The sequence below is a fragment of the Nocardiopsis nanhaiensis genome, from assembly GCF_054778635.1.
Genome location: NZ_BAAGZJ010000011.1, coordinates 1 through 115343 on the forward strand (window position 1 = coordinate 1; position 115343 = coordinate 115343).

Here is a 115343-nt window from a genome sequence, read left to right on the forward strand (position 1 = left end):
CAAAGCGGTCATATGCGCACCCGAATGGGAATGATCTTGCTCCTGTCGCCATTCTCGACGGCCGAGGGTGGAGACAGGAGCAAGATCATCGGGGTTTTCGCCGCGCACAGTGACCAGCCGCGACACCCGAAACCGGTCGACTCCGGCGCAGTGGACCACCCGGCCGCCAGGCCCCGCCGCCGGGGTACGCCGCCCACCATGACCAGCCGTGACACCCGACCCGCCAACGCTCCGGCGGAGTGGCAGGCATCGGCCGCCAGGCCGACAGAATCAGTTTTCGGGCGGAGCCCGAATTCGCCACAGGCCTCGACCACGCGTCCCCCTTTCCCGATAGCCGCCAACCCGCCGTCGTAGCGGAGCGGGTCAAGGTGGAGCGCCGTTGACGCGCGAAGCGCTCGATGGCGACGACCTTGACGCGCGCAGCGGAGACGGCCACAATCGGGCGGCGGGAAAGGAGGGAACCCTAGGCGACAAAGGACAGCCCAACCAAAAGGCCCAAAAACAGGACCACAGGAGCCAGAAAACAAAGAAAGGGGGCGGATCCCATATTGAGATCCGCCCCTTCTCACGCTTACAAGGGGCGCTCAACATACCCGCGGCAGGCGATAAACACCCCTAGCCGGGTTAGCCCTTGGCGAGGGTTCCCAGGTACAGCTCGATCACGTTCGGGTCATTCAACAGGTCCTGGCCCGAACCCGAGTAGGCGTTGCGGCCCTGATCCAGCACATAACCGCGGTCGCAGATCTGGAGGCAACGGCGCGCGTTCTGCTCCACCATCACCACGGAAACACCCGTTGCGTTGACTTCCTTCACGCGCTGGAAGACCTCCGCCTGGAACATCGGCGACAGGCCCGCGGTCGGCTCGTCCAGCAACAGCACCGACGGGTTCATCATGAGCGCACGGCCCATGGCCACCATCTGGCGTTCACCGCCGGACAGCGAACCGGCCTTCGCGCGGCGCCGCTTACCCAGCATGGGGAACAGGTCCGCGACCACCGAGAACTGCTCATGGAACGCCTTCGGCCGAAGGAACGCCCCCATCTGGAGGTTCTCCTCGATCGTCAACGACGGGAACACGTTACGCGTCTGCGGAACATAACCCACACCGCGCTCCACCAGCGTGTGCGCGGCCAACCCGGAAATACTCGAGCCCCGCAGCGTCAGAGCACCGTCACGCACCGGAATCAGCCCGAAGATCGCCTTGATCAGCGTCGACTTGCCGGCACCGTTCGGGCCGATGATCGCCACGACCTCACCCTCGGTGAGCGTCAGCGTGCACCCGTTCAGGATGTTCACGCCCGGCACATAACCCGCGACGATGTCCTTGGCCAACAGCAGATAGTCCTCCGGACCACCCACTTCCACGGCCTCGGCCCGAGCCTGCTCCAGGATCTCCTCGCGGTGCTCCTGGACGACAACGGCCTCTTCGGCCTCCTCCGGCAGAACCTCGGGCTCCGGGCGTACGTCCCCGTTCTCAGTCATCAGCACTCCCCTGGGCCTCGACCTCGTCCTCCTCGACACCCAGGTAGGCGTCGATCACCTGCTGGTTGGACCGGATGTCCGAAGGACTACCCTCCGCGATGACCTGCCCCTGCGCCAACACGACGATCCAGTCACTGATCCCCATGATCACGTCCATGTCGTGCTCGACGAACAGGACCGTCTTACCCTCATCACGCAACGACGTGATGTGGTGCAACAACGACTGCACCAACGCCGGGTTCACACCCGCCATCGGCTCGTCCAGCATGATCATGCTCGGATCGGTCATCAGCGCACGAGCCATCTCCAACAGCTTGCGCTGACCACCCGACAACGAACCCGCCATGTCCTGGCGCTTGTCGATCAGCCTGAACCGCTCAAGCAACTCCAGCGCCTTCGCGGTGTTCGCCTTCTCCTGACCACGCCACGCAGGCCGCAGGAACGCTCCGGCCATCCGCTCACCCAGCTGACCGGGAGCACCCAACAACATGTTGTCGAGCACCGTCATCCGCGTCAGCGCCTTGGTCAGCTGAAAGGTCCGCACCATCCCGGCCCGCGCCACCTGGTGGCCGCGGCGACCGTTGATCCGCCGGCCCTCGAACGACCAGTTGCCGCCGTCGACCCGGTCGAAACCGGTCAACAGGTTGAACAGCGTCGACTTACCGGCTCCGTTCGGACCGATCAGCGCCGTGATCGTCCCCCGCTGTACCTCCAGGTGCCCCACGTCCACGGCGGTCAGACCACCGAACGAACGCTTCACACCATCGGCCACCAGGATCGGATCCGACTTCACCGAACCCGGCTCCGGAACGGCACCCGCCATCCGGTCGACCTCGGCTGCCGCACCCGCGGAGGCGTTCACCTCGTCACTTGACATTGATCATCATCTCCTTGCGGTCACCGATGAGGCCCTGCGGCCGGAAGACGATCAACAGCACCAGCATCAGACCGACGAACGCCAACTGGATCGCACCGTAGTCGGGACCCGACAGGAACGGCAGGTAGCCCTCACGGCCCATACCCCGCAGCATCCCGTCCGTGAACTGCATCAGGAACCAGAACGCCATCGAACCCAGGATCGGACCGACCACACGACCAGCCCCGCCCAGCAGCAGGATCACCCACAGGAAGAACGTCACCTGTGGCTTGAACTGGTCCGGCTGGATCGCACCCTGGTGGAGCGCCAGCATGCAACCCGCCAGCGCACCGAACAGGCCACCCAGCACCAGCACCTGCATCTTGTAGGCGAACACGTTCTTACCGAGGCTGCGAACCGCCTCCTCGTCCTCACGGATGCCCTTGATGACGCGCCCCCACGGGCTGTGGATCAACGCCCAAGTCAGCAGCGCCGCCAGCGCCACCAGACCCCACGTCACCGTCATCAGCCACATGTGGTTGCCACTGAACGTGAACACACCGACGCCGTAGCGCTCACCCGGATCGAACAGCACGTTCCACGTGCGGAACTCCGCCGTCAGGTTCTGCAGCCCGTAGACACCCTGGGTCAGCGGCTCCGCGAACCCGGCCCGGTACACCAACCGCAGCACCTCGGCCGCGGCGATCGTCGTGATCGCCAGGTAGTCCGCACGCAACCTCAGCGTCGGAATACCCAACAGCAGCGCCAACACCACCGCCGAGGCCAGCCCCACCAGGAACCCGACCACCAGCGGCAGATCGAACACCGCGACGCTGATACCCACGCCGTAGGCGCCCACCAGCATGAAACCGACCTGACCGAAGTTCAGCAGGCCCGTGTAACCGAAATGCAGGTTCAGGCCGATGGCCGCCAACGCGTACACCGCGGCGACCGGCCCCACCGCGGATCTGGAGGCCTCGGCGAGGATCGTGAAAATATCCATCTTCTACCTCTCCTAGCCGACCCGCTCGCGCCGACCGAGCAGACCCTGGGGCCTGACCAGCAGCATGAGGATCATCAGGGCCAGAGCCCACGCTTCCATGAGCTGTGTGGGGAACCACAGGGTGGACAGCATCGCCACCAGGCCGACGGCGATACCGCCGACCATCGCTCCGTAGGCCGTACCCAGACCGCCGAGGATCACCGCGGCGAACATGAGCAGCAGCAGACGGAAGCCCATCTCGTAGTCCACGACCTGGTTCAGGCCGAAGAGCACACCACCCAGCGACGCGAGACCGCCGCCGAGGAACCACACGTACAGCGTTACCCGGTCCACGTCGATACCCGACGACTCCGCCAGGTCCCGGTTGTCCGAGACCGCGCGCATCGCCTTACCGATGCGGGTGAACTGCAGCAGGCACGCGACCAGCACCAGGACCGCCGTCGCCACCGCCATGATCACCAGGTCGCGCGGCGGCATCGACACCGGACCGATGTGCACCAGGTCCTGCACCTGGTAACCCGCGTACCGCGTCCGGTTCGCCCCGAAGAGCACCAGGAGCACGTGCCGCAGCACCAGCGCCAGACCGATCGAGACGATGAACATCTGGATCAGCGCGACGTTCCGCCTCCGCAGCGGACGCCACAGGTAGCGCTCCATCGTGCCGCCCAGGACCGCACCCATGACCACCGCGATACCGGCCGCCGCCCACAGCGGCACCCGCCAACCGATGTCGTCACCGAGCACGCCCATCAGCGTCGCCAAGGCGATACCGCCGAAGATCGACGACCACTGCAGGATGATCAGCGTCGTCCGGTTGAGCTTGCCCTCCAGGAAGGCACCCAACAGGACCGCGATCCCCAAACCGGCGAAGATCGCCAGCAGGGAGTTACCCATCCCCGCGGCGCCGGTACTGAACAGCAGCGCCATCATCGCGCCGAAGGTGACCATGTCACCGTGCGAGAAGTTGATGACCTGCGTAGTACCGAAGATCAGAGAGAGACCGATCGCGGAGATCGCGATGACCAGGCCGAACAGGAGACCCGCTGCGGTGAGCTGCACGAAGCGCTCACCGAAGCCGCCGGTGACACCCTCGACCTCGACCCCCTCGTCTGCGGGCGAGCCGTCGTCCTCGTCCTCCACGGCCTCGTCGTCCGGTGAGGCCTCGTCCTCAACGGCGTCGTCCGGCTCGGCCGGGTCCTCCAAAGCGATGATGAGGGGCCGCTGTTCGTCGGTGCCGACCTCGATCTCTGCCTCACCGTCGGCGAGGAGCTCCGTCTCACGTACGGCGAACTCGCTGGGGACGGACTCCTGGTCCACCACTACGCGGTAGTCACCCGGTCCGGGCAACTCCACTTCCCAATTTCCATCAGAGTCGGTTTCCACCGCATCGATCTCGTCATCACCCTCGAAGACCGTGATCTGGATGCCTTCGACACCCTGATCCCGGTCGTCCGGCTGACCGATCTGACCGTGCAGCGACTCACCGCCCTGTTCGTCTGCCGTCGCCACTGCCCCGGGGATCACCAGGAATGCGGTGATCAGGGCGAGCAACACGGTCACGAGGCGTGTGCGCACGCGCGCTCCTTGCGCATCTGAGGTTGGCGGGACCCGGATGACAGGCATTCGGGGCCCGCTGTCCATTAGCTGTTCGGTGCGGTGAGTTTAGCCCGATTTAGGCTGGTCATTCAGCACCACTTAAGCCACGTGATCCAACCGTCACCCCATTGTGCGCTAGCGAGATCAAACCGGTACATGATCCGTGTTGACCCTGAACGTTTGTCTAACAATCGGGCCCTAGGATCAGCCGATCTGTGCATCATCCTCACTGTTCGTGCGCGAATGACGACACCGCAAGAACCAGCAGGGGCCGCACCCGGTCGGGTGCGGCCCCTGCATCAGCACAACGGGGGTCGGCCGGTCAGGCCTGCTGTCCCCCCAACGTCTCGACGACCGTCTCGGCGACCTTGCGCATGGTCAGCCGACGGTCCATGGAGTTCTTCTGGATCCACCTGAACGCCTCGGGCTCACTCATCCCGTGGCGGCTCTGCAGCAGCCCTTTGGCCTGCTCCACGAGCTTGCGCGTCTCGAGACGGTCCTGGAGGCTGCTGACCTCCGCCTCCAGCGCCGCCAGTTCGGCGTAGCGGGAGGTAGCCATCTCGATCGCCGGAACCAGGTCCGACTTACTGAAGGGCTTGACCAGGTAGGCCATGGCCCCCGCTTCGCGCGCCCGCTCGACCAGCTCCCGCTGGGAGAAGGCAGTCAGGATCACCACCGGGGCGATGCGCTCCCCGGCGATGCGCTCAGCGGCGGAGAGTCCGTCGAGCACCGGCATCTTGATGTCGGTGATCACCAGGTCCGGCTTCAGCTCCTGGGCAAGCCGGATAGCGGCCTCCCCGTCGCCGGCCTCCCCGACGACGGTGTAACCGTCCTCCTCGAGCATCTCCTTGAGATCCAGGCGGATCAGGGCCTCGTCTTCCGCGATCACCACACGGCTCTGCGTCCTCGTCACGTACACGAGGTTACAGAGATCAGCTAGTATGCTGTGCGTCGGCCCCGGCAATGCAGGTCAATCGTGACTTCACTGTTGACTGAGTGTCGCCGGCCCGGCCAGGTTGGATGCCAGGCAAGATGTCCGACTTGAGCAAGAATGCCCCGATATTCCAACGGCAGAGAAGGCGCCCTCAAAAGGCGCACAGTGTGGGTTCGAATCCCACTCGGGGCACCGAAATCAGCCACTCGCCGAGAGCGGGTGGCTTTTTTGCTGTTCAGAGACCCTCTGCCCCGCAAATGTCGGATGCGTGAGCAAACATGCACTCCATGTACTCACCGCATGTCAGGCGCGAAGCTACCTCTCTGATCGACTCCGGGGTCTCCTACGCGGAAGTCAGCCGTCGGATGGGGATCAATCGGTCCACGCTCCGGAGCTGAGCCCTCGACCGTTCACTCGTTGACAAGTACGCGGGCACCGACCTGTGCCCTCGATGCGAACCCATACCCGGCATGCCCAAGCGGATGGATACCTACGGCTACCTGCTGGGCCTCTACCTCGGCGACGGATGCCGGGTGGTCGACCGCATCGAACGCACTCTCCCAGGCGGCGGCGAGCGGTACTGCGAGTACCCGCGGTACCACTTCACCAACGCCTCCAACGACATCATCGGCTTGTTCACCGACGCACTGGACCGGCTGGATAGCTCCTGGGCAGTCCACGTCAACAAGCGGCGGGCCCCGCCACCGGGATGCCCACATCGTGTCCATCTCCCGCAAGGACGCGGTCGCGAAGATGGAGCGCATCGTGGGCCCCAAGTACTGAGGGCTCAGTTGCCGTACTCGCCGGGCCCGTCGAGGCGGGAGAGATGGGTGAGGACGCACCGCCACCGTCCGTCCTCCCGAACGTAGGTGCAGGTCACGCGTTCGACGACGAGGAATCGGTGTCCGTGCATGACTCCGCCCGAGGTTCCGCGGGCGATGGTCGTCGCGGCCTCGCCGTGAAGGCGGATGTCCAGGTCCTCGGAGGTCATCACGTCGTGGGTGAGCACGCCGGTACGGATGAGGTCGAGGAACGTGTAGTGGTCGGAGACGCTGCCGTCGGGGCCGATGATGCGCCAGTCCTCCGACATGTGGCTGCCGATCCGGTCGGGGTCGTTGGCGACCATCGCCCGGTCCCATTCGGCGATGGCGACGCGCAGATCCTGTTCACCTGTCCGGTCCATGGCGTCGCGGGCGCGGAGGAGTCGCCGGTTCTGGTTCTCCCACTCGTCTGGCACCGGATCACGCCCTTCTGACGTGGTGCTGTGGCCTTGAGTGTACTGGGGGTCAGTTGGCGCGGAGGTGGTCGCGGAGGGTGCGGGCGGCTTTGCCGATGAGGGCTTCGGCGGCGGGTTGGTGCCTTGCGGGGACTGTGGACTCAGTGAGGGCGGCGATGGCGTAGGCCTCGCCGCTGTCGTGTTCGACGACGCCGAATTCGTGGCGGTGGTTGAGGACGGTGCCGGTCTTTGAGGACCAGGTACTGGCGTCGGTGCTGAATTCGGGGGCGAGGCGGTGGCGGATGAGGTTGTCGGCCATGAGGGTTCGCAGGCGGGCTGCGGTGTCGGGGTGGATCGTGGTGGGCCTCCAGATGGCTTGGAGGAGGTCGACGTGGGCTCGGGCGGATCCGGAGTTGGCGAGGGTGATGTCGAGTTGGGGGATGCGGTGTCCTCGTCCGGCGCTGGCGGCCTGGATGGCGAGGGTGTGGGCGAGGTGGGTTTCGTCGGGGGCGAGTCGTTCGGCGGGGGTTTCGTTGAGGTCGCGGAGGCGGTGTCGGACGGTGATGCCTTCGATGTGGTGTTCGCGGAGTATTTCGGTGACGCGGGCGGGCCGGGTGAGGTCGAAGAGGGTGTCGGCGGCGACGTTGTCGCTGATGCAGACGGCGAGGTAGAGGAGGTCGTCGAGGCTGACGGTGGCGGGGTGTTGGAACCGGCTAAGGCCGGTGGGGCCGATGGTGGGGCCTTCGGGCTTGATGGTGATGGGGGTGGCGCCGTCGAGTTCGCCTTGGTGGATGCGGTGGAGGGTGGCGAGGGCGAGGGGGATCTTGACGAGGGAGGCGGTGGCGTAGTCGGTGTCGGGGTGGATGCCGGTTTCGTGGCCGGTGTTGAGGTCGCGGACGAGGAGGGAGGTGTGGAGTCCGGCTTGGTGGAGTTCGGTGTGGAGTCGTTGGGTGATCACGGTGTGGTGGCTCCGAGGCAGTGGGCGATGTGGGTGTGGAGATGGGTGCGGAGGGTGTGGGCTTGTTCTCCTTGGGTGGTGTAGGTGCGGGTGGGTTGGGTTTCGCCGATGGGGCGCCAGTGGAGGTTGAGGTCGTCTGCTTGGCGAGGTGAGCAGAGGAGGAGGTCGTGGGTGGTGAGGACTTCGACGGTGGCGGTGGTGAGGGTGGTGGCGACGGTGATTTGGGTGGGTTGGAGGCCGATGGTGTCGCCGGTGTGGGTGAGGGGGTCGCGGATGTGGGGTGTGTCGTCTTCGGGTTGGATCCAGAGGCGCTGGGGCGGGGTGGTGTCGGTGCGGTGGGGGCGGAGGGTTTCGAGGTAGTGGGTGTTGGCGTGGGGCGGGTGGGTGGTGGCGAGTCCGAGTGGGACGGTCCAGTGGGCTTGGTCGGCGGGGACGGCGGTGATGGCGGTGCGGACGCGGTTGGTGTGGAGGAGTTCGGTGCGTTGGTGGGGTGGTGCGGGGTGGGGGTCGAGGTGGAGGTCGTGTTTGCGGGCGTGGGCGGTGAGGTGGGCAAGGTCGTGGGTGGTGCAGGTGGTGGGGACGGCGATGCGTAGGGGGGTGAGGCGCGCGGTGGCGGCGTCGTGTTCGAGGGTGTGGGCGAGGTCGATGAGGCGTCGGGCGGTGGGGAGGACGGTGTGGCCGAATTGGGTGAGGGTGGGGCGTCGGGCGGTGCGGTCGAAGAGGGGTGCGCCGAGGTGCTTTTCGAGGGCGGCGATGCGGCGGCTGGCGACGGGTTGGGGGATGCGTGCGGTGGCGGCGCCGTGGGTGAAGCTGCCGCGGTCGCTGACGTGGACGAAGGCGGTGCAGGCTCCGATGAGGTCCATGGCCTGATGTTATGTCGGATGTGCATGGTTGTGGCTGTTTGTGTCTTGGACAGCATGGGTGGTGGGTGGTGAGACTGCGTGGCGGGCCGGTTGTGGCCCGTCACCTTTTCGTTTTGGGGGTTGTTGTGCGCGGTTTCGTGTGGCGCGGGTTGGTGGCTTCGGTGGCGTTGGTTCCGCTGGTGGGGTGTGGGGCCTCTGAGGGCGCCGGTGGTGCGGGGGCTGGAGGGGTGTCGGAGTCTCCTGCGGCGTCCGTGGATTTGGCTGCGGAGTTCGGGGCTTTGGAGGAGGAGTTCGACGCCCGGTTGGGTGTCTATGCGGTGGACACCGGGTCTGGGGAGGAGGTGGCGTTCCGGGAGGGTGAGCGGTTCGCGTTCGCTTCGACGTTCAAGGCGTTGTTGGCGGGGGTGGTGTTGTCGGAGAACTCGTTGGAGGAGATGGAGCGTGTGGTGGTCTACGGAGAGGAGGACCTTGTGGACCACTCCCCCGTGACCGAGGAGAACGTGGGTTCGGGGATGTCGTTGTTGGAGTTGAGTGACGCGACGGTGCGGTACAGCGACAACGCGGCGGCGAACCTGTTGTTGGACGAGCTCGAGGGCCCGGAGGGTCTGGACGGTCCGGAGAGGTTCGGGGCGGCCCTGGTGGAGCTGGCCGGTGATGAGGTGACCCGGCCGGTGCGGTGGGAGACGGAGTTGAACGAGGCGGCCCCGGGAGATGAGCGGGATACGAGTACGCCGGAGGCGTTGGCTGGGAGTCTGGAGGCGTTCGTGTTGGGCGACGTGTTGCCGGAGGAGCGCCGTGAGGTGTTGGTGGATCTGTTGGAACGGAACACGACGGGGGACGACCTGATTCGGGCTGGTGTGCCTGAGGGTTGGGTCGTGGGTGACAAGACCGGTGGTGGCGGTTACGGGACTCGGAACGACATCGCGGTGGTGTGGCCGGAGGAGGGTGAGCCGGTCGTGTTGTCGGTGTTGTCGAGCCGTGGCTCGGAGGACGCGGAGTGGGATGACGCACTGGTCGCGGAGGCCACTGAGGTGGTGGTGGAGGCTCTGGGTTAGCCGCGCTGCCGCCGGGTGGTGCGGGGGTTCTGGACGGTGTGGGGCCTTCTGGCCAGAACCCCCTTAACTACCCGACCTTTTCGAACCCAAATGGGTCTTTTGTCACTTTATGTTGGTGAAAGCGGGCTGAACCGGTCACATCACGGCTACAACCTGAGTACAACCCGTGGGTATGGTCGCCCGGGAGGCCCCGCGTCCCTGATCCTGGAGGTCTGAAAGCCTTGGTTGGAAAGGCTTGTTGAGGAGAGGGGCAAGGGGTGCTGACCGCAGTGGCCGGGGTGATCGGCGCTCTGGTGATCGGGGCGTGGGTCGTGGTGGCCTGGGGGTCCCCTCGGCGGCTTCCTTGGCTGTGGACCCCTGTGGCCCTGATCGTGGTCCTCCTCGTGGCGTTTGACCTGCCCGGGTGGTCGTTCCTGCCCCTGGTGGTGTTGGCGGGGGGTTCTTTCGCGGAGTTGGTGGTGGGGTCGCGTGAGTCGCCCATGATCCGCACCAAGGACCCTGATGCGCCGTTGAGTACCGAACGGTGGGCCGCCGCGGTGGCGGCTCCGTTCCGGGTGGCGTTGGCCGAGCCCTGGGACGTGGTGGCGCGTCCGACACTGCGTCGGCGTTACCGGCGGATGTTGGAGCGCCAGTGGGACGTGGTGGACCGGGAGTCGCTGTTGGCGGCCGTGGACACCCTCTTGGAGGAGCTGCACCGGGGGCCGACGCTGGATCTGGCGGTGGATCTGCGGGCGGGAACGGCCCGGTCGCGGTTTCCGTTGGCCCAGGGCGGGAGTGACACCGGTGCGACGGTGACGCTTGGCCCTGATCAGGTGGCGCGGTTGCGCAGGGTGACGGGTGTGGCCGACGGCGATGAGACCGTGATCATCGGGGCATACCAGTGGTGGAAGTCGGTGCACGTGATCCGGTTGGCGTGCGGTGGCGCCACGCTGGACTGGTTGAGTCCGGTGGAGACGCAGACGCTGTTGCGGCGGGTGGCGTCGGATCTGCAGCGCCGCTATTCGTCGTGGGGCCAGTTGTCGACGGCTTTCCACGCCGGTTACCTGTTGTGGCCGACGAAGGGTGTGGAGGGCGACCACGGGGACGCCGACCGGGTGTGGGTGGCGTTGGGTCTGTTGGACGAGGATCCGAAGAGCCCGTGGAACCTGTTGCCGTGGGATATGCCGTTGGAACGGGTGCCGTTCGAGGGTGGCGGGGTCTCCTCCAACCACGAGTGAGCCCGTCAGCGACGGCGGCGCTCCCCTACTCCCCTACTACACGGATACGACCCGGTTCTTACCCCGGACCCCGAAACAGCCCCGGGAACGGCACTGGCCGCACCGGTCGGCCCGGAGAGGTCGGCGCGGCTCATACGCCGTCCTCCGGGCCGGACCTGATGCGGCCCGACGGTGGCGCCGTTCAGGGCGCCCGGTTGCGCGTCAGCTGTTGCCGAGGGCGACGGCGTCGCCGAGGCGGTGGACGCGCAGGGAGTTGGTGGAACCGGTGGTTCCGGGCGGGCTGCCGGCGACGATGACGACCTTGTCGCCCTTGTGGTAGTCGCCGATCTGGAGCAGCTCGCTTTCGACCTGGCGGACCATGTCGTCGGTGTTGTCGACCCAGGGGACCAGATTGCTTTCGGCTCCCCAGGTGAGGGAGAGCAGGCCGCGGGTGCTGGATTCGGTGGTGAACGCGATCAGCGGGATGGGTGACCGGTAGCGGGCGAGGCGCCGGGCGGTCTCGCCGGACATGGTGAAGGCGACGAGGGCCCTGGCGCCGACGGTGGCTCCGATTTCGGCGGCGGCGCGGGCGATGGCTCCGCCGGTGGTTTCGGGTACCCGGTTCAGGATGTGCGAGGCGCGCAGGGATTCCTGTTCGGCGGCACTGACGATGCGTGCCATGGTCTCGACGGTCTCGACCGGGTAGGAGCCGACGCTGGTCTCGCCGGAGAGCATGACGGCGTCGGCGCCGTCGAGGACGGCGTTGGCGACGTCGGATGCTTCGGCGCGGGTCGGTCGGGGTGCGCTGATCATGGATTCGAGCATCTGCGTGGCGACGATGACGGGCTTGGCCTTGTCGCGGCAGCGTTCGATGGCTCGTTTTTGCACCATGGGGACGTTTTCGAGGGGGAGTTCGACGCCGAGGTCGCCTCGGGCGACCATGACTCCGTCGAAGACCTCGATGATGTCGTGGAGGCGTTCCACGGCTTGTGGTTTTTCGATTTTGGCGATGAGGGGGACGGTGATGCCCTCTTCGTCCATGATGCGGTGGCACTCTTCGGCGTCCGCGGGGCTGCGGACGAAGGAGAGGGCGACCATGTCGGCGCGGTTTCGGAGTGCCCAGCGCAGGTCGTCCTCGTCCTTTTGGGTGAGGGCGGGGACGCTGACGGCGACTCCGGGGAGGTTGAGTCCCTTGTGGTTGGAGACGGGTCCGCCGAAGATGACGCGGGTGTGGATGTCGGTGCTGGTGGTTTTGGTGCATTCCAGCACGACGCGGCCGTCGTCGATGAGGACGCGGTCGCCGGGTCGAACGTCTCCGGGGAGTCCTTTGTAGGTGGTGGAGACCCGTGTGGTGTCTCCGGGGATGTCTTCGGTGGTGATGGTGAACTCGTCGCCGTCGGCGAGTTCGATGGGGCCGTCGGGGAAGGTGCCGAGGCGGATTTTGGGTCCTTGGAGGTCGGCGAGGACTCCGACGGCGCGGTTGGCGTCTTGTGCGGCCTGCCTGAGGTTGGCGAGGCTCGCGTGGTGGTCGTCGTGGGTTCCGTGGCTGAGGTTGAGTCGGGCGACGTCCAGGCCTGCGTCGACGAGGCGCCGGAGGGTGTCCGGGCTCGAGGTGGCGGGGCCTAGGGTCGCAACGATCTTTGCTCGACGTGTCACGTCTATCACTTTAGAGCGTCTGGGGGATGGAGTGGTCTAAACCAGGTTGCGAATGCACGTATGTGAGGTGGAGTCGGGGCGAACTCGGTGACCGCGGGTGACGGTTTTCGGGTGGTGTGGGGGGTGGGGCCGCGGGGCTGGGGTGGTGGTTGGCCGTTAGTGTGTGGGCGTTTCGCGGTCGTGTGGAGGGTGGTCGGGGTGTTCGGTCGGGGTGTGGTGGTGGGGGCGCTGTCGGATGAGGTGTCGGCTTTGGCGGGGGTGCTGCTGGGGTTGTCGGAGGAGGAGGCGGTGCTGCCGACGCGTTGTGTGCCGTGGGATGTGGCGTCTCTGGCGGTGCACACGGTGGGTGCGTTGCACCAGGTGGACGTGTCTCTGGATGGGGTGCTGCCGGAACCGGGGCGCTCCTTTGTGTCACCTGTGGGGTATTACACGCCGGATGTGCGGTTCTCGGCTGAGGTGAACGCGGAGTGGGTTGAGGGGGCGGTGGCCGCTGCGGGTCGCCGTGCGGACGCCGGTGAGCCGGGGCGGGTGCTGCGTGCGGCGTGGCGGGATTTGGAGCCGCGGGTGGCGCGGGAGCCGGTGGATCGTGCGCTGGTGACGCGGCACGGTGATCCGATGCTGTTGACGGATTTCTTGGTGACCCGGGTGGTGGAGCTGGTGCTGCACGGGGTGGATCTGGCGGACGCGCTGGGGCGGGAGCCGTGGACGTCCGGCCGGGGGCTGGCTCTGGTGGACGAGGTGCTGTTCGGGGCGGCCGACCGGGAAGCGCTGGCGCGGGTGCTGCCGGGGGCTGGTGGCTCGGGTGGTCTGGGGGCGGTGCGTGTGGTGACGGGTCGTGCGGCGGTGCGTGTGGAGCGCGGGGCGCTGGAGGGTGTGGGGGTGCGCGCGCTGGCCTTGGGTTGAGGCGTGCGGATCGGCTGGGGTCGGCCCTTCGGGCACTCGCGCGTCATTGCGCCCCGCATCGGGTGGCGGGGCGCTGCGACTCCCTGTCCGTTACGGGGAGCGGCGCGGGCGGGGCAGGTCGGGTTGGACGCGGCCGTAGGCGCGCAGGATACGCAGGCGTTGGATGGTGCGCATTCCCTCGCGTTCGAGGGTGGCGCCGGTGTCCCAGTGGTCCCAGGAGGCGTCCCAGCCGCCGTCGGGGCGTTGCTGTTGTTCGAACGCCTCGAGGTTGCGTTCGATCTCGTTGTCGGTGAAGAGGGGGCGGGCGATGTGGTCGGGGTGGTTGGCGAGGTCGAGTGGGGTGTGGACGTGGCCTCCGGTGCGCGGGTGCACGTCGATGACGGCGCGGATCATCGTGGAGAGGTGGGTCATGGCGGCCATGGCGCGGTGGCGGTCGGGTGCGTACTGCAGGAACGTGCAGATGCTGATGGCTTCGTGGGCGTCGGTCCAGCGGAGTGCGTCGATGCGTTTCCAGCAGTAGGCGGTGGCGGTGTCGCGCCAGGGGTGGGTGATGTTGTTCTTGTGGAGCAGGCCGGTGATCATCGCGGTGGTGTCGAGGCGGCTGCGGAAGTCGGTGGTGTGCTGGTACCAGGGTGCGGCTTCGGTGAAGCGGACGCTGGGGCGGACGGCGGGGAGTCCGCCGTCGTCGTTGCTGGTGCTGGCTAGGTACTGGCAGATTCCGTTGCCGAGGTTTTCGGGGATGGTGCCGAGTTCGTCGAGGTAGCGCAGGGCGAGTTCGGTGGCGACGGGTTGGCTTGCGTGTCCGCGCAGATCGGGGTCGAGCGCGTTGCCGTAGCCGCCGTCGAGGTTGCGGTAGGCGGCGAGTGTGGTGCGGATGGGGTCGGCTGGCCCTGCTTGGAAGAGGTAGGCGAAGCGGTGCCGGTCGATGAGCCGGGCACTGCGCAGGGTGAAGTGGTCGGCTGCACGGTAGGAGTCCCAGGTCACAACGGTCATATTTCGACGGTACGGGCGCTGCTGGCCTGCGTGAATAGCGCGGCCGTGATCCATTCGCGATATTTACGCGCGGGCCTGGGAGGTGCGGCGTTTTCGGTGGAAGTAGATCAGGCCTATCCAGGAGATGGCGACGCAGACGCCGACGAGGATGCGCATGGTGAGTTCGTGCTCGGCGGGGTAGATGACGTCGGCGAGGTAGTGCTCCATGAAGCCGGCGTCGGGGAGTCCGGACTGCCCTGCCATTTCCCTTCCCCAGTCCTCGACGTAGGTGAGGGGGCAGTGCCAGCCGATGACGGCGATGCCGAGGGCGTAGGCGGCACAGGGGAGGTGGGTCCAGAAGGTGCGGGGCCAGCGCCAGGCGATGAATCCGCCGATGACGACGTAGACGAGGAAGGCCATGTGCAGGACCATGGCCCCTTCACCGATCACCCGGTAGATCATACTTCGACTCTAGGGCGCCCGTCGGGCGCGGCATAGATCCCGCGCCCGACGGTGTTTGCTTGGGGTCTCCCCTAGACGAGGGGCCTCTCGGTGGGCGGGATGGCCACGGGCAGGGCGGTGTCGTCGGTGAGGTAGGCGTCGACGCCCGCGGCGGCGGAGCGGCCTTCGGCGATGGCCCAGACGATGAGCGACTGGCCGCGGCCCATGTCGCCGGCGCAGAAGACGCCGTCGACGGTGGTGCGGTAATCGCTGTCGCGGACGACGTTGCCGCGGCCGTCGAGTTCGACGCCGAGCTGGTCGAGGAGGCCTTCCTTCTCGGGGCCGACGAAGCCCATGGCGAGGGTGACGAGGTCGGCGGGGATCTCGCGTTCGGTGCCCTCGACCGGTTCGAAGCCGTTCGGGCCGCGCTTGACCTCGACGAGCTTGATGCCGCGGACGTTGCCGTGGCCGTCGCTGACGAATTCGACGGTGTTGACGGAGTAGATCCGCTTGCCGCCCTCTTCGTGTGCGCTGGTGACCTTGTAGAGCATGGGCATGGTCGGCCAGGGCTGGTTGTCGGGCCGGTTGGCCGGGGGCTTGGGCATGATCTCGAGCTGGGTGACCGAGGCGGCGCCCTGGCGGTGGGCGGTGCCGACGCAGTCGGCGCCGGTGTCGCCGCCGCCGATGACGACGACGTGCTTGCCTTCGGCGTGGATGGGCGCCCGGTCGAGGTCGCCTTCCTGGACCTTGTTGGCCAAGGGCAGGTACTCCATGGCTTGGTAGATGCCCTTGAGTTCGCGGCCCTTGGCGGGCAGGTCGCGCCAGGCGGTGGCTCCGCCGGTGAGGACGACGGCGTCGTGGTCGGCCTTGAGCTGGTCGACGGTGATGTCGACGCCGATGTTGACGCTGGTGCGGAAGGTGGTGCCTTCGGCGGTCATCTGGGCGAGACGGCGTTCGATGTGCCGCTTCTCCATCTTGAATTCGGGGATGCCGTAGCGGAGCAGGCCGCCGATGCGGTCGGCGCGCTCGTAGACGGTGACGTCGTGCCCGGCGCGTGTGAGCTGCTGTGCGGCGGCGAGTCCGGCGGGGCCGGAGCCGACGACGGCGACGGTCTTGCCGGTGCGGGTGGTGGGGGGCAGGGGCTTGACCCAGCCTTCCTCCCACGCGCGGTCGATGATGGAGACCTCGACGTTCTTGATGGTGACGGCGGGCTGGTTGATGCCGAGCACGCACGCCGATTCGCAGGGCGCGGGGCAGAGGCGTCCGGTGAACTCGGGGAAGTTGTTGGTGGCGTGGAGCCGTTCGATCGCCTCGGCCCAGTCGTGGTTGTGGACGAGGTTGTTCCACTCGGGGATGAGGTTGCCGAGGGGGCAGCCGTTGTGGCAGAAGGGGATGCCGCAGTCCATGCAGCGTGAGGCCTGCTTGGTGACGGTTCCTCGGTCGAAGTCCTCCTGGACCTCGCGCCAGTCCTGGATGCGTACGTCGACGGGGCGGTGCTTGGGGAGCTCGCGCTCGGTGATCTTCAGGAATCCCTTGGGGTCAGCCATGGTTCTTCCTCCTTTCGTGGACTGGCGTTCAGGACTGCGCGGAGGCCATGACGGCCTCGTTGACGTCGCGTCCTTCTCGTTCGGCCTCGGCTTGGGCGAGTAGGACCCGCTTGTAGTCGCGCGGCATGACCTTGGAGATGCGGTCGAGTCCCTTGTCGCCTTGGGCCAGGAGGCGTTCGGCGACCGTGGAGCCGGTGGCGGCCTGGTGGCGGGTGAGGACGTCGGTGAGGAACTCGCGGTCTTCGGTGGTGAGTTCCTCGATATTGACCATTTCGCCGTTGACGTGGTCGCCGTCGAGGTCGAGGACGTAGGCGATGCCGCCGGACATGCCGGCCGCGAAGTTGCGTCCGGTGCGGCCGAGGACGACGGCGCGGCCGCCGGTCATGTATTCGCAGCCGTGGTCGCCGACGCCTTCGGCGACGGCGGTGGCGCCGGAGTTGCGGACGCAGAAGCGTTCGCCGACGATGCCGCGGAGGAAGATCTCTCCGGAGGTGGCCCCGTAGCCGATGACGTTGCCGGCGATGATGTGGTCTTCGGCGGTCAGGGTGGAGCTGTCGGCGGGGCGGACGATGACGTGGCCGCCGGAGAGGCCCTTGCCGACGTAGTCGTTGGCGTCGCCGGACAGGCGCAGGGTGATGCCCTTGGGTACGAAGGCGCCGAAGGACTGGCCCGCGGATCCGGTGAAGGTCACGTCGATGGTGTTCTCGGGGAGGCCGTTGGCGCCGTAGCGCTTGGTGACCTCGTGGCCGAGCATGGTGCCGACGGTGCGGTTGACGTTGCGGACCGGGAGTTCGAGCTTGACGGGCTGGCCGAAGTCGAGTGCGCCCTCGCTGAGCTGGATGAGGGTGTTGTCCAAGGCCTTTTCGAGGCCGTGGTCCTGGCCGCGCCGGTGGGAGCGGTGGTCTCCGGTGATGGGTTCGACCTCGTGGAGGACGGGCGACAGGTCGAGGCCCTGTGCCTTCCAGTGGTCGACGGCTTCGGCGGTGTCGAGCAGGTCGACGGCGCCGATGGCTTCGTCGAGGCTGCGGAAGCCGAGCTGGGCGAGGTATTCGCGGACTTCTTCGGCGATGAACTCGAAGAAGTTGACGACGTGGTCGGCCTGGCCGGAGTAGCGCTCGCGCAGGGCGGGGTTCTGGGTGGCGACGCCGACGGGGCAGGTGTCGAGGTGGCAGACGCGCATCATGACGCAGCCGGACACGATGAGGGGCGCGGTGGCGAAGCCGTACTCCTCGGCGCCGAGCAGGGCGGCGATGACGACGTCGCGGCCGGTCTTCATCTGGCCGTCGGTCTGGACGACGATGCGGTCGCGCAGGCCGTTGAGCAGCAGGGTCTGCTGGGTTTCGGCGAGGCCGAGCTCCCAGGGTGTGCCTGCGTGTTTGAGGGAGGTGAGCGGCGAGGCGCCGGTGCCTCCGTCGTGGCCGGAGACGAGGACGACGTCGGCGTGGGCTTTGGAGACGCCCGCGGCGACGGTGCCGACGCCCGCTTCGGAGACCAGCTTGACGTGGACCCGCGCGGACGGGTTCGCGTTCTTGAGGTCGTGGATGAGCTGGGCGAGGTCCTCGATGGAGTAGATGTCGTGGTGGGGCGGCGGCGAGATGAGGCCGACGCCGGGGGTGGAGTGCCGGGTGTCGGCGACCCACGGGTAGACCTTGTGGCCGGGCAGCTGGCCGCCTTCGCCGGGCTTGGCGCCCTGGGCCATCTTGATCTGGATGTCGTCGGCGTTGCTGAGGTAGTGGGAGGTGACGCCGAAGCGGCCGGAGGCGACCTGCTTGATGGCGCTGCGGCGGAGGTCGCCGTTGGCGTCGCGGGTGAAGCGGTCCGGGTCCTCACCGCCCTCGCCGGTGTTGGATTTGCCGCCGAGGCGGTTCATCGCGATGGCGAGGGTTTCGTGTGCCTCGGCGGAGATGGAGCCGTAGGACATGGCGCCGGTGGAGAAGCGCTTGACGATCGCGGAGGTGGGCTCTACCTCGTCGACGGAGATGGGTTCGCGCACGCCCTCCTTGAGGCGGAAGAGTCCGCGGAGGGTCATGAGCTTCTCGGCCTGGTCGTCGACCTTGTTCGTGTACTCCTTGAAGATCTCGTAGCTGCGGCTCCGGGTGGAGTGCTGGAGCTTGAAGACCGTCTCGGGGTTGAACAGGTGGGGTTCGCCCTCGCGGCGCCACTGGTATTCGCCGCCGACCTCGAGCCGCCTGTGGGCGCTGGGGTTGGCGTTGTGGGCGCGGCGGTGGCGGATGGCGACCTCTTCGGCGAGGACGTCGAAGCCGACGCCACCGAGCCGGGAGGTGGTGCCGGTGAAGCAGCGGTCGATGACGTCCTGGCCGAGGCCGAGTGCTTCGAAGATCTGGGCGCCGGTGTAGGAGCTGACCGTGGACACGCCGATCTTCGACATGATCTTGAGGACGCCCTTGGCGTAGGCCTTGGCGGTGTTGCGGACGGCGGTGTCGGCGTCGATGCCGCCGAGGGTGCCGCGCTCGACCATGTCTCGGACAGTTTCCAAGGCCAGGTACGGGTTGACCGCGGAGGCGCCGTATCCGACGAGGAGGGCCACGTGGTGGCATTCGCGGACGTCGGCGGCCTCGATGAGGAGGCCGACCTCGGTGCGGGTCTTCTCGCGGACGAGGTGGTGGTGCACCGATCCGGTGAGGAGCAGTGACGGGATGGGCGCGCGGGTAGCGTCGGCGGCCCGGTCGCTGAGGACGAGGATGTGGGCGTTGTCGGCGATGGCCGCGGAGACCTCGGTGTTGATCTCGGCCAGGCGGGCGGAGAGCGCGTCGCCGCCGCCGTCGACGGGGTAGGTGCCGTCAACGGTGAAGGTCGCGAGTGCCGGGTTGGTCCTGCCGGCTGCGGTGATGGCGGCGAGTTGGGCCTGGTCGACGACCGGGGTGGGCAGGACGAGGCGCTGGTTGTCGCCCGGTGTGTCGGCCAGGATGTTGTGTTCTGCGCCGAGGAGGGTGGCGAGGCTGGTGACCATTTCCTCGCGGATGGCGTCGAGCGGCGGGTTGGTGACCTGCGCGAAGTTCTGCGAGAAGTAGTCGAAGAGCTGGCGCGAGCGGTCGGAGAGGGCCGCCACCGGGGTGTCGGTGCCCATGGAGCCGATGGGTTCGGCGCCGGTGCGGGCCATCGGGGTGAGGATGATGCGGAGTTCTTCCTCGGTGTAGCCGAAGACCTGTTGGGCGAGGTTGAGTTCGGTGACGGGCGCGGGGTCGGCCTCGGGGAGGTCGGCCAGGCGCAGGACGCCGTTGTCGATCCACTCCTGGTAGGGGTGTTCGTTGGCGAGTTCGGCCTTGAGTTCCTCGTCTTCGATGATCCGGCCTTGGGCGGTGTCGACGACGAAGATACGGCCGGGCTGGAGTCGGCCCTTGCGGATGACGGTGGCGGGGTCGATGTCGAGGACGCCTGCTTCGGAGGCGAGGACGACGAGTCCGTCGTCGGTGACCCAGTAGCGGCCGGGGCGCAGGCCGTTGCGGTCCAGGACGGAACCGACGAGGGTGCCGTCGGTGAAGGAGACGGAAGCGGGGCCGTCCCAGGGCTCCATGAGGGTGGAGTGGTACTCGTAGAAGGCCCGTACGGCCGGGTCCATCTCGGTGTGGTTCTCCCAGGGTTCCGGGATCATCATGAGGACGGCGTGCGGGAGTGAGCGGCCGCCGAGGTGCAGTAGTTCGAGGGCGTCGTCGAAGGACGCGGTGTCGGAGTCGTCGGGGTCGACGATCGGGAAGATGCGGTCGAGGTCGCCGGGGATGCGGTCGGTGGCGAGCTTGGCTTCGCGGGACCGCATCATGTTCCGGTTGCCCTTGACGGTGTTGATCTCGCCGTTGTGTGCCACGTAGCGGAACGGGTGGGCGAGGGGCCAGGACGGGAACGTGTTGGTGGAGAACCGGGAGTGGACCAGGGCGAGGCCGGAGCTGTAGCGGCGGTCGGACAGGTCCGGGAAGAACGGTTCGAGCTGCGGGGTGGTGAGCATGCCCTTGTAGGCGATGGTGCGCGGGGACAGGCTCGGGAAGTAGACGTCGGTCTCGTGTTCGGCGCGCTTGCGGACGCAGTAGGCGTGGCGCTCGAGGTCGATTCCGGTGAGGCCCTCGGCGGGGGTTCCCTGACGGCCGGTGATGAAGAGCTGCCCGAAGTAGGGCATGACGTCACGGGCGGCGGGGCCGCTGTACTGCGGTTCGAAGGGGACCTCGCGCCAGCCGAGGAGGGTGAGGCCTTCGTCGTCGACGATGGCGTTGATCTGCTCCACAGCGGCGGCGCGTTCGGCGGCGTCGGAGGGGAGGAAGCCGATGCCGGTGGCGTAGGCGCCGGCTTCGGGGAGCGGGAAGTCGCAGACTTCGGTGTAGAGCTCGTGGGGGACCTGGGTGAGGATGCCCGCGCCGTCGCCGTCGTCGGGGTCGGCTCCGGCGGCTCCGCGGTGGTCCAGGTTGCGCAGGACCGTGAGCGCCTTTTGCACGATGTCGTGGCTGCGACGTCCAGTGAGGTCGGCTACGAATCCGACACCGCAGGCGTCGTGCTCGAAGGTGGGGTCGTACAGGCCCTGGGAAGTGGACTTCGCGTTCGTTGGGACGGTCGAACGCCGCACCTGGGCAGCAGGCATGTACCCTCCTGTCGTCTTCTGTCGGCTTCGTGAAAAGCGCATTCGGGACGACGTTGGCCCTGCTGCGTGATGCTGTTGTGTCCGCCGTGGGGCGGGGGTCCCGGCTGTGCGGGTGGTCCGGTCCGTTCACCGTGTCGCGGTCACGTCGTCGTGTCGCCGGTGTGGTCGGGGCTCCCGCTGCGGGCAGGTTCTCTTATACACGCTGGTCCAGCCCGGATGCGAATCGAGGGTCTAGACCAGGTGGCGCTGCGGTGCGCCGTTTGGTTCCTGCGTGCCCGCCCCGCGGAAGGTGATACCTGTCCCACTCGGAGTCGCCTCCAATGCGGGCTGGCTTCGCTTGTTTTTCCACCAGGGAAACCGGCTAAACCTCCCAAACGGGATCAGAACTCGACCGGGGCCTGCTCTGTCACCGCGGGCACACGGGCACAGTGCGTTGTTAGGCCAGATTACCCCGGCGTCAACGGCCTACCCAAGCGGGCGGAAATGCACCGTTGCGTGATATCTCCCTCATCACGCATGAACCGCACTGTCCCGCGTCACCGTGGTCCCCTCGGTGACGTGGGAGGATCTCCGCATGGCAGGACACCCGAATTCCCCCGGCCAGGACCACTCCCGGTCCCACACCTCGGCCGAGTTCACCCGCGTGCCGGGCGTCCCGGTACTGGATACCCCGGCAGCAGCCCGCCCCGACGACCATCCTCCCCTGCCTGCGGCCGCGGAGGCCTTCCTCCGCGAGCACGGGGCGGACGCGCCGCGTCCCCGGCTGATCCTGTCGCTGCTCTCCGACGGCCGGTGGTGGAGCGCCAACGACCTGGTGCGTGCGGGCGGTGTCGCCCACGCCGTAGTGGCGTCCCTGCTGGAGGCCCTGGACGATTCCGGGGAGCTGGTGCGCGAGCCCGAACAGGACCGGTGCCGTCTGCTCCGTCCCGGCCGCTACACCGGAGCCACCGCACCGATGCTGGCCGACCCGGTGGCCCATCTGCTCTCCGGGCATCCCCGGGCCGCCGCGGAGCTGGTGCGCGCCGTCGCTGAGGGACCGGCTTCGGATCTGGATCTGGACCACGTGTCCGCGACCGCTGAGACCGCGCTCCGCCGGGCCCTGTTCCTGGCGACCCGGTTCGACCTGCGCCAGCGCGCGGTGCTCTGTGTGGGCGACCACGACCTGACGTCCCTGGCCCTCCCCCTGGTGCAGCCGGGTGTGCGGGTGGACGTGGTGGACCTGGACGAGCGGGTACTGGCCCACATCGACGCGGTGGCCGAGCGGTTGGGCCTGCCGGTGTACACGTACAGCGCGGACCTGCGGTTGGGCCTGACCGCGAACGTGCGTGAGCGCGCCGACGTGGTCTTCACCGACCCGCCCTACACCCCGGACGGGGTGGAGTTGTTCGTGCGCCGCGGGGTGGAGGGGCTGGCCGACCCGAGGCGGGGGCGGGTCCTGGTGGCCTACGGTGCGAGCGAGACCACGCCCAAGCTGGCCGCCGCGACCCAAGCGCGCCTGGTGCGGTCGGGGCTGCTCTTGGAGGCGGTGTGGCCGGACTTCAACCGGTACCTGGGTGCGGAGTCGATCGGTGCGGCCAGTGACTTGTACGTGCTGCGTCCGCTGTCGCGCACGCTCCCCTCGGCCAGTGGTGACGCCTCCCGGGTGTACAGCCAGGGGGTGAACGCCAAGGAGGCGCACGGCGGGTTGGATGTCGAGCGTGCCACCGCGGTGCTGGAGCGGGTCACCGAGGATCTGGGGCCGGAGTCGGGCGCGCCCGCGCTGGTGGGCGACTGGCCCAAGGAGGTCACCAAGGAGGTTCGGGTGCGCCTGTCCACGTGGATGGACTCCCCCACCGCTGTGGGCAAGTGCGCGATCGTCAACCTGACCGGCGGGTGGGACCGGTTGGCGGCTCGGGCGGCGCTGGCCGCCACCACCGACCACACCTACGTGCTGGTGCCCTCGAACTCCGTGTGGGTGCGCGACGAGGCGGGTCAGAAGGAGTTTCGCGCCATGGTCGAGCCCGGGACGCGGGTGCGGTTCCTGCGGGGTGCGGGCGCCCCGGACCTGACCGCGATCCGGCTGACCCGCAACCCTGAGCCGGGTGGCAGCACCGGTCGGCTCCTGGCCCACCTGCAAGGGCGGGCGCACGGGACGCTCACGGCGACGTTGCGGACGGGACTGATGGAGGTGGCGGCCTGGCGCGGGCGGTCGGTCAACAAGCGCACGGCGCGGCACGCGGTGGCTTCGGCGCCGGGCTGGCTGGCCGGGCACAGCCTGTTGGACCTGCCCGAGCACCGGTTCTCGGGGTTGCGGGTGCTGGCTTCGGAGCTGGTCGCCCGGTTGGAGGAGCTCCAGGTGCAGAACCAGGCCAAGGACCGAAGGAAGGACCGCGGTAGGGATCAGGACTTGGGTCAGGGGCAGAACTAGCCGCGTCAGCTGGTGGAGAACGGGACCGGGCCCGGCGGGACAGGTGTCCCGCCGGGCCCGGTCCCGTTCTCGGCCGGTGCGCTCGGCGTGCGGCCGCGGTGTGTCCGGGGTTCGGTCGAGGCGCTAGTCGGCGGGGACGACGGGCTCCTCGTCGGCCGGCGCTTCCTCCACCGGTTCCTCCTCGAGCGGCTCTTCCTCGACCGGTGGTTCGACCGTTTCCTCTTCGCCGCCGGTGTCCTCGACCGTGTCGGAGAGCTCCACCATGCGGCGGTAGAGGGGGTCTCGGAAGTTGGCCAGGGCGACCAAAGGGCTGGCCAGGCTGACGCGGTCCTCGACCGAGTCGGAGTCGGTGGCCTGGACCCAGACCACGACAAGGTAGTGGCCGCTGACGATCGCGTCGGCGGCGCTGTAGCCCGAGCCGAGGCGGTCGAGGGGATCCTCACCGGAGGGCGGCAGGACGAACCCGGGGTCGACCGGCTCCTCATCCTCCCCCTCGGGTTCGGGCAGGTCCATGGCGCTGGCCACGGCCCGGCTGTCCTCGACGTCGTCGAGGTTGAACACGGTGGCCGCACCGAAGTAGTTGTCGGCCACGTAGGTGGCACTGCCCGCTTGGGTGCAGTCCGCGGCGGCCAGGGCCTCCTCCACCTCATCGCCCCAGACCGCTTCGGCACAGTCCTCGACCAGTTCGGAGTCGCGCAAAGCGAAATCGATGCTCTGGCTGGAGATTTCGGCGGTGCTGCGCTCGAACAGCTCGCCGGCGTTCAGTTCGCGGCTGTCGACGTCCCGGGAGGCGAGCACCTCGTTCATGTTGCCGGTGTCGACCACGCGGTAGACCGCTGGCCGGGACTCCTGAGCGGCCTCGTCCCCCGCGCCGTCCCCGGCGAGCTGCACGTACAGGACCGCGCCCAGAGCGATGAGCGCCACGACGAGCGCGCCCACCAGGAGGGGCAGCATCCGGCCGAAGCGCTTGGGCTCCCTTTTGCGCCGGCCGCCGCCCTTGCGGCGTCCGCCCGCCCGGGTCGGGGTGGTCTCGGTCTGAGCCTCGTCGGGCTCGCTGGTTTTCCTCCGGCGGCCCGGCCTGCCAGGCGTCGAGGGTTCAGAAGGGGACACCCAATGGACCTTTCCGTGGATTCGGGCCGGCCACGCGACGTGGCCGGCCCGGCTGCGCTCGGGAACCGAGGGGGAGCTCTGCCTCCTCGTCACGGCCCTGGAGGACGGGCCGATCTGACCGAGATCATATCGGGGCGTCCGGCGGGGCCGGACAGTTCCGCTACTCCTCTTCCTCTTCCGGGTTGTGTGCGACGACCTCGTCGTAGACGAAGCTGAACGCGCTCATGGACGCCACGCTCAGGGTGGCCAGGTCCGAGTCGTCCCCGGGCTCGGAGCCGTCGGTGTCCGCGACCCAGAACACGGCGAGGTAGTGGCCCATGACCTGGGTGTTGGCCTGGCTGTACCCGTCCTCGAGACCCGGGATGTCCTCGCCGGTCTGGCTCAGCAGGAAGCCGGCGTCGGTGTCGCTGTTGGTCGGGTCCATGGCGGCGGCCACGTCGGTGGCGCCGTCGCTGTCGGACAGGTCGAACAGGCTCACCTGGGCGACGTGGTCCTCGTCGGCGTCGGTGTACACACCGGAGGCCGCGTTGAGGCAGTTGGCGTCCAGGAGGCTCTGCCCGAGCTCATCGCCCCACACCAGCGAGGTGCAGGCGTCGGTGACCTCGGCGCTGCGCAGTTCCAGCTGCATGTCGGCCAGTTCCATCTCCTCGACCGGGCCGAAGACCGACTCCTCGGTCATGGGTTCGGCCTCGGCGGGCCGCTCCTCGATGGAGCCGAACACCTCAGGCTGGTCCGGTTCGAACAGGTAGAGCTCCGGGGTGATGGTGCTGTGCCCGTCCGGTGGTGCGGAGATGGAGTCCTCACCCCCGGCGGTGCTGCCGCCGGTACCCGTGACCAGCTGGAAGGACAGCACACCCAGGAGGGCGACCAGCGCGATACTGAAGGCGCCCAGCAGAACGCCGAGCACGGCGGTTCCGCGCTTGCGCTTGCTCTGTTCGGCCAGGGTGTACACGATCTGGTTGGGCCGGTCACCCAGGACCGACACCTTCTTGATCGCCGACGCGGAGAAGGCGGAGACTCGGCCCGGACCGCGCTTGTCCTTGCCCTTGCGTCGACCCTGGCGGCCGGCGGCGCGACCGGCCTCGTGGGCCCGGTCCTCCGCGTCGTCGTAGTCCTCCTCGTATCCGCCGTCGGGGTCGTCGTCGTACTCGTCGTACTCCGTTGCCCCGGGGCGGGTGTGGGTGTGACCGTACTCGGCGGAGAAGTCCTCCTCCGGGTCGTACTCGTCCTCGTAGCCGTAGTCGTCGGCGTGGTCCTCGATGCGGGTGTTGTCAGCGCGGCGGGTACCACCACGCCGGCTTCTACCGGCTCTGCTCACGGTCTTTCTCAATCGTCAACCCGTGGTCTGCTCGACTGGTGCGGGATACGCCTTGCGGCGCCGTCGGCCACGGGCCGACACACCGGGGTTAGGCTCTTTCCCGCCATCTAATCGGGCTTCGACCCGGAGTCGTCCTCGGCGCCTTTCGCGCCGTCCTCCGTCGAGCCCTCGCTACTAGATCGCTCAGGCCTCGGGTGGTATTCCGTGCCGGCGCCTTCGGATGAGCCGCTGGCCTGGTCATACACCGAATCTTCCGTGTCCACGGCGCTGTAGACGGTGCCTTCGTCGGTTGTCTCACCGTCCTTTGTGTCGCCGAACACCTGGGTGCCCGCGTCGTGTCCGGTCGGGACGACGGCGGTGGAGAAGGAGTCGAGTCGGCGGCCGGCCCAGATGAAGTAGACGAGGGCAGCGGCGAAGACCGCGATGGAGGTCCAGTTGTTGAGGCGCAGGCCGAAGAAGTCGTTGGCCGGGTCCACGCGCAGGTACTCGATCCAGAACCGGCCCACGCAGTAGCCCATCAGGTAGAGGGCGAAGAGGCGCCCGCCCTGGAGGGAGTTCTCGTAGCGGCGTCCGAGGTAGGCGAGGAGGACGGCAAGGACGAGGCACCAGAGGGACTCGTAGAGGAAGGTGGGGTGGTAGGTGGTGACGCCCGGCTCCATGCCGGCGCGGAGGTAGCCCTCGGGGGTGAGGTTGATCTCCAGGGCCCAGGGCACGTCGGTGGGGCGGCCGAACAGTTCCTGGTTGAAGTAGTTGCCCCAGCGGCCGATGGCCTGGGCCAGGGGGATGGTGGGGGCGATGGCGAAGGCGAGCTTGGACATCGACAGGCCGCGCTTGCGGGCGACCAGCCACACGCCGACCGCTCCGAGGGGGATCGCGCCCCAGATTCCGAGGCCGCCCTCCCAGATGTAGAGGGCTCGGATGGGTTCCTTGCCCGGACCGAAGTACAGTTGGGCGTCGCTGATGACGTGGTAGAGGCGGCCACCGATCAGGCCGAGGATCACGGCCCAGACGGCCATGTCCATGATGGTGCCGGGCTCGCCTCCCATCGCCTTCCAGCGGCGCTCGCTCCAGAACACGGCGACGATGACGCCGGCGAGGATGCACAGGGCGTAGAAGTGGATCTCCAGCGGTCCGATGGGGATCGAGTTGATCTCAGGACTGGGGATGGCCGCGAGGGCGCGGCTGTGCTCGGCCGCGCCCTCGGAAGCTGTCGACGACAATGTCACTGCTCTGCTCTCGGATTCGCCCCGCGTGCGGGGGGTCTGTTCAGGGGTTCTACTCCGCGTCACCCCCGTCGTCCTCGCCCATCGGCTCGGTGTCGACTTCGCCGTCGCCCGCTGAGGCGATCGCCTCGGACAGACCCCTGGCGGTCATGGCGGTGTTGTTGTCCAGCAACTCGCCGTTGACGTAGACGGATGGTGTACCGCGGAACTCGTTGTCTCCGCTGTAGCGAGTGTAGGCCGTTCCTGTGGCGTCGATGATCTCGCCCGTGTATGTGCCGTCCAGGAAGGAGGAGTCGCGTCCCTGTTCCTCTCCCCAGGCGAGGAGGTCGCTCAAGACCATGGCTCCGAGGGATTCCTCGCCGATCTGTTCGGTGGCGTCGGCGACGAGCGCGGGCAGGTACTCCTCGGTGAATTCGGTGACCACGGCGGATTCGGCTTCGAGGCTCTCCTCGAAGTCGGTGGCCTGGTCCTCGTCGGCGTCGGTCTGGCGGAACCACGCGTTGAGGTCGGCGACGCTGTAGCCCTCTTCCTCGGCGTTGGGCTGGTTCTCGAAGAGGAGGTCGTTGTACTCGACGAAGACGCCGTGGTCGGCGGCGGCGCGGCCCGCGGCGCCGGCCCGTAGCGAGTTGCTGCTGGTGGGCGCGGGCTCTTCGGCGAAGATGCTGACGGTGCGGTAGTGGACGACGGCTTCGCCTTCGGCCGCCTTCTCCTTGAGGACGTCACCGTTGTGGAGTTCGAACTGGCGGCAGGCCGGGCACTGGTAGTCGGCGTAGACCTCGACGACGGGGGCGGCGACGTCCTCGTCCGCCATGACGACGCTGCCGTCGTCTTGGAGGGTCTGGGCGGCCAGTGGCCCTTCGTAACCCTCGCTCCGGTCGGAGCTGAGGACGGCGTAGCCGATACCGACGACGAGCAGGACGACGGCGATGGCGGCGCCTGCCACGATGAGGTTCTTCTTGCGTTTGGCGGCCCGCCTCTCTTGCGCGCGCTGTTCCCTGAGCTTCTCGCGGGCGCGCTGGCGCGCTTCACTCCCCATGGTTTTCCCCTGTTTCCGTACTTCGGTTGGTTCGGCCGCGACCTCGGAGGCGCCGGGGTTCCGAGGCGCCGTAGTCCCAGCGGCGCCGTGGTTTCACAAGCGCCTGGGTCACCGGAAGAGCCCGAGGGCGCGGTCGAGGGCGAAGGGTGAGCGGGGCCAGAGGGCGATGAACGCGCCCATGGCCCCGAAGGCGATGTCGCGGGCGATGGAGATCCCGTATGTGGTCTCGCCCGGTTCGACCTGGCCGCCGGCGCCGAAGCAGCCGCAGTCGATGTTCAGTCCGCGGGCCATCGCGGAGACGATCCCGGCGATGAAGACGATCATGAGGAGTGTGCTGGCGGCACCCACGTAGCGGCTGGCGAGTCCGATGATCAGGAGTAGGGCCAAGGCGAGCTCGAAGAGGGGCAGAGTATAGCCGATGAGCTGGGCAAACTCTGGCGAGAAGAGGTCGTAGGCCTCGACCGCCTGGACGGACAGGGCCGGCGGGAACTTGGTGACGGCTGCGGTGATGAGGACGGCGGCGAGACCGACTCTGCAGGCGAGGGTGAGCCAGGGTTGGACCTGCTCCCAGCGGGATCGCGGCGGGGCGGGGGCGTCATCGGTGGTGTCCGGCATGTCGGGCCTTCGGAGAGGGGTCGGTCATCCGCGAGCATGGCTTTGGGTAGGCAAGCCATTGCCCTGAGTGTCGACACTGAGCCTACTGTGTGTATCGTCCTCGTGACACGGAGCCGTGCGGTTCGGGACCCTCTGTGCGCCCGCACCTGCCCGGTCACAGAAAAACGGTGGGTCGCCCGTCGAGGGGCGACCCACCGCTGGCCTGGAGTCCGGCCGGTGGCCGTCCAACCGAAGATCGGCGCTACCGGGAGCGGACCCCGGCGGCCAGCTCCTGGGCAAAGGAGCGCACGGCCACGAGACCGGTCTCCAGGTCGGGTGCGTCCAAGACGCGCTGACAGAAGCCGGCGCCCACGATGACCCCGTCGGCGTACCCGGCGACCTCCGCGGCCTGCGCGGACGTGGAGATTCCCAGGCCCACGCAGATCGGCAGACGCGACTCACGGGTGACCTCGCGAGTGCGCCGTACCAGGGTCTCCGCGGTGTCGGCGACCTGGGCCCGGGTTCCGGTGACGCCCATGAGCGAAGCCGCGTACACGAACCCGCTGCTGGCGCCTGTGGTGAGCTCCAGCCGCCGGTCGGAGGAGGAGGGCGCCACGAGGAAGATCCGGTCCAGCCCGGCCCGGTCGGAGGCGGCGTACCACTCCTCGGCCTCTTCCGGGATGAGGTCGGGGGTGATGACCCCGGCCCCGCCCGCCTTGGCGAGCTCGGTGGCGAAGCGATCCACGCCGTAGCGCTCGATCGGGTTCCAGTAGGACATGACCAGGGCGGCGGCGCCGGTGGCGGCGGTGGCCTCCACGACCGTGAAGACGTCGTCGGTGGTGGTGCCCGAGGCCAGTGCCTGGTCGGCGGCGCGTTGGATGGTGGGACCGTCCATCATGGGGTCGGAGTAGGGCAGGCCGACCTCGATGACGTCGCACCCGCCCTCGACCATGGCCTGGACGACTCGGATCGAGGACTCCACGTCGGGGAACCCGGCGGGCAGGTAGCCGATGAGTGCGGCGCGGTCGGCCTCACGGGCCTGGGCCAGCTTGGTCTGCAGTGTGGTCGCGCCCATCACGCCTGTCCCTCCGAGTCGACGAGGCCGAAGTAGGTGGCCGCGGTGTTGACGTCCTTGTCACCGCGCCCGGAGAGGTTCACCAGGATCACGGATCCGGTACCCAGGCGCTGGCCGAGCTTGAGGGCTCCGGCCAGGGCGTGGGCGCTCTCGATGGCGGGGATGATGCCTTCGGTCCGGCACAGCAGGCGGAAGGCGTCCATGGCCTCGGTGTCCGTGACGGGCTCGTAGACGGCACGTCCGGTGTCGGCCAGGTGGGCGTGCTCGGGGCCCACCGCCGGGTAGTCGAGCCCCGCGGAGATCGAGTGGCTGGGCAGGGTCTGGCCGTAGTCGTCCTGGAGGACGAAGGTGCGGGCGCCGTGGAAGACGCCCTGGCTGCCCGCGGTGATGGAGGCGGCGGTCTGGTCGGTGTCGGACCCGTCTCCCCCGGCCTCGAAGCCGTAGAGGGCGACGCTCTCGTCGGGGATGAAGGCGGCGAAGATCGCGATGGCGTTGGAGCCGCCGCCGACGCAGGCGGCGACCGCGTCGGGAAGCCCGCCGGTGAGCTCGATGACCTGTTCGCGTGCCTCCGCGCCGACCGTGAAGTGGAGGTCGCGCACCAGCTTGGGGAAGGGGTGCGGGCCCGCGGCGGTGCCGAAGAGGTAGTGGGTGTGGTCGACGTTGGCGACCCAGTCCCGGAAGGTCTCGTTGATGGCGTCCTTGAGGGTGCGGCTACCGATGGTGACCGGGACGACCTCGGCACCGAGCATCCGCATGCGGGCGACGTTGAGCGCCTGGCGTTCGGTGTCCTCCTCCCCCATGTAGATGACGCAGTCCAGGCCCATGAGGGCGCAGGCGGTGGCGGTGGCCACGCCGTGCTGACCGGCGCCGGTCTCGGCGATCACGCGGGTCTTGCCCATGCGCTTGGTGAGCAGCGCCTGGCCCAGCACGTTGTTGATCTTGTGCGAGCCGGTGTGGTTGAGGTCCTCGCGTTTGAGGAGGATCCGTGCGCCGCCGGCGTGCTCGGAGAGGTTGTGGGCCTCGGTGACGAGGCTGGGACGACCCGCGTAGCCCTTGAGGAGGGCGTCGAACTCGCGCTGGAACTCGGGGTCGTTCTTGGCCTTGTCCCACTCGGCCTCGACCTCGTCGAGGGCGGCGATGAGGGCCTCGGGCGCGAACCGGCCGCCGAAGCGGCCGTAGTGCCCTCGGGCGTCGGGCACCGGTTGTTCGTGGCTCATGGGAAGTTCTCCTGGGATGCGGAGGCCGACCGCGGGTGCTCCCCCGGACCTCGATCCGCGGGAGGCCGCGCGCCGACCGGTGGTGCGCCGCCCGGCTCCGGCGGCGCGGTTGGTTCTGGGTTGAACGCGGCGGTGTGAACCCGCGGCTCGCGCCTACGGGCTCCGCCATCGCCATCGGCGCACATGGTTCTGAGTCGCCTTCGTCGATCCCATCGTGAATCCCTGTCGGTTCCGCGCCGTCAGTTCCGGTCGCGCAGCGCGGGGTGGGCTCCGGCGGTCACGAGGTCGGCGACGGCCTCGCGCGGGTTCCCGCCGCGGACGAGGCTCTCTCCCACCAGGACGGCACCGGCTCCGGCACCGGCGTAGGCCAGCAGATCGTGCGGGCCGCGTACCCCGGACTCGGCGATCCTGACGCGGTCCGCGGGGATGAGGGGCGCGAGCCGGGCGAAGGTGTCCCGGTCGACCTCGAGGGTTTTGAGGTTGCGCGCGTTGACGCCGATGACGGTGGCTCCGGCGTCCAGGGCCCGGGCGACCTCCTCCTCGTCGTGGACCTCGACCAGGGGGGTGAGGTCCAGCGAGCGGGCCCGCTCGACCAGGGACACCAGGGCCTCCTGGGGCAGAGCGGCGACGATGAGCAGGACCGCGGAGGCACCGAAGACGCGGGCCTCCCACAGCTGGTAGGAGCTGACGACGAAGTCCTTGCGCAGCAGGGGCGTCTCGACCGCGGTGTGCACCGCTTGGAGGTCTTCGAGGCTGCCGTTGAAGCGACGCTGCTCGGTGAGGACGCTGATCAGGGTGGCCCCGCCGGCCTCGTAGTCGCGGGCCAGTTCCGCGGGGTCGCTGATGCTGGCGAGTGGCCCCTTGGAGGGGCTGGCGCGCTTGACCTCGGCGATCACGTGGACGCCGGGGCGGCGCAGGGCGGCTTCGGCGTCCTTCGGAACGGGCACCGACTCGGCTTGGGCCTTGAGGCGGTCCAGGGGGAGGGCCTCTTGCCGCTGCGCCAGGTCAGCGCGTACTCCGTCGAGGATCTCGTCGAGCACGCTCACCAGTTCTAGCTCCCTCGTCCATGGTTTCGGTACGCGGTGGCCGGTCCGTGGTCGGACGCGGTCGGCGGAGCGGACTCGGGCGCTCGGCCGTTACACCGTGTGCTGGTCATCGTATCGACCCTTGGCGGGCCGGGGGTCGCGGCCCCCGTGTCAGCGCCCCGGTTGGCCGTAGGTGGCCGCCGGGGGCTGCTCCGGGTCACCACCCTGGCAGGAGCGGCGTACCCGGTGCGAGGAAGGAGAACCAGGGCAGGTTGCGGGCCACCCAGAAGAAGACGAAGGCCACCAGGATCGACCAGATCAGCCAGGTGGGGGTGAGGTTTCGCGGGCGTGTCCGGGGGCGAAGCGTGCCGATCAGCCAGGTGGCGTAGGCGAAGAGGATGTAGGGGACCAGCAGGAACAGCAGCGGGTTCATGCTGACGGCGCCGAGGATGTCCAGGTGGGTGACCAGGGCAATGGCGCGCATGGTGCCGCAGCCGGGGCAGAAGGTGCCGGTGAGCAGCAGCCAGGGGCAGGTGGGATAGTTGCCAGGTTCGTTGGGGTCGACGAAGTGGAGCAGTGTCGCCCCGGCGAGGCCGAGGACGGCCACGCCCAGCGGCCAGGTGGCCGGGTGGATCCGTCGGAAGGCGCGCTCGATCCGGCCCGGGGACATCGCTGCCGTGTCCGAGGGGCTGGCGTTCGGGGCCGCCGGGCTCGGGGCGGGGCCGGGCGCTGGGCTGCGCTTCTCGTCGTGCTGCACGTGTTCGAGCCTACCGCCGGGCCATTCCCGGCACGTGGGTGGGAAAGACCCCGCTCCGCCCCCGGTGTGCCGGGGGCGGAGCGCGATGGGCCTGCTGCCAGAGAACGGGCCAGGCTAGTAGTACGTGGGCGACGTGCCGATGGCGAGGCCGAGCACGAGGATGTAGAAGATCCACCAGATCGCCGCGAGGATGAAGCAGACGAGGCCGATGATGCCCAGGATCTTCGCTGTGTTGGCCGCGGATTCTGCGCCCGCGTAGTCGCCCATCTGCCACTTGCTGTTGACCTGGAGGGCGAAGACGAGGCCGATGATCCCCAGGACCATGCAGCCGAAGATGCCCAGGATGTTGAACAGCAGGTAGTTCTTGGGCGGCTCGGACGGGGGCTGGCCGCCGAAGCCGCCGTAACCGCCACTGGGCGGGCCGTAGCCGCCGCTCGGGGGGCCGTAGCCGCCGGTGGGCGGGCCGTAGCCGCCGCTCGGGGGGCCGTAGCCGCCGCCGGGGGGCGGGGGCGGCGGGCCGGGGTTGCCGGGAGGCGGGGGACCATAGCTCATGAGTGAAGTGTCTTTCCGGAAGAGGACAAGGGGTTTGACGCGACGCGGCCAGACGCACACGTCGGCCCAACATGGGGCAGGGTTGGGTCACCGGGATCACTGGCCGCAAGCGAATTCGCATGATGCCAGATCAGCGAGACAGCACTGACCGGGTCCGTAGCGGCTGACAGGGCCGGTGGGGTGAATCTACCTGCCCCATGCGACCTTCGTCCATTTTCCGTTACTCATCCGTTGTGAGCTGCGGATTTACCGGTTCTCCGGCCGGAAGGGCTAGTTGCCGCCCGTGGCCGACACCTCACGGCCCGCTTCCCACTCCTCGCGTGTGGGCGGCACCGGCCGCGGCTCCGTGCGGCCCAGACCGACCTTCTTCATGATCCCGGCGATGACGGCGAGCACGACGCTGGCACCCAGAGCGATGAACGTCCACAGCACCAGATCGCCGCCGAAGATGACGGCGACCGCGGCCACGGTCCAGGCGATGATCCAGGAGACGGTGAGGAACCAGGCGGACCAGGTGTTGCCGTGGTCGTCGTGCTCTTCGTGGTGCTCGTCGGCCATCAGGGGCTCTCCTTAGGTTGGGCCGGCCGTTCGGCCGGCGGTGCGGGTTCGGTGCCGCCCTCGGGTTCGGCCCGGGCCGCCGGTTCGTCTCCGGCGGGCGCGCCGTCACCCGGGGCGTCAAGAGTGGGGTCGTCACCGGCATCCAGCGATTTCCACAGGTCGGCGGGTGTCTCAGCCTGGTGCGGACGCGGTGCGGCGGTCCGATCGTACCGGGTGCCCATACCCGGCCAGGCAGGGGCACGCAGTACCGCGACCAGACCGGTGAGGACCAGGAGTACGGCTCCGGCCACGCCCAGTGCCGGACCGAGTGCGTGGAGCTCGGGTGTGCCGATGACCTGGCCGGTTCCGGCCGTGTCGGTGGTCGACGCGGAGACGGTGTCGACGAGTTCGCCGGTGCGGGTCGCCGCCCACACGGAGGTGATGGCGAAGGCACCGCAGGCGGCGACGAGGAGCCCGACGAGGCGGCGGGCCCAGGAGCGCGCGGCGTACAGGCCCGCCAGCCCGGCGAGCCCGGCCCATCCCAGGCCGGTGAGCGCACCGGTGAGGTCGCCGCCGGTGAGCTCGACCGGGACGGCGGCCACGTCCCCGGGCGAGCTGAGCTCGCCGGTGACCCATTCCATGCCGGAGGCGCCCAGCATGAGCCCGGCCCCGGAAGCCATGACGAGCATGGTGAGTCCGTACTCGCGGCGAAGCTTTGTGGCGGCGGTCTTGGTGGAGGTCACAGAAGTCGTCCCGCGTCGAAGCACGTGGGGTCGCCGGTGTGACATGCGGCACCGGCCTGGTCGACACGGACCAGGAGGGTGTCGCCGTCACAGTCGAGTGCGACGGAAACCACACGTTGGGTGTGTCCTGAAGTGGCGCCCTTGACCCAGTACTCGCCCCGGCTGCGCGACCAGTACGTGGCCTCGCGTGTACTGAGGGTGCGGTGCAGGGCCTCGTCGTCCATCCATGCGAGCATGAGGACCTGCCCGCTGTCGTACTGCTGCACGACGACAGGGACGAGGCCGTCCGGGTTCCGCTTCAGCCGTGCGGAGATGCCCGGATCGAGGTTGGTGGCGCTCATGCTTCCCAGGTTATGGCCGACGTCCAAGCGGTGCTCACCGGGTACTGCTTGACAGCGGTCGGCGGCCGAGTGCTCCGGTAAACCGGTGCCAGGAATTAGAGTTCGTGGGTCCGTGACGTCGCCGCCGCGACAGTCCTGCCAGCTTGGGAGCCTGACGTGACCTCCGAGTCCCTGACCGCAGACCTGACGGGGAAGCCCGCCGCGTTGACCGCGCTCGCCCAGCGTTTCCCGCGCTGGGACCCGTACGCCGCGCTGCCCGCGCTGCTGGAGGACGAACCCGCGGCGGTGCGGTTCCTGGGCCTAGGAGCGGCGCGGCACATCTGCGCGGTGGCGGCGGCCCGGCTGCGGAGGTCGGGGATCGGCGCCCACGCGGACTTCTCCTCCTCCGCGGAGGAGCCTCCTGCGGGCCCGGAGAGCCTTGTGGTGGCTGTGACCTTGGGTGAGGGCCAGCGGGAGCTCTGCACGGTCCTGGACCGCTATGTGGGACGTTCCCCGGTGATCGTGCTGGCCCCGGAGCCGGACGCGGTGGTGTCCCGGTACGCGGACCTGCTGGTGCCGTTGCACGCGGGTGAGGAGAAGAGCGGCGTGCGCTCCCGCGCGCAGCAGCACGCGCTGGCACTGCTGTTGCTGCTGGGGCACCGGCTGGGTGCTCCCCCGTCGGGCAGCAGCGCCAACTTTCCGGGGCTGTTGCGGCGGGCCGCCAACGCCGTCCGTGTCCTGTTGGACAGCGCCCCCGAGTGGCTGCCCGAGGCGGCGCAGGTGTTGGACTCCCCGCACGGGGTGCACCTGGTGGCCCCGGCGGAGCGCATGGCCTCGGCCGAACAGGGGGTGCAGGCGCTGCGCCGCGGGCCGGTCCGCGTCGCCCACGCCCGGGAGACCGGGGAGTGGTCGCACACGGACCGGCACCTGGCCGCGGTGACCGACTACCGCGCGCTGCTGTTCGCCGGTTCGACCTACGACCAGCGCTTCGCGGAGCACCTGGTACAGCTGCGCGGGACGTTCGTCGCGGTGGGTGCCACCCCCGGACGCGAACGCGTACCGGGGGTGGCACTGACCGTGCGCTACCCGGGCGACGACGACCCCGACGTGAGCCTGCTGGCCGAACCACTGGTGCCGGAGCTGCTGGCCGCCCACTGGTGGCGGTAGAGGGCACCGTGTTTGTTGTGGGCCTCCGCCCACCCGTCGCCCGCCACCAACCCTCAACGGACACGCTGACGCGCGCAGACCAGGACCCCACGTCGCCCGCCACCAACCCTCAACGGACACGCTGACGCGCGCAGACCAGGATCTCGCTCGTTCCTCGCTAGCGGCTTGACTCCTCTTGCGCTGTGCTTGCTACACCCCAGCCCCTCCGGCCCTCGAACTCAAGCCGAGGAACGCACCCAGGAGGCGTAGAGGTTCGCGTAGACGCCGGGTACGGCGACGAGTTCGCCGTGGGAACCGCTCTGCACGATCTTGCCGTCGTCGAAGACCAGCACCCGGTCGGCCGCCTCCGCGGTGGAGAGCCGGTGGGCGATGGCGACCGAGGTGCGGCCCTTGGTGAGCCGGTCCAGGGCGCGCTGGATGCGCACCTCGGTGTGCGGATCGACGGCTGAGGTGGCCTCGTCGAGAACGAGCAGGTCCGGGTCGGCGATGTAGGCCCGCACGAGCGCGACGAGCTGCCGCTCCCCCGCCGACATGGACTCGCCCCGTTGGCCGACCGGTGTGTCCAGGCCGTGGGCGAGGCTGCCGAGCCAGTCGGCCAAGCCGAGTTCGGTGACGGCCGCCTCGAGTTCGGCGTCGCTGCTCTCCGGCCGGGCGAAGCGGATGTTGGCCCCCAGAGAGCTGTCAAACAGGAAGCCCTCCTGGGGCACCATGACGACGCGGCCGCGCAGAGACGAGAAGGCCACCTCCCGCAGGTCGACGCCGTCCAGACTGACGGTCCCGGAGCCGGGGTCCATGAGACGGGTGAGGAGCTTGACGAACGTGGTCTTGCCCGACCCGGTCTCGCCGACGACCGCGACCCGGGTACCCGGGGTGATCTCCACGTCGATGCCGTCCAGGACGACCGGCCCGTCCGGGTAGGAGTACGTGACATGGTCGAACCCGACCCTGACCGCGCCGCGCGGCAGAACGCGTCCGGCCTCTCCCGGGTCCGCGATGTCGGGGACGGTGTCCAGGACCCCGAGGACGCGGCGCCAGCCGGCGATGGCGTTCTGTGCCTCGTTGAAGATCTCCGTGGCCATCATCATCGGCTGGATGAAGAGGGTCATGAGGAACAGGAAGGCGATGAGCTGGCCCGCGGTGAGGTCGCCGCCGATGCCCAGCCACACGCCGACCAGGACGACCGCGGTGTTGCCGATGGCTGCGACGATCTCCGCGAAGGGCGAGACCGCCATGGACAGGCGCTGGGCCTTCACCTGGGCCCTGCGGGTGGCGAAGACGGTGGTGTCGATGCGGCCCGCGGTGCGCTCCTCCGTGCCGTGGGCGCGGATGACGGCGGCGCCCATGACGGTCTCGCCGATGGCGCCGAGCATGTCACCGGTGCGTTCGCGGACCTTGAGATAGGCCTTGGAGAGCAGTTTCTGGAGCCAGCGGACGCCGAACAGCAGCGGCAGGACGCAGATCCACACCACGAGGGTGAGCTGCCAGGAGTAGACCGCCATGAGTGTGGTGGCCACGAAGAGCTGCCCGGTGCTGACCAGCAGGAGCAGGCCGCCCCACTGCATGAAGTGGCTGATCTGGTCCACGTCTCCGGTGACGCGGGAGACCAGGGCGCCCTTGCGCTCGCTGTTCTGGGTGAGCACGGACAGGTCGTGGACGTGCCGGAAGGCCTTGCGGCGCAGGGTCGCCAGACCGGACTCGGTGGCCCGGTAGAGCCGCAGGTTCATCAGGAACGAGCAGACCATGGTGACCACGAGGAGCCCGGCGCAGACCGCCACCATGCGGGTGACGAACTCCAGGTCCGGGCCGCCCGTCCCGGTGAGTCCGCTGTCGATGATCTGCTGGACCGCGATGGGCACGATGACCTTGCCCCCCGTGGCGACCACGGCGAAGCACAGGGTGAGCCAGAGGCCCTTGGCGAACTCCGGGGACAGTTGGAGGCCGCGCTTGATGGTGCCGAGCGCGGTGTCCTGGTTGCGGTGCAGGGAGAGGACCGGGTCGCTGTCGGGGCGCTGCCGGTCGGCCGCTTGCTCCGGCCTGTCGTCGGTGCGGGTCCGTGCGGGTGCGCTCATCGGCTGCTCTCCTCGGTGGCGTCGTTGCCGTGCCCTCCGACGCTGCGGTGCGGTTCGGCCGGTCCCGGCTCCTCGGGGACCGGTGTGCGCTCCGCCTCGTTCTCTGCTGAGGCGCGTTCGTAAGCGGTGACGAGCTTGGTGTAGCCCGGCGAGGTGGCCAGGAGCTCCTCGTGGGTACCGCGGCCCAGGACGCGGCCGCCCTCCATGTAGAGGACCTCGTCCGCCAGTTCGATGGTGGCTCGGCGGTAGGCGACCACGAGCACCGTGGCGGCGTCGTCGCGTTCGCGCAGTCCGGCGAGGATCTGCGCCTCGATCTGCGGGTCGACGGCCGAGGTGGCGTCGTCCATGATCAGGAGTCTGGGGCGGCGGACGATGGCGCGGGCCAGGGCGAGGCGCTGGCGCTGGCCGCCGGAGAGGGTGGTGCCCTTCTCCCCCAGCTGGGCGTCGAGCCCGCCGTCGAGTTCGCGGATGAAGCCGTCGGCTCGGGCCAGGCGCAGGGCGGCCCAGATCTGGTCGTCGTCGACCCCCGCGGCGCCGAGACCGATGTTGTCGCGGACGGAGTCCTCGAACACGAAGGTGCCTTGGGGCACGAGTGCGGCGTGTCGCGGGACCTGGTCGCGGGCGAGATCGCGCAGGTCCACGCCGTCGTAGGTGACGGTGCCGCTCTCGGGGTCGACCAAACGCATGAGGACGGTGGTGAGGGTGGACTTGCCCGAGCCGGTGGGACCGACGACGGCGACGGTGCGTCCGGGGGCGATGTCGAAGTCCACGCCGTTGAGGACGGTGCTGCGGGCGCCGGTGGCGCTGTCGTCCATGAGGTCGCGGCCGCTGCTCTCGGAGTCGGCTTCGTAGGCGTCGGCGTAGGAGAAGGTGACGTCTCGGACGCTCAGGGCGAGGCCGCGGGGTGAGGGTTCGAGGGCCTGGTCGCCGTAGACCATGGCGCCTCCGGCGCGGAGGACGGACTGGACGCGGTCCCAGCCGACGACGCTGCGGGGCAGGTCTCCCAGGAGCCACCCGAAGGAGCGGATGGGCAGGGCGAGGAGGGTGAAGAGGAAGGCGATCTGGACGAGGTCGCCGGGTTCGATGGCGCCGGTGGACAGGCGCCACATACCCAGGAGCAGGACGGCGAGGACGCCGAAGTTGGGCAGGGACTCCATGAAGGGGTCGAACATGGAGCGCATCCGCCCGACCTGGATCTGCGCGTCGCGCAGGCGGTGTGCGGCTTCGGTGAAGCGCTCGGTCTCGGTGTCCTCTCGGCCGAGGGTCTTGACGACGAGGGCGCCGTCGAAGGACTCGTGGGCCACCCCGCTGACTTCGGCGCGCAGTGCCTGGGCCCTGGAGGCCATCGGGGACACGCGGCGTTGGAAGGCGACGTTGGCCGCGGCGAGGATCGGGAAGACGACGAAGGCGACCAGGGCGAGGACCGGGTCGGTGACGATCATGGCGATGGCGGCGATGAACAGCATGAATATGCTGCCGACGACCATGGGCAGTGGTGCGAGCGGCTGCCAGGAAGCCTCGACGTCGGCGTTGGCGTTGGACAGGAGCTGTCCGGTGGGGTGGCGGTGGTGCCAGGAGAGCGGGAGTTCGAGGTACTTGCGGGAGACGGCGCGGCGGTAGCGGGCCTGCATGCGGAACTGCATGAGTCCGGCGAGGAGGCGGCGCACGGCCAGACCTACGGCCTTGCCGAGCCCGACGGCCATGAGTAGGGCCGCCGCGGCGAGCAGTGCGGCCGCCGTGGTGCTGCCGGTGGCGAAGGCCGGGAGGATGGTGTTGTCGGTGAGGTAGCCGAGCACGGAGGCGGAGGCCACGGTGACCGCGGCGTGCAGCATGGCACCCGCGGCTGCGGCGATGAAGATCCATGGCTCGGTGCGGGCCGCGACGGCCAGCACGCGCACGCCTCGGGTGAATACGGCCTTGTGCTGGGGTCTGGCAGGTTGCTTCCGGGCGTCCGTAGCGCCGCTCGCCGGCGGTGGGGTCTGCGCTGCCCGCTCCTTGTTCGCCGTCGTGGTGCCCTGCGCCATACGCCCCCGCTTCCGTTGTCCGTGCTCTCGCCCAACACCGCGCGCCCCGGACGGCTTCGGCTGGGCATGCCGAAGGGCACGGAGCGCGTGTCGGGCCAACCTATCCAGGGGCGCCGACAGCTACCACCGGATTGTTTCAGCACCGGACACATCCGTGCTATTCCGTACAACTCACCCTGGACCGGGTCGACAGTCTGTGCACGCGAACGGCCCGGGCGCCATGGCTGGCGTCCCGGGCCGTGAGCGGTCGGGGCAGGTGGTTCGGCGTACCCCGCCGGCCTCTGAGACCTGTTAGTAGAGGCGCAGGTCGTCCTGGTCCTCGGCCGGGGCTTCGTCGTCGGCCTCCGCGTCGGCGTCGGATTCCTCGGCCTCGGCCGCGGCTTCGGCTTCGGCGTCCACTGCCTTCGCCGCCTCTGTGTCGACGTCGTCGCTGCATTCCGCGTCGCGGACCGAGTCGTCGTTGTTCTCGTGGTCGTAGTGGATGAGGGCGCGGAAGGTGAGGTGGCCGAAGAGCCCGTCCTCGCCGATCTCGAAGATCACCTGGGCGCCGCAGACGGCGTTCTGGGTCGCCTCACCGTAGATGCCGTCGACATCCAGCCCAGCGTCGAGCTTCTCGTTGAGGACGGTCTGGATCATCCGGACGACGATGCCCTCGTTGCCCGGACCGTAGTGCTCTTCGAAGGTGCGCTCGCGGAGCAGCAGCCAGGTCTCGTCGTCCAGCATGCCCGTCTCGACCAGGTCGTTGTCCGGCTCGCTCTGGAAGGCGCGGACCTGTTCCTCCAGTGCGTCGTCGAAGACCGGCGACTGCGGGCCGGAGTCGTAGCCGTGGAAGACCAGCAGCATCTGCGCGGCCTCGATGTCGACGTGGTCCGGGTCGCCGTTGGCGTAGTTCGGCCACTCCTGGCTCTCGATGAGGGCCACGACCTCGTCGGAGGTGCGGTCGAGGTCGTCGGCGTGGGCAGCTGTGGCGGAGCCCACGGTGAAGGTCGTGGCGATCGCGCCGGCCGCGAGCAGGGCGACCAGTCGCGGGCAGGTGTGTTTGTCGTGGTTGGCGAACATGCTGGGTGGGTGTTCCTTCCCGTGGCTGTCCACCCCGAGCGGGATGGCTGGACGGGCAACATGCTCACACGAATCTCAAATCTATTAACGGAGCGCCACGCATCAATAACTCTCTGCAATTACATGAGACCAGGGGGCAATTCGGCCAAAAGCGACCCCGGAGCACGAAAGGCCCGTAGCACGAGAGAGCCCGGGCCACCGAAGAGTCGGTGACCCGGGAGCAGCGGCGTCGGGCACCGGCACCGGGCACCGGGCACCGACCGCCGCGGGCGGCCTACCGGTCGAAGTCCTGGTAGGTGATGAGTGCTTCGAAGCTGAGCGGGCCGAAGATGCCGTCGACACCGATGTCGAACTGGTCCTGGACCTCGCGGACGGCCGCTTCGGTCCAGTAGCCGTACACGCCGTCAGTGGCCAGGTGGTAGTTGTACTTGGCGTTGAGGACCCTCTGGATCATCTCCACGACGGGGCCGGTGCTGCCGGGGCCGAACACCGCCTGGCCGAAGATCCGGTCGCGCAGGTCCTCCCAGGTCTCCTCGTTCAGCTCACCGTTGCCCTCCAGGTCGAAGGCCTCCTGGTAGCTGATGAGCGCGGCTTCGAGGTCCTCGTCGAACTCGTTGTTGATCTCGCCGGGGTTGATCTCGATGTAGCTCAGCAGCATCTTCACCGCGCGGATGTCGATGGCGCTGTCACCCTTGGAGAACTCAGGCCAGTCCTGGGCCTGGATTTCGGCGACCGCTTCCTCGGAGGTCTGTTCGAGATCATCGGCCAGGGCCGTACCCGAACCGGCGAGGCCGGTCGTGGCCGCGAGTGCGGTGGCGGCGAGTACGGCCGCCACGCGCGCGGTCGGCCTACCCCTGTTGTGCGCCTGCATACTGGCTGTTCCTTCCCCCGTCGTATTCTCCTGCACACCAGTTCGATGTCCGAAGGCGGAGAAACGTTTACCTCACAACCGAAAAGCGCACCAAAGGGACAGACCTACCTATCCCCGAACGACAAATTCGCCACCTCCTGTCAACCGAGAAGGGGGCGTTCCCGTGGGGGCATGACCCCGGGGCGCTCTGGGCCTTTCCTCGATCGCGCTAGCGGACCGGATACCCGGCTTCGCGCAGGCTCTTCTTGACGTCGGCGATCGTGAACTCACCGAAATGGAAGACCGTGGCGGCCAGGACAGCGTCCGCGCCGGCCTCGATCGCCGGCACGAAGTGCTCGACCGCACCCGCGCCGCCCGACGCGATCAGCGGGATGTCGACGCGCGCCCGCACGGCACGGATGAGCTCCAGGTCGAAACCGGCCTTGGTCCCGTCGGCGTCCATGGAGTTGAGCAGGATCTCCCCGGCGCCCAGCTCAGCGGCGCGCTCACACCACTCCAGGGCGTCGAGTCCGGTGCCCTTGCGGCCGCCGTGCGTCGTGACCTCGAACCCGCTGGGGGTGGGTTCTGCACCCTCGCGCACCCGGCGAACGTCAGCGGACAGCACCAAGACCTGGCGGCCGAACCGTTCGGCGATCTCCCCGATCAGCTCTGGGCGGGCGATCGCGGCGGTGTTCACCCCGACCTTGTCGGCGCCCGCGCGCAGCAGTCGGTCGACGTCGTCGGGGGAACGGACCCCTCCCCCGACCGTCAGCGGGATGAACACCTGGTCAGCGGTGCGGCGGACCACGTCGTAAGTGGTCTCGCGGTCGCCGCTGGAGGCCGTGACGTCGAGGAAGGTGAGCTCGTCCGCTCCGCCGCCGTCGTAGGTGGACGCGAGCTCCACGGGATCGCCGGCGTCACGCAGGTTCTCGAAGTTCACACCCTTGACGACGCGTCCGGCGTCGACGTCCAGGCAGGGAATGACGCGGATGGACAGGCTCACCGGTCCGCGCTCCCCACCGTGGCCAGGGCGTCCTCCAGGGTGAACGCGCCCTCGTAGAGGGCGGTGCCCATGATGGCGCCCTCGACACCCAGCGGAACCAGGGTGGCGACGGCCTCCAGGTCGGCGAGGCTGGACACGCCGCCGCTGGCGACCACCGGCTTGTCGGTGCGCTCGCAGACGGTGCGCAGCAGGTCCAGGTTGGGGCCCTTGAGGGTGCCGTCCTTGTTGACGTCGGTGACGACGTAGCGGGCGCAGCCCTCGGCCTCAAGCCGGGCGAGCGTCTCCAGCAGGTCGCCGCCGTCGCGGGTCCAGCCGCGGGCGGCCAGGGTTGTACCCCGCACGTCGAGGCCGATGGCGATCCGGTCGCCGTGCTCGGCGATGATCTTGGCGCACCACTCGGGGTTCTCCAAGGCGGCGGTGCCGATGTTGACGCGCGTGCAGCCGGTGGACAGGGCCGCTTCCAGCGACTCGTCGTCGCGGATGCCGCCGGACATCTCGACCTTCACGTCGAGGCGGCCCACGATGTCGCGCAGCAGGTCCCGGTTGTGCCCGCGCCCGAAGGCGGCGTCCAGGTCCACCAGGTGGATCCACTCGGACCCGGCGGCCTGCCAGCCGCTGGCCGCCGCGAAGGGGTCGCCGTACTTCCCGCCGGAGTCGGCCTTGCCCTGGACGAGCTGGACGGCCTGCCCGCCCGCCACGTCCACGGCGGGGAGCAGTTCGAGTGCGGGGGTCGACGGTGTGTTCTCGTCGGTCATGAGGCCTTCTCGTTCTCGGTTCGGATACGGCGTGGAAGCTAGTGCCGCGTCAGCCAAGGTTCACCCCGTCGCGGGCAAACCCCGACTGACGCGGCACTGGGTGGGGAGGCGGTCGCTCACAGGGTCTCGACCCAGTTGGCGAGGACCTGGGCGCCGGCGTCGCCGGACTTCTCCGGGTGGAACTGGGTGGCGCTCAGCGGCCCGTTCTCCACGGCGGCCACGAACGGCTCACCGTGCTCGGACCAGGTCACCCGAGGTGCGCGGACCCGGTCGCTCATGGCGACGAACTCCCAGTGGCGGACCGCGTAGGAGTGCACGAAGTAGAACCGCTCCTCGGGGCCCAGACCCGCGAAGAGGCGCGTGTCCTCGGGCGGGGTGACGGTGTTCCAGCCCATGTGGGGCACCACGGGCGCGCGCAGGCGTTCGACGGTGCCGGGCCACTCCCCGCAGCCCTCGGTGGCGCTGTCCTCCGCGTGGACGTCTGCCTGCTCGATCCCGCGGTCGAAGAGGACCTGCATGCCCACGCAGACCCCCAGGACCGGACGCCCCCCGGCCACGCGGCGGCCGATGATCCGGTCACCGCCCGCGGCCTCGAGGCTGGCCATGCAGGCGCTGAACGCGCCCACGCCGGGGACGACCAGCCCGTCGGCGTCGAGCGCGGCATGCGGGTCGGAGGTCACTGTGACATCGGCGCCGGTGCGCTCCATGGCGCGCTGGGCCGAGCGGAGGTTGCCCGAGCCGTAGTCGAAGATGACCACGCGTGACGGCATCAGATCCGTCTCCTTCTGTTGGAACCAGCAGGTGTTAGAAGTAGCCGAGCCGGAGCGCACCGGAGACGGCGGCGAGTGCCATGCAGCCGCCCAGCGCGAAGGCGATCCCGCGGTTGACGCTCCAGAGCGCGTACACGCCGCCGGCCAGGAACCCCGCGAGGACGAGGAGGGCGATCCCCCAGAGGTCGGTGTCCATCTACAGGACGCCCTTGGTCGACGGGACTCCGCTCACCCTGGGGTCGTCCTCGGTGGCCACGCGCAGGGCGCGGGCGAACGCCTTGAACTGGGCCTCGACGATGTGGTGGGCGTTGCGGCCGTAGGGCACGTGGACGTGCAGGGCCACGCGCGCCTGGGCCACGAAGGATTCGAAGATGTGCCGGGTCATGGTGGTGTCATAGTCGCGCCCGATGACCGGGGCCATACCCTCGGGTTCGCTGTGCACGAGGTAGGGGCGGCCGGAGACGTCGACGGTGACCTCGGCGAGCGCTTCGTCCAGCGGAACCTTGGCGTCGGCGAAGCGGCGGATGCCCGCGCGGTCGCCGAGTGCCTCGCGGAAGGCGGCGCCCAGGGCGAGGGCGGTGTCCTCCATGGTGTGGTGCGAATCGATGTGCAGGTCGCCCTCGGTGCGCACGGTCAGGTCGAACAGGCCGTGCTTGGCGAGCTGGTCGAGCATGTGGTCGAAGAAGCCGACACCGGTGGAGACGTCGGCGGCTCCGGTGCCGTCCAGGTCGACCTCGACCAGGACCTTGGTTTCCTTGGTTGCGCGTTCGACGCGCCCGGTGCGGCTCATGCTCACTCTTTCGCTGGTGCGGTGGGAAGTCGTGCGGCGGTCAGCGGCCGGTGGCCCGCAGGAGGGCCTCGCGGAAGGCGGCCATCTCCTCGGCGGTGCCGACGGTGACGCGCAGCCAGCCGGGCGGGCCGACCTCGCGGATGAGGACCTGCTGGTCGAGCATGCTCTGCCAGACCTTGGTGCGATCCTCGAACTCACCGAACATGATGAAGTTGGCGTCGGAGTCGGCGACCGAGAAACCCTGTGCGCGCAGCCACGCGACGAGGGAGTCGCGTTCGGCACGCAGGTCGGCGACGGCGCCGAGGAGTTCGTCCGCGTACTCCAGGGCGGTGACGGCCACCGCCTGGGTGACGGCGGACAGGTGGTAGGGCAGGCGGACCAGCTGCAGGGCGTCGACCACCGCGGGGTGCGCGGCAAGGTAGCCCACCCGCGCACCGGCCAGGGCGAAGGCCTTGGACATGGTGCGCGAGACGATGACCTTGGGGTGTTCGGCCAGCAGGGTGAGGGCGCTGGGCGTGCCTTCGCGGCGGAACTCTGCGTAGGCCTCGTCCACGACCACCACGCCCGGCGCGGCCTGGGCGATGCGCTCGATCGCGTCGAGTTCCAGGGAGGTGCCGGTGGGGTTGTTGGGCGAGGTCAGGAAGATGACGCTCGGCTCGTGCCCGGCGATCGCGGCCAGGGCGGCGTCGACGTCGACACGGAAGTCGGCGTCACGCGGCACGGACACCCAGCCCGTCCCGGTGCCGCGGGAGATGATCGGGTGCATCGAGTAGGACGGTTCGAATCCCATGGCGGTGCGGCCGGGGCCGCCGAAGGCCTGGAGCAGCTGCTGGAGGATCTCGTTGGATCCGTTGGCCGCCCAGATGTCCGCGGAGGTGAGGCCGTGGCCGAGGTAGGCGGCCAGGCCCTGGCGCAGCCGGACCGCGTCCCGGTCGGGGTAGCGGTTCAGGCCCAGGGCGGCGTCGGCGACGGCGTCCGCCAGGGCCTTGGCCAGGGCCGGGGAGGGTGCGTGCGGGTTCTCGTTGGTGTTGAGGACCACCGGCACGTCCAGCTGCGGGGCGCCGTAGGGAGAACGTCCGCGCAGGTCGTCGCGGAGCGGAAGGTCGTTCAGGGTGAAGCTCACTGGTTTCACGCTCATGTGTCTGTTGTGGCGGGGCGGGCGCCTGAGGCTGTGTTGCTCCGTGACCAGTCCGGTCACGGGTTCGCCCGTGGACGGTCCGCCCCACCGGCCTGAAGTTTGGTCCCGGGTTCTGGGTCCCGGGTGGTCAGTCCCGGTCGGTTCCGCGGGCCGGTCGGGTTCCATGACCCGTGCGTGCGGCGATCGCCTCGCCGTGCGCGGGAAGGTCCTCGGCCTCGGCCAGGGTGATGACGTGTTGGGCGACGTCGGCCAGCGCGTCAGGGTCGTATTCGACGATGTGCACCCCGCGCAGGAAAGTCTGCACGCTCAGGCCACCGGAGTGGCAGGCGCAGCCGCCGGTGGGCAGCACGTGGTTGGAGCCCGCGGCGTAGTCGCCGAGGGAGACCGGGGAATGGTCGCCGACGAAGATCGCCCCGGCGTTGCGTACGCGCGCGGCCAGGGCCGGGGCGTCCGCGGTCATGATCTCCAGGTGTTCCGCCGCGTACGCGTCGACGACGGCCAGGCCCTGTTCGAGGTCGTCGACCAGGACGATGCCGGACTGCGGCCCGGCGAGGGCCTCGCGGACGCGGTCGCTGTGCTTGGTGGCGGCCACGCGCTCGGTGAGGCGCTCGGTGACCGCCGCGGCGAGGGCCTCGTCCGGGGTCACCAGGACGGAGGCGGCTACGACGTCGTGCTCGGCCTGGCTGATGAGGTCGGCGGCGACGTAGTCGGGGCTGGCGGTGCCGTCTGCCAGGATCGCGATCTCGGTGGGACCGGCCTCCGCGTCGATACCGATCACGCCCTTGAGCAGGCGTTTGGCTGCGGCGACCCAGATGTTGCCCGGGCCGGTGACCATGTCGGTGCGCTCGCAGTCCTGCGTGCCGTAGGCGAACATCGCCACGGCCTGGGCACCGCCGACCGCGTAGACCTCGTCGACGCCGAGCAGGGCGCAGGCGGCGAGGATGGTCGGGTGGGGCAGACCGCCGAACTCCTTCTGGGGCGGTGAGGTGACCGCCAGGGAGGACACACCCGCTTCTTGGGCGGGGACGACGTTCATGATGACGCTGGAGGGGTAGACCGCGCGGCCGCCCGGCACGTAGAGGCCGACGCGGTTGACCGGGATCCACTTCTCCGTGACGGTGCCGCCGGGCACGACCTGGGTGGTGTGGGACTGGCGCCGCTGCTCGCGGTGGACCTTGCGGGCACGGCGGATCGACTCCTCCAGCGCGGCGCGCACGGCGGGGTCGAGTTCGGTGAGGGCGGTGTCGATAGCGGCGGCGGGAACACGAATGTCGGTGAGCCGCACACCGTCGAAGCGCTCGGTGAGTTCGACCAGGGCCTGGTTTCCGCGATGGTGCACGTCATCGCAGATGGGTCGGACGCGTTCAGTGGCGTCCGCCACATCGATTTCGGCGCGCGGAAGTACGTCGCGCGGGTCGCCCTGGGAACCTCGGAGGTCGATTCGACTGATCACGAACCCAGTCTAGGGGGCACTGCCCGATCCATGGGTGGGGGTGTCCGAATGATGGACACCACACCCGCACGACCGGCGCGAACCCGCCCTCGGTGGACATCGGCGAGCACTCCCCCACAAATACGCGACATGAGCATTACCTAAGTTTGGAATACCTAACCTCATCAAGCTTTTGAAAGGCTTACCTAACAAATTCAGTTCCCTTTTTGCGCGCTTCGCGAAACGCTTTTAAATGCGTTATCGTGGTGGCATGACTTCAAACACGACCGGCGATAGCACGCTTTCCAAGTTCCACCGCCTCCTGGTCGATCAGGTACGGCACGAGTTCACGGCTTCGCACCAGTACGTGGCGATCGCGGCTTGGTTCGACGACCAGGACCTGCCCCAGTTGGCCAGGGTCTTCTACGAGCAGTCCCTGGAAGAGCGCGACCACGCGATGATGATCGTGCGCTTCCTTCTCGACTACGACGTGACGTTCGCCCTTCCGGCGGTGGACGCCATCGAGACCGATTTCGCCGTCACCCGGGACCTGGTCGCCCTGGCCCTGCGTCAGGAGCGCGAGGTGAGCGACCAGTTCCAGCACCTGGCCAAGGTCGCCCGCGACGAGGGCGATTACACCGGCGAGCAGTTCCTCCAGTGGTTCATCCAGGAGCAGGTCGAGGAGGTCGCCAAGATGTCGACCCTCCTCAACGTCGTAGACCGTTCCAACGGCAACCTGTTCGACGTGGAGACGTTCGTGGCCCGCGACATGCCCAGCGAGGACAGCGGCAGCCAGGGCGCGCCCGGTACCGCCGGCCCCGCGGTCTCCTAACACCCGTCCGCCGTCAACACGGCGGCGACCGCGAACGGCCCGGGGCGCTCCCGGGCCGTTCGTGCTGTCCGGGCACGTTCCTGACATGCGACAGGGCCTCGGCGCGGATACGTTGCCGGGCCCGACACGCCGGGCAGGGAGGACCTGCGGCGAATGTGCGCGGAAACACCGGGGACCGGACACGCAGCGCCCCGACCAGAAGCGCACGCCCGCGGGCTGAGAGGCATACTGGGAACATGCCAGAGGCGCTCCCGATCTTCCCGTTGAACACCGTGTTGTTCCCCGGCATGACGATTCCCCTCCACATTTTCGAGCAGAGGTACCGTCAGCTGGTCTCGGAACTGCTCGGCCCGACCCTTGCCGGCGGCGAGACCGGTGGTGGGGAGCGCCGCCCGGCCCGGTTCGGTGTCGTGTGGATCGAACTGGGGCACGAGGTGGCCAGCGAGTCCGGGCAGGGCGCAGGAGGTGCCGACACCGGGGTGCCCAGCACCGCCAGTTCGGGTGGCCGCCCCTCCCTCCCCGTGGTCAGCGCGACCGGCTGCACGGCCGTGGTAAGGGACGTGCGCACCTACGATGACGGGCGCTACGACCTGGTGGTCGAGGGCGGCACCAGGTTCGCGATCACCGATCTGACCGAGGTCGATGTCTCCTCCCCCGAGGCGTACTCCACAGCGACCGTCTCCTTGCTCCCCGAACCGATGGGGCCCGACGCCAAGGACCACGCCGAGAGGGTGCGCGACCTGTACGAGGTGTACTGCGAACGGCTCTCGGCCATCGGCATGGCCCCCGAGACCACGAGAGATCTGCCGCGGGACCCGATCGCGCTCTCCCACGCGGTGTCGGCCTCGGTGGTGTTGGACGCCGCGGAGAAGCAGCGCCTGTTGGAAGCCGAGGACGCGGCGACCCGCCTGGCGGTCGCTGCCCACTTCCTGCGCAGAGAGAACCGTGTGGTTGCCACCCCCACCCTCCCCAACCTTCCCGCGGGCCCCTTCCTAAACAACGGTGTCTCCTTCAACTAGGTCGCATGCCTTAGGGCGTGTTCGGTGGATGCTGCCCGTCGCGAAGGGGACGCTGCGCCGCAGGCGTCCGTTGAGGGTGGTGACGGGCGACGAACGGGGGGTGCCGCGCCGCAGGCGTCCGTTGAGGGTGGTGACGGGCGACGAACGGGGGGGTGCCGCGCCGCAGGCGTCCGTTGAGGGTGGTGACGGGCGACGAACGGGGGGGGTGCCGCGCCGCAGGCGTCCGTTGAGGGTGGTGGCGGGCGACGGGTGGGCGGTGCCAGCACAAGGCCGAAGAAGGAGTTCCCCTACTGTGCACTGCCTCGCAAGCTCGGCAGCATCGCACAGCGGGGCCCGCCCGGGTTTGGCTGTCAACTGACAGATGCGCGGTGACAGTGCCGCTGGGGCGACGCGCAGCAGGGTGTGTCCGCCGAACATGCCCTAACCTGCCCGCAACGTTTCGACACACCGACGTGGAAAGCCCAGGTAACCCATGAGTGGAAAAGCCACGCCCGCGACCGTGGCCGCCGGTAGGACCAAGACCACGTACACCCTCCATCCCTACGATGTTCCGGGTGGCGGCGACGGGCACGCCTACGGGACCGATGCCGCAGACGCGATCGGTGTCCCCCACCAGCAGGTGTTCAAGACCCTCGTGGCCGAGGTGGACGGCGTATTCACCGTGGGGGTGGTGCCGGTCAGCGCGTCACTCGATCTCAAGGCCCTGGCCGCGGCGGTGGGCGGCAAGCGCGCGGTCATGGCGGACCCGGCCCGCGCGGAGAAGATCACCGGGTACGTACGCGGCGGCATCAGCCCCCTGGGACAGCGCAAGCGGCTGCGAACGGTGATCGACTCCTCCATCACCGGGCTGAACGCGGTGTACGTGTCCGCTGGGCGGCGCGGACTCCAGATGGAGCTGGGCGCGCTGGACCTGATCAAGCTGACCGAGGCGGTCACCGCACCCATCGGTTCGAACTGACCGCCCGGTTTCCAGGCCGGCTCCGGTTCCGCGGCGGTGCGGGGTTCTGCGGAAGGGCGGGGTTCGCCGGGCCCGGCAGTCCCTGGCGGGTCGGGGCTCCCCAGCCCGCGTAGTGGACCTTCCCACATTCACGCACGGACTGTTGCTGGTCCCCCTACCCAGGGGTAGTTTTGTGACATGGGCAACACTTCATCCCCCTTTCAGTCCGTTCCCGACATGTTCGCCTCCCGCGTCGCCGAATCCGGCGGCCGGGAGGCGTTCAGCTACCCGGTGACTAGCGCCGCCGGGGGCAGTGAGAAGTGGGAGGCCCTCACCTGGACCCAGACCCGTGACCGTGTCCGCGCCATCGCGCTTGGCCTGCACTCCTTGGGCGTGACCTCCCAAGCGCGATGCGCGATCGCCTCCAACACGCGCATCGAGTGGGTCCTGGCCGACCTCGCGATCCTCTGTGCGGGCGGCGCGTCTACCACCATCTACCCCACGTCAACCCCGCCCGACTGCGCCTACATCGTCTCCGACTCCGGCAGCATGGTCGCCTTCGCCGAGAACGATGAACAGGTCGCCAAACTGGTCGGGCAGCGCGGCGCCATGCCCGGCCTGTCCAAGGTCATCGCCTTCGAGGGCGCGGCCGGAGGCGACGACGACTGGGTCATCGGCTTTACCGATCTGGAAGCCAAGGGCGCCGAACTGCACGCCGAGCGGCCGGAGCTCTTCGACGAACTGGTCGCCGCGGTCAAGCCGGACCACCTGGCCACCCTGATCTACACCTCCGGCACCACCGGCCGCCCCAAGGGCGTGCGCCTGGACCACGCCAACTGGCTGTACGAAGCGGAGGCCCTCAAGGTCCTCGGCGAGGAGATGAGCTCCCAGGGCGGTGAACTCATCACCGAGGACGACGTCCAGTACCTGTGGCTCCCCTTGGCGCACTCCTTCGGCAAAGTCATGCAGGTCAGTCAGTTGCGTATCGGCTACCGGACCGCCGTCGACGGCCGGGTCGACCGGATCGTGGACAACCTGGCCGTCGTTCAGCCGACCTTCATGGCGGCCGCGCCCCGGATCTTCGAGAAGGTGTACAACAAGGTCGTCATGCAGGCCAAGGAGGGCGGTGCCGCCAAATACCGCATCTTCCGGTGGGCCCTCGGCGTAGGCGACCGCGTGGCACGGCTGCGGGAAGAGGGCAAGGAGCCCACCGGTGTGCTGGGTGCCCAGCACAAGGTCGCCGACAAGCTGGTCTTCAGCAAGCTGCGTGCCCGCTTCGGCGAGCGGCTGAAATTCTTCGTCTCCGGCAGCGCACCCCTGTCACCGGAGATCGGCCGGTTCTTCTACGGCGCGGGGATCACCATCCTGGAGGGCTACGGCCTGACCGAGACCTCCGCCGGCTCCTTCCTCAACCGCCCCAGTGACCTGCGCTTCGGAACGGTCGGCCTTCCTCTGCCCGGGACCGAGGTGAAGATCGCCGAGGACGGCGAGGTCCTGCTGCGCGGCGGCGGCGTGATGCGCGGTTACCACAACCTGACCGGTGCGACCGAGGCGGTGCTCGACGAGGACGGCTGGTTCGCCACCGGCGACATGGGCGTGTTGGAGAACGGTCGGCTGCGGATCACCGACCGCAAGAAGGAGCTGATCAAGACCTCTGCAGGCAAGTACGTGGCGCCGCAGAGCATCGAGAGCCGCTTCAAGTCGCTCTGCCCCTATGTCAGCAACCTGATCGTGCACGGGGACCGCCGACCCTACTGTGTGGCACTGGTGGCGCTGGACCCCGAGGCGATCGACACCTGGGCGGAGGCCAACGGCCTGGGGGCGCTGAACTACAGCGGCCTCACCAAGGAGCCCAAGGTCCGGCAGATGGTCCAGGAAGCCGTCGACGCGCTCAACAAGGAGCTGCCGAGGCACGAGACCATCAAGGACTTCGTGGTTCTGCCGAACGAGCTGACTGTGGAGCAGGGTGAGATCACACCGAGCCTGAAGATGCGCCGCAGGGCGGTGGAGGACAAGTACCGAGACCTGCTCGACGGGATGTACAAGGACACCGTCCAGTCACTGTGACGCCTGGGACCGTGCTCAGCGCCGCGGATCCTCGGGGCCGGTATCCCGTTCCGTGACGGTCGGCGGCTCCTGCCCTTCCTGGGCGGGGGCCGCCCACTGTGCGGGGTCCGCCCCCTTTTCAGGGCCTTCGCTCCCCTCTGCGGCGTCCTGAGCCGGTGCGGGTCCGGGTACCCCGGGTTGGTCGCCGCGCAGCAGACTGATGCCGTCCAGCAGTCCGTACTGCAGGATGTGGACGAAGGGCCAGACGATCAGGAATGCCGTGGCCTGGAGCTGGAGCGCGGCGGTGACCGTCTCCCCCGCGTCGGCCGCCAGCACCGCCTCCCGCGCCGGGGCGTCCAGGGCGGTACCGATCCGCCAGACCAGTAGGGACGCCGCAGCGGATCCGAGGGCACCCGCGACGAGACAGACCAGGCGCAGGTCCTGGAAGCGTCGCCGGGACAGGGCGAACTGGACCATGTAGGTGCCGAACCCGGTGACCAGGCCCGCCACAGCGGTGATGAGGACGAAGTAGCCCTCCCCCGCGAAGACCTCCTCCGACGTACCCGGAAAGACTTCCCCGTCGCCCAGGACTGCCACCTCCGGGCGCGGGGCGAGCCACCACCACAGCGGGCCCAGCAGGGCACCCAACAGGGCAACAGCCCCGAACAGGCACACCCCCACGACCAGGCCTCGCCCCGGTCCGGACCTGCCCGTGCGACCCTGTTCCGCCATCACCCGCTCCTCATCGTCGCCACCCGGCCCGAAAACCAGTGGATACCGGGCACAACCCGAAGGAGAATACCGGCATGAGCGACAAGAACAGTCCCCTGACCCGGCCCGAGCGTGTCGATCCTCCCATGGCGGCGGACGAGCGCACGATGCTCCTGGCCTGGCTGGACTGGCACCGGGCGACGGTACACAGCAAGTGCGCCGGCCTCGCCCCGGACCTGTCGTCGGCCACACCTCTGCCCTCCTCGCCGATGATGACGGTCGGCGGGGTGGTATCGCACCTGCGCTGGGTGGAGGCCTTCTGGTTCGAGGTGGTCATGCTCAACCAACCCGATCAGGCCCCCTATTCGAGGCAGGACCCCGACGGGGAGTTCAGGGTCGGCGCGCAACGGCCCCTGGGCGAGCTGCTTGACGAGTACGCCGCGCAGTGTGAGCGCTCCCGGGAGATCACGTCCCATCTGGAGCTGGGCAACTCCTCCCGGGGCATCCCGGACCACCGTGGCCGGACGACCCTGCGCTGGGTACTGGTCCACATGATCGAGGAGACCGCGCGGCACAACGGGCACCTGGACGCGCTCCGGGAACTCGCTGACGGTGTCACCGGAGAATAGCCGGGCCCTCCCGGAAGGACGCGAGGGTTCGGGCGCATGAGGGCCCGGGACGGTGCGCACCGTTCCGGGCCCTCATGTTGTTCGGCCTGGCCTTCGGCCCGGCTGTCCGGCCCGGCTGTCCGGCCCGGCTGTCCGGCCCGGTTGATCCGGTCCCGTCGGCCTCCGCCGCCTCAGGCCTCGTCGTCCCCGTCGGCGGGGCCGGAGGTGGCGGGTTCCTCGTCTGCCAGGATCAGGTACAGCCCCCGCTTGGTCTCGGCCAGGAGCAGTTTGGCCCGCTCCAGGTGCTCCGGGGTCCCGGCCTGGGCGACCTGGGACGCGGCGGCCGAGAGCTGGTAGGCCAGGGCGCCGATCTCCTCGTAGCGGGACCTGGCGTCGGCGGCGGCATCCGCACCCGCCTCCCACGGCGGGGTGAGGTCGGCGCCGTTCTCCTCAAGGTAGTCGATGCCCTCGTCGGTGAGCTGGTAGGGACGGCGGCGGCCCTCCCCCTCAGTCTGGGCGATCAGGCCCTCGTCCTCCAGTTGCTGGAGCATGGGGTAGATCGAGCCGGGGCTGGGCCGCCAGACCCCTCCGCTGCGCTCACGGCCCTCGCGGATGATCTCGTAGCCGCTACGCGGTTCCTCAGCCAGCAGCATGAGGATGCCGGTGCGCACGTCACCGCGCTTGGCCCGGCGGCCTCCCCCGCGTCCGCCGCGGCGGAACCTCCGACCTGGACCGAACCCGCCGCTTCGGGGACCGAACCCCTCCCATGGCCCTCCCGGGTCGAAGGGGCCACCCGGGCCCATCGGCCCGTCGGGGCCGAACGGTCCGCCTGGACCGAAGGGCCCGTCGCCGCCCCGCCACGGAGGCGGGGGCGGCGATCCGGGAGGTCCCGGAGGGGGCGGCGGGTGGCCGAAGCCGTCCCGCCGTGGCCCGGGGTGCTCACCGCCGGGCTCGTCGTGCCCGTGTCGCGAGCCTGGGAGCGCGGGAGGGGTTTCGGTGGGTCGCCAGGTCCAGGGCAGTTGGGGACGCTCGGTGCGCCGCCCACCCCAGGACCAGGGACCGGGAAGTGCCATCGCGGTCATGTCGTTCTCCTTGACGTCCATCGATGTTGATTGATCTCGACTTCTAACGACTGTCATATCGCACAGCAATAGCTCAAAGATATATCGTTAACTCGATCGCGACAAGGATCGACCACAGAAAAAATCCCCGTGTGCCGGACGGCACACGGGGACTCGGGGCGTGGAGCTGGTCAGTAGTCGACCGCGTACATCCCCAGCAAGCTCTTCATCTCACCGTTGAACTCCGGGGAGATCCGCACGGAGTAGCGGTCCACCGCGTAGATCTTGGACCGTACGGGGTTGTCCACCCTGATCCGCACGGGGGTGTCTCCCTTGTGGGTGCTCAGCACCTGGCGCAGGTCCTCGACGAGCTCGGCGTTCAGGCGGTCTTCGGCGACGGTGAGCAGCACCGGCGGCTCGCCCTCGGTCACGTGCGAGATGTCCAGGATCGACATCTCCGAGGCGAACATCGAGTACGTCCCGTCCCGGTCGTTGAGCCGACCCTTGACCGTGACCGCGGTGTCCTCCAACAACGCCTCCACATACAGCGGATACGTCTTGGGGAAGAACAGCACCTCCATCGAGGCGTCCAGATCCTCCACCGTGGCGATCGCCCACTGGTTACCCGCCTTGTTGGTGCGCTTGTCCACCTTGGAGATCAACCCCGCGATCCGCACCTCACCCCGCTCCCGGGCCATCTCCCCGGCCACGACCTGCGCGATCGAGGTGTCCCGGGACCGGGCCAGCACCCGCTCGGCCCCGGCCAACGGGTGACTGGACACGTACAGCCCCAGCATCTCCCGCTCGAAGGCCAGCTTGGTCTTGCGGTCCCACTCCTCATCACCCCACTGGATGTTCAACCCGATCGGGGTGGAGTCGCCGTCGTCGTCCCCACCGCCGAACAGGTCGAACTGGCCGTGGGCCTCCTGCTTCTTGGAGCTGATCATGCCCTCGACCGCGGTCTCGTGGTGGCGGTACAGCTCCCTGCGGGGCTGGCCCAGCGAATCGAAGCCACCCGCCTTGACCAGCGACTCCACCACCCGCTTATTGCAGGCGGCCAGCTCGATCTTGCCCAGGAAATCGGTGAAGGAGGAGAACTTGCCCTTCTCCCCCCGGGTCTTGACGATGGAGTTGACCACGTTGGCGCCCACGTTGCGCACCGCGCCCATACCGAAGCGGATGTCCCTGCCCACCGGGGTGAAGCGCAGACCCGACTCGTTGACGTCGGGGGGCAGCACCTTGATGCCCTGGGTGCGGCACTCGGCCAGGTAGACCGCCATCTTGTCCTTGTCGTCACTGACCGAGGTCAGCAGCGCGGCCATGTACGCGGCCGGGTAGTTCGCCTTCAGGTACGCCGTCCAGTACGCGACGAGGGCGTAGCCCGCGGCGTGGGACTTGTTGAAGGCGTAGCCCGCGAACGGGAGCATGACGTCCCAGATCGCCTGCATGGACTCCCGGGAGAAGCCCTTCTCGACCATGCCGGCGGAGAACTTCTCGTACTCCTTCTCCAGGGCCTCCTTCTTCTTCTTGCCCATCGCCCGGCGCATCAGGTCCGCCCCGCCCAGGCTGTACCCGGCCAGCTGCTGGGCGATCGCCATGATCTGCTCCTGGTAGACGATCAAGTGGTACGTCTCACCGAGGATGCTGTCCAGGGCTTCCTTGAGTTCGGGGTGGATGGCGGTGACGTCCTGGCGCCCGTTCGAGCGGTCCGCGTAGTCGTTGTGCGCGTTGGCCGCCATCGGGCCCGGCCGGTACAGCGAGAGCACGGCGGTGATGTCCCCGAAAGTATTCGGCTCCATCCGCTTGAGCAGGTTGCGCATCGCGCCGCCGTCCAGCTGGAACACACCCAGCGTGTCGCCCCGGGCCAGGAGCTTGTAGGTCTTCGGGTCGTCCAGCGGCAGCTTTCCGAGGTCGATGTCGATGCCCTCGGCCTGCTTGATGCTGTTGACCGCGTCGTCCATGATCGTCAGGTTGCGCAGACCCAGGAAGTCCATCTTGAGCAGACCCATGTCCTCGCACTGAGGATAGGGAAAACCGGTGATCATGGCCCCGTCGGAATCACGCTTGTGCAGCGGGATCACGTCCAGCAACGGCTCCTTGGACAGGATCACCCCGGCCGCGTGCACACCGGTACCGCGGGTCAGGCCCTCGATCCCTCGCGCGGTCTCCATCACCTTGCTGACCTGCGGATCACTGTCCATCAGACCGCGCAGTTCCGTGGTCTCGCCGTAACGCTCGTGGTCGGTGTTGTACACCGCGTCCAGCGGGATCTCGTTACCGCCCACCGGTGCCGGGAAGGCCTTGGTGATCTGGTCACCCGTCGAGTAGGGCATCCCCAGGATGCGGGTGGAGTCCTTGACGGCCGCCTTGGCCTTGATGGTGCCGAAGGTCAGGATCTGCGCCACCCGCTCCTCGCCGTACAGGCGGGTGACGTACTCGATCATCTCCCCGCGCCTGCGCTCGTCGAAGTCCAGGTCGACATCGGGCATGGACACACGTTCGGGGTTGAGGAACCGCTCGAACAGCAGACCGTGCTCCAGGGGGTCCAGGTCGGTGATGCCCAGCATGTAGGCGATCATCGATCCGGCGGCCGAACCGCGTCCGGGGCCGAGCGCGATGCCCTGCTCCCGCGCGTAGTTGCAGATGTCGGCCACCACGAGGAAGTAGGCCGGAAAACCCATCGTGTTGATGATGCCCAGCTCGTACTCGATCCGGCTGCGCGCCTCCTCGGAGGCCCCGTCCGGGTAACGCACGGGGATGCGGCGCTCCACTTCCTTGGCCAGCCAGGAGGACTGGGTCTCGCCCTCGGGCACCGGGTAGACCGGCATCAGGTCCCGGTGCGCGAACACGTTGTCGTAGGCGTGCGGGTCGATGCGCTCGGCGATCAACAGCGTGTTCTTGCACCCCTGCGCCCACTGGTCGAAATTGAGCAGCCCGCGCATCTCGTCAGCGGTCTTGAGGTAATAACCCGACCCGTTGAACCGGAACCGGGTCGGATCATCCAGGTTCTTACCCACCCCCACAGCCAACAGCGCATCGTGCGCCGAGGCCTGGGACTCATAGACGTAGTGCGAGTCGTTGGTCACCAACGGCGGGATGTCCAACGCGCGGCCCACCTTGAGCAGACCGTCCCGGACCTCCTTCTCGATGGGCACACCGTGGTCCATCAGTTCCAGGAAGACGTTCTCCCTGCCGAAGATGTCCTGCAGCCCCGCGGCGTAGTCGATGGCCTCCTTCTCCTGGCCCAACCGCAGCCGGGTCTGCACCCCGCCCGACGGGCACCCGGTGGAGACGATCACGCCCTCGCTGTACTGCGACATCAAGTCCAGGTCCATCCGGGGCTTCATGTAGTAGCCCTCGGAGGAGGCCAGCGACGACATCCTGAACAGGTTGCGCAGCCCGGTCTCGTTCTCGGCCAGCATGGTCATGTGCAGGTACCGGCCGCCGCCGGAGATGTCCTTGCCGCCCTCGGCCGTGGCGTCGTCGGAGGTGTTGGAGCGCCCCCAAAAGACCCGCTTCTTGTGGAAGCGCGACTCCGGGGCCACGTAGGCCTCGATGCCGATGATGGGTTTGACGCCCGAGCCCTGCGACTGCTGGAAGAACTCGTAGGCGCCGAACATGTTGCCGTGGTCGGTCATGGCCACGGCAGGCATCTCCAACCGGGCAGCCTCTTGGAAGAGGGGCTTCAGCTTGGCCGCACCGTCGAGCATCGAGTACTCGGTGTGGACGTGCAGATGAGCGAAGGAGTCGGCCATGACGCAGGTGCCCCCAGGCGGTTAGACGGACGGGTGATGACTCCTGAGCCTATGACTTCCCCACGACTTTCGGGGCCGCCTGTGGACAACGAACCGGGCTCCGGCAGCGGCGAGCCCCGCCCCTAGGGCCACTCCCTTGGGCAGTGCACTGACCAAGGGAGTGGCACGGCTCTTGAGACGGGCACATTTCTTGAGACGGTGAGCCTGCTCGGCCGGGTTGAATCTGTGGCCTGGTGTCCCTCTGCGGGTGCGGGTGGTTTCCCCGTTCCCTGCCGCTTGATGGTGGCCGTCTCCGCTGCGCGCCTCAAGGTCGTCGCCATCGAGCGCTTCGCGCGTCAGTGGCGCTCCACCTTGACCCGCTTCGCTGCGACGGCGGGTCGGCGGCTATCAGCAAACGGGGGACGTGTGGTCGGGGAGGCAGTGGCACGGCCTTCGGCCGGGCACCGGCCGAGTAACCGCGTCGGCCTGGCGGCCGATGCCTGCCACTCCACCGGAGCGACGACGGGTCGGGTGTCGCGGCCGGTCATGCTCTGCTGCGAACCACGGCGGCCTTCGGCCGGTGCCTGCCCCTGCGTCGGCGCTTTGACGGTTGCGGGTGTCGCGGCCGGTCAATGCGCGAGGCGAAAAAGAACCCAGAAACCTGGAATTCCAGGTGGGCATAAATGCCGAACCAGGCGGCCTGAAATAGGCGACCGAAAAGGGCAACTTCGGACCCTTCGACGGAATCACTTCCGAAGTTACCGCCGGCATAACTCCCTTTCTCCGGGTGTTTCGCTTATAATAGAAGAATGGCGATCTCTCCTGAAGCACCCACCCCCACCGGGCACACCCCGGTGGATACCGCGGTGGCCGCTGCCCGGGACGAGACCACCGCCTTCTTCGACCGCGACGTGCCCCTGGGGGCGGCGGGCGAGGTGCTGGACCAGGCCACCCGGGTGTGGGAACACCTCGACCAGATCAAAACCAGCATGGCCGCCCGGCTGGCCCAGCTCGAGGCCACCGGGCAGCTGTTGGAACAGGGCGGGCAGAAGAGCCTGCAGGCGTGGCTGCGCCACGCCTTCGGCATTCCCGCCGCCCAGGCCAACGACCTGGCCCTGATCGGGCGCGCCGAATTCCGCCAGGACATGGTCCCTACTCTGGAGGCGTTGCACTCCGGGGTGCTGTCGGTGGGTGAGGCCGCCGCCGTCATCAAGGGCGCCGACGCCGGGGTGGAGAAAAGGCAGATGGGCGACCACCCCGATGCGGGGCTGTTCCGCGCGCAAATGGAATGCGGCATCCTGGACTTCAAGGAGTCGCGCCCCAACATGTCGGTGGGCCAGATCACCCGCTTGGCCCACCAGCTGTGCCTGAGCCTGAACCCGGGCAAGGTGGAGGCCGACCACGAGGCCGCCCACGCCGCCCGCGGCGCCCAGCTGGTCACCACCTTCGACCGCACGTTCCTCTTCCAGGTGTGGGGCTCGCCCGCTGATGCTTTGAAGGTTCAGGTGGCCTTGGACAACTTCCAGGTGCCCTTCCACCCCCAGGACGGGCTCTCCAAGTACGAGCGCACCTACGACGCGCTGATGGCCGCGTTGGGGTTCGCCCAGTCCCACCAGGGGTGCCAGACCCCGAGCACGGCGACGGCGTTGATCAACATCACCGTGCCCGCCACGTCCCTGGCCGGGGACGAGGAAGCCGAGGACTCCGCTCCGGCGACGACGGAGACCGGGCAGGTCGTGCCGATCTCGGTGGTGCGTGAGTTGATCGGTCAGAGTTGGGTGCGCCGCCTGGTCATCGAGCAGAAGAGCGGGCAGGTGTTGGACGTGGGCCGCTCGTGCCGGTTGGCCCCGCCCAAGATCCGGGCGGCCGCTTTCCACGGCCACACTTCCTGTGCTTGGCAGCACGGGTGCGATGTGCCCCTTCCCTGGACGCAGGCTGATCACATCGTGGAGTTCTGGCAGGGCGGCACCACCAGTGCCGCTAACATCCAGCCGCTGTGCGCGACCCACAACCAGATCAAGCACCGGTGGGCGGTGCGCACCGACCGCCGGATGTGGTCCGGCCGCAACCGAAGCCGCACCCAGGGCGGAGACCCGGATACGGATGGGGACCCATCCCCAACCCCGCACCCGTAACTGGCCACCCCCAACAAAGCCCCCACCCGCTTGCGCCGGGTCTCTACCCCCGCATGGCCAGAACCCGAACCGGGCCCCTGGTCCCCTGGCCCTCCCGGTCCCCGGACCCGAGCCCCCGCCACCCCCCGGGGGAAGGTCCGTGAGCCCTGGTCCTAGAGTCACTCTCACCCCTGTTTTTGCCTCCAACAGGGGGGCTCACCCACACCCCGGCACCGGCCGTCCCCAGACACCGGCACCCAGACCGGCCGGGGTTCGCCGCACACCAGGACCAGCCGCGACACCCCCAACCGTCGAAGCTCCGGCGCAGGGGCAGGCACCGGCCGCCAGGCCGTGCTTGTGCAGTTGGGCCCTCCGGGCCCCGAAGGGGCCATCGCCTCCCCGACCACACCTCCCCGGTTTCCTGATAGCCGCCAACCCGCCGTCGCAGCGAAGCGGGTCAAGGTGGAGCGCCACTGACGCGCGAAGCGCTCGATGGCGACGACCTTGAGGCGCGCAGCGGAGACGGCCACCATCAAGCGGCAGGAAACGGGGAAACCACCCGCACCCGCAGGAGAGATCGGCCCACCGGTGCGAAAATCCTCCAATCCGCTGTCCCTGATCCGTGGGCCTGAGCTCAGACCCACGATTCACTTCACCTGAGAACACGCGCAGGACATCGGAAACTGTTACTCTCCCGCGGTCGGAGCGGCACCCCTCCGCCCCGCTCTCCCACACTCCTGCTCCCGTCCCCGCTCCCGCTCTCCCGTCCCCCACTCTCCCGCTCCCCGCTGAGAGGATTGTTCACGTGACCACACCGCCCCGCCGCGTCGCCTCCACCGCGACCCTGGTCCTGGCCGCCTCCGCACTGGTGGCAATGCCGTCATCGGCCTCCGTCGCGCCGTCGATCCCCGAACCTCCCGGACAACACGAGGTGCGGTTCGCGACGTTCAACGCCGCTCTGGAACGCTCGGAAGAGGGCGCCCTCGCCGACGAGCTCGCCACCCCGGACAGCGAGCAGGCACGCAACCTCGCGGAGATCATTCAGCACGTGCGCCCCGACGTCCTCCTGGTCAACGAGTTCGACTACGACGAAGAGGGTGTCGGTCCCCAGCGCTTCCAAGACAACTACCTGTCCGTGGGGCAGAACGGCGCCGACCCGGTCGAGTACCCGTACGTGTACACGGCCCCGGTCAACACGGGTGTGGCCTCCGGGGTGGACCTGAACGGCGACGGCGAAGCGGTCACCGAGCCGGGCAGCCCCGAGTACGCCGAGGACGCCTTCGGGTACGGGCTCTTCCCCGGCCAGTACGGGATGGTCGTGTACTCGCAGTACCCGATTGTCACCGACCGGGTGCGGACCTTCCAGAAGTTCCGCTGGGCCGACATGCCGGACGCGAAGCTGCCCACCGACCCCGATACCGGCGAGCCGTTCTACTCCGAGGAGGCCCTGGAGGTGCTGCGGCTGTCCTCCAAGAGCCACTGGGACATCCCGGTCGACACCGGCCGCGGGCGCCCCGTACACCTGCTGGCGAGCCACCCGACGCCGCCGACCTTCGACGGCCCCGAGCAGCGCAACGTCGCCCGCAACCACGACGAGATCCGCTTCTGGGCCGACTACGTGACGCCCCGCAAGGGGTGGTACATCCAAGATGACGAAGGCGGCTTGGGCGGGCTCACGCCCGGGGCGCCCTTCGTCATCGCCGGCGACCTCAACGCCGACCCCAAGGACGGTGACGGGCACCCCCAGGCGATGACGCAGCTGCTGGAGCACCGCGACATCGTGGACGTGCGCCCCTCCAGCCAGGGCGGACGCGGCGCCGCCGAACGGCAGGGCGGTGCCAACGACGACCACGAGGGCGACCCGAAGCTGGACAGCGCCGACTTCGTCGACGAGCCGGGCCCGGGCAACCTGCGCGTGGACTACGTGCTGCCCTCACGCTCGCTGCCCGCGCGGGGTTCGGGTGTGTTCTGGCCGACCGTGGACGACCCGCTGTTCCGGCTGACCGGGGACTACCCCTTCCCCAGCTCCGACCACCGCTTGGTGTGGGTGGACCTGGTCCGTCCCTAGAGGTCCTTGCCTGGAGCGTGGCCGCACAAGGGGCTGGGTGGGCCAGGGCCCAGGGGCTGGGTGGTCCGGGCCGTGACGGCTCACGTGGTACGCGCGGACTCCTCCTGGGCGGCAGCCAGTCCGGCGCTGATCACGCTGTCCATGATCGCGGCGAGGCGGTCGGTGCCCAGGCGGGGCGCGTGCCCGGCCATGCGCTCGACGAGTTCGCGCTCGCGGTGCGGGTCGCGCCCGGCGAAGTAGCCGACCGGTTTGAGACGCTGGACCTGGGCGGCGACCAGGGCGCGGCGCTCAAGCAGCTCGGCGAGCTCCGCGTCCATCTGGTCGATGTGTCCGCGCAGGTGGAGGATCTCCTCGGCGGCCTGTGGTCCGACCGGCTGCTCAGCCTGCTTCGCTACGGAGGGCGCGGGTTCTACGGGGGGCGCGGGTTCGGTGTGGCGCTCGTGCACGGTGGTCCCTTTCTGGGTGCGTTCGCGGATGCGGCGCGGCCGTGCGTCCCCTGGCTTCGGCCCTCGGGGCATCGGCCGCCCGAAAAGACGAAAGAGCACCGGGCGCTGCCCGAGTGCTCTATAGCCGACGTTCCCGATTCCGCCTACGTGAAAGCGGCCGACGGGTCCGTCGGCTGGCTAAACACGAAATAGCGGTGGGTCACGGGAGTGAGCGTACTACACCGAGGGGCCGTGCCCGAACCGGGTACGGCCGCCATGGACGGGACCGCGGTCACTCGGCGGCCTCGACCTGGATCATGAGCCCGGTGGCCTCTGCGGTGACCTTGCCGTGGGCGCGGATCTCACCGGCGACGAAGACCTTGCGTCCCTCGACCCGGTCCACCCAGGAGGTGATCTCTAGCGGGGTGAACAGCGGGGTGGGGCGGCGGTAGTTGACCTCGAGCTTCGCGGTCAGACCGGGGCTGGTCTCGGCTGAGGAGACGCTGCCGACGGCCTGGTCGAGCATGGCTGCGACCCAGCCGCCGTGGACCAGTCCGGGCGGGCCCTGGTAAATGGTGTTGAGGGTGACCTCGCCGCGCAACCCCTCGGGGGTGCGGTCGAGGAGGAGGCGCGGTGCGGCCGGATTGGTCTCGCCCTCGACGATGTTGGTGATGGTGCCGACCGCGGTGCTCCCGTCACCGAGTTCGCGGCGGACCATGGTGCCGACCTCTCGGCGGGCCGCGTTGAGCCGGTCGGTGAGGCGCTCGACCGTGGCGGCGGTCTCGGCCAGCGTGTCCGAGTCGACCTCAGTGTTGGAGACGGCGTCAATGAGGCCGTTGACGCGGGTGACCAACGTGCGCAGTTCGGCGGGGATGGAGCTGCCCTCGACGAGCGGGAGCCCGAAGGCCCTCGGGTCGGGGCTCTCGGTGGCCGGCTGCGTGTTGACCGTCATGTCTTCCTCGTCGGGTCGGTGTTGGTGCTCGGTCGGCTGCCGCGCGCACGGGGCGCGTGGCAGCCTTCTCCAAAACCGAATCTTACTCGGTAGTACACCGACGGGGTGCGGGTGGGCGGTGCGCTCCCCGTCACACGAAAGGGAGACAGGGGCCACCGGACACGACGAAACCGCGGAGATCCGCCCAGATCAGCCGAGCTTGTACTCCATGTGGAAGTGCGGGATACCGGCGTCCATGAACTCCTCGCCGTGCGCGGAGTAGCCCAGCCGCTCGTAGAAGCCCAGCGCGTGGGTCTGGGCGTGGAGTTCCACCCGGTCGAGCCCCGACTCCCGAGCAAGCTCCCCGGCGGCACGGACCAGCGCGGCCCCGGTGCCCTTGCCCCGCCCCGCGGGCAGAACGGCCATGCGCCCCAGGAGCCCGGCGCCGTCGCCCTGGTCCACCAGGCGGACCGTGCCCACCGGAACCCCGTCGACCAGCGCGAGAAGGAACTTCGCCGTGGTGTCGCGCTCGTCCCACTCCTCCTCGATGGGTACCTGCTGCTCGGCGACGAACACGGCGCCCCTGATCACGAAGACGGCCGCTCGGTCCCGCTCGTCCAGGACCCGGCGAATATGTGGCTTGCTCATCCGCGCAGACTACCGGAAGATCCCGCCCTGCCAGGGCCGGGCGAACGCCCCCACGTCCGTGGCGAAGCGCCCCGAAGGCATCCACCGAACACGGCCTAACCTGGACGTATGGAACTGCCGAGTGAGGTCCACCCCACCGTCGAGGACCCGCGTGTGGAGCGGGCGCGGTACTGGCGCTTCTCCGGCCTGCCCGACACCGAACTCCTCACCGCGCGTTTCGTGACCACGACCTTCACCCGGCACACGCACCCCACGTACACGATCGGAATGATCACCGGCGGCATCGAGGAGTACTCCCACCCGGGCGGCAAGTCGCGCGTGGGCCCGGGCGGACTGGCCGTGGTCGGGCCGGACGAGGTGCACACCGGGCACGCGGGAATCCCCGAAGGCTGGGGGTACCGGGTGTTCTACCCGGCGCCCGAGGTGGTCGCGAGCATCGGCCGTGAGCTGGGGATGCGGGGCACACCGGGGTTCACGGAGTCCGGGATCCACGCGCCCGAGGTCTCCCGCGTGCTGGTGAGGGCGCACATGGCTGCTGAGCAGGGTTCCAGGCTGGCCGCTTCTTCCCTGGCCAGACAGGGGATCGCGATGCTTCTGCGTTCCCACGGGCGAGAGCGCGCGACGGAGGGCGGTACGCACGCGGCGCGGCCGGAGGCGGTTCGGGCGCGTGGTCTGCTGGCTGAAGGCCTGGTGGACCCGCCGACGTTGGAAGAGCTGGCCGCGCAGGTGGGGCTCGGCCCGTTCGCGCTGGCCCGGGCCTTCCGAGCGGCCTACGGCCTGCCCCCGCACGCCTACCTGAACCAGTTGCGGGTGGACCGGGCCCGGTCCCTCTTGGCCCAAGGCCGCCGCGCGGGCGACGTCGCGGCGGAGGTCGGGTTCGCCGACCAACCGCACCTCACCCGCCACTTCCGTCGGCACCTCGGTGTACCGCCGGTCACCTACCAGCGCGCCCTGCTCGGGACCTGATTTCGGGGCCACGGTGCCTTGGGGGAAGCGCAAGAACGTTCAAGACGACCGAACCCGGCCCGCCTAGCGTGGGCGAACGTGAAACTCTTCTCTGTTCTCCGTTCACCGGCGGTGCGGGACAGCCTGGGGATCGGTGTCGCCGTGGGCGCCGCGGGCCTGGCGTTCGGTACCGCCGCGGTGGCCGCCGGGCTCTCGCCCGGCCAGGCCCTGTTCCTGAGCCTGTTCATGTTCACCGGTGCCTCCCAGTTCGCCCTGGTCGGGGTGATCGCCGGGGGCGGGAACCTGGTCGCAGGGGCGCTGGGCGCCCTGCTCCTGGGTGCCCGCAACACCTTGTACGGGCTGCGCTTGGCTGACCTTCTCGGGTACCGAGGCGTGCGGCGCGCGCTGGCCGCGCACGGGGTGATCGACGAGACCACGGCCGTGACGCTGATCCAGCCGGACCGGGAGTCCGCACGCACCGCGTTCGTGACGACCTACGTGGTCCTGGGCACCTTCTGGGTGGCCACGACCCTGGTGGGGGCGCTGGCGACGGACCGGGTGGGCGACATCGACGCCTTCGGGTTGGACGCGGTGGGTCCGGCGATCTTCCTGGGTCTGCTCTGGCCGCGGCTGCGTGAGGGCGGCCCGCGTACGTGGCTGATCGCCGGGCTGGGCGCCGGACTGGCGCTGGCCTCGACCCCGTTCCTGCTCCCGGGCGTGCCGGTGCTGCTCGCCGCCTCGGCCGCCCTGCTGGTCTTCGTCGGTGCGGACGACCGGGAGAGGGACCCGAACCGAGGTACCGACCGTGCTGGGGAGGTGCGGCAGTGACGCTGTGGATCGCGCTGATCGCCACCGCTCTCGGCTGCTACCTGCTCAAGTACGCGGGTATGTCGGCCCCGCGACGACTTCTGGACAACCCGTGGCTGCAACGGTTCGCCATGGCCGTTCCGCTCGCGCTCTTGGCCGCGCTGGTCGCCGTCCAGGCCCTTGGCGACGGGCAGGCCTTGGTCTGGGACACCGCCCGTATGGCCGGGGTGGGCGCCGCCGTTCTCGCCCTGGTGCTGCGCGCGCCCTTCCTGTTGGTGATCGTCGCCGCGGCGGGCACCACCGCAGCCCTGCGCGCCCTTGGAGTCGGGTAGGGAACGTCTGGGAAGGGTTGTCCACAGGCGGTCCCGCCCAGCCTTGACCGGCCATGGGCCGCCTGCCAGAGTCAGCCGCACGCGCACCGGCACACCCTGGCTCCGGTGCGTGACTTGAGTGGACCTTGCGACGATGGAAGGACCCGCCTCCATGGCCCCTGCCGCACAACGGCCCCTACCCCCCACCGACACCGCAGCCCACGCGGCGGTGGAGGTCCTGGCCGCCGCCGGGATCAGGCGGTGCTACACCGTCCCCGGTGAGAGCTTCCTGGAACTGGCCGACGCCATCGAGCAGCACCCGGAGATGGCCCTGGTCTCCACCCGGCACGAGGGCGGCGCGTCCTTCATGGCCGAGGCGGACGCCAAACTCACCGGGGTGCCCGCTGTCGCCGCCGCCACCCGCGGCCCCGGAGCGGCCAACCTGGCGGTGGGGGTGCACACCGCGATGCAGGACTCCACCCCCATGATCGTGTTCCTCGGCCAGGCCGAGACCGAACGGCTCGGACGCGAGGCCTTCCAGGAGGTGGACCTGACCGCCTTCTACGCACCCATCACCAAGTGGTCCACCACGGTGCACCGGGCCGACCGGCTCGCGGAGATCACCGCGCGGGCGATCCGGATCGCCACCACCGGCCGTCCGGGGCCGGTGGCGATCGCCGTGCCGGGCGACCTGTTCGGTGAGCGGGTCGGGCACGGTCCCACCCCGAGTCCCTCGGTGGTGCCCCGGCCACCGCTCGGCGAACAGGACCGCGACCGGCTCGCCAACTGGCTGGCCCGCGCGGTGCGCCCGGTGGTCATCGCTGGCGGCGGCGCGCGGTCGGCACGCGCGGACCTGGTGCGCGTGGCCGAGCAGTACAGCGTGGGTGTGTACGCCGCCTGGCGCAGGCAGGACGTGTTCCCCAACGACCATCCCCTCTACCTCGGGCACCTCGGGCTGGGTGCGCCGAGCGGGGTGCTGGGAGCCCTGGCCGACGCGGACGCCGTCCTGGTGGTCGGGTGCCGGATGAGCGAGACCACCACCCAGGGCTACCAGCTGCCCGAGTCCGACGGGCGCACCCGAGTGGCGCAGATCGACATCGACCCGGAGCAAGTGGGTGCCACCAAGGACGTGTGGCTGGGAGCGGTGGCCGATGCCGGAGCGGCGCTGCGGTCGCTGGCCCAGGCCCCCGTCAAGGTGCCCTACCGCGACTGGAGCGGGGCCCGCCGGGTCTGGGTGGAGAGTGCGACCATCCCGCCCCAGGCAGCGGAACACCGGGGCAACCTGCTGCATCCGTGGTCGGTGATCTCCGGGATGCGCGAGGCACTGCCCGAGGACACCCTGATCACCAACGACGCGGGCAATTTCGCTTCCTTCCTGCATCGGGCGTGGTGGTTCCGGCACCCCGACACACAACTTGCGCCGACCAGCGGGGCCATGGGCTACGCGGTTCCGGCCGCGGTGGCGGCGAAGATCGCCGCTCCCGAACGGACCGTGGTGGCCGTGGCCGGTGACGGCGGCGCGCTGATGACCGGCCAGGAGTTGGAGACGGCGGTGCGCAACGGCGCGGCGGTCACCGTCGTGGTGTTCCAGAACGGGCTCTACGGCACCATCGCCATGCACCAGGCCCGTGAACTGGGCCGGATCGCGGGGACCGAGATCAGCGGGCCCCTGGACCTGGCGGGTTACGCCCGTTCGCTAGGCGCGCGCGGCGCCACCGTGCACACCCGCGAGGAGTTGGCGAAGGCGTTGTCCGAGGCGGTGGGTTCGGACCTGCCCACCCTGGTGGACGTGCGTACCGACCCCGAGGTGATCAGCCCGACCACCACCATGTCGGACCTGCTGGGCCTGGAGTGAGCCCGGGTGGGGTGGCCGGGGTCGGCCGCCCCACCCCTGTTCGGGCTCATACGGTGTCCACGCTCGCGAGGTCTCAGACGGTGCCCGCCCCGGTCTGGACTCAGCCGCTGCCGGGGCCGTCCGGGTCGGCGTTGGCTGCCGCACGCAGGGCGCGGACGACCGCGCGGATGGCGGGCCTGCGGGAGGCCTCGCTGCGCCAGAAGACGTAGACCTGCCGGACCAGCGCGGGCTGCACCGGGACCACGCGCACCCCTTCCGGCAAGGGGCCGCGGCCCAGCCTGGGCATGACGGCGGCGCCGATACCGGCCGCCACGAGGGCCAGTTTGGTCTGGTGCTCCTCGACGTTGTGCACGACGTCGGGTTCGCCGCCCCGCCCCCGGATGATGCCCAGGAGCCAGTCGTCGCAGATGGATCCCTTGGACCAGCTGATCCAAGGCAGATCCAGGATCTCGTCGAGTTCCAGGAGCTCGCGGTGGGCCAGCGGGTGGTCGTGGGGCAGGGCGATGTCGCCCACATCCTCCATGACCGAGGCCCGGCTCATGCCCTGCGGCAGGGTCAGGGGGGAGCCGTTCCAGTCCACAACCATGGCCAGGTCGGCGTCACCGTTGATCATGGCGGGGATGCTCTCGTGGGGTTCCTCCTCGTTGAGCTCCACGCGCAGCCCCGGGTGGGCCTCGCGTAGGGCCGGCAGGGCGGTGGGCAGGAGTCCGCGTACGGCGGTGGGGGTGGCGGACAGGCGCAGGTGCCCGGTGACATCACCTCGGTGGGCCTCCAGGTCTGCCTCGGCTCGGTGGACCAGGGACAGGATCCGGGAGGTGTGTTCGACAAGGAGTTCCGCGGCGTCGGTGAGGCGGACACCGCGACCGCTGCGTTCGACCAAGGGCTGGCCGACTTCCCGTTCGAGTTTGGCGAGCTGCTGGGACACGGCGGAGTTGGTGACGTGGAGTGCCTGGGAGGCCGCACTGAGAGAACCGTGCGCGGCGATGGCGTGGAGCACGCGGAGCCGGTCGACGCTGAGCATGTAAGCAACTCTAACTCAGACCTTAAGCAATACGAAGTAGACCTAATGAATGGGTCGGGGATAGAAACGTCCCATGTCCACTCCCCGCAGCACCGCACTGCGCAGTACCGACCTCCGCGGCACCACGGCGCCTTCCGGACTCGGTATAGCCCGTTCCCTGCTCACGGGTTGGCGCGCCAAATTCGCACTTCTCGCGCTCATCTGGGGCATGAGCTTCGTCGTGATCAAGATCGGTGCCGAGGTCCTGACTCCCGTCCAGCTCTCGATGGCCCGCATGGTCACCGGCGCCCTGCCCCTGCTGGCGTTCCTGCTGCTGCGCGGCGGGCGCCTGCCGTCCTCGCCGCGGCTGTGGGGGCACATGTTCGTGGCGGCGCTGCTGCTCAACAGCATCCCCTTCACCCTCTTCGGGTACGCGGGGCAACTCATCCCGTCCGCCCTGATGGGGATCGTCAACGCCTCGACACCGCTGTTCGGGGTCGTGTTCTCGATACTGATCCTGTCCGACGAGCGCCCGGACCGCACCCGCGTCGCGGGCCTGGTCATCGGCTTCCTCGGGGTCCTCACCGTCTTCGGGGTGTGGAACTCACTGGGCGGGGTGTCCGTGCACGACGGCGACGCCCTGCTCGGGATGCTCTTGGTGGTGGGCGCCACGGCCTGCTACGGGATCGGCACGCCCTACCTGCGCAGGTTCGTCGCGGGCAGCCCGCACACTGCCCTCGAACTGAGCGCCCTGCAGCTGCTCCTCGGCGCGCTGCCCCTGGTCCTGCTCACCCCGCTGGTCAGCGACCTGCCCACCGAAATGACCTGGCAGGTGGTTCTGGCGGTCAGCGCGCTGGGCGTGTTCGGCACCGGGTTCGCGTACATCCTCAACTACGCGATCGTCCGGGCCGCGGGGGCGACAGTCGCAACCACGGTCACCTACGTGGTGCCGGTGGTGGCTGTCACCGCGGGTATCGTCCTGCTCGGCGAGAGCCTGAGCTGGAACCAGCCGCTGGGCGCGGCCGTCATCATCCTGGGAGCGGCCTTGTGCCAGCGGGTCCTCCGCGTCCGCCCCACCCCACCGTGATCCTGCATCCCTGTCTCCACCCTCGACGGCCGAGGGTGGAGCTGGGGGCAAGATCATCGGGGAGAACGGGGCTGGTCAGTCTTCGCGGAGGGTTTCCACGGCGGACTCCAGGTCCTCCGGGTAGGGGCTCGAGAACTCCACCGGGCGGCGCTCGGTGGGGTGATCGAAGCCCAGGCGCACCGCGTGCAGCCACTGCCGACGCACGCCCAGGCGCTCAGCCAGGTTCGGGTCGGCCCCGTAAAGGTGGTCGCCCACGCAGGGGTGGCGCAGCGCGGACATGTGCACCCGGATCTGGTGGGTACGACCGGTCTCCAGCTTGATCTCGAGCAGGCTGGCGGCCCGGAAGGCCTCCTGGGTGTCGTAGTGCGTCACCGAGGGACGCCCTCCCGCGACCACGGCCCAGCGGCCGTCGCCGGCGGGGTGCCGGTCGATCGGCGCGTCGACGGTGCCGCGGAACGGGTCCGGGTGTCCCTGGACCAGCGTGTGGTAGCGCTTGTCGACGGTGCGCTCCTTGAACGCCCGCTTGAGCACGCTGTAGGCGATCTCGCTCTTGGCGACCACCATGAGGCCGGTGGTGTTGGCGTCCAGGCGGTGCACGATCCCCTGGCGTTCGGCCGCTCCGCTAGTGGCCAGCTGCACCCCGGAGGCCAGCAGGCCCTCGAGGACGCTGGGGCCGGTCCAGCCGACCGTCGGGTGCGCGACCACGCCGACCGGTTTGTCCACCACGATGATGTCGGCGTCCTCGTGCACGATGCTCATGCCCGGTACGGCCTCGGCGCGCGGAACCGGAGCGGTGGGCGGCGGCGGGAGGGTGACCTCCAGCCAGGCACCGGCCTGCACCCGGTCGGACTTGCCGGCCTCGCTGCCGTCGAGGAGGACGCTGCCGTCCACGATCAGCTCCGCGGCCCGGGTCCGGGAGAGCCCGAACATCCGGGCGATCGCAGCGTCGAGCCGGTCGCCTTCGAGACCGTCCGGGACGGGGAGGCTCCTCGTGTCGCTCATGGACCCTTCCCCTTGTCGTTCTCGTCACCGTCGTTCTCGGTGGTGTCCTGCGCGCCGACGTCCGGTCCGGAGGCGTCGCCGGTCGCGGTGGACTCACCACTGTCCGCGGCCCCCGCGTCCCTCTCGGCCGCTGCGTTCTCGGCAGCTGCCTGCTCGGCCACCTCGTCGGAGACCATCGTGCCGTCCAGGTTGAGGCCCTTGAAGGTCAGCACAACCACCAGGCAGGCTCCGACGACCACGCAGGAGTCGGCGATGTTGAACACCGGGAAGTCGCCCACGCTGATGAAGTCGACAACGGCGCCGTGGAACGGGGCCGGATCACGGAAGAAGCGGTCCACGAGGTTACCCGCGGCCCCGCCCATCATCAGGCCGAGCGTGACACCCCACCACAGGCTGCGCACACGCCAGCCGATGTAGCCGATCGCGAGGACCACGACGGTGGCGATGCAGGTGAACACCCAGGTGTAGTCCGTGCCCAGCGAGAAGGCGGCCCCGGTGTTGAACACCAGGGTGAACTGGACGAAGCTGCCGATGACGTCGAGGCGCTCTCCCGGGGAGAAGGCCGCCAGCGCCCATTCCTTGGTGGCGAAGTCCGCGACGATCGCGGCGAGCGCGACCAGCATCAGGACTGCGTACCTGCGCGGCCGGACGGCTTTGTTGTCGGTCGTGGTCATGTTGCTGTCCCCGGAGGGCTCTACCTCAGTCAGCGACGCTCCTCGCGCTGTTTGCAGGTGACACACAGGGTGGCCTTCGGGAATGCCTGGAGACGTGCCTTCCCGATGGCCTGCCCGCATGACTCACAGACCCCGTAGGCCCCCGCGTCCATCCGTTCGATCGCCCGCTCGCTCATGGCGAGCAGGTCACGAGTATTGTAGGCCAACGCCAGGTCGTGCTCGCGCTGGAAGGCCTTGGCGCCGGTGTCCGCTGGGTCGTCACCCGCCCCCTCGACCGGGTCGTTGAGCCGCTCGGCGAGTTCGTTGTCGGTATCGCGCAGCTCCTCCCGCTGCGCCGCGATCTCGCTCTCCAACTGGTTGCGGACCTCTGCGACCTCTTCCGGGGTCCAGGGATCCTCCCCGGGACGGACCGGCATTCGCGCCGCTTCGGTGGCCTTCATCGCACTCCCCCTCCGCACGTCCCACGGCCCCAGCCCTCCGCCCGGTCGGCGGGGCCTCCCGTTTGCTCAGCCGTGAGTGGTGCGGCGAAGCCTAGGCAATCCTCTTCTCCAAGGCAATGATCCGGGCGGTGCGGTGCACACGCCGGAGCCTTTGGGGCGTCAAGGGCTATGGGGCCGCTCACGGGGCGTCAGGGGTGCTTACGCGGCGCAGGAACGCCGGTACAGGGTGGTGGGCAGCACGACCGTTCCGCGCAGGAGCGCTTCGTCCATGACGAGCCCGGTGTCCCACCACCCCTGGTTCTCGTAGAAGCGCCGGGCGCGGGCGTTGGCCGTCAGGACCCGCAGGACTGCTTGGTCGGCGGGCCCCTCGGCCATCACCTCGTGCAGGGCCTCGGCCAGCTTCCGGTTGGTTCCGGTTCCCCAGACCTCGGGCACTGAGTAGAAGGTCTCCAGGTCGACCACGGTGCGACTGTCGTCCTCCGGGTCGGGGCCCGGCACGAAACCCGCGAAGGCCACCACCCCGGTGTCCTGCTCGGCGAGGAGGACACCGGCGCCGGGTTCGGTCAGGTCTCCGGCGAGGCGCCTCGACCAGACCCCGCTGAGCCGCTCCGGGTCCAGGTTCTCCAACGCGTAGTCGGGGATGATGCCGCGGTAGCCGGCCTGCCAGGAGCGGACATGGACCTCGGCGATGGACCGGGCGTCTTCGGGGCGCGCCACACGAATCGTCATGCCGCCCATCCTCACCACCGTGCCCCTCGGTGGACAGGGGTTGACGGCCCCTGTCCCGAAACGGCCACTCCGACGAGCTCACCCCACGGCGGCGAAGCCCCCGTAGTCCTCCGCGAGCAGTGCGAGGTGGGTCTCGTCGAAAACCGCCGGGCCGCCGTGCGGTCCCGTCAGCACCTCGATGACCCAGTCCGCGTCCTCGGCGTCGTCCTCGCCCGCGAGCATGTCCCGGTGCACCAGGCAGGGCTCGTAGCCCTGCTCCAGGAGCTGTTCGGCCAGCTCGTCCGCGTCTTCGCGTTCGGACAAGGTCACCAGGACAGCACCCCGTGTGCGCTCGGCCATGACCGCCCCCTCCGTCGTCCGCGGCACGCTTTGCCGCACTGCGTTATCCTGAACCTGTGTCGATGGGGACGAGTAGCGCTGGCCCCGACCGGACGGACACAGCCTAGAGGGGGCTGGACCGGCCTAGCGACCCGGGGACGGTGCGAGCCCGGGGGTACGACCAGTGCGAAGATCACCCCGGAGCCGCCGGAAGAACAGGCGCCCCGCCAGACGCAACGTGCGCGGGCACCCCAGTAGAACCGGCAAGAACTCAACGAAGCGGGATCCGTCACCCCACCGCCCAGCGGTCGCGGTATCGGTTCCAAGGAGGGTGGTACCGCGGGGCTAGGCCTCGTCCCTCCGTCAGGAACACCCCTGATGGAGAAAGGTACGACGGTGACCGACGACCCCCGGCCCGAATCCCGCGCGCTGCCCCAGCTGCCCGCTCAGATCGACCTGCCCGCGACGGAGCGCGAGATCCTCGGCCGCTGGTCGAAGGAGAACGTCTTCGAGCGCTCGCTCGACCAGACCCGCGGCGGCGAGAACTGGGTCTTCTACGAGGGCCCGCCCACCGCGAACGGCCAGCCCGGCGTGCACCACGTCGAGGCGCGCGCCTTCAAGGACGTCTTCCCGCGCTTCCGCACCATGCGCGGCTACCACGTGGACCGCAAGGCCGGCTGGGACTGCCACGGCCTGCCCGTCGAGGTCGCCGTGGAGAAGGAACTCGGCCTGAGCGGCAAGAAGGACATCGAGGCCTTCGGTATCGCCGAGTTCAACGACCGCTGCCGCGAGTCCGTCCTGCGCAACGTGGACGCGTTCACCGCCATGACCGAGCGCATGGGCTACTGGGTGAACATGGACGACGCCTACCGCACCATGGACCCCCAGTACGTGGAGTCCGTCTGGTGGGCGCTCAAGCAGATCTGGGAGAAGGGACTGCTGGTCCGCGACTACCGGATCAGCCCCTACTGCCCGCGATGCGGCACCACCCTCTCCGACCACGAGCTGGCCCAGGGCTACGAGACCGTCACCGACCCGTCCGTGTACGTGCGGTTCCCGGTCACCTCCGGCCCCCTGGCCTCACCGGAGCACCCGACCTCCCTCCTGGTGTGGACGACCACGCCGTGGACGCTGGTATCCAACACCGCAGTGGCCGTGCACCCCGACGTGGAGTACGTGGTGGCCACCAATGGGGACGAGCGCCTCGTCGTCGCCGAGCCGCTGTTCGAGAAGGTCCTCGGCGAGGGCTGGGAGCTCACCGGTGAACGCTACGAGGGCGACGAGATGGAGCGCTGGACCTACCAGCGCCCCTTCGAGATCGCGCCCTTCGACGAGCCCGCGCACTTCATCGTGCTCGCGGACTATGTGACCGTCGAGGACGGTACGGGTCTGGTCCACCAGTCCCCCGCCTTCGGTGCCGACGACATGACGGTCTGCCGCTCCTACGGCCTGCCCGTCGTCAACCCGGTCCGCGCCGACGGGACTTTCGAGGCCGAGCTGCCGCTCGTGGGCGGCGTGTTCTTCAAGACGGCCGACAAGACCCTCGTGCGCGATCTCAAGGACCGCGGCCTGCTCTTCCGGCACGTGGACTACGAGCACTCCTACCCGCACTGCTGGCGCTGCCACACCGCGCTGCTCTACTACGCGCTGCCCTCCTGGTACATCCGCACCACCGCGGTCAAGGACGAACTCCTCGCGCAGAACCAGGCCACCAACTGGGTGCCTGAGAACGTCAAGGAGGGCCGTTTCGGCGAGTGGCTGCGCGGCAACGTCGACTGGGCGCTGTCCCGCAACCGCTACTGGGGCACCCCGCTGCCGATCTGGGAATTCGCCGACGGCCGCCAGATCTGCGTGGGCTCCCTCGAGGAGTTGAGCGAGCTCAGCGGCCAGGACCTGTCCAACCTGGACCCGCACCGCCCCTACGTGGACGACGTCGTCATCCCCGACCCCGACGCCGACCCGTCGCTTCCCGAGGAGGAACGGGTCGCCCGCCGCGTTCCTGAGGTGATCGATGCCTGGTTCGACTCCGGGTCCATGCCGTTCGCCCAGTGGGGCGCGCCGCAGTACAACGAGGAGACCTTCCGGGCCAACTTCCCGGCCCAGTACATCTCCGAGGCGATCGACCAGACCCGCGGCTGGTTCTACTCGCTGCTGGCGGTGAGCACCTTGGTGTTCGGCCGGAACTCGTTCGAGAACGTGGTCGTGCTCGGCCACATCCTCGCCGAGGACGGCCGCAAGATGAGCAAGCACGTCGGCAACGTCATGGAGCCCATCCCGGTCATGGATCAGCACGGCGCCGACGCTCTGCGCTGGTTCATGCTGGCCAGCGGCTCCCCGTGGAACGCCCGCCGGGTCGGCCACAGTGTGCTGGAGGAGATCGTCCGGAAGGTGCTGCTGACCTACTACAGCACCGTCTCCTTCTTCACGCTGTACGCCAACGCCGGTGCGGGCTGGGACCACTCCAAGCTGGCCGAGGCCCCGGCGCCGCAGGACCGTCCGATGCTGGACCGGTGGCTGCTGTCCGAGCTCAACGAGGTCGTCCGCGACGTCACCGACGCCATGGACAACTTCGACACCACCGGTGCCGGGCGCCGCCTGACCGCCTTCGTCGACGACGTCTCCAACTGGTACGTGCGCCGATCCCGCCGCCGGTTCTGGGGCGGGGCCGAGACCCCCGAGGGCGCTTCGGCGTTCGCGACCCTCTTCGAGGCGCTGGAGACCGTCACGCTGCTGATGGCGCCGATCGTGCCGTTCCTGACCGACCACGTGTGGTCGGCGCTGCGCCGCCCGGAGTCCGCGGACTCGGTGCACCTGGCGCCGTGGCCGGAGGCGCGCGAGGACCTGATCGACCCCGAGCTGTCGAAGAACATGGCGCTGACCCGCCGCCTGGTGGAGCTGGGCCGGTCCGCCCGAGTGGACTCGGCGATGCGTACCCGGCAGCCGCTGGGCCGTGCGCTGGTGGGCGCCCAGGGTTTCGCCGACCTGCCGGAGCAGCTGCGCAACCAGGTGTCCGACGAACTCAACGTGCTCCGTCTGGACGCCCTGTCGTCGGTGGGCGGCGACCTCGTGGACTACGTGGTCAAGCCGAACTTCCGCGCTCTGGGCAAGCGGTTCGCCAAGCGCACGCCGCTGGTGGCCAAGGCCATCCAGGCCGCAGATCCGGCCGCATTGGTCGAGCAGGTCCGCGAGACCGGCTGGACGCAGGTGCGGGTCGAGGACGAGGCGGTCGACGTGAGCGCCGACGAGGTCCTCGTCACCGAGCAGCCCCGGGAGGGCTGGGCGGTGGCCTCGGAGACCGGTGAGACGGTCGCCCTGGACCTGGACCTCACCCCGGAGCTGCGCCGCGCCGGTCTCGCCCGCGAGATGGTCCGGATGCTCCAGGAGGCCCGTAAGAACAGCGGGCTGGACGTGTCGGACCGCATCCACGTGTGGTGGACCGCCGAGGACGAGTCCGTCCGGCAGGCCCTGGCCGATCACGGTCAGATGATCGCTGGCGAGGTCCTCGCCGACGCCTTCGTGGCCGGTACGGGCGAGGACGCCCCGCACTCCGCCGAGTCGGCGGAGTTCGGGGTGGCGTTCGCCTTCCGCCGGGCCTGATCCGCGGTGCCGAGCGGGGGTGCTGCCGTCACATCGGCGGCGCCCCCGGCTCATGATGGTGCGTCCGGCTAGGGCATGTTCGGCGGACACATACCCTGCTGCGCGTCGCCCCAGCGGCACTGTCACTGCGCATCTCTCAGTCGACAGCCGAACCCGGTCGGGCCCCCGCTGTGCGATGCTGCCGAGCTTGCGAGGCAGTGCACAGCAGGGGAACTCCTCCTTCGGCCTTGTGCCAGCACCACTGGATACGCCCGCCCGTCGCCCGCCACCACCCCTCAACGGACGCCTACGGCGCAGCACCTTCGCGACGGGCAGCATCCACCGAACACGCCCTAGTCGCGGGTGAAGACCGCTGTCTCCTCAGCGTCCACGTCTTCGGGGTCCGTGTCCTCGGACCGTGTTTCCTGGGGTTCCGCACCCGCGGCCGGGACGTCCCGCTCCGGCTCTGGCTCGGATTCGGGGTCAATCCCCGCCTCGGCCGCAGCCTCGGATCCCCCATCGAGGATCTCGGCGAAGGCCAGGTCCGGGGCCTCCTCCTGGTCAGCCTCGTCAGCCGCCCCGGCTACTTCCTGCTCTTCCGAGTCTTCCACAGCCTCTTCGGGAGCTTCGGGCTCGTCGGGCTCGTCCGGCTCCTCAGGCCCCTCGGGCCCTTCCCCGACAGGCTCATCGGCCACATCCGCCTCATCGGCGGCCTCCGCCTCATCCGGAGCGTCTTCGAGCTCCTCTGCGGGATCCGCCGTATCCTGCGGGGTTTCCTCATCGACCTCGTCGGCGGTTTCCTCGGCGTCCGCTTCAGACTCGTCCGGCTCGTCCTCGGATTCGTCGAAGGCTTCGGACTCCGCGGCCGGAGCCTCGACCGGCTCCTCCACGGGCTCCTCTTCGGGGTGCTCGACGGTATCGCCCTCGCCGGTCTCGGCCTCTTCGGCCGCTACCGGGGTGTCTTCGTCGCTCTCCGCGGGCGCCTCTTCGGACTCCTCGACCCCGGCCTCCGGCTCCTCGCCGGGCTCCGCTTGGGTCTCCGGCTCCTCGGCAGCGTACGGATCCGGGCCGGTCGCCGGTTCAGGGGCGGCTCCCGCTTCGGCCTCCGGACCGGTCTCGGGTTCCGGATCGGCGTCTGCTTCCGGGGCCGGTTCGTCCGGGGCCGCAGACTCGAAAACGGGTTCCGGCCAGTCCCCGAGGGTTGGGGTCTCCCACCGGGGGACCTCGAACTCCGAATCCTCTTCGCTCTCCGGGTCCTCTACGTCCGCTGCGTTCTCGTCCTCGCTGACGGGTTCGGGCCCGTCAGCGAGGGGCTCCGAAACAGCGGCGTCCCGCACCGGCTCTTCGGCCGGTGCGGGTGCGCGCCCAGACTCCTCCGGCTCCCACCGCTCTTGTGCCGGTACCGTGCCGACCGCCGTGGCGGCGGCTGGCACGGGGACGGACGACTTCCCCAAACCGTCCGTCCGTTCCGTGTCCGATCTGCCCTCGCCGAACCGGCCCTGGATGATCGCGGCCAGCAGGAGAAGGACGCTCAGTCCGCCGAGTCCCAGGCCGATGTACACCAGCAGGGTTTCAGCGAACACCAGGGCAGCAGCAATGGCGGCAATGGCCGCCAGCACCGCCACGGTGGCGAGAAGGCTAAGGATCACGGGTCGACCAGGGCCTTTACACGTGTTGAGCCGGAGTCTTCAGTTGTTCGGAGCAGCATGCCGCTTGATGAGTTCAGCGACGCTCGTGCGGAGCTTCGCCCGGGTGGAACCCCCCGTGCTGAGCGGGCTCGGGCTGACCGAACGGGTTACCGCCGGGGCCCTGCTGCTGAAGAGCGGGGGTGCCACCGGTCTGCGGGGCCATCGTCTGGAAGCCGCCCGTGGTGTTCGGGTTGGGCTCAGCCGTCTTGCCGTCCTCGTTGAGCTCACGCAGCTGGCGCTCGAAGTAGTCCTTGAGGCGGCTGCGGTACTCGCGCTCGAAGTCCTTGAGCCCGTTGACCTTGTGCTCCAGCTCCTCACGCTGCTGGACCAGGCTGCCCATGACCTGACGGTGGCGCTCCTGGGCGTCACGGTCGAGGTTCTCCGAGCGGGCGCGGGCCTCCCCGATGATCTGGTCGGCCTGGCGGCGGGCCTTGCCGAGGATGTCCTCGGACTCGTGGCGGGCGCGGCCGAGGGTCTCGTCCGCCTCGCGGCGGGCGTCGGAGATCGCCTGGTCGGCGGTCTGCTGGGCGAGCGCCAGGACACGGGCGGCCGTGTCCATGTTCTCCTCGCCGCCCATGGCCAGGTTGCCCCCGGTCATCGCGGCCATCTGGGCCTGCGGGCTCTGAGCCTGGGGCTGGGGCTGGGGCTGCTGCGGCTGCTCGACAGGCTGCTGTGCCTGGACGGGCTCCGGCCGCATCTGCTCCATCTGCTGCGGGGCCTCGGGGGCCTGCTGCTCCTGGGGCTGCTGGAAGTCCTGCATGCCCGCGTTGGGGACCTTGCCCCGGAGGCACTCGGCGAGCTTGCCGCGCAGTTCCTCGTTCTCCTGGATCAGTCGGTCCAGCTCAGACTCGACCTCGTCGAGAAAGGCGTCGACCTCTTCTTCGTCGTACCCCGGTCGAAGCCGGGTAGTGCTGAACTGCTTGTTCCGCACATCGGCGGGTGTCAGCGGCATGTTCGTCTCCTTGGCGCGCTTGGAGTCCGTCCGTAGGGACGCTACCTGATCGTGACCTTACGGCAATCCAGATCATGACCAAGACCACATATCGGAACCAGGGGGCACATGATCCCCCCGGCTCGCCTCTATCCCATGCTGACCATCAAGCTCCCCAGAATACTCTGCAGGATGATGATGCCGAAGAAGAGGACCAGCACACTCAGATCGAGTGCGATGCTCCCCAACCGGATCGGCTTGATGAACCTTCGCAGGAACCTCAGTGGCGGATCGGTGATCGTGTACACGATCTCAGCGAGCACAAGCACGAACCCGGTGGGCCGCCAGGTCCTGGAGAAGGACTGCACCATCTCCAGGACCACCCTCGCTATCAGCACGAAGACAAACAGCTGCAGCAGAAGTGACAGCGCTGACAGGACCATACTCACGGTCGTTCCCCGACCCAATCTCTGGACAAATGTGATGATCTAGCTCTGATTGAAGAACCCTCGCTCGGCGATCCGCGCCTTGTCTTCCGCGGTCACCTCGACGTTGGCCGGGGACAGCAGGAACACCTTGTTGGTTACGCGTTCGATACTGCCATGGAGACCGAAGATCAGGCCAGCCGCGAAGTCGACGAGACGCTTGGCGTCGCTGTCGACCATCTCGGTCAGGTTCATGATCACCGGTGTACCTTCCCGGAAGTGCTCTCCGATCGTACGCGCCTCGTTGTAGGTGCGCGGATGGAGCGTTGTGATTCGAGCCAGGTCGGCCATCGAAGCAGAGGCCGTCGTGGCGGTAGCACCGCGTCGCTCACCCGTTCCCAGGTAGTCGCCGGTGTCCGTCACAGCCTCGCCCCGTGTTTCCTCGCCTCGCAGAGTGTCAGCGTCGCGGTCACGCTGTTCGTCCACGCCATCGTCGAAATCGTCGAACTCATCATATTCGTCCGCATAGCGGTGATCGTAACGGTCGTCCTCCACGAGGCCGAGGTAGACCGCCATCTTGCGCATCGCGCCGGCCATCTCATGCCCTCCGTCGTCCCCGCGGCCTCAACCGCAGCCGACTCCTTCGTCTTCGGCCGCTGTGCCCCGCGTAGGCGGGTTGTTCGTCCATTCGGGCGAACGCCACAGACAGGCCCCAAGGTCTATGTGGGGACATTACCCCACGATCGGTCCCCGAGAGCCGAGCAACGCCGTACCGAGGCGCAGGTGTGTCGCGCCGCGCGCAACGGCCGCTTCGAGGTCTCCGCTCATCCCCGCGGAGATCACTGTGGCCCGAGGGTAGCGATCCCGAATGCGCCCTGCCACTTCGTCGAGTCGGGCGAAAGCGTCATCAGGGTCACCCTCCAGGGGGGCCACCGCCATCACTCCGCCGAGGGTGAGCGCCTCGTGCTCCTCGATGCGCTCCGCGAGTTCGAGAGCGTCACTCGGGTCGACTCCCCCGCGCGGGCCGATGACCCCGGCCTGGGAATCGGTGTCCAGGTTGACCTGGACCAGGCAGCTCAGCTGCCGCCCCGACGCGGCCGCCCGGTCTCCCAGGGCCCGGGCGAGCTTGGCCCGGTCGACCGAGTGCACTATGTCCGCGTAGGTGGCGACCGACTTGGCCTTGTTGCTCTGGAGCTGACCGACGAAGTGCCAGGTGAGACCGAGGTCAGCGGTCTCCGCCGCCTTGGGCGCGGCCTCCTGGTCACGGTTTTCCCCGACGTCGGTGACTCCGAGCGAGGCGAGAATACGCACATCGCTGGCCGGATAGGTCTTGGTCACCGCGACCAGCGACACCTCAGCGGGGTCGCGGTCGGCCTTCTCACAGGCCGCGTCGATCCTGGCCCGCGTCGCCGCCAGGTTGGCGCGGATCTGCTCGGTGCGCGCGGGGTCGGAGTGTGACACGGGAGTTCCTTCTGTTGACTGCTGCGGCTTGAGTGGCCGGATGCGGCCGGAGCGGCCGGGGTTTCGGAATTGGTGCGAAGTTTCGGGTGGGGCTGGCAGGGGCGGGTTCTGGGATTCTTCTGAGGCTCCGGGGACCGGAGGGACCTCAGTTGCGCCAGAGGAAGGAGGCGAAACGTCCAGTGGGCGCTTGCCCCCGGTGCGAGAAGAGTTCGTCGCTCTCCAGTGTGCACCGCCCGTCCGTAGTGATGTCGCTTACACCTGAACGGCGCAGTTGGGCGGTGACCGCGGCGAGCATGTCAACCCCGGTGGTGCCCTGCCGGGTGGTGGAAGCCGCCTCGGGGGCGTGCTCGGCCGTCTCGGCCTGGAGTTCGGGGGGTACCTCGTAGCAGCGACCGCAGATGGTCGGGCCGAGGAAGACGCTGAGCGAGGCAAGGCGGGCGCCCTGGGCGAGCATCGCGTCGACCAGGTTGACGGCCACCCCGTGCGCGGTGCCCAGACGGCCCGAGTGGGCCGCGCCCAGCACCCCTGCCCCGGCGTCGGCGGCGAGGACGGGCAGGCAGTCCGCCGCCATCGAGGCGAGGACCAGGTCCGAGCGGGTGGTCACGACACCGTCGCAGGCGCCGACGGCACCGGGTTCGGTGGCCACGAGCACGTCCGCGCTGTGGACCTGGTTCATCCACACGACCCGACCGATGTCGAACCCGAAGTCCTCCGCCGCGCGGGCGCGGTTGGCCAGGACCCTCTCACGGGTGTCACCCGTCCCCAGTCCCAGGTTGAGTGAGTCGTACGGCGGCTGACTCACCCCGCCCTTGCGTTCGGTGACGGCGGCACGGACTCCGTGCCCCAGGTCGATGACGTTGCCCATCGGCGCGACGCGGTCCTTCCCTCGGCCCACGCGGGGAAACAGCCGTCGGCGTTTCCTCCGGGGGCAGCTTCTCCGGGGGCAGCGACGGTTTCTCCGGGGGCAGCGACGGTCCCGCCGCGAGATGCGGCGGGACCGGCTGACACGTCGATGGTACCGGGGCTCCGGCGAAGAGTTACTTCAGGAACTCCGGGACGTCGAGGTCGTCGGGGTCGTCGAAGATCACGCGCCGCCGAGGCGTGGGAACCTCTCCGCGGCGCTCGGAGGAGTCCGAGACCGCGTGGATGTGGCTGGGCTGTGCTTCCTGCTCGGCCTCCGGCTCCGAAGCGAACGGCTCCTCAGGCTGAGCGGCCTGCACCTCCCGCTCCGCCGGCTCGGCCACCCGGTGGGAGCCCGCGTAACCGTTGCCCTGGGCCTGTTCCGGCGCGACGGCGGGCCGCTCCGGTTCGGCGTGCTCCTGGGCCTGCGGCGCCGGCTCCGCCTCAGGCGCCGTTTCGGCCTGCGGAGCCGGTGCAGGCTCGGGCTCCGGCCTGGCCGGCTCCGGAGTGACGGACGGCTGCACCGGCGGCATGGCGGGCCGCGGTGCCTCCTGGGCGGGCTGGGACGGGCGGGACGGAGCGATCCACGGCATGCTGGTGGCCGGCGCCCCGCTCGCGTCTTCGGTGGACGGCGCCGCCTTGTCCGACGGGCCCCCCTCACCGGACGTGATGCCTGCCGTGGGGGCGACGGCCTCAGGAGGGTCCACGGACTGGTGCTCCCGCACCACGGTGCCGGTGACCTCGGGCTCATCGAAGCCCGCCGCGATCACGGTGACCCGCACCTCATCGCCGAGGGCATCGTCGATGACGGCGCCGAAGATGATGTTGGCTTCGGGTGCGGCCGAGTTGGCGACCAGCTGTGCCGCTTCGTTGATCTCGAAGAGACCGAGGTCGGAACCGCCCTGGATGGACAGCAGCACCCCGTGTGCCCCGTCGATACTGGCTTCCAGGAGTGGTGAGGAGATCGCCAGCTCCGCCGCCGCGACGGCCCGGTCGTCTCCCCGTGCGGATCCGATTCCCATCAACGCCGATCCCGCCCCGGACATGACCGACTTGACATCGGCGAAGTCCAGGTTGATCAGTCCCGGTGTGGTGATCAGGTCGGTGATTCCCTGAACACCGGAGAGCAGGACCTGGTCGGCCGCCTTGAAGGCGTCCAGGACGCTGACCTGCCGGTCAGAGATGGACAGCAGTCGGTCGTTGGGGATCACGATCAGGGTGTCGACCTCCTCGCGGAGCATCGCGATTCCCGACTCGGCCTGGGTGGCCCGCCGCTTGCCCTCGAAGCCGAAGGGGCGGGTGACCACGCCGATGGTGAGAGCCCCGAGGGAACGAGCGATGTTGGCGACGACCGGTGCTCCCCCGGTCCCGGTGCCGCCTCCCTCTCCGGCCGTGACGAAGACCATGTCGGCCCCCTTGAGGACCTCCTCGATCTCCTCACGGTGGTCTTCCGCGGCCTTCCGGCCGACGTCGGGGTTGGCGCCCGCGCCAAGGCCACGGGTGAGCTCACGGCCGACGTCGAGCTTGACGTCCGCGTCGCTCATCAGCAGCGCTTGCGCGTCAGTATTGATCGCGATGAACTCGACGCCTTTGAGCCCCTCTTCGATCATTCGGTTGACGGCGTTGACACCGCCGCCGCCGATGCCGACGACTTTGATGACCGCGAGGTAGTTCTGCGGTGCTGCCACGACGAGGGGCCTTTCCGCTCGCATGCGCCGTCCCGTCTCCGCGTCCGCTGGCTGTGGCCAGCGGGTGCGCCGACGGTTCGGCATCCGGTTCTACAGTGCGTTTCGGGTCACCCCGGACAGCGAACCCCAAGGCTGCTGGTTGCGGGGACCCGGGGCCACCGGTACCGTCCTTCCGCTTCCGGCCCGACCCTGTCGGTCCGGCTTGCGGCCCGCTCCGAGAAGCGGGGCGAAACAGTTCCTGCGTACCCCGAAAAGCGTGTTTTACTACGTTGTTGACGGTGGTTGTGCTCCCCGACAGTAAGCGGACTGCCGGGTACGGGCAACCGATGACGACTTCAGCCTAACTGCGTATAACGCAAGGAAGCGAAGCGCACACTCGGCGCGTCGCGTCTGGAATGTCCACGACGCGAGCCGATTCGATGTGTCCTGGATGCACTTGTCCCCATAGCGGCCCATTGCCCGGACTGTTCCGACTCCGGCCCTTCCTTGGGGCCGCTTCACTGGACGATGGCCAGTTCCGGGGTCCCGACGTCGTAGACGCGCCCGTCCTCCGGCGGGTGCTCGCGCATCAGCACGCGCAGGACGTCGCTCTTGTCCCCGGAACCGGACGCGTCACCCCACTCCACGGCGGAACCGTCGCCCAGCTCGACGGTGATCGCTTCGGTGTCGGTAGCGTCGATGAGCTGTATCTGGGCGATGAGGGAGTCCGGGGCCTCCTCGACGATGTCCGCCGCAGCCCCGACCGCCTCGTTGCCCTCGATCTCCCCGGTGACCCTGACCAGCGGGTGCGTGCCGGGCCGGGTCTGCGAGTCCTCGATACGCACCCCGTCGCCGTCGACGAGGCGGTACTCCTCCCCCACCCGAATGGACAGGAGTGGCCGCCGCTCGACCACCTCCACGTTGAGGCTCGCGGGCCAGCCGCGCGTCACCGTCGCCGACTCGACCAGGTCCAGGCTCTCGGCCCGTTCGCGGCCGCGGTCCAGGTCCACCCGAATCAACGGGGTACCCGTGTCCACGGCCACGGCCGACACGACCTCGTCCTCCTGGACCCGGTCCAAACCGCTGACGGCGACGTCGCGTACGACGAGCAGGCGGGAGCCGAGAAGCACCCAGGTGACCACACAGACCAGTGAGACGACGAGCAGTACCGCGAAGGTCACCTTCCACGGGTCCCGCCCCTGCGGAGCCCCGGCCCCGGCCCTGTCCTGGCCAGCGTCCACGTGTGTACTCCCTAGTTGGTTCCGGTGCCTTCCGCCGCCTCCGTCAGCACTGCAACGATCTGCGGGCCCAGCTCCGTGACATCGCCCGCGCCCATGGTGAGCACGATGTCCCCGGGTTTGGCCAGCTCCGCGGCCCGGCGCGCCGCCTCGTCGCGGCCCGGCACGTACTGGACCCCGTCATGGGTCACGCGGGAGGTGATGAGCTCGCCGGTGACCCCGGGCTCGGGGTCCTCGCGGGCCGCGTAGATCTCCGTCACCACGACCTCGTCCGCCAGGCTCAGCGCGGCCGCGAACTCCTCGGCGAAGATGCGGGTCCGGCTGTACAAGTGCGGCTGGAACAGGGCCACGATCCTGCCCTCCGGGATCTCGCCGTCCGCGTCCTCGGTGAAGGACCTCAGCGCGGCACGGGTGGCGCGCAGGTCAGCGTCGATCTCGGTGGGGTGGTGTGCGTAGCTGTCGTAGACACCCACCCCGTTGCCCTCGCCCTTGAGCTCGAAGCGGCGGGAGGCACCGGCGAAGTCGGCGATGCCCTCCACCGCGACGTCCAAGTCGTGGCCGAGCTCGTCGGCCACCGCGACGGCCGCCGCCGCGTTGAGGACGTTGTGGCGGCCCGGGACGGCCAGGGTGCCGTCGATCGGCTCGCCCTGAGCGGTTTCCAGGGTGAACTCGGTGGTGAAGCCGCGCGCACGGATCCGGGTGATCCGGTAGTCCGCGTCCTCGGCCTCGCCGTAGGTGACCACCCTCTTGCCGCGCTCGCGACCGAGTTCGGCGACGGTACGGGCACCGGGGTCGTCGATGCCGACGATCAGGGTGCGCTCGACACGGTCGACGAAGTCCGCGAAGTTGGCGTGGATCTCGTCGAGGCCGCTGTAGTTGTCCAGGTGGTCGGCCTCGACGTTGGTGACCACGGCGATTTTGGGCGAGAGCATCAGGAAGGACCCGTCGCTCTCGTCCGCCTCCACCGCGACGGTCTCGCCGAGCCCGGCGTCGGCGCCCAGGCCGGTGGTGACCAGCTTGCCGCCGATCACGTAGCCGGGGTCCACGCCCAAGTGCTGGAGGACCACGGTGACCATGGAGGTCGTGGTGGTCTTGCCGTGGGTACCGGATACCGCGATGCCCTGGCGGTTCAGGAGCAGGGAGCCAAGAGCCGCGGCCCGGGGCAGGATACGGATGCCACGGGCACGGGCCTCGGCGAGTTCGGGGTTGTCCTCCCGGATGGCGGAGGAGACCACGAGGGTCTCGGCCTTGCCCAGGTTCTCGGCGGCGTGGCCGACGTGCACCTCGGCGCCCATCTCCTCCAGTTCGCGGAGCGTGTCGCTGTCGCGGGCGTCACTGCCCGAGATCTCGACACCCGACTGCAGCAGCACACGGGCAATTCCGGACATACCGGCCCCACCCAGACCGATGAAGTGGGTGCGTCCGAGCTCGTCGACGGGGACCGGGTCGGTCGGTTTGACCAGGCTCATCGTGCGTCCTTCCCGTCGTCGTAGTAGGCGTCGTCGCCTTCGTCGTCCGGAACCGGCAGGTCCGGTGTCGGTTTGTCTCCGCGGGCGATCCCCATGACCTCGCGGGCCAGTTCCTCGTCGGCGTCGCGGCGGCCCATGCGTGCGGCCGCCTCGGACATGGCCACCACGCGGTCGGTGTCGGTGAGCAGCGGGATGAGCTGGTTGGCGATCCAGTCCACCGAGATGTCGGCGTTGTCGACCACCAGGCCGCCGCCCGCCTGGACGATCGGCTCCGCGTTGAGGGACTGTTCGCCGTTGCCGATGGCCAGCGGCACGAAGGCACCGGGCAGAGCGACGGCGGTGAGTTCGGCGCAGGTCATCGCGCCGGAACGGCACATCGCGACGTCGGCGGCGGCGTAGGCCATGTCCATGCGGTCCACGTAGGGCACCGCCACGTAGGGGATGCCGTCCTGGGTGAGGTCCTGCGGCTCCTCGGCGTTCTTGGGGCCGACGACGTGCAGCACCTGGACGCCCGCGTCACGGAAGGCACCGGCAGCGTTGAACGCGGTCTCGTTGATGCGCTGGGCGCCCTGGGACCCGCCGAAGATCAGCAGGGTGGGCAGGTCGGGACGTAGACCGAAGTAGGCACGGGCCTTGTCACCCATGGCCAGCCGGTCCAGCGAGGTGATCTGACGGCGCAGCGGAATACCGATGAAGCGCCCGTTGCGGATCTGGGTGTGCGGGTGGCCGGTGTACACGTGCGGGGTGAGCCGCGCGCCGAGCCGGTTGGCCAGGCCCGGGAGCGGGTTGGCCTCGTGCACCACGATGGGGATCCGGCGGCGCCGGGCCGCCAGGTATCCGGGGGTGGCCACATAGCCGCCGAAGCCGACGATGACGTCGGCCTGGAGCTTGTCCAGTTGCTCACCTGCGGCGCTGAGCGCACCCGCGAGCTTTCCGGGGACCGTGAGCAGCTTCGGGGTGATCCGACGCGGCAGCGGAACCGCGGGGATCAGGCCCAGTTCGTAACCGCGCATGGGAACGAGCCGGGTCTCCAGGCCCCGCTCCGTGCCCAGGCAGAGGATCTCCGTGTTGGGGGCAATACGCCGCAGTGCGTCCGCTAGGGAGAGTGCGGGCTCGATATGCCCGGCCGTGCCGCCTCCGGCTAGGGCTACCCTCATCGTCGCCTTTTCCTCCTTGGCCGGTCACCCGCCGGGACCGGTCCGCTCTTGTTCTTGGCCGTTGTCTTGGTGCCGCGATCCTCCGATGTGCGCGGGGCGCGCGGCGTGGTGGTGCGCTTGGAGGCCGAGGGGCCGCCCCGGTTCCGTACGGACCCGGTGATGTTCTCCAGACCAAGCCAGCTTAGAGCCCTTTGGACCCAACTGGGACCCCGGGCGGCCAGGGCCTTCTGTGCCTGGGGTTCGTTCCGCGCGATGGCGAGCAGCACACCGAGGCCGATCATGGTCGGAATGAGCGCGGAACCACCATAGGAGACCAGCGGAAGCGGGATCCCCGTGACGGGGACCAGACCGATGACGGCGGCGATGTTGATCATCGACTGGCCGATGATCCAGGTCACGATGGCGAAGGCGGCCAGCCGCGAGAACGGGTCCTTGACGCGGAAGGCCACGCGCAGTCCCGCGTAGCCGAGCAGACCGAAGAGGCCGATCACCAGCAGGGTGCCGATGAGACCGAACTCCTCGCCGATGATGGCGAAGATGAAGTCGGACTCGGCGAAGGGCAGGAAACCCCACTTCTCCCGGCTGGCGCCGATACCGACCCCGAAGATCCCACCGGTCCCCAGAGCGTAGAGGCCGTGCAGGGACTGGAAGCCGGAGTCGGCGGGGTCCGCGCCCGGGTCGAGGAAGGCCGTGATCCGGGTGATCCGGAAGGGCTCGATGGCGATGACGATCGCCGCGAGGCTCAGGACCAGGCCGAACATGCCGACGAAGAGCTTGCCCGGCGCGCCCACGACCCAGAGCAGGCTCAGGAAGATGAGCAGCAGCACCAGGGTGGTGGACAGGTCCGACCCCAGGAGCACGAGCAGCGTGAGCAGGCCGCAGCCGGGTAGCAGCGGGATGAGCAGGTGCCGCCACTCGGTGAGTTCCTTCAACTCCTCCTTGCGGGCGAGGATGTTGGCGCCCCACAGCGCGAAGGCGAGTTTGGCGGGCTCGGACGGCTGGATGAGCAGGCCGCCGATCTCCAGCCAGCGGATCGCGCCGTTGACCTCAGTGCCTTGGAAGGCGGTCAACAGGAGCAGGGCCACCGACAGGATCATCGCCGGGTAGCCGACCATGCGGTAGATCCACAGGGGCAGCTGCGAGGCGATCACCATGAGCGGCAGCCCGACCATCGCCGACGCCAGCTGGCGCTGGAACATGGAGAAGGCGGATCCGGTCTCGGTGATGGAGTTCACCATCGTCGAGGACAGCACCATGACCAGACCCAGCGCGATGAGCATCACGCCGGTACTGAGGATCAGGTAGTACGACGTGAGCGGGCGGTCCAAGGACCTGGCCCACTCGCGCCAGACCGCACGTTCGCGCCCACCGGACGCCGCGCGCTCCCGGGTACGGGCCACCCGGGGCACCGTTGTCGTCGCCGCCATCCACACCCTCCGCACGATTCGCGCCTCAATACTTGCGTACCGGCGGGTTGGGAACCGTGGACATTTCCCGCGTGTTGGCCATCTTTGGCACCCCGGTCGGGTGTGTCTGCGCACATTCGAAGCCGCCCGCACACGTGGCGTAACTGAGGGGCGGAGGAAGGTTACTCAGCGGAGTCGGTGGACCGCCTCGGTGAAGTAGCGGCCGCGCTCGGGATAGTTGGTGAACATGTCCATCGAGGCGGCCGCGGGGGCCAGCAGCACCGTGTCGCCCTCCTGGGCGAGGGCTGCGGCCCGGGCGACCACCGCGTCCATGACCGTGTGCTCGGGCGGCGCGTCCGCGGCGGGGCCCTCCACCTCGATTACGGGCACGTCCGGGGCGTGCTCGGCCAGGGCTTCGCGGATCCGCTCCCGGGCGGCGCCGATCAGCGCGGCGCCGCGCAGGCGCTCGGCGGCGCCGACGACCAGCTGGTCGACCTCGGCGCCCTTGAGGAGGCCGCCGGCAATCCACACCACCGAGGGGTAGGCGTTGAGCGACGCGGCGGCGGCGTGCGGGTTGGTGGCCTTGGAGTCGTCGACGTAGTCGACACCGCCGACCGCGGCCACGTGCGCGATGCGGTGGGGCTCGGGCTCGAACGCGGCCAGGCCGGCGCGTACCGCCTTCGGTGCGACCCCGACCGAACGGGCCAGGGCGGCCGCGGCCAAGGCGTTGGCGACGTTGTGCGGCGCGGCCGGGCGCACGTCCGCGAGTCCGGCGAGCTCCTCGGTGCTCCTGTGCGGCTCGGCGACGAAGGCCCGGTCGACGAGCAGCTCCTCGACCACACCGAGCTCACCGGCCTTGGGGGTGTCCAGGCGAAGGCCGACCAAGGGGGTGTGGGGGTCGCCCTCTTCCTCGGCCAGGCGCACCGACCAGGCGTCGGCGGTGTTGGCCACCCGGATGGTGCCCCGGGCGAACACCCTGCCCTTGGCCCTGGCGTAGGGCTCCAGCCCGCCGTGCCAGTCCAGGTGGTCGGCGGCGATGTTGAGGACCGTGGCTGCGTGCGGGCGGACGCTGTTGGACCAGTGCAGCTGGAAGCTCGACAGCTCCACGGCGAGGATGTCGTGCACGTGGCCGTCGTCGTCGGGCAGGACCGCCGCCACGACGGGGGTGCCGACGTTGCCGACCGCGAGCGCGTCACGGCCGTCCGCGCGCAGCATCGCCTCCAGCATGCGCACGGTGGTGGTCTTGCCGTTGGTCCCGGTGATGGCGAGCCACACCTGGTCGGCGGGTTTGAGCCGCCATGCCAGCTCCACGTCCCCGATGACCTCGATCCCGGCCGCCGCCGCGCTGACGAGGAGTGGGGAGTCGGGGCGCCAGCCGGGCGAGGTGACGACCAGGTCGCAGCCCTCGGGCAGTGTGTCGGAACCCAGGACGACCTCGGCTCCGGCCTCGCTCAGCGCAGCAGCCACCGGGCGGGTGACGTCGTCGTCGCGGCCGTCGACGACGACCACGCGGGCGCCCCGGGACAGGAGGGCCCCGGCGACGGGAGGACCGGAGACGCCCAGGCCGGCGACGCAGACCCGCGCGCCCGCGAAGGGGTTGTCGCCCTCGGTGGAAGCGGGAGCTGCGGAGGTGGAGTGACGGTGGTGCGGCATGCTTCTAGCTTGGCATCCATTCCAGGTAGAAGAGTCCGATCGCCACCGCCATGAACAGGCCCTGGATGATCCAGAACCGGATCACGATCGTGGTCTCCGCCCAGCCCTTGAGTTCGAAGTGGTGCTGGAGCGGAGCCATGCGGAACACCCGTTTGCCGGTGAGGCGGAACGAGGTGATCTGGATCATCACGGACATGGTGATGATGACGAACAGACCACCGATGAGCAGCAGCAGGAGCTGGGTGCGGGTAGTGATGGCCAGGCCCACGATGAGGCCGCCGAGGGCCAGGGAGCCGGTGTCGCCCATGAAGATCTTGGCGGGCGGGGCGTTGTACCAGAGGAAGCCGAGGCACGACCCGAGTACGGCTGAGGCCACCACGGCCAGGTCCAGAGGGTCCCGGACCGTGTAGCAGTTGGCGGTCAGCGCTTCCACGCAGGACTGTCGCAGCTGCCAGTTGCCGATGATGACGTAGGCGGCCAAGGAGAGGATGACCGCGCCGGTGGCCAGACCGTCCAGGCCGTCGGTCAGGTTCACGGCGTTGGAGAAGCCGACGATGAGGAACAGCGCCCAGATGACGAACACGCCGATCATCAGCGGCGGCCCGAAGTCGCGGAGGAAGGACAGCTGGGGCGCGGCCGGGGTGTAGCCGTACCCGTTGGGGAACATGGTGACGCCGTAGGCGAAGCCGACGCCGACCACCGCCTGGCCGACCATCTTCGCGCCGCTGCGCAGACCCAGGCTGCGGCGCTTGTAGATCTTGATGAAGTCGTCCAGGAAGCCGACGGCGCCCATACCGACGAACAGGAACATCACCAGCAGGCCGGAGGCCGTGGGGGTGGTCCACAGGGCCAGGTGCGAACCGAAGTAGCCGATGACCGCACCGAGGATGACGACGATGCCGCCCATGGTGGGGGTGCCCTGCTTGGTCTTGTGGCCCTCGGGTCCGTCGTCGCGGACTTCCTGGCCGAACTTGAACCGGTACAGGAGCTTGATCAGGGGCCGCATGGACAGCATGGACACGATGAGTGACAGTGCCGCCGCTACGGTAATGCCGATCACTGGACATCACCCTTGGTGATGAGGTCGATAACCCTTTCGAGCGCAGCCACGCGCGATCCCTTCACAATGACGACGTCTCCTGTGCGCATCCGTTCGCGCACCGCGTCGGCTGCCGCCTCCGCGTCGGGAACCCGGATGCTCTCACCGTTCCACCGCCCTTGCTGAGCGGCGCGTTCGGCGCCGACGGCGATCCCTTCGGCCGCCGAGCCGACCACGACCAGGTGGGCCGGGCCGGTCTCGGCGGCCAGCTCACCCACTCTCTCGTGCTCGGCGTGGCCGTCATCGCCGAGCTCCGCCATGTGGGCGAGCACGGCGATGGACCGGCGGTCCCGGGCGAGCGCGCCCAGGGTGGTCAGTGCCGCCCGCATCGACTCGGGGTTGGCGTTGTAGGCGTCGTTGACGAGGGTGACACCGTCGTGTTCGGTGACCTCCATGCGCCAACGGCTGACCGGGGTGGCCGCGCCAAGGGCCGCGGCGATGTCTTCGATGTCCATGCCGAGGTCGTCGGCGACGGCCGCGGTTGCCAGCGCGTTGCTGACCTGGTGGGCGCCGACCAGTCCGAGCCTGACCCGGGCCGTGCGGCCGCGCAGGTTCAGTGTGAAGGACGGAGCGCCGTCGGCCTCCAGGCGCACGTCGGTGGCGCGCACCCGGGCTTCCTCAGCCGTGCCGTAGAGGACCACACGGGCCTCGGTGCGGGACGCCATCGCGCGTACCCGCGGGTCGTCGGCGTTGAGGACGGCCACGCCGCCCGCGCCACGACGGTCGGTTCCGGCGGGAAGGGCCTCGACGAGCTCTCCCTTGGCCTGGGAGATGGCGTCTCGGTCGCCGAACTCACCCATGTGCGCGCTGCCCACGTTGAGGACCACGCCGATCCGGGGCGGGGCGACGCGGCACAGGTGGGCGATGTGTCCGATACCGCGGGCCGCGACCTCCAGCACCAGGTGTTTGGTGCCGGTGTGCGACCGCAGCACCGTGAGCGGGTGGCCGATCTCGTTGTTGAACGATCCGGCCGGGGCCACGGTGGGTCCCATGCGTCCGACGACCTGCGCGACGAGGTCCTTGGTGGTGGTCTTCCCGGAGGAGCCGGTGACCCCCACGACCTCGGTCGTGGCCGCCTCGCGCGCCGGGTCGCTGAGTTCCCGGGCCACGTGGCGGGCCAGCCGGGCCAAGGCCTCGACAACCTCGTCGTCGCCACCGTCCACCAGAAGGTGGGGGGCGTCCACGGGCCGCGATGCCAGGACCGCCACCGCGCCCGCGGCCACGGCCGCTCCGGTGAAGTCGTGTCCGTCGACCCGTTCACCGCTCAGCGCGACGAAGAGCGCTCCTGGCGCCACCTGTCGTGAGTCGATGACGACGGGACCGTCGATGACGGCGTCGGGGCGCGCTGATCCGCCAAGGGCGGTTTGGGTGATCTCAGCGATCCGATCGAGCGTGAGCGCGATCAAATCCACTCCTCATGTCGGGCCCGGCTCACGACGCCCCAGGGGCATTGGCCACCCGGCCTCGGGTTCGGGTCAGGGGATGGCACCGCGGATAACCGTGCGCGCGGTGCCGCGCCGGGCTTCCCCACGGTTTCGGCCTGCACCGTGCCGTGGGCGCCACCGTGGGCGGCACGTGTCAGGCTGCGATTGCCGGACCTACCTTAGAACATGTTGGGGTGTCTGGGGTCCCGGCGGGGCCCCGTGTGAAGCAATATGCGCCACTTCGTGACCGCTATCGGTCGCATCACTCACGTTCCGCGCACGTCAACGGCGTGCGGGTAGCGGGGACACGGCGCGGGGCCGTGTCCCGGTCGGGTGGAAATCCCGGGGCGTGTCCCCCGGAGTCTCGCGGGCTCACCGATCGTCCGGCGGCCGGTGCACGTTCTGGAGGGCGCTGCCGAGCCGTTCGCTGGCGCGGTTGCGCAGTGCGTCCTCTATGGCCGCCCGCAGGATCTCGCGGTCGTCGAAGGGCAGCACCTCCCCCTTGACGTACTGGCCGGTCTCGTGGCCCTTGCCCGCGACCACCACCACGTCTCCCGGGCCGGTTCGGTGCACACCCAGCCCGATGGCTTCGGCGCGGTCGAACTCCACGGTGACCCGGGCCCGCTGGTCCTCGGGGACTTTGGACACGCCCTCCAGCATCGCGGTGGCGATGGCGACGGGGTCCTCGGTGCGCGGGTTGTCGTTGGTGATGATCAGCTGGTCGGCCAGACGCGCCGCAGCTTCGCCCATGAGCGGTCGTTTGGCCCGGTCGCGGTCGCCGCCGCAGCCGAGGACCATGGTGACCCGGCCGTCGGTGGTGGCCCGCAGCGCGCCCAGTACGGCCTCGATGGCCCCGGGTTTGTGCGAGTAGTCGACCAGGGCGGTGAAGTCCTGGAACCCAGCGGACGCGGATGCCTCGACCTGCTCCATCCGGCCCGGAACACCCGGTGCCACGGCCACCCCGGCGATGGCGGTCTCCAGCGGCAGCCCGGCCTCGACCAGGCCGACGATGGCGGCCATCGCGTTGGAGACGTTGAACGGACCGGGCAGGGCCACGGAGGCCTTGGCCTCCATGCCGCCTGGGCCGACGATACGGAAGGTGCTCCCGGTGGCTCCCAGATGGACGTCAACGGCCGTCCAGTCCGCCGCCATGGCGTTCCCCGGCCCGGCGTCCGAACCGCCCTCCACGGCGAAGGTGGTGATCGGCACCTCGCCGCGTGCCTCGACCATGTCCAGGAGCGCCCGGCCGAAGCGGTCGTCCGTGTTGATCACGGCGATGTCGCAGTACTCGGGAGTGAACAGGCGCGCCTTGGTGTCGAAGTAGTCGCGCAGGTCCGAGTGGAAGTCCAGGTGGTCCTGCGACAGGTTCGTGAAGACCGCGACGTCGTAGCGCGTCCCACCGACGCGCCCCAGGGCCAGGGCGTGGCTGGAGACCTCCATGGCCGCGGCTGCGACCCCGCGCTCGCGCATGACCGCGAACAGGCCGTGCAGGTCGGTGGCCTCGGGTGTGGTCAAGGAGGAGGTGACGCGCTCGTCGCCCACCCGCATCTCCACGGTCCCGATCAGGCCGGTGCTCATCCCGGCCTGGCGCATACCGGACTCGATCAGGTAGCTGATCGTGGTCTTGCCGCTGGTGCCTGTGGTACCGACCAGGAGCAGCTCCCGGGCGGGGTCGTCGTAGACCCAGGCCGCCGCGGTGCCAAGCGCGGCTCGCACGTCGGGCACGACCACGACGGGCAGGCCGGTGGCGGCGGAGCGGTCGGCGCCCGCGGTGTCGGTGATGATCGCCGCGGCCCCCGCCTCGACCACTTGGTTCGCGAAGTCGGCGCCGTGCGCGCGGGTACCGGGCAGGGCCGCGTACAGGTCTCCCTGGCGCACCTTGCGGGAATCGTGGGTCATGCCGCGGACGTGCACCTCCCGGCCGGGCATCTCGGCTGGGCGGTCCGCACTGAGGTCCGGGCGCAGAAGTGTGGTGTCCGGCCCGAGCAACTCTGCGAGGGCGGACAGTGGACGGAGTTTGGTGTGTTCAGGTCGCATTACCGGTGGCACGTGTGGAGGTTAACGGGTGTGGAGGACCTGTCGGTAATTTCCGCGCTGCGTTCTCGGGTCATTCGCCCTTCGGGTCCTGCCACCAGGTTACGCTCCTCCACCCGCGATGACCTTGCCCCAGCTCCATCCGCGAGCGCCGAGGATGGAGGGCGGGGGGAAGATCATCCTTATCCGAGGAGGGTTCTTGATGGGTGAGCGTCCGCTGGTGCTCGACGGTGGCCTGGCCACCCGTCTGGAGTCGTACGGGTGCGACCTCGGCGGCGGGCTGTGGTCGGCCCGGCTGTTGGCCGAAGCGCCCGAACTGATCGCGCGGGTGCACCGGGACTACTTCGAGGCGGGCGCGGACGTGGCGATCGCGGCCGGGTACCAGGCGAGCGTGGGCGCGTTCGGCGGGCACGGCATCCCTCCGGGTGAGGCCCGAGGCCTGATCGCCGGGTCCGTGGAGTTAGCGCGGGCGGAGCGGGACGCGTTCGGCTCCGGCCTGGTGGCGGCCGGAGTGGGCCCGTACGGCGCGGCCCTGGCGGACGGTTCCGAGTACACCGGCGCCTATGACCTGGATGAGGACGAGCTGTACTCCTGGCACCGGGAACGCTGGCGGGTCCTGACGGATGCCGGGGCGGACCTGGTGGCCTGCGAGACACTGCCGTCGCTGGCCGAGGCCCGGGCACTGGCCCGGCTGCTGTCGGACACCCCGGGGGCACGGGCGTGGTTCAGCTTCTCCTGCGCCGACGGAGAGCGGATCAGCGACGGCACACCCCTGCGGGACGTGGCGGCGGAGCTTGCGCCGCTGTACGACCGCGGGCTCCTGGTCGCGGTGGGGGTGAACTGCGTGCCGCCCCGGAACGTGCCGCCGCTCCTGCGGGAGGTGGCGGCGGCGGGGCTGCCCTCGGTCGCCTACCCCAATTCGGGTGAGCTCTGGGACGCCCGGAACGGGCGCTGGACCGGCAGCGGGGACCCGGAGGGGTTCGGGTCGGCGGCCACCGCGTGGTGCGCGGACGGCGCGGTGTTCGTGGGCGGCTGCTGCCGCACCGGCCCCGAACACGTGCGCGCCATCCGCGCCGGTGTCGACTCGGTACCGCGCTGAGCACGCTCCGGCCCAGCCGTCGGCGCGGCTCTAGCCGGCGTCCTCCTCGTCCTCGTCCTCGTCCTCGAACAGGCGGATGGCCGGGGCGTCGGAATCCGACGGCGGGACCTGCATGGTCTTGAGGGCGAAGGACATGATGTCGTTGAACACCGGGCCGGCCGCCTCACCGCCGTAGTAGGTGTCCTGCGGATTGTGCAGGACCACTTGGACCACCAGTTCCGGGTCGTCGGCCGGAGCGAAACCGGCGAAGGTCGCCGTGTACCCGCCGTCGTCGTAGCCGCCCGTCTCCGGGTTCATCCGGTTGGCGGTACCGGTCTTGCCCGCGACCCGGTAACCGTCGATCCGGGCCTGCGGGGCGGTACCCTCGTCGCTGGTGACGGCCTCCAGCATCAGGGACAGGTCCTCTGCCGTCTCCTCGCTGATCACGCGGGTACGTTCGGCCTCTTCGGCGGGGTTGAACTCCCCGTCGCTGTCGACCGTCCCGGCCACGAGCTGGGGCTGGACCCGGACGCCGTCGTTGGCGATGGTGGCGTAGACCGACGCCATCTGGGTGGCGTTCACGGAGAGGCCGTGGCCGATGGACACCGACGGCAGCTGGGTCCCCCACCAGTCGTCGGGGTCGGTGAGCACACCGGCCTCCTCCCCGGGCAGTGCCAGGCCGGACGGCTGCCCGAGCCCGAAGTCCTCCATGTAGGAGTGCAGCACACCGGCCTGCACCTGGTCGGCCATCTTGATCGTGCCGACGTTGCTGGACTGGGCCATGATGCCGTTGGTGGTGAGCCTCTGGGTCCCGTCGTTGCTGGCGTTGCGGAAGGTCTGGTCGTAGTACTGGAGGGCGTAGGGCACCGTGTAGACGGTGTCCGGCGTGGTCTCGCCCTCCTCCAGCGCGGCCGCGGCGGTGATCACCTTGTTCGTACTGCCGGGTTCGAAGGTCTCGGCCACCGCACCGTTGGACCACTCCTCGGGTCCGGTCTCTGAGATGTCGTTCTGCGAGTACGACGGGTAGTCCGCCATCGCGAGGATCTCGTGGTCCCGGTTGGTGACGATGGCGCTGCCGCCCTCGGCCTCCAGCTCCTCCACCCGTTCGGCCAGCGCCTGCTGGACGTACCACTGGAGGTCGCGGTCCAGAGTCAGGCGCACGTCCTGGCCCGGCTCGGGTTCGCGCACCAGACCGCCGGCCATGGGGATCTGGGTGCCGTCACTGCCGACCTCGACCTGGCGCTTGCCCGCCTCACCCCCGAGGGTCTCGTCCAGGTACCCCTCCAGGCCCTCGAGGCCGTGGCCCTCCGCACCCACGAAACCCACCAGGTCGGCGGCTCCGGTGTCCTCGGGGTAGACGCGCTCGTAGTCGACGTCGGCACCCACCCCGGACAGGCCAAGGTCCTGCAACTCCTGCCAGTCGGACGGCGCGACCTGGGTGGCCACCACCTGGTAGCGGCTGGGCGCGGCGTCGACCTGGGCCGCGACCTCGTCCTCGTCCAGGTCGAAACGGGTGACGAGCTCGTCCACGAGTTCGTCACGCTCCTCCTCCTCGACCTCCGCGGGGTCCACGAAGACGGTACGGACCTCCGTCGACAGGGCGAAGGGGTTGCCGTCGGCGTCGGTGATCTGGCCGCGCAGAGTGGGGATGTCGATGGTCTGCATCCGCAGGTCGGCCGCGGCCTCCGCGTAGGTTTCGGCCTCGATGCCCTGGATCTGGGTCAGCCGCCCGGCGAAGAGCACCATGATCACGACGATGATGATCCCGCCGATCTTGATCCGCTTGCGCGGGTTACCCGCACGGAAGGTACGGCGCAGCATCGGGGGCGGAGGCGGCGGGGCCGGGCTCTTGCGCCTGGGCCGTTCACCGCCCCTCCGTACCTCGCGTGCCGGACGTCCCTGGGCACTGCCGGAGGAGCGGGTGCCGGCGGAGCGGCCGCGCGCGCCTCCGGCAGGGCGCCGCGGCTCGCGTTCCGGGCGCTTGCTCGGCCGGGACCCGGAACGGCCGGACGCTCCGGGTCTGCGGGGGTCGCGGGGGCGTCGGTCCCGGGGGTTGCTCACTCACTGCTCCCTGTGTCCCCGGTGATCTCACCGTTGTCCAGGTCGAGGAAGCGCGGGGCCTCGCCCTGTTCCATTCCCATCTCCTCGGCCTCCTCGGCGATGCGCTCCGAGGTCTCCAACTGGGACACGTTGCGCTCCAGCTGCTGCTCCACGTAGGACAGCTCACGGTTCTCGGACTGGAGACTGGTGATGGCGTAGGCCTCCTGAGCCACAACGCTGCGCAGGACCAAGAGCGCCACCAGAGCACCGCCGAGCAGGCACAGGATGAGCAGGACGAAGGGGATCTTCGGCGCGGGACCGGTGCCGCCGGGGCGGGTGGTGCGCGTCGTCGCCGCTGGGCGGGTGGGCCGTTTGGGCGCTGCTGGACGCGCCTTGGTGCCCGTGCGACTGGTGGTCGTGCTCCGCCCCTTCGCGGTGCGGTGCGTGTCCGTCTTCGTACCCATCAGCTCTCCCTACTGCCGCGACGGCCAGCGCACCCGTTCGGCCGCCCTGAGACGTGCCGACTGCGCGCGCGGGTTGCGTTCGTTCTCTTCGTCCGTGGGGAGTTCCGAGCCCCTGGTGAGGAGCCGGAGTTCCGGTTGGCGGTCCGGGAGGGGGACCGGAAGGTCAGCGGGCGTGGTGTCCTTCGCCAGGGCCACGAGGGACTTCTTGGTGATCCGGTCTTCGAGTGAGTGGTAGGAGAGCACGGCGATGCGGCCGCCGACGCCGAGCCGCGAGAGGGCCGCCGGCAGCGTCTCCTGGAGGATGGCGAGTTCGGCGTTGACCTCGATGCGCAGGCCCTGGAAGGTGCGCTTGGCGGGGTGGCCACCGGTGCGCCGCGTGGCCGCGGGAATGGCGTCGCGGACCAGTTCGGCCAGTTCGCGGGTGGAGTCGATGCGCCCCTTCGCGCGGCGGCGGTCGATCGCCTTGGCCACGCGTGAGGCGAACTTCTCCTCCCCGTACTTGCCGAGGACCCTGGTGAGTTCGGCGACGGAGTAGTCGTTGACGACCTCTTCCGCGCTGAGCGCTTGGGTGCGGTCCATGCGCATATCGAGTGGCGCGTCGTGCGCGTAGGCGAAACCGCGGTCGGTCTCGTCCAGCTGCGGCGACGAGACGCCGAGGTCGAGCAGGATCGCGTCGGCCTCCTTCACTCCGGCCTCGTCGAGGGCGCGGGGGATGTCGGAGTAGAGGGCATGCACGAAGTGCGTGCGGTCGGCGTAGGGGGCCAGGCGCTTGGCACTGCGCTCCAAGGCGGTGGTGTCGCGGTCCACTCCGACCAGGCGCATGCTCGGGCAGGCCTTGAGCAGCGCCTCGGAGTGTCCGCCCAGGCCGAGTGTGCCGTCGATGAGCACCGCCCCGGGGTGGCTGAGTGCCGGGGCGAGCAGCTCCACGATCCGGTCGAGCATGACCGGTACGTGACGGGGGTCCGTTTCGGCCTGGCTCTGTTCGGTCTGGCTCTGGTCGGGCGAGTCGTCCCCGTTGGACTGCTCGTGCTGCCGTTGGTCCCCCATGCGGTGCCGTTCCTCCACGCTCTCGCGGTCTCCCCCTGAGTCCGTGGAACGCACTGGGCACGCCCCACGGTGTCCTTTCGCGTGGCCGACCGGGATACCGGCAGGCCTCCGGACACGGGCGCTATTGTCCACCTTTCGGTGGGCGTACGCTCACGACCTGGCACCGGGGAAGTCGCGCCAGCTCGTGTGACCGTCTCCGGAGACCGCTACCGGTCCCGGTATTGCATGGACTCAGTACCCTCGCGCGGGCGGAGGCCGCCTCGCTCAGAGCACCCCGGGCAGCACCTCCTCTGAGAGTTGCGAGAACACCTGCTCCTGTTCGGCCTCGTATTCGGACCACGCGGCGGCGTCCCAGATCTCCAGGCGTGTGTTTGCGCCGATGACCACGCAATCGCGGTCCAGGCCCGCGTATTGGCGCAGGTGCGGCGGAACCGTGACCCTGCCCTGCTTGTCGCAGGACTCGTCGGACGCGCTGGCGAACAGGACACGGCTGAAGTCGCGGACCGCCTTGGCGGTGACCGGTGCGGAGCTCAGGGCTTCGGTGACGCGACTGAACTCGGCCGTCGGAAAGACGTAGAGGCAGCGCTCCTGGCCTTTCGTGATCACCAAACCCCCCGACAGTTCGTCGCGGTACTTCGCGGGAAGGAACAGCCGTCCCTTCTGGTCGAGGCGGGGCGTGTGGGTGCCGAGGAACACACGCTCACCCCCTCACCCCCTAAGTGGAGAATTCACCCTCTCCACGGTGCTCCACCTTACTCCACTCCTCCCCACCGTCAACAGCTTCAATCCGGATTCTCCAACCGAAGTTTCGACAAATACGCAGGTCAGAGCCGTGGAGCAAGAGTGGGGCAGCCGAGCACCCGCGTGCGTCGCACACCACACACTCACCATCCGCCGACGACCAGCGGGAACGGAGTGGCACCCGGCACCGGCAGCGCCGTGACCAGCCGCGGGCCGCCCGAGGGCGGAACATGCCCTCCAGTAGGCCCCTCGGGACCGGTTATCCACGTCCGTCCCACTATCAGGAACGGCTCCCCCACGATTGATCAGGAGAACAGTTCCCACCCTTTAAACACTTTGGTATCCGCCGGAATCATTCGGCGGCAGATTCCGGCACTTTGGTTTGCAATCGGTCTGATTGGCCCTAGCCTCGGATCGATACACCGGGGCATGACTTGAGCGGGAGGGGACTCGTGTCACTCGGCACACAGCACGACGGTCACGGGGGCGGCGTCCGGGAGGACATCGGCGCCGTGGTCTCCGTCGCCGAGCGCGTCCGCGGCGCGATCGAAACGGTCATCGAGGGCAAGCCCGACGTACTGCGCATCTCACTCACCGTTCTGCTCGCGGAGGGGCACCTCCTGATCGAGGACGTCCCCGGTGTGGGAAAGACCATGCTGGCCAAAGCCCTGGGCCGGGCCGTGGACTGCTCCGTGCAGCGTGTCCAGTTCACCCCGGACCTGCTGCCCAGCGACATCACCGGGGTCAGCGTCTACCACCAGGACCGCAACGAGTTCGAGTTCAACCCCGGACCGGTGTTCGCCAACATCGTGCTCGGCGACGAGATCAACCGCGCCTCACCCAAGACCCAGTCGGCCCTCTTGGAGTGCATGGAGGAGCGCCAAGTCAGCGCGGACGGGCAGACCCGGGCACTGGAACGCCCGTTCATGGTCGTGGCGACCCAGAACCCTGCCGACATGGAGGGCACCTACGCCCTGCCGGAGGCGCAGCGGGACCGGTTCATGGCCCGTGTCTCGGTCGGTTACCCCTCGCCCCAGGCCGAACTCGACATGATCGACAGCCACACCACCCAGTCGCCCCTGGACGCGCTGGCCCCCGTCACCAACGCCGCCGAGATCCGCGACCTGGTGGGGCGCGTCCACGGCATCCACATGGCACCGGGCATGCGCCGCTACGTCGTCGACCTGGTGAACTCCACCCGGACCGCACCCGAACTCAAACTGGGCGCCTCGCCCCGCGCCACCCTGCACCTGGTGCGGGCCGCACGCGCTCACGCCGCCCTGGAGGGGCGCCACTACGTCGTCCCCGACGACGTACAGGCCCTGGCCGTTCCCGTACTCGCCCACCGACTGCTCCCCGGCCCCGAAGCCCAGATGGAGCGGCTCAGCGCCGAGCAGATCGTGGCCAAACTGGTCGCCCGACTTCCCGTTCCCGGACCCCGCTGACCCGGAGCGTCCACACGACCCCCGAGAGAGGGCCCATGCGCCCGAAGCGAACCCTCACCGCCCGCGGCGGTCTCATGCTGTTCTTCGGAGCGGTCGCCCTCGTGTGCGGTTTCGTCGTCGGCCAGAGAGAGCTGGTCGGTGTGGGACTCCTCCTCGTCCTGGTGCCGCCGCTCTCGGCCCTGACCGTGTTCGGCGCGACCGGGCGCGTGGCACACAGCCGTGCCCTGCGGCCGGCCCGGGTTCCGGCCGGGACGGACACCCGGGTGCTGGTCCGGATCGGCAACACCTCCCCCACCTGGCCGGTCGCCTGGGTGCGCGTCGAGGACACGCTTCCCGTCCGGCTCGGCTACGAGCCGCGCTACACCGTGGGCCATCTGGCACCGCGCGCCGTCAGGGACGTCACCTACCTGGTACGCCCCGCGGTCCGGGGCCGCTACCCGGTGGGGCCGCTACGGGTGAGCGTGGTTGACCCCCTAGGCTGCGTGCGGGTAACCCGCCTGGTCGGTGCACCCACGCCGCTGCTCGTGACCCCGCCCGTCGTCCGGTTGGCCACCCTCGGAGCGGCCGACGGTTCACAGGGGGAGAACGCCCCGCGCCGCGCGGTCACCGGGGCCGGGGAACAGGACCCCATCCCCCGCGAGTACCGGTACGGCGACGAACTGCGGCGGGTGCACTGGCGGTCCACCGCCAAGCACGGCGAACTGATGGTGCGTCGGGACGAACAGCACTGGCGCGAGCACAGCACTCTGCTGTTGGACACCCGCGAGACCGCGCACACGGGCGTGGGCCCTTGGAGTTCGCTGGAGACCGGGGTGAGCGTGGCCGCCTCGATCGCGGTGAACATCCTCGACAGCGGACACGAACTGCGTTTCCACACCGAACGCGGACACCTGCACACCGAGAACGCGTCCGGGGTCCTGGACGGGCTCGCCACCGCCGAACCCTCCAAGGCCACCAATCTGACGGGCGGCATCAGCGCCCTGGAAGGGGCACGCGGGGCTTCGGCGAGCCTGGTGGTGGCGGTTCTCGGCGCGGTATCGGCGGAGGACGCCGCTGCGCTCTCCCGGGTGCGCGGGACCGGGACGCACGTGGCGGTCCTGTGTTCTCGGGCCGACTGGCCGGAGTCGGGGTCCGCACAGCGCATCGCCGAGCTGCTGACCGCCAACGGTTGGCGTGTGGTGACCGTGGCCGACCCCACCGAACTGCCCCCGCTGTGGCACCGGTCGATCTCCCCCCAAGGTGAGGGCGGCCCGGTCCATGCGGGGCACCGCTTCACCCGGGAGGGTTCGCGTTGAGAGCACTGATGCCCCTGGCCGCGCTCGTCTCGATGCTGGCGGCGCTGCCCCTGCTGGGCGGCTTGGTCCGCGGCGGCGACTGGTGGGTCCCGGCCGTCCTCCTCATGACGGCGGTCGCCGCCGTGTCCGCCCTGTACCGCGCGGGGGGCTGGAATCCCCTGCCCGTCCCCTTCCTGCAGCTGCTCACCGCCGCTCTGCTGTTCACACCGCTGTTCGCCCCGGGGACGGGATTCCTGGGCATCGTGCCCACCCCCGCCACGTTCGAACAGGCCTGGGAACTGTTCCAGCAGGGGGTGCACAGCATCGACACCAGTGCTCCCCCGGTTACGCCCTCCCATGGGCTGCAGATGATCATCACGCTGGTCTTCGTGGTGTTCGCGATGACCTCGGACTTCCTGGCGGTGACGGCCCGTTGCCCGGGGATGGTCGGCGGGCTGCTGCTGGCGCTGATCCTGGTCCCGCTTGCCGTGGACGGCACTGGCCTGACCTGGGTACAGGCCGGGGTCTGCGCCGCGGGCTTCCTGGCGCTACTGGCCGCTGACATGTGGGTCCGGAGCCGCGAGTGGGGCGCCCGGGTACCGGACGGACAGAGCCCCGCGGGGCGCTTCGCGTCAGGTGCCACCCGGCTCGGTATCGTGGTCACCGCCGCCTCCACGGCGATCGTGCTGGCCCTGTCGATCCCCCTGATGGTGCCTTCTCTGCACACCGACGCCTTCTACGCGATGGCCGACGGCAGCCAGCTCGGCACGGGAGACACGGTGACCACCCAGCACCCGCTGGTGTCACTCCGCCGCGACCTGGCCGCCTCCTCCGACCGGACCGTGCTGACCTACCGGACCGACGCCGAGGACCCGGAGTACCTGCGCACCTTCGTCCTCGACGAGTTCGATGGCGAGAACTGGACGATGACCCCCGTGTACACCGGCCGCGACTCCGGTATCGACAACGACTTCCCACTTCCCCCGGGATGGACCGAGGAGGCCGAGGACGCGGTCACCACGCGGGTGTCGCTGGACGCCGACTCGCCCCGCATGGACTTTCTGCCGATCCCCTACCCGGCCCGCTCGGTGGACATCTCCGGTGACTGGTACGTGGACCCCGAGACGCTGATGGTCTTCACCACCGGCACGCCCCAGACCGGGTTCAACTTCGCTGTGGAGTCCGCGGAGAACCAGCCCGATCCCGAGGCCCTAGACACAGCCGGTCCGCCCAGGTCCCTGAACGACGACCACCGGGACCTGCCCGGAGACCTGGACGAAAGGGTCCAGGAGCTCACGGACGCCGTGACGGAGGACGCCGAGTCGCCGTACGAGAGCGCGACCGCCATCCAGGACTTCTTCACCGACGGCTCCTTCACCTACGACCTCGACCCTCCCCCGGTCCCCTCCGGCGCCGATCCGCTGACGCACTTCCTGTTCGAAGACCGGGTCGGCTACTGCGAGCAGTACGCAGGAGCGATGGCGGTCATGGCCCGCCAGGCCGACATCCCCGCACGGGTCGCCGTGGGCTACACCGCGGGCGAGAACGTGGGCGACGACCGCTGGGCTGTATCGGTCGGCGACGCCCACGCCTGGCCCGAGCTCTACTTCGAGGGGTCCGGATGGGTGCGCTTCGAGCCCACACCCTCTTCGGCGGACGGGCAGGGGTCGGCTTCGGTGCCCGACTACAGCTCCACGAGCTCCGCACCCGATACCCCGCACGAGCCCGAACCCCAGGCGCCGGCCTCACCCGAGCCGACCGAGTCCCCCGAGGAAGAGCCCAGCCCCACGCCCGATGAGAGCGAGTCCCCGGAGGAGGAGTCGGGCGACGCAGCTGCCGGAAGTACCGGGGACGAGACCGGCGCGGCCTCCGTGCTGCCGTGGCTCCCGGTGTTGGGCGGCGTACTCGGCGCGCTGTTGTTGCTGGCCCTGCCAGCCCTCGCCCGTGTCCTGGTCCGCTGGTCCCGGAACCCCGCGTTGACCGCGGGCGGGGCCGCGGGCGCGCACACCGCCTGGCGGGAACTCCGTGACACATGCGTCGACCTGGGTGTGGAATGGGTGCTCACTGAGAGCCCGCGGGCGACCGCCGAACGGCTGAGTGCCCTGCGGCGCGACGGGGTCGCCCTGCCGGAAGAGTCCCGGGAGGCCCTGTGGCGGCTGGCGCTTGCCGAGGAATCGGCCCGGTACGCGCCCGCACCCGAGCATGACGGCCGCCTGGCGGACGATCTGGCGACGGCCCGGGCCGGGCTGGCCTCGGTAACCGCAGACGGTGCCCGGTGGCGGGCGCTCCTGCTGCCGCGTTCCCTGGCACCGTGGAACCGGCCGCGGATCGCGGGCGAGGCGGCCCCCGCCCTTCCCTAGGAAGAGTCCGCGGGGAGCGGCCGGACTCCCCGCGGTTCCCTGACTGGACGAGCCCCGCCCGGTCGGCACCCAGTGACGGAATTCACGGGCTGCGCCCGCGCAAGAGGAGGCTGTCAGGAACGGTGGCGGACCCACCTCACGGGCACAGGAAAACGGCGGGGCCCGCATACCGTCGGTGTGCGGGCCCCGCCGTCACAGAACACACGAACGCTCAAGGCGCTGGCCGTCCGGAGCCGGGGTGGGCGGAGTTACTGGTCCTCGCCCTGCTGGCGGCGGCGCCAGCGCTCCTCGAAGCGGTTCATCATCCCAGGGCGCTTTCCGCCCTTCTCCTTGCGCTTCTGTTTGGCCTCGGCCTCCTCGGCCTCGGCGGCCATCGCCGCCTCGGCCCCGCCGCCCGCGGCCTTGCGCCAGGCGTTGGCGCCCCACAGGAAGCAGGTGAGCATGAGGACGAATCCGAGGACGCTGATGGTCACCGGAAGCGCCAGGGACTCATCCGGGTTGCTCAGCAGCAGACCCAGGAGCAGCATTCCCATGCCGAGTACGAAGCCGACTCCGGCCTTGATGATCCAGCGCTTGTAATGGACCGCGGGGTTCGTCTGCCGAACTGTGTTCGCGAACTTCGGGTCCTCGGCATACAGCGCCCGCTCGATCTGGTCGAGCATGCGCTGCTCGTGTTCAGAGAGCGGCACGGCGCCTCCCTACTGCAGTCCCCGGTTGGGGTGACGGGTACTGATGAACAATCTCTTGGTCAGTGGTATGCCCAGAATACGGTGCACTAGCGCCTAGCGGAAAGAAAAGCTGCGTGTATACCTGACCCACTACGGTCACGATACCCTCGCCCTGTATCGGAAACACCGGCTTCCATGCCTCTCTCTCACCCTGACTCCGGTCCTACTCTGTACAACGCTCAGAGGGCCCCGGAAGTTGCCGCATCATACGTCGTTTTCGTCACGCTTGGCCAATACAGCCGACTGTATCGCGCCTGGACCGAAACGAGCTTTCACCCGGTCCATAACCCGCTCAACGTCCCGCCAACCCGTGTCCTCCTCCCCTAACGCCAACTGGTGGTGGGCCTGTTCCGCCGGGACCACACCCTCCACACGAACCCCCACCAGGCGCAGGGCCGAGCCCCGCAGGCCCGAAGCGGTGTAGAGGGCGCGTGCGACGGAACTGATGTCCCGAGCGACGTCGGTGGCCTCGGAGAGGGTCTTGGCCCGGGTGATGGTGGAGAAGTCGGCCTTGCGGAGCTTGATGCTCACCGTGCGCCCCACCTGTCCCGAGGCACGCATCCGGTACCCCACCTTTTCCGCCAGGCGCAGCAGCTCGCGGTCGATCTTGTCAGGATCGTCCACGTCCACGGCGAAGGTCTCCTCCGCGCCCACACTCTTGTCCGGGGTCTCGGGAACGACCAGGCTGGGGTCCTCGCCCCGGGCGAGCGCGGCCAGGCGCGTACCGGCCTTCTCACCGAGTTCCATCCGCAGCAGGTCGGTGTCGGCCCGCCCCAGGGCACCGACGGTGCGCAGGCCCAGTCGGACGAGCGAGCGTTCGGTCTTCTCACCGACCCCGGGCAGCGCGCCGATAGGTAGCGGGTCCAGGAAGCCGTGGACCCTCTCCGTAGGCACGAGCAGCAGTCCGTCGGGCTTGCAGTGGGTGGAACCGAGTTTGGCGACGAAGCGGGTGGCCGCGACCCCCACGGAGCAGGTGAGCCGCTGTTCCCGCCGAACCCGTTCGCGGATCATCGCGGCGATACGCGCGGGGCCGCCGAGGCGGCGGCGGGCACCGGACACGTCCAAGAAGGCCTCGTCCAGCGACAGCGGCTGGACCAGGGGCGTCACCGAACGCAGGATTTCCATGACCGCCTCGGAGGCCTGGCGGTAGGCGGCCCCGTCCGGCGGATAGACCAGGGCGTCCGGGCACAGGCGCATCGCCTGCGCCATGGGCATCGCCGAGTGCACACCGTGGTGACGGGCGACGTAGTCGGCGGAGGAGACCACACTGCGTGGACCGAGGCCGCCCACGATGACGGGACGGTCGCGTGCCTCAGGGTGGCGCAGCTGCTCCACGCTCGCGAAGAACGCGTCCATGTCCAAGTGCAGGATGTGGCAGTCGTGGTCCGGCCCGGAACCGTCCACGGGAAAGTCGGCACCCAGCGGTGCGATGCCGTCCGAGGTGACCATACCCCGGAGTGCGGCACCGCGTTCCAGCTGACGTCGGCTCATAGTGCCAGGTTATGCCCTTCCCCCGACTTCCCCGGCCCTGGCCCTGAGTCCGGCACCGGCCAAAAAGTGGCCCCAGAACCCGGGAAGGGTGGATCTAGGGCCGGGGGAAGGGTGGGCCTAGGGATTGAGCGCGATGGCGTGCAGCTGGGTGGCTATGCCAATGAGCTCGGGGTGGTCCGCGGCGGCCTTCTCCAGCTCCACCAGGTGCTGTCCGGCCTGGGCATCGGCCTCCCAAGCGTGTCCGGGCAGGACGTCGGCGAACACCCGCACCCCGCGAACGCTCTCCCCGGTCAGACCGGACTGGCCGATCAGTTCCAGGAGCTGCTGGCGGGTGAAGCGCCGCGGCATGGGGTCGGCCTCGCCCCAGCGGCCGTCGGCGTCGGAGAGCAGATGCTGCGCGTCGGTGATGTGCCCGGCAAGGGCCCGGTGCAGGGCCCCGGCGACCGCGTTGGTGACCACCAGGCTGACCGCGCCACCGGGACGGGTGATGCCGGCGACGTCGGCCAGCGCGGAAGCGGGGTCGTCGACGTATTCGAGCACGTTGTGCACCAACACCAGGTCGGCGCTGCCGACCGGGAAGAGCGAGGCCAGGTCCTGGGTCTCCCCCTGGACACCGCGCACCACGACACCGCTCTCGGCGGCACGGCGCTCCAAAGCGGCCAGGGAGTCCGGGTTGGGCTCCACGACGGTCACACGGTGACCGAGCTCGGCGAGCGGAACGGCGGCGCCACCGGTGCCCCCGCCGGCGTCGACGATCTCCACGGGCTCACCGTCGGAGAGGCGGGCCAGCAGCTGCGAGAGCGCGTCCCACACCACCGCGGTCCGCGCGGCGGTGGCCGCCCGCGCGGGTCCGGTCACACCGCTCGTCCCGTAACCGCCCGTCGCGGTCGCGGACGTGCCGCTCCTGTCAGTCACCTGCGTTCTCTCAATCATTAGTGCCCGAGTCCTGCCCGGGGCGGGACCACCCCGGCCTCGGTGCGAGGTCTCAGAGCGAGAGCGTCGACTTGTTCTCCATCAAGCGTGACAGAAGTCCGCTGATGAAGTTGGGCGACTCGTCGGTGGACAGCTCCTTGGCCACGCCGACCGCCTCTGCGATCGCCACACCGTCGGGGATGTCCTCGGCCCACAGCAGTTCGAAGGCGCCCATCCGGAGGATGTTGCGGTCGACGACCGGCATTCGTTCGAGGGTCCACCCGATGGCGTAGTCGCCCAGGAGCTCGTCGATCCGGTCACGCCGCTCGTCGACGGAACGCGCGAGCCGCTCGGTGAACTCGTTGATCGGCGGTTCGGGCTGGGCCAGCCGACGCTTGATGACGTCTTCCACCGAGGTTCCGCGCACCTCGGACTCGTAGAGGACCTCCACCGCGCGCCGACGGGCCTTGCGCCGTGCGCCACTCATCAGTTGACACGCCCGAGGTAGTCGCCCGTGCGGGTGTCGACCTTGACGCGCTCGCCAGTGGTGACGAACAGGGGCACCTGGATGGTGGCACCGGTCTGCACGGTGGCGGGCTTGGTACCGCCGGTGGAGCGGTCGCCCTGGACGCCGGGGTCGGTCTCGGTGATCTCCAGCTCGACGGCTGCGGGCATCTCGATGTAGAGCGGGTTGCCCTCGTAGGTGGCCACCGTGACCTTGGTGTTCTCCAGGAGGAAGCCCTTGGCGTCGCCGACCACGGCCTCGGGGACCGGGATCTGGTCGAAGGTCTGGTTGTCCATGAAGATGAAGGAGTCCCCGTCGTGGTACAGGTACTCCATGTCGCTGCGGTCGACGCTGGCGAACTCGACCTTGGCACCGGCGTTGAAGGTCTTGTCGACGATCTTGCCCGTAAGGACGTTCTTCAGCTTGGTACGGACGAACGCGCCGCCCTTGCCCGGCTTGACGTGCTGGAACTCCAGGACGTTCCAGAGAACGCCGTGATCGAGCCGCAGGGTCGTGCCGTTCTTGATGTCGTTCGTCGAGGCCACTTCGGTCGTCTCTCCCAGGGGTCTGACACGTCGGAGACCGGACTCGCCGGTCCGGTCGGTAGTCGATGGGGCGAGGCGCGGTCCCCATGGCGGCCGGTGTCTGTGTCCACCGGGCCCGGGCACTCCTCGCCTCTGACCAGTCTAGTGGGTTCCTGGGACTCAGGAACCGTCTACGACTGCCTGGTAAGCGGCGTCCAGTAGCTCAGGCGTCGGCCCGCTGAGGATCGCGGGCTTGGCCAGGCCGTCCAGGACCACGAAACGCAGGGTGGCGCCGCGGGCCTTCTTGTCTACGGCCATGGTGGTGCGCAGTTCGGCCCAGGCCTCCGCGGCGTAGCTGACCGGCAGCCCCACAGAGGTGAGCACGGAACGGTGCCGTCGTACCAGCGCATCGTCGATCCGCCCGTCCAGGCGGGCGAGCTCGGCCGCGAAGACCATGCCGATGGAGACGGCGTAGCCGTGCCGGAAGGTGTAGTTCTCGGCGCGTTCGATGGCGTGCCCGAGGGTGTGGCCGTAGTTGAGGATCTCGCGGCGGCCGCTCTCCTTGAGGTCGCCGGAGACGACGTCGGCCTTGACCCGGACGGCGCGTTCGATGAGCTCGCGCGTGTGCTTGCCCTCAGGGACGGTGGCGCCCTCGGGGTCTTCCTCGATGAGGTCGCAGATGACGGGGTCGTCGATGAAGCCCGCCTTGACGATCTCGGCCAGACCGCCGATGTAGTCGGCCTGGGGCAGGCTCGGCAGGGTGGCGAGGTCGCACAGCACCCCCGCCGGAGGGTGGAAGGCGCCGACCAGGTTCTTGCCCTCGGGTGTGTTGATGCCGGTCTTGCCGCCGACCGCGGCGTCCACCATGCCCAGCAGCGTGGTGGGCACCAGTACCGAACGCACCCCGCGCAGCCAGGTGGCGGCGACGAACCCGGCCAGGTCGGTGGCGGCACCGCCGCCCACCCCGACCACGGCGTCGCTGCGGGTGAAGTTGAAGCCGCCCAGTCGCGACCACAGGTCCGTGGCCACGGCGGCGGTCTTGGCGGCTTCGCCGTCGGGCACGGGCATGGGCCGGACACGGTAACCGGCGTCCTCCAGTGCGCCGGCCACGGGGCGGGCGATCTCGCCCAGGCCCTCGGGGTGGATCACGGCCACCTGCGCGGCGTCGCCGACGAGGGAGGGCAGTTCGGAGAGGACGCCGCTGCCGACCACCACGTCGTAGCGTCCGGTGTGGTCCCCCACACCGATCCGGGTCGCGGTCACTACTTGGCCTTTCCGGTGGGCTGGGAGCTCTCGGGGAGGGAGGACACGATGGTGTCGACGATCTCCTCGGGGTGGTATTCCGTCGTGGGCACGGTCACCGTTGCGAGGCCCTCGTAGATGGGAAGCCGCTCGTTGAGGAGCTTGCGCAGCTGAGTGCGGGGGTTCCCGGAGAGCAGGGGGCGGGCGACGTCCATGCCCACCCGTTTGGCGGCCTCGCCGAAGTCCACCTGTAGGTAGACCACGTGGTGTTCGGAGAGGTCCTTCCGGGTGTCCTCGTTGAGGACCGCGCCGCCGCCGACCGCGATGACGCCCTCCCAAGCGCGCAGGCCTTCCGCGACGACCTCGCGCTCCAGCGCGCGGAATCGTTCCTCGCCGTCCTGGACGAAGATGTCACTGATGGGCCTGCCCGCACGCTTCTCGATCTCGGTGTCGGTGCACAACAGGTCCGCGTCGAGGCGGCGGGCCAGTGCCTCGCCGACGGTGGACTTGCCCGATCCGGGCGAACCGATGAGCACCGCGATCGCTCTTGCCACGCTCTGCCTACCTCTGGGGGTGCCGCTCCCCGCGAGCGCGAGGAGGAGAATCTGTGCCGTGTGCCCTCCTGTCTAGCAGAAACAGCACCCTCCAAGAGCGCTGGCCCGCCCTCCGGGGGAAGGGCGGGCCAGGATGAAGGGATCTAGCGGATCGTCAGCGAGTCCAGGTATCCCTGGAGGTTACGGGCGGTCTCTGGAACCGAGTCGCCACCGAACTTCTCGATGGCGGCCTCGGCGATGACCAGCGCGATCATGGCCTCGGCCACCACGCCGGAGGCGGGGACCGCGGTGACGTCGCTGCGCTGGTGGTGGGCCTTGGTGGGCTCGCCGGTCTCGGTGTCGACGGTGTCCAGCGCCTTGGGCACCGTGGCGATGGGCTTCATCGCGGCGCGCACGCGCAGCGGATCGCCGGTGGACATGCCGCCCTCGACACCGCCCGCGCGGTTGGTGCGGCGGCGCACGCCGTCGGCCCCGGGCTCGATCTCGTCGTGGGCCGCGGAACCCCGGCGGGCAGCCGTGCGGAAGCCGTCGCCGACCTCGACGCCCTTGATGGCCTGGATGCTCATGAGGGCCCCGGCCAGGCGGGAGTCCAGGCGGCGGTCCCAGTGCACGTGGCTGCCCAGGCCCGGCGGCAGGTCGTAGGCGAGCACCTCGACGACGCCGCCCAAGGTGTCCCCGGACTTCTTGGTGTCGTCGACCTCCTCGACCATGCGTGCGCTGGTCTCGGCGTCGAAGCAGCGCAGCGGGTCCTCGTCGATCGCGGCGAGGTCCTCGGGACGCGGTTCGGGGGCGTTCTCGGGAACAGCGACGGGACCCATGGAGACCACGTGGCTGAGGATCTCGATGCCGAGCGCCTGGCGGCAGAACTGCCGGGCGACCTCGCCGACGGCGACGCGTGCCGCGGTCTCACGGGCGCTGGCGCGCTCCAGGATCGGGCGGGACTCGTCGTGCCCGTACTTCTGCATACCGACCAGGTCGGCGTGGCCGGGGCGGGGCCGGGTGAGCGGCGCGTTGCGCGCCACACCGTCCAGTTCCTCGGCGGGAACCGGGTCGGGCGACATCACCTTCTCCCATTTGGGCCACTCGGTGTTTCCGACCTCGATCGCGACCGGACCACCCTGGGTGATGCCGTGCCGGATGCCTCCGATGACGGAGACCTGGTCCTTCTCGAACTTCATCCGGGCGCCCCGACCGTACCCGGCGCGGCGGCGGAGCAGTGCGGCGGCGATGTCGTCAGAGGTGACGGACACACCGGCCGGAAGGCCCTCCAGAATCGCGACGAGTGCAGGTCCGTGGGACTCCCCCGCGGTCAGCCAACGCAACATGTGCACGATCCTCCCACGGATCGTGTGCTGGGGCGGCCACCGGGATCAGGGTTGGGGCGCCAAGGGCTGACCGGCGAGGAGGGTGAGGAAGGTGGCGGCGAGCATGAAGGGTCCCAAGGGGAGGGGTTCTGCCCGGGTGATCCGGCGCAGGGCCATGAGCGCCAGCCCCAGCAGGGAGAAGGCCGCGAAGGCCCAGAACGCCGCGACGAGGGCGCCGACCGGTCCGGCGGCCCAGCCCGCGTAGAGGCCGGTGAGCCCGGAGAGCTTGACGTCGCCGAAGCCGAGCCCGCCTGGCCGGATCCGCCACAGCGACCAGTAGAGAACCGTGATGAGCGCCATGCCGACCAGGGCCTGGGCACCGCGCTCGAGGTCGGGCCCGGAGGGCGGAAGGAGGACCGCCGCGGCCAGGAGGAGGGCGGCGACGGGGTAGGCCGGGGCCACGATGACGTCGGGCAGGCGCATGACCCTGAGGTCGATGACGGACAGGGGCGTGCCGATCGCGACGAACCAGAGCACGGCCAGCAGACCGAACGCCGACCAGTCGAGCAGGTGCCACGGGAGGAGGGCGCCGACCGCCGCGAACAGCAGGGCGGTGCTGACCACGACCGCGGGGTGGGGGCGGACGAACTGTTCGCAGTGGGGGCAGGCACCGCGCTGGCGGAAGGGGCGGGCGGCCACGTACGGCAGGGCTCGCACGAAGGCGAGTTCGGCGCGGCAGTACGGGCAGCACGGCGGCGGCGGACCGTCGTCGTCCTCTTCGAGGGAGGGGCCCGGGTCAGCGGGGCGGGCGGGCTGGTCGGCGGAGGGCGCGGTGTCTGAGGGTTGGTCGCCGGGTGGGGGTTCCGCTGGTGTGCCGGATACGCCTTCCCTCTCCTCGGGGGTCCCTGTGATGCTCTCCTGACCTGGGGCGGCCCCTCCCCCCGGGTTTCGGTGCGGCACCGGGGCGGCA

The 115343-nt window shown here is 69.4% G+C and carries 99 protein-coding genes and 1 tRNA gene (1 of these 100 running past the window's edge); 23 read left to right on the forward strand and 77 right to left on the reverse strand.

The annotated features are described in order from the left end of the window. Nucleotides 1-624: 624 nt before the first annotated feature. The 5 genes from ACYVD1_RS07345 to ACYVD1_RS07365 form a co-directional block, all read right to left on the reverse strand. Nucleotides 625-1482 (reverse strand): ABC transporter ATP-binding protein, encoded by an 858-nt coding sequence (locus ACYVD1_RS07345; protein ID WP_460748518.1) that lies wholly within the window; start codon nucleotides 1480-1482, stop codon nucleotides 625-627. Next, nucleotides 1475-2359, reverse strand: coding sequence for an ABC transporter ATP-binding protein (locus ACYVD1_RS07350; protein ID WP_460769442.1), 885 nt, complete (start codon nucleotides 2357-2359; stop codon nucleotides 1475-1477). Before ACYVD1_RS07350 ends, ACYVD1_RS07345 begins: the two co-directional genes overlap by 8 nt. Next, a complete protein-coding gene (locus ACYVD1_RS07355; protein WP_460769444.1) occupies nucleotides 2349-3341 on the reverse strand; it encodes a branched-chain amino acid ABC transporter permease in 993 nt (330 codons plus the stop codon). Before ACYVD1_RS07355 ends, ACYVD1_RS07350 begins: the two co-directional genes overlap by 11 nt. A 12-nt stretch (nucleotides 3342-3353) precedes the next feature. Next, nucleotides 3354-4916 carry a branched-chain amino acid ABC transporter permease gene (locus tag ACYVD1_RS07360; protein ID WP_460769446.1) on the reverse strand — a complete coding sequence of 521 codons (1563 nt, stop codon included), beginning with the start codon at nucleotides 4914-4916 and terminating at the stop codon, nucleotides 3354-3356. A 343-nt stretch (nucleotides 4917-5259) separates the two neighbouring features. Continuing rightward, nucleotides 5260-5829, reverse strand: coding sequence for an ANTAR domain-containing response regulator (locus ACYVD1_RS07365; RefSeq protein ID WP_460748642.1), 570 nt, complete (start codon nucleotides 5827-5829; stop codon nucleotides 5260-5262). 161 nt (nucleotides 5830-5990) lie between these two features. Between ACYVD1_RS07365 and ACYVD1_RS07370 the strand changes: the two genes are divergently transcribed. Then, nucleotides 5991-6063 (forward strand) — tRNA-Leu (locus ACYVD1_RS07370). A 595-nt stretch (nucleotides 6064-6658) separates the two neighbouring features. Here ACYVD1_RS07370 and ACYVD1_RS07375 read toward each other — a convergent pair. From ACYVD1_RS07375 to ACYVD1_RS07385, 3 genes are read right to left on the reverse strand one after another with little or no spacing between them, the layout of a single operon-like run. Continuing rightward, the gene (locus tag ACYVD1_RS07375) at nucleotides 6659-7108 is read right to left on the reverse strand and encodes a nuclear transport factor 2 family protein (RefSeq protein WP_460769449.1); all 450 of its coding nucleotides are present in this window, start codon (nucleotides 7106-7108) and stop codon (nucleotides 6659-6661) included. A 49-nt stretch (nucleotides 7109-7157) separates the two neighbouring features. Further along, on the reverse strand, nucleotides 7158-8045 hold the full coding sequence (locus ACYVD1_RS07380) for a serine hydrolase (RefSeq protein ID WP_460769451.1): 888 nt from the start codon (nucleotides 8043-8045) through the stop codon (nucleotides 7158-7160). Further along, nucleotides 8042-8908, reverse strand: coding sequence for a LysR family transcriptional regulator (locus ACYVD1_RS07385; protein WP_460769454.1), 867 nt, complete (start codon nucleotides 8906-8908; stop codon nucleotides 8042-8044). The genes ACYVD1_RS07380 and ACYVD1_RS07385 overlap by 4 nt, the downstream gene beginning before the upstream one ends. A 113-nt stretch (nucleotides 8909-9021) precedes the next feature. Between ACYVD1_RS07385 and bla the strand changes: the two genes are divergently transcribed. After that, the gene (gene bla, locus ACYVD1_RS07390; protein WP_460769456.1) at nucleotides 9022-9963 is read left to right on the forward strand and encodes a class A beta-lactamase; all 942 of its coding nucleotides are present in this window, start codon (nucleotides 9022-9024) and stop codon (nucleotides 9961-9963) included. A gap of 257 nt (nucleotides 9964-10220) precedes the next feature. Continuing rightward, nucleotides 10221-11180: a DUF1266 domain-containing protein gene (locus ACYVD1_RS07395; protein WP_460769459.1), complete on the forward strand. Its 960-nt coding sequence runs from the start codon at nucleotides 10221-10223 to the stop codon at nucleotides 11178-11180. 201 nt (nucleotides 11181-11381) lie between these two features. On the opposite strand, the gene pyk is transcribed toward ACYVD1_RS07395, so the two are convergent. Then, nucleotides 11382-12815, reverse strand: coding sequence for a pyruvate kinase (gene pyk, locus ACYVD1_RS07400; protein WP_460769462.1), 1434 nt, complete (start codon nucleotides 12813-12815; stop codon nucleotides 11382-11384). A 198-nt stretch (nucleotides 12816-13013) separates the two neighbouring features. Here pyk and ACYVD1_RS07405 point away from each other — a divergent pair, with 198 nt between their 5' ends. Further along, on the forward strand, nucleotides 13014-13718 hold the full coding sequence (locus ACYVD1_RS07405; RefSeq protein ID WP_460769667.1) for a maleylpyruvate isomerase N-terminal domain-containing protein: 705 nt from the start codon (nucleotides 13014-13016) through the stop codon (nucleotides 13716-13718). Between the two features lie 90 nt (nucleotides 13719-13808). On the opposite strand, the gene ACYVD1_RS07410 is transcribed toward ACYVD1_RS07405, so the two are convergent. From ACYVD1_RS07410 to gltB, 4 genes are all read right to left on the reverse strand, one after another. Next, nucleotides 13809-14702: a prenyltransferase gene (locus ACYVD1_RS07410; RefSeq protein WP_460769669.1), complete on the reverse strand. Its 894-nt coding sequence runs from the start codon at nucleotides 14700-14702 to the stop codon at nucleotides 13809-13811. A 72-nt stretch (nucleotides 14703-14774) separates the two neighbouring features. Continuing rightward, the gene (locus ACYVD1_RS07415) at nucleotides 14775-15152 is read right to left on the reverse strand and encodes a DUF2784 domain-containing protein (protein WP_460769464.1); all 378 of its coding nucleotides are present in this window, start codon (nucleotides 15150-15152) and stop codon (nucleotides 14775-14777) included. Between the two features lie 71 nt (nucleotides 15153-15223). Beyond that, nucleotides 15224-16678, reverse strand: coding sequence for a glutamate synthase subunit beta (locus tag ACYVD1_RS07420; protein WP_460769467.1), 1455 nt, complete (start codon nucleotides 16676-16678; stop codon nucleotides 15224-15226). A 28-nt stretch (nucleotides 16679-16706) separates the two neighbouring features. Further along, a complete protein-coding gene (gene gltB, locus ACYVD1_RS07425; RefSeq protein WP_460769469.1) occupies nucleotides 16707-21263 on the reverse strand; it encodes a glutamate synthase large subunit in 4557 nt (1518 codons plus the stop codon). Between the two features lie 574 nt (nucleotides 21264-21837). Between gltB and ACYVD1_RS07430 the strand changes: the two genes are divergently transcribed. After that, a complete protein-coding gene (locus ACYVD1_RS07430; protein ID WP_460769472.1) occupies nucleotides 21838-23670 on the forward strand; it encodes a bis-aminopropyl spermidine synthase family protein in 1833 nt (610 codons plus the stop codon). Nucleotides 23671-23793: 123 nt separating this feature from the next. On the opposite strand, the gene ACYVD1_RS07435 is transcribed toward ACYVD1_RS07430, so the two are convergent. The 13 genes from ACYVD1_RS07435 to hisI all read right to left on the reverse strand — a co-directional run bounded on the left by ACYVD1_RS07435 (nucleotide 23794) and on the right by hisI (nucleotide 35198). Continuing rightward, nucleotides 23794-24780: a hypothetical protein gene (locus ACYVD1_RS07435; protein ID WP_460769474.1), complete on the reverse strand. Its 987-nt coding sequence runs from the start codon at nucleotides 24778-24780 to the stop codon at nucleotides 23794-23796. 160 nt (nucleotides 24781-24940) lie between these two features. After that, nucleotides 24941-26098, reverse strand: coding sequence for a hypothetical protein (locus tag ACYVD1_RS07440; RefSeq protein WP_460769476.1), 1158 nt, complete (start codon nucleotides 26096-26098; stop codon nucleotides 24941-24943). Between the two features lie 107 nt (nucleotides 26099-26205). Continuing rightward, nucleotides 26206-27318 carry a prolipoprotein diacylglyceryl transferase gene (gene lgt / locus ACYVD1_RS07445; RefSeq protein ID WP_460769479.1) on the reverse strand — a complete coding sequence of 371 codons (1113 nt, stop codon included), beginning with the start codon at nucleotides 27316-27318 and terminating at the stop codon, nucleotides 26206-26208. A gap of 55 nt (nucleotides 27319-27373) precedes the next feature. Continuing rightward, on the reverse strand, nucleotides 27374-28357 hold the full coding sequence (locus tag ACYVD1_RS07450; RefSeq protein WP_460769481.1) for a DsbA family protein: 984 nt from the start codon (nucleotides 28355-28357) through the stop codon (nucleotides 27374-27376). Between the two features lie 108 nt (nucleotides 28358-28465). Further along, nucleotides 28466-28972 carry a MauE/DoxX family redox-associated membrane protein gene (locus ACYVD1_RS07455; RefSeq protein WP_460769483.1) on the reverse strand — a complete coding sequence of 169 codons (507 nt, stop codon included), beginning with the start codon at nucleotides 28970-28972 and terminating at the stop codon, nucleotides 28466-28468. Between the two features lie 241 nt (nucleotides 28973-29213). Further along, nucleotides 29214-30026, reverse strand: coding sequence for a tryptophan synthase subunit alpha (trpA, locus tag ACYVD1_RS07460; protein ID WP_460769485.1), 813 nt, complete (start codon nucleotides 30024-30026; stop codon nucleotides 29214-29216). Further along, nucleotides 30026-31243, reverse strand: a complete 1218-nt coding sequence (gene trpB / locus ACYVD1_RS07465; RefSeq protein ID WP_460769488.1) for a tryptophan synthase subunit beta — start codon at nucleotides 31241-31243, stop codon at nucleotides 30026-30028. Before trpB ends, trpA begins: the two co-directional genes overlap by 1 nt. Before the next feature lie 239 nt (nucleotides 31244-31482). Then, nucleotides 31483-32289: an indole-3-glycerol phosphate synthase TrpC gene (trpC, locus tag ACYVD1_RS07470; protein WP_460769490.1), complete on the reverse strand. Its 807-nt coding sequence runs from the start codon at nucleotides 32287-32289 to the stop codon at nucleotides 31483-31485. 196 nt (nucleotides 32290-32485) lie between these two features. Further along, complete coding sequence (locus ACYVD1_RS07475; RefSeq protein ID WP_460769492.1) at nucleotides 32486-33025, reverse strand: DUF2752 domain-containing protein; 540 nt, start codon at nucleotides 33023-33025, stop codon at nucleotides 32486-32488. A 114-nt stretch (nucleotides 33026-33139) separates the two neighbouring features. Continuing rightward, entirely contained in the window at nucleotides 33140-33577 is a 438-nt protein-coding gene (locus ACYVD1_RS07480; RefSeq protein WP_460769494.1) for a CD225/dispanin family protein, read from the reverse strand. A gap of 270 nt (nucleotides 33578-33847) precedes the next feature. Next, the gene (locus tag ACYVD1_RS07485) at nucleotides 33848-34135 is read right to left on the reverse strand and encodes an HGxxPAAW family protein (protein WP_460748583.1); all 288 of its coding nucleotides are present in this window, start codon (nucleotides 34133-34135) and stop codon (nucleotides 33848-33850) included. Then, nucleotides 34135-34803: a Trp biosynthesis-associated membrane protein gene (locus ACYVD1_RS07490; RefSeq protein WP_460769673.1), complete on the reverse strand. Its 669-nt coding sequence runs from the start codon at nucleotides 34801-34803 to the stop codon at nucleotides 34135-34137. The genes ACYVD1_RS07485 and ACYVD1_RS07490 overlap by 1 nt, the downstream gene beginning before the upstream one ends. 50 nt (nucleotides 34804-34853) lie before the next feature. Then, complete coding sequence (gene hisI, locus ACYVD1_RS07495) at nucleotides 34854-35198, reverse strand: phosphoribosyl-AMP cyclohydrolase (protein ID WP_460769496.1); 345 nt, start codon at nucleotides 35196-35198, stop codon at nucleotides 34854-34856. A 156-nt stretch (nucleotides 35199-35354) separates the two neighbouring features. On the opposite strand from hisI, the gene ACYVD1_RS07500 reads away from it, so the two are divergent. Continuing rightward, nucleotides 35355-36344, forward strand: coding sequence for a phosphoheptose isomerase family protein (locus tag ACYVD1_RS07500; RefSeq protein WP_460769498.1), 990 nt, complete (start codon nucleotides 35355-35357; stop codon nucleotides 36342-36344). Nucleotides 36345-36562: 218 nt separating this feature from the next. Here the strand turns inward: ACYVD1_RS07500 and ACYVD1_RS07505 are convergent, their stop codons facing one another. The 11 genes from ACYVD1_RS07505 to hisD form a co-directional block, all read right to left on the reverse strand. Then, nucleotides 36563-38413, reverse strand: coding sequence for an ABC transporter ATP-binding protein (locus ACYVD1_RS07505; RefSeq protein WP_460769501.1), 1851 nt, complete (start codon nucleotides 38411-38413; stop codon nucleotides 36563-36565). Next, the gene (locus tag ACYVD1_RS07510; protein ID WP_460769504.1) at nucleotides 38410-40437 is read right to left on the reverse strand and encodes an ABC transporter ATP-binding protein; all 2028 of its coding nucleotides are present in this window, start codon (nucleotides 40435-40437) and stop codon (nucleotides 38410-38412) included. The genes ACYVD1_RS07505 and ACYVD1_RS07510 overlap by 4 nt, the downstream gene beginning before the upstream one ends. A 291-nt stretch (nucleotides 40438-40728) precedes the next feature. Then, nucleotides 40729-41496: a peptidoglycan-binding domain-containing protein gene (locus ACYVD1_RS07515; RefSeq protein WP_460769507.1), complete on the reverse strand. Its 768-nt coding sequence runs from the start codon at nucleotides 41494-41496 to the stop codon at nucleotides 40729-40731. Between the two features lie 274 nt (nucleotides 41497-41770). Beyond that, nucleotides 41771-42367 carry a peptidoglycan-binding domain-containing protein gene (locus tag ACYVD1_RS07520; protein ID WP_460769509.1) on the reverse strand — a complete coding sequence of 199 codons (597 nt, stop codon included), beginning with the start codon at nucleotides 42365-42367 and terminating at the stop codon, nucleotides 41771-41773. Between the two features lie 208 nt (nucleotides 42368-42575). Beyond that, nucleotides 42576-43349: an imidazole glycerol phosphate synthase subunit HisF gene (hisF, locus tag ACYVD1_RS07525; protein WP_460769511.1), complete on the reverse strand. Its 774-nt coding sequence runs from the start codon at nucleotides 43347-43349 to the stop codon at nucleotides 42576-42578. Then, nucleotides 43346-44104, reverse strand: a complete 759-nt coding sequence (gene priA, locus ACYVD1_RS07530) for a bifunctional 1-(5-phosphoribosyl)-5-((5-phosphoribosylamino)methylideneamino)imidazole-4-carboxamide isomerase/phosphoribosylanthranilate isomerase PriA (RefSeq protein ID WP_460769513.1) — start codon at nucleotides 44102-44104, stop codon at nucleotides 43346-43348. Before priA ends, hisF begins: the two co-directional genes overlap by 4 nt. 116 nt (nucleotides 44105-44220) lie before the next feature. Next, nucleotides 44221-44874, reverse strand: a complete 654-nt coding sequence (hisH, locus tag ACYVD1_RS07535; RefSeq protein ID WP_460769516.1) for an imidazole glycerol phosphate synthase subunit HisH — start codon at nucleotides 44872-44874, stop codon at nucleotides 44221-44223. Between the two features lie 34 nt (nucleotides 44875-44908). After that, entirely contained in the window at nucleotides 44909-45070 is a 162-nt protein-coding gene (locus ACYVD1_RS07540) for a hypothetical protein (protein WP_460769519.1), read from the reverse strand. Further along, nucleotides 45071-45664, reverse strand: coding sequence for an imidazoleglycerol-phosphate dehydratase HisB (gene hisB / locus ACYVD1_RS07545; RefSeq protein ID WP_460769522.1), 594 nt, complete (start codon nucleotides 45662-45664; stop codon nucleotides 45071-45073). Between the two features lie 40 nt (nucleotides 45665-45704). Further along, nucleotides 45705-46802: a histidinol-phosphate transaminase gene (locus ACYVD1_RS07550; RefSeq protein ID WP_460769524.1), complete on the reverse strand. Its 1098-nt coding sequence runs from the start codon at nucleotides 46800-46802 to the stop codon at nucleotides 45705-45707. A 127-nt stretch (nucleotides 46803-46929) separates the two neighbouring features. After that, nucleotides 46930-48255, reverse strand: coding sequence for a histidinol dehydrogenase (gene hisD, locus ACYVD1_RS07555; protein WP_460769526.1), 1326 nt, complete (start codon nucleotides 48253-48255; stop codon nucleotides 46930-46932). Between the two features lie 250 nt (nucleotides 48256-48505). Between hisD and ACYVD1_RS07560 the strand changes: the two genes are divergently transcribed. The 4 genes from ACYVD1_RS07560 to ACYVD1_RS07575 all read left to right on the forward strand — a co-directional run bounded on the left by ACYVD1_RS07560 (nucleotide 48506) and on the right by ACYVD1_RS07575 (nucleotide 53089). Continuing rightward, on the forward strand, nucleotides 48506-49066 hold the full coding sequence (locus ACYVD1_RS07560; protein WP_460769528.1) for a ferritin: 561 nt from the start codon (nucleotides 48506-48508) through the stop codon (nucleotides 49064-49066). A 236-nt stretch (nucleotides 49067-49302) separates the two neighbouring features. Further along, nucleotides 49303-50085 (forward strand): LON peptidase substrate-binding domain-containing protein, encoded by a 783-nt coding sequence (locus ACYVD1_RS07565; RefSeq protein ID WP_460769530.1) that lies wholly within the window; start codon nucleotides 49303-49305, stop codon nucleotides 50083-50085. A 472-nt stretch (nucleotides 50086-50557) separates the two neighbouring features. Further along, complete coding sequence (ybaK, locus tag ACYVD1_RS07570) at nucleotides 50558-51043, forward strand: Cys-tRNA(Pro) deacylase (protein WP_460769533.1); 486 nt, start codon at nucleotides 50558-50560, stop codon at nucleotides 51041-51043. 177 nt (nucleotides 51044-51220) lie between these two features. After that, a complete protein-coding gene (locus ACYVD1_RS07575; RefSeq protein WP_460769536.1) occupies nucleotides 51221-53089 on the forward strand; it encodes an AMP-dependent synthetase/ligase in 1869 nt (622 codons plus the stop codon). 15 nt (nucleotides 53090-53104) lie between these two features. Here the strand turns inward: ACYVD1_RS07575 and ACYVD1_RS07580 are convergent, their stop codons facing one another. Beyond that, nucleotides 53105-53800 (reverse strand): hypothetical protein, encoded by a 696-nt coding sequence (locus ACYVD1_RS07580; RefSeq protein ID WP_460769538.1) that lies wholly within the window; start codon nucleotides 53798-53800, stop codon nucleotides 53105-53107. A gap of 74 nt (nucleotides 53801-53874) precedes the next feature. Between ACYVD1_RS07580 and ACYVD1_RS07585 the strand changes: the two genes are divergently transcribed. Continuing rightward, nucleotides 53875-54408 carry a DinB family protein gene (locus ACYVD1_RS07585; RefSeq protein WP_460769541.1) on the forward strand — a complete coding sequence of 178 codons (534 nt, stop codon included), beginning with the start codon at nucleotides 53875-53877 and terminating at the stop codon, nucleotides 54406-54408. Nucleotides 54409-54578: 170 nt separating this feature from the next. Here ACYVD1_RS07585 and ACYVD1_RS07590 read toward each other — a convergent pair whose 3' ends face one another. Together ACYVD1_RS07590 and dnaE are read right to left on the reverse strand one after the other, a co-directional pair. Beyond that, complete coding sequence (locus ACYVD1_RS07590) at nucleotides 54579-55469, reverse strand: PadR family transcriptional regulator (protein WP_460769544.1); 891 nt, start codon at nucleotides 55467-55469, stop codon at nucleotides 54579-54581. Between the two features lie 170 nt (nucleotides 55470-55639). Next, the gene (dnaE, locus tag ACYVD1_RS07595) at nucleotides 55640-59203 is read right to left on the reverse strand and encodes a DNA polymerase III subunit alpha (RefSeq protein ID WP_460769546.1); all 3564 of its coding nucleotides are present in this window, start codon (nucleotides 59201-59203) and stop codon (nucleotides 55640-55642) included. A 788-nt stretch (nucleotides 59204-59991) separates the two neighbouring features. Here dnaE and ACYVD1_RS07600 point away from each other — a divergent pair. Both ACYVD1_RS07600 and ACYVD1_RS07605 read left to right on the forward strand, forming a co-directional pair. Next, nucleotides 59992-61317: an HNH endonuclease signature motif containing protein gene (locus tag ACYVD1_RS07600; RefSeq protein ID WP_460769548.1), complete on the forward strand. Its 1326-nt coding sequence runs from the start codon at nucleotides 59992-59994 to the stop codon at nucleotides 61315-61317. An 853-nt stretch (nucleotides 61318-62170) separates the two neighbouring features. After that, the gene (locus tag ACYVD1_RS07605) at nucleotides 62171-63364 is read left to right on the forward strand and encodes an endonuclease/exonuclease/phosphatase family protein (RefSeq protein ID WP_460769677.1); all 1194 of its coding nucleotides are present in this window, start codon (nucleotides 62171-62173) and stop codon (nucleotides 63362-63364) included. A gap of 80 nt (nucleotides 63365-63444) precedes the next feature. Here ACYVD1_RS07605 and ACYVD1_RS07610 read toward each other — a convergent pair whose 3' ends face one another. From ACYVD1_RS07610 to ACYVD1_RS07620, 3 genes are all read right to left on the reverse strand, one after another. After that, nucleotides 63445-63810 carry a chorismate mutase gene (locus ACYVD1_RS07610; RefSeq protein ID WP_460769550.1) on the reverse strand — a complete coding sequence of 122 codons (366 nt, stop codon included), beginning with the start codon at nucleotides 63808-63810 and terminating at the stop codon, nucleotides 63445-63447. A gap of 271 nt (nucleotides 63811-64081) precedes the next feature. Next, complete coding sequence (locus ACYVD1_RS07615) at nucleotides 64082-64741, reverse strand: PaaI family thioesterase (protein ID WP_460769552.1); 660 nt, start codon at nucleotides 64739-64741, stop codon at nucleotides 64082-64084. 189 nt (nucleotides 64742-64930) lie between these two features. Continuing rightward, nucleotides 64931-65368: a GNAT family N-acetyltransferase gene (locus tag ACYVD1_RS07620; RefSeq protein WP_460769555.1), complete on the reverse strand. Its 438-nt coding sequence runs from the start codon at nucleotides 65366-65368 to the stop codon at nucleotides 64931-64933. 108 nt (nucleotides 65369-65476) lie between these two features. Between ACYVD1_RS07620 and ACYVD1_RS07625 the strand changes: the two genes are divergently transcribed. From ACYVD1_RS07625 to ACYVD1_RS07640, 4 genes are all read left to right on the forward strand, one after another. Further along, complete coding sequence (locus tag ACYVD1_RS07625; RefSeq protein WP_460769557.1) at nucleotides 65477-66334, forward strand: AraC family transcriptional regulator; 858 nt, start codon at nucleotides 65477-65479, stop codon at nucleotides 66332-66334. A gap of 78 nt (nucleotides 66335-66412) precedes the next feature. Next, entirely contained in the window at nucleotides 66413-67141 is a 729-nt protein-coding gene (locus ACYVD1_RS07630) for an AzlC family ABC transporter permease (protein ID WP_460769560.1), read from the forward strand. Further along, nucleotides 67138-67452 carry an AzlD domain-containing protein gene (locus ACYVD1_RS07635; RefSeq protein WP_460769562.1) on the forward strand — a complete coding sequence of 105 codons (315 nt, stop codon included), beginning with the start codon at nucleotides 67138-67140 and terminating at the stop codon, nucleotides 67450-67452. The genes ACYVD1_RS07630 and ACYVD1_RS07635 overlap by 4 nt, the downstream gene beginning before the upstream one ends. Before the next feature lie 151 nt (nucleotides 67453-67603). Beyond that, nucleotides 67604-69286, forward strand: a complete 1683-nt coding sequence (locus ACYVD1_RS07640) for a thiamine pyrophosphate-dependent enzyme (RefSeq protein WP_460769564.1) — start codon at nucleotides 67604-67606, stop codon at nucleotides 69284-69286. 100 nt (nucleotides 69287-69386) lie between these two features. On the opposite strand, the gene ACYVD1_RS07645 is transcribed toward ACYVD1_RS07640, so the two are convergent. Beyond that, nucleotides 69387-70307: a LysR family transcriptional regulator gene (locus tag ACYVD1_RS07645; protein WP_460769566.1), complete on the reverse strand. Its 921-nt coding sequence runs from the start codon at nucleotides 70305-70307 to the stop codon at nucleotides 69387-69389. 73 nt (nucleotides 70308-70380) lie between these two features. Here ACYVD1_RS07645 and ACYVD1_RS07650 point away from each other — a divergent pair, with 73 nt between their 5' ends. Further along, nucleotides 70381-71373, forward strand: coding sequence for a DMT family transporter (locus tag ACYVD1_RS07650; RefSeq protein WP_460769569.1), 993 nt, complete (start codon nucleotides 70381-70383; stop codon nucleotides 71371-71373). A gap of 75 nt (nucleotides 71374-71448) precedes the next feature. On the opposite strand, the gene ACYVD1_RS07655 is transcribed toward ACYVD1_RS07650, so the two are convergent. From ACYVD1_RS07655 to ACYVD1_RS07675, 5 genes are all read right to left on the reverse strand, one after another. Then, the gene (locus ACYVD1_RS07655) at nucleotides 71449-72375 is read right to left on the reverse strand and encodes an RluA family pseudouridine synthase (RefSeq protein WP_460769571.1); all 927 of its coding nucleotides are present in this window, start codon (nucleotides 72373-72375) and stop codon (nucleotides 71449-71451) included. After that, nucleotides 72372-73049 (reverse strand): signal peptidase II, encoded by a 678-nt coding sequence (gene lspA, locus ACYVD1_RS07660; protein WP_460769573.1) that lies wholly within the window; start codon nucleotides 73047-73049, stop codon nucleotides 72372-72374. The genes ACYVD1_RS07655 and lspA overlap by 4 nt, the downstream gene beginning before the upstream one ends. 29 nt (nucleotides 73050-73078) lie before the next feature. After that, nucleotides 73079-73489 (reverse strand): TraR/DksA family transcriptional regulator, encoded by a 411-nt coding sequence (locus ACYVD1_RS07665; protein ID WP_460748225.1) that lies wholly within the window; start codon nucleotides 73487-73489, stop codon nucleotides 73079-73081. Between the two features lie 198 nt (nucleotides 73490-73687). Beyond that, nucleotides 73688-74218 carry a GNAT family N-acetyltransferase gene (locus tag ACYVD1_RS07670; protein ID WP_460769575.1) on the reverse strand — a complete coding sequence of 177 codons (531 nt, stop codon included), beginning with the start codon at nucleotides 74216-74218 and terminating at the stop codon, nucleotides 73688-73690. A gap of 78 nt (nucleotides 74219-74296) precedes the next feature. After that, complete coding sequence (locus ACYVD1_RS07675) at nucleotides 74297-74557, reverse strand: hypothetical protein (protein WP_460748220.1); 261 nt, start codon at nucleotides 74555-74557, stop codon at nucleotides 74297-74299. A gap of 375 nt (nucleotides 74558-74932) precedes the next feature. Between ACYVD1_RS07675 and ileS the strand changes: the two genes are divergently transcribed. Then, a complete protein-coding gene (gene ileS, locus ACYVD1_RS07680) occupies nucleotides 74933-78133 on the forward strand; it encodes an isoleucine--tRNA ligase (protein WP_460769679.1) in 3201 nt (1066 codons plus the stop codon). Nucleotides 78134-78465: 332 nt separating this feature from the next. Here ileS and ACYVD1_RS07685 read toward each other — a convergent pair whose 3' ends face one another. The 15 genes from ACYVD1_RS07685 to ACYVD1_RS07755 all read right to left on the reverse strand — a co-directional run bounded on the left by ACYVD1_RS07685 (nucleotide 78466) and on the right by ACYVD1_RS07755 (nucleotide 96667). Continuing rightward, the gene (locus tag ACYVD1_RS07685) at nucleotides 78466-79761 is read right to left on the reverse strand and encodes a hypothetical protein (RefSeq protein WP_460769577.1); all 1296 of its coding nucleotides are present in this window, start codon (nucleotides 79759-79761) and stop codon (nucleotides 78466-78468) included. Nucleotides 79762-79834: 73 nt separating this feature from the next. Then, nucleotides 79835-80752 (reverse strand): DivIVA domain-containing protein, encoded by a 918-nt coding sequence (locus tag ACYVD1_RS07690; RefSeq protein WP_460769581.1) that lies wholly within the window; start codon nucleotides 80750-80752, stop codon nucleotides 79835-79837. Between the two features lie 128 nt (nucleotides 80753-80880). Next, nucleotides 80881-81180 (reverse strand): YggT family protein, encoded by a 300-nt coding sequence (locus ACYVD1_RS07695; protein WP_460769584.1) that lies wholly within the window; start codon nucleotides 81178-81180, stop codon nucleotides 80881-80883. A 39-nt stretch (nucleotides 81181-81219) separates the two neighbouring features. After that, complete coding sequence (locus tag ACYVD1_RS07700) at nucleotides 81220-81753, reverse strand: cell division protein SepF (protein ID WP_460769586.1); 534 nt, start codon at nucleotides 81751-81753, stop codon at nucleotides 81220-81222. A 135-nt stretch (nucleotides 81754-81888) separates the two neighbouring features. Continuing rightward, nucleotides 81889-82617: a YggS family pyridoxal phosphate-dependent enzyme gene (locus tag ACYVD1_RS07705; protein WP_460769588.1), complete on the reverse strand. Its 729-nt coding sequence runs from the start codon at nucleotides 82615-82617 to the stop codon at nucleotides 81889-81891. Between the two features lie 145 nt (nucleotides 82618-82762). Further along, on the reverse strand, nucleotides 82763-83482 hold the full coding sequence (gene pgeF / locus ACYVD1_RS07710; protein ID WP_460769590.1) for a peptidoglycan editing factor PgeF: 720 nt from the start codon (nucleotides 83480-83482) through the stop codon (nucleotides 82763-82765). 172 nt (nucleotides 83483-83654) lie between these two features. Beyond that, nucleotides 83655-85205 (reverse strand): cell division protein FtsZ, encoded by a 1551-nt coding sequence (ftsZ, locus tag ACYVD1_RS07715; RefSeq protein ID WP_460769593.1) that lies wholly within the window; start codon nucleotides 85203-85205, stop codon nucleotides 83655-83657. 497 nt (nucleotides 85206-85702) lie between these two features. Beyond that, a complete protein-coding gene (locus ACYVD1_RS07720) occupies nucleotides 85703-86425 on the reverse strand; it encodes a cell division protein FtsQ/DivIB (protein ID WP_460769595.1) in 723 nt (240 codons plus the stop codon). 11 nt (nucleotides 86426-86436) lie between these two features. Further along, nucleotides 86437-87891 (reverse strand): UDP-N-acetylmuramate--L-alanine ligase, encoded by a 1455-nt coding sequence (gene murC, locus ACYVD1_RS07725; RefSeq protein WP_460769597.1) that lies wholly within the window; start codon nucleotides 87889-87891, stop codon nucleotides 86437-86439. After that, nucleotides 87888-89048: an undecaprenyldiphospho-muramoylpentapeptide beta-N-acetylglucosaminyltransferase gene (gene murG, locus ACYVD1_RS07730; protein WP_460769599.1), complete on the reverse strand. Its 1161-nt coding sequence runs from the start codon at nucleotides 89046-89048 to the stop codon at nucleotides 87888-87890. Before murG ends, murC begins: the two co-directional genes overlap by 4 nt. Next, complete coding sequence (gene ftsW, locus ACYVD1_RS07735; RefSeq protein WP_460769602.1) at nucleotides 89045-90475, reverse strand: putative lipid II flippase FtsW; 1431 nt, start codon at nucleotides 90473-90475, stop codon at nucleotides 89045-89047. Before ftsW ends, murG begins: the two co-directional genes overlap by 4 nt. A 165-nt stretch (nucleotides 90476-90640) precedes the next feature. Continuing rightward, complete coding sequence (gene murD / locus ACYVD1_RS07740; RefSeq protein ID WP_460769604.1) at nucleotides 90641-92107, reverse strand: UDP-N-acetylmuramoyl-L-alanine--D-glutamate ligase; 1467 nt, start codon at nucleotides 92105-92107, stop codon at nucleotides 90641-90643. A 4-nt stretch (nucleotides 92108-92111) separates the two neighbouring features. Continuing rightward, nucleotides 92112-93167 carry a phospho-N-acetylmuramoyl-pentapeptide-transferase gene (gene mraY, locus ACYVD1_RS07745; RefSeq protein WP_460769606.1) on the reverse strand — a complete coding sequence of 352 codons (1056 nt, stop codon included), beginning with the start codon at nucleotides 93165-93167 and terminating at the stop codon, nucleotides 92112-92114. Further along, complete coding sequence (locus ACYVD1_RS07750) at nucleotides 93164-94612, reverse strand: UDP-N-acetylmuramoyl-tripeptide--D-alanyl-D-alanine ligase (protein ID WP_460769608.1); 1449 nt, start codon at nucleotides 94610-94612, stop codon at nucleotides 93164-93166. Before ACYVD1_RS07750 ends, mraY begins: the two co-directional genes overlap by 4 nt. A 390-nt stretch (nucleotides 94613-95002) precedes the next feature. Then, complete coding sequence (locus ACYVD1_RS07755; RefSeq protein WP_460769611.1) at nucleotides 95003-96667, reverse strand: UDP-N-acetylmuramoyl-L-alanyl-D-glutamate--2,6-diaminopimelate ligase; 1665 nt, start codon at nucleotides 96665-96667, stop codon at nucleotides 95003-95005. 199 nt (nucleotides 96668-96866) lie between these two features. On the opposite strand from ACYVD1_RS07755, the gene mmuM reads away from it, so the two are divergent. Then, on the forward strand, nucleotides 96867-97763 hold the full coding sequence (gene mmuM / locus ACYVD1_RS07760; RefSeq protein WP_460769613.1) for a homocysteine S-methyltransferase: 897 nt from the start codon (nucleotides 96867-96869) through the stop codon (nucleotides 97761-97763). A 30-nt stretch (nucleotides 97764-97793) separates the two neighbouring features. Here mmuM and ACYVD1_RS07765 read toward each other — a convergent pair whose 3' ends face one another. From ACYVD1_RS07765 to mraZ, 4 genes are all read right to left on the reverse strand, one after another. Then, on the reverse strand, nucleotides 97794-99803 hold the full coding sequence (locus tag ACYVD1_RS07765) for a peptidoglycan D,D-transpeptidase FtsI family protein (protein WP_460769615.1): 2010 nt from the start codon (nucleotides 99801-99803) through the stop codon (nucleotides 97794-97796). Continuing rightward, the gene (locus ACYVD1_RS07770) at nucleotides 99800-100246 is read right to left on the reverse strand and encodes a hypothetical protein (protein ID WP_460769617.1); all 447 of its coding nucleotides are present in this window, start codon (nucleotides 100244-100246) and stop codon (nucleotides 99800-99802) included. The genes ACYVD1_RS07765 and ACYVD1_RS07770 overlap by 4 nt, the downstream gene beginning before the upstream one ends. Before the next feature lie 9 nt (nucleotides 100247-100255). Next, the gene (gene rsmH, locus ACYVD1_RS07775; RefSeq protein WP_460769682.1) at nucleotides 100256-101293 is read right to left on the reverse strand and encodes a 16S rRNA (cytosine(1402)-N(4))-methyltransferase RsmH; all 1038 of its coding nucleotides are present in this window, start codon (nucleotides 101291-101293) and stop codon (nucleotides 100256-100258) included. A 264-nt stretch (nucleotides 101294-101557) separates the two neighbouring features. After that, entirely contained in the window at nucleotides 101558-101989 is a 432-nt protein-coding gene (mraZ, locus tag ACYVD1_RS07780; protein WP_460748175.1) for a division/cell wall cluster transcriptional repressor MraZ, read from the reverse strand. Nucleotides 101990-102486: 497 nt separating this feature from the next. Here mraZ and ACYVD1_RS07785 point away from each other — a divergent pair, with 497 nt between their 5' ends. From ACYVD1_RS07785 to ACYVD1_RS07795, 3 genes are read left to right on the forward strand one after another with little or no spacing between them, the layout of a single operon-like run. Then, the gene (locus ACYVD1_RS07785; protein ID WP_460748173.1) at nucleotides 102487-103479 is read left to right on the forward strand and encodes an AAA family ATPase; all 993 of its coding nucleotides are present in this window, start codon (nucleotides 102487-102489) and stop codon (nucleotides 103477-103479) included. Between the two features lie 35 nt (nucleotides 103480-103514). Continuing rightward, a complete protein-coding gene (locus ACYVD1_RS07790; RefSeq protein WP_460769619.1) occupies nucleotides 103515-104774 on the forward strand; it encodes a DUF58 domain-containing protein in 1260 nt (419 codons plus the stop codon). 8 nt (nucleotides 104775-104782) lie between these two features. Next, nucleotides 104783-107113 carry a transglutaminase family protein gene (locus ACYVD1_RS07795; RefSeq protein ID WP_460769684.1) on the forward strand — a complete coding sequence of 777 codons (2331 nt, stop codon included), beginning with the start codon at nucleotides 104783-104785 and terminating at the stop codon, nucleotides 107111-107113. Between the two features lie 248 nt (nucleotides 107114-107361). Here the strand turns inward: ACYVD1_RS07795 and ACYVD1_RS07800 are convergent, their stop codons facing one another. The 9 genes from ACYVD1_RS07800 to ACYVD1_RS07840 all read right to left on the reverse strand — a co-directional run. Then, entirely contained in the window at nucleotides 107362-107802 is a 441-nt protein-coding gene (locus ACYVD1_RS07800; protein WP_460769621.1) for a DUF3040 domain-containing protein, read from the reverse strand. 243 nt (nucleotides 107803-108045) lie between these two features. Further along, the gene (gene dinB / locus ACYVD1_RS07805) at nucleotides 108046-109332 is read right to left on the reverse strand and encodes a DNA polymerase IV (RefSeq protein ID WP_460769623.1); all 1287 of its coding nucleotides are present in this window, start codon (nucleotides 109330-109332) and stop codon (nucleotides 108046-108048) included. 117 nt (nucleotides 109333-109449) lie between these two features. After that, nucleotides 109450-110247, reverse strand: coding sequence for a methyltransferase domain-containing protein (locus ACYVD1_RS07810; RefSeq protein WP_460769625.1), 798 nt, complete (start codon nucleotides 110245-110247; stop codon nucleotides 109450-109452). Between the two features lie 70 nt (nucleotides 110248-110317). Further along, complete coding sequence (nusB, locus tag ACYVD1_RS07815) at nucleotides 110318-110731, reverse strand: transcription antitermination factor NusB (protein ID WP_460769626.1); 414 nt, start codon at nucleotides 110729-110731, stop codon at nucleotides 110318-110320. Further along, nucleotides 110731-111294 (reverse strand): elongation factor P, encoded by a 564-nt coding sequence (gene efp / locus ACYVD1_RS07820; protein ID WP_460748152.1) that lies wholly within the window; start codon nucleotides 111292-111294, stop codon nucleotides 110731-110733. Before efp ends, nusB begins: the two co-directional genes overlap by 1 nt. Before the next feature lie 159 nt (nucleotides 111295-111453). Further along, nucleotides 111454-112536, reverse strand: a complete 1083-nt coding sequence (gene aroB, locus ACYVD1_RS07825) for a 3-dehydroquinate synthase (RefSeq protein ID WP_460769627.1) — start codon at nucleotides 112534-112536, stop codon at nucleotides 111454-111456. Beyond that, nucleotides 112536-113051 (reverse strand): shikimate kinase, encoded by a 516-nt coding sequence (locus ACYVD1_RS07830; RefSeq protein WP_460769686.1) that lies wholly within the window; start codon nucleotides 113049-113051, stop codon nucleotides 112536-112538. Before ACYVD1_RS07830 ends, aroB begins: the two co-directional genes overlap by 1 nt. 161 nt (nucleotides 113052-113212) lie before the next feature. Continuing rightward, nucleotides 113213-114394 carry a chorismate synthase gene (gene aroC, locus ACYVD1_RS07835; RefSeq protein ID WP_460769629.1) on the reverse strand — a complete coding sequence of 394 codons (1182 nt, stop codon included), beginning with the start codon at nucleotides 114392-114394 and terminating at the stop codon, nucleotides 113213-113215. Between the two features lie 45 nt (nucleotides 114395-114439). Then, on the reverse strand, nucleotides 114440-115343 hold the 3' portion of the coding sequence (locus tag ACYVD1_RS07840; RefSeq protein WP_460769630.1) for a prepilin peptidase. Its footprint extends 152 nt past the window's final position; only the last 904 of its 1056 coding nucleotides appear in the window; its start codon lies off the right edge, out of view — the gene reads right to left on this strand; the stop codon is at nucleotides 114440-114442.

Bases quoted from the DNA above. Each gene is read 5' to 3' on its own strand.
- ACYVD1_RS07345 (WP_460748518.1), bottom strand. From the start codon at position 1,482: ATGACTGAGAACGGGGACGTACGCCCGGAGCCCGAGGTTCTGCCGGAG.
- ACYVD1_RS07350 (WP_460769442.1), bottom strand. From the start codon at position 2,359: ATGTCAAGTGACGAGGTGAACGCCTCCGCGGGTGCGGCAGCCGAGGTC.
- ACYVD1_RS07355 (WP_460769444.1), bottom strand. From the start codon at position 3,341: ATGGATATTTTCACGATCCTCGCCGAGGCCTCCAGATCCGCGGTGGGG.
- ACYVD1_RS07385 (WP_460769454.1), bottom strand. From the start codon at position 8,908: ATGGACCTCATCGGAGCCTGCACCGCCTTCGTCCACGTCAGCGACCGC.
- ACYVD1_RS07415 (WP_460769464.1), bottom strand. From the start codon at position 15,152: ATGATCTACCGGGTGATCGGTGAAGGGGCCATGGTCCTGCACATGGCC.
- ACYVD1_RS07420 (WP_460769467.1), bottom strand. From the start codon at position 16,678: ATGGCTGACCCCAAGGGATTCCTGAAGATCACCGAGCGCGAGCTCCCC.
- gltB (WP_460769469.1), bottom strand. From the start codon at position 21,263: ATGCCTGCTGCCCAGGTGCGGCGTTCGACCGTCCCAACGAACGCGAAG.
- ACYVD1_RS07430 (WP_460769472.1), top strand. From the start codon at position 21,838: ATGGCAGGACACCCGAATTCCCCCGGCCAGGACCACTCCCGGTCCCAC.
- ACYVD1_RS07450 (WP_460769481.1), bottom strand. From the start codon at position 28,357: ATGGGGAGTGAAGCGCGCCAGCGCGCCCGCGAGAAGCTCAGGGAACAG.
- ACYVD1_RS07455 (WP_460769483.1), bottom strand. From the start codon at position 28,972: ATGCCGGACACCACCGATGACGCCCCCGCCCCGCCGCGATCCCGCTGG.
- trpA (WP_460769485.1), bottom strand. From the start codon at position 30,026: ATGGGCGCGACCACACTGCAGACCAAGCTGGCCCAGGCCCGTGAGGCC.
- trpB (WP_460769488.1), bottom strand. From the start codon at position 31,243: ATGAGCCACGAACAACCGGTGCCCGACGCCCGAGGGCACTACGGCCGC.
- ACYVD1_RS07480 (WP_460769494.1), bottom strand. From the start codon at position 33,577: ATGAGCTATGGTCCCCCGCCTCCCGGCAACCCCGGCCCGCCGCCCCCG.
- ACYVD1_RS07485 (WP_460748583.1), bottom strand. From the start codon at position 34,135: ATGGCCGACGAGCACCACGAAGAGCACGACGACCACGGCAACACCTGG.
- ACYVD1_RS07490 (WP_460769673.1), bottom strand. From the start codon at position 34,803: ATGCTCGTCATGGCTTCCGGGGCCGGGCTCATGCTGGGCGCCTCCGGC.
- hisI (WP_460769496.1), bottom strand. From the start codon at position 35,198: ATGAGCGCCACCAACCTCGATCCGGGCATCTCCGCACGGCTGAAGCGG.
- ACYVD1_RS07505 (WP_460769501.1), bottom strand. From the start codon at position 38,413: ATGAGCGCACCCGCACGGACCCGCACCGACGACAGGCCGGAGCAAGCG.
- ACYVD1_RS07510 (WP_460769504.1), bottom strand. From the start codon at position 40,437: ATGGCGCAGGGCACCACGACGGCGAACAAGGAGCGGGCAGCGCAGACC.
- ACYVD1_RS07515 (WP_460769507.1), bottom strand. From the start codon at position 41,496: ATGTTCGCCAACCACGACAAACACACCTGCCCGCGACTGGTCGCCCTG.
- ACYVD1_RS07520 (WP_460769509.1), bottom strand. From the start codon at position 42,367: ATGCAGGCGCACAACAGGGGTAGGCCGACCGCGCGCGTGGCGGCCGTA.
- priA (WP_460769513.1), bottom strand. From the start codon at position 44,104: ATGACCGACGAGAACACACCGTCGACCCCCGCACTCGAACTGCTCCCC.
- hisH (WP_460769516.1), bottom strand. From the start codon at position 44,874: ATGCCGTCACGCGTGGTCATCTTCGACTACGGCTCGGGCAACCTCCGC.
- ACYVD1_RS07540 (WP_460769519.1), bottom strand. From the start codon at position 45,070: ATGGACACCGACCTCTGGGGGATCGCCCTCCTCGTCCTCGCGGGGTTC.
- hisB (WP_460769522.1), bottom strand. From the start codon at position 45,664: ATGAGCCGCACCGGGCGCGTCGAACGCGCAACCAAGGAAACCAAGGTC.
- ACYVD1_RS07550 (WP_460769524.1), bottom strand. From the start codon at position 46,802: ATGAGCGTGAAACCAGTGAGCTTCACCCTGAACGACCTTCCGCTCCGC.
- ACYVD1_RS07560 (WP_460769528.1), top strand. From the start codon at position 48,506: ATGACTTCAAACACGACCGGCGATAGCACGCTTTCCAAGTTCCACCGC.
- ACYVD1_RS07565 (WP_460769530.1), top strand. From the start codon at position 49,303: ATGCCAGAGGCGCTCCCGATCTTCCCGTTGAACACCGTGTTGTTCCCC.
- ybaK (WP_460769533.1), top strand. From the start codon at position 50,558: ATGAGTGGAAAAGCCACGCCCGCGACCGTGGCCGCCGGTAGGACCAAG.
- ACYVD1_RS07575 (WP_460769536.1), top strand. From the start codon at position 51,221: ATGGGCAACACTTCATCCCCCTTTCAGTCCGTTCCCGACATGTTCGCC.
- ACYVD1_RS07580 (WP_460769538.1), bottom strand. From the start codon at position 53,800: ATGGCGGAACAGGGTCGCACGGGCAGGTCCGGACCGGGGCGAGGCCTG.
- ACYVD1_RS07585 (WP_460769541.1), top strand. From the start codon at position 53,875: ATGAGCGACAAGAACAGTCCCCTGACCCGGCCCGAGCGTGTCGATCCT.
- ACYVD1_RS07590 (WP_460769544.1), bottom strand. From the start codon at position 55,469: ATGACCGCGATGGCACTTCCCGGTCCCTGGTCCTGGGGTGGGCGGCGC.
- dnaE (WP_460769546.1), bottom strand. From the start codon at position 59,203: ATGGCCGACTCCTTCGCTCATCTGCACGTCCACACCGAGTACTCGATG.
- ACYVD1_RS07600 (WP_460769548.1), top strand. From the start codon at position 59,992: ATGGCGATCTCTCCTGAAGCACCCACCCCCACCGGGCACACCCCGGTG.
- ACYVD1_RS07605 (WP_460769677.1), top strand. From the start codon at position 62,171: ATGCCGTCATCGGCCTCCGTCGCGCCGTCGATCCCCGAACCTCCCGGA.
- ACYVD1_RS07615 (WP_460769552.1), bottom strand. From the start codon at position 64,741: ATGACGGTCAACACGCAGCCGGCCACCGAGAGCCCCGACCCGAGGGCC.
- ACYVD1_RS07620 (WP_460769555.1), bottom strand. From the start codon at position 65,368: ATGAGCAAGCCACATATTCGCCGGGTCCTGGACGAGCGGGACCGAGCG.
- ACYVD1_RS07625 (WP_460769557.1), top strand. From the start codon at position 65,477: ATGGAACTGCCGAGTGAGGTCCACCCCACCGTCGAGGACCCGCGTGTG.
- ACYVD1_RS07640 (WP_460769564.1), top strand. From the start codon at position 67,604: ATGGCCCCTGCCGCACAACGGCCCCTACCCCCCACCGACACCGCAGCC.
- ACYVD1_RS07645 (WP_460769566.1), bottom strand. From the start codon at position 70,307: ATGCTCAGCGTCGACCGGCTCCGCGTGCTCCACGCCATCGCCGCGCAC.
- ACYVD1_RS07650 (WP_460769569.1), top strand. From the start codon at position 70,381: ATGTCCACTCCCCGCAGCACCGCACTGCGCAGTACCGACCTCCGCGGC.
- ACYVD1_RS07655 (WP_460769571.1), bottom strand. From the start codon at position 72,375: ATGAGCGACACGAGGAGCCTCCCCGTCCCGGACGGTCTCGAAGGCGAC.
- lspA (WP_460769573.1), bottom strand. From the start codon at position 73,049: ATGACCACGACCGACAACAAAGCCGTCCGGCCGCGCAGGTACGCAGTC.
- ACYVD1_RS07665 (WP_460748225.1), bottom strand. From the start codon at position 73,489: ATGAAGGCCACCGAAGCGGCGCGAATGCCGGTCCGTCCCGGGGAGGAT.
- ACYVD1_RS07670 (WP_460769575.1), bottom strand. From the start codon at position 74,218: ATGACGATTCGTGTGGCGCGCCCCGAAGACGCCCGGTCCATCGCCGAG.
- ACYVD1_RS07675 (WP_460748220.1), bottom strand. From the start codon at position 74,557: ATGGCCGAGCGCACACGGGGTGCTGTCCTGGTGACCTTGTCCGAACGC.
- ACYVD1_RS07690 (WP_460769581.1), bottom strand. From the start codon at position 80,752: ATGCCGCTGACACCCGCCGATGTGCGGAACAAGCAGTTCAGCACTACC.
- ACYVD1_RS07700 (WP_460769586.1), bottom strand. From the start codon at position 81,753: ATGGCCGGCGCGATGCGCAAGATGGCGGTCTACCTCGGCCTCGTGGAG.
- pgeF (WP_460769590.1), bottom strand. From the start codon at position 83,482: ATGGGCAACGTCATCGACCTGGGGCACGGAGTCCGTGCCGCCGTCACC.
- murC (WP_460769597.1), bottom strand. From the start codon at position 87,891: ATGAGCCTGGTCAAACCGACCGACCCGGTCCCCGTCGACGAGCTCGGA.
- murG (WP_460769599.1), bottom strand. From the start codon at position 89,048: ATGAGGGTAGCCCTAGCCGGAGGCGGCACGGCCGGGCATATCGAGCCC.
- ftsW (WP_460769602.1), bottom strand. From the start codon at position 90,475: ATGGCGGCGACGACAACGGTGCCCCGGGTGGCCCGTACCCGGGAGCGC.
- murD (WP_460769604.1), bottom strand. From the start codon at position 92,107: ATGCCGCACCACCGTCACTCCACCTCCGCAGCTCCCGCTTCCACCGAG.
- ACYVD1_RS07755 (WP_460769611.1), bottom strand. From the start codon at position 96,667: ATGCGACCTGAACACACCAAACTCCGTCCACTGTCCGCCCTCGCAGAG.
- mmuM (WP_460769613.1), top strand. From the start codon at position 96,867: ATGGGTGAGCGTCCGCTGGTGCTCGACGGTGGCCTGGCCACCCGTCTG.
- ACYVD1_RS07770 (WP_460769617.1), bottom strand. From the start codon at position 100,246: ATGGGTACGAAGACGGACACGCACCGCACCGCGAAGGGGCGGAGCACG.
- rsmH (WP_460769682.1), bottom strand. From the start codon at position 101,293: ATGGGGGACCAACGGCAGCACGAGCAGTCCAACGGGGACGACTCGCCC.
- ACYVD1_RS07790 (WP_460769619.1), top strand. From the start codon at position 103,515: ATGCGCCCGAAGCGAACCCTCACCGCCCGCGGCGGTCTCATGCTGTTC.
- ACYVD1_RS07795 (WP_460769684.1), top strand. From the start codon at position 104,783: ATGCCCCTGGCCGCGCTCGTCTCGATGCTGGCGGCGCTGCCCCTGCTG.
- dinB (WP_460769623.1), bottom strand. From the start codon at position 109,332: ATGAGCCGACGTCAGCTGGAACGCGGTGCCGCACTCCGGGGTATGGTC.
- nusB (WP_460769626.1), bottom strand. From the start codon at position 110,731: ATGAGTGGCGCACGGCGCAAGGCCCGTCGGCGCGCGGTGGAGGTCCTC.
- aroC (WP_460769629.1), bottom strand. From the start codon at position 114,394: ATGTTGCGTTGGCTGACCGCGGGGGAGTCCCACGGACCTGCACTCGTC.